General features: G+C 52.6%; 115 protein-coding genes, 1 tRNA gene, 2 rRNA genes and 2 pseudogenes. 91 read left to right on the top strand and 29 right to left on the bottom strand.

The features are described 5' to 3' along the window. Nucleotides 1-54 precede the first annotated feature (54 nt). Nucleotides 55-1797 (top strand): gamma-glutamyltransferase, encoded by a 1743-nt coding sequence (gene ggt, locus FN037_RS21160; protein ID WP_138359308.1) that lies wholly within the window; start codon nucleotides 55-57, stop codon nucleotides 1795-1797. A gap of 86 nt (nucleotides 1798-1883) precedes the next feature. Here ggt and yhhY read toward each other — a convergent pair whose 3' ends face one another. After that, entirely contained in the window at nucleotides 1884-2372 is a 489-nt protein-coding gene (gene yhhY, locus FN037_RS21155) for an N-acetyltransferase (protein ID WP_138359306.1), read from the bottom strand. Between the two features lie 993 nt (nucleotides 2373-3365). Here yhhY and FN037_RS21150 point away from each other — a divergent pair. Further along, nucleotides 3366-4646 (top strand): HAAAP family serine/threonine permease, encoded by a 1281-nt coding sequence (locus FN037_RS21150; RefSeq protein WP_142503103.1) that lies wholly within the window; start codon nucleotides 3366-3368, stop codon nucleotides 4644-4646. A 64-nt stretch (nucleotides 4647-4710) separates the two neighbouring features. Continuing rightward, nucleotides 4711-6084 (top strand): L-serine ammonia-lyase, encoded by a 1374-nt coding sequence (locus FN037_RS21145; protein ID WP_142503102.1) that lies wholly within the window; start codon nucleotides 4711-4713, stop codon nucleotides 6082-6084. Between the two features lie 231 nt (nucleotides 6085-6315). Here FN037_RS21145 and FN037_RS21140 read toward each other — a convergent pair whose 3' ends face one another. After that, nucleotides 6316-6756 (bottom strand): helix-turn-helix domain-containing protein, encoded by a 441-nt coding sequence (locus FN037_RS21140; protein ID WP_142503101.1) that lies wholly within the window; start codon nucleotides 6754-6756, stop codon nucleotides 6316-6318. A gap of 501 nt (nucleotides 6757-7257) precedes the next feature. Between FN037_RS21140 and yhhW the strand changes: the two genes are divergently transcribed. The 10 genes from yhhW (at nucleotide 7258) to glgP (ending at nucleotide 22233) form a co-directional block, all read left to right on the top strand. Beyond that, complete coding sequence (gene yhhW / locus FN037_RS21135; RefSeq protein WP_138359304.1) at nucleotides 7258-7953, top strand: quercetin 2,3-dioxygenase; 696 nt, start codon at nucleotides 7258-7260, stop codon at nucleotides 7951-7953. A gap of 93 nt (nucleotides 7954-8046) precedes the next feature. Then, nucleotides 8047-9042 (top strand): gluconate operon transcriptional repressor GntR, encoded by a 996-nt coding sequence (gene gntR / locus FN037_RS21130; protein WP_138359302.1) that lies wholly within the window; start codon nucleotides 8047-8049, stop codon nucleotides 9040-9042. 183 nt (nucleotides 9043-9225) lie between these two features. Beyond that, a complete protein-coding gene (gene gntK, locus FN037_RS21125) occupies nucleotides 9226-9759 on the top strand; it encodes a gluconokinase (RefSeq protein WP_138359300.1) in 534 nt (177 codons plus the stop codon). Then, entirely contained in the window at nucleotides 9756-11096 is a 1341-nt protein-coding gene (gene gntU / locus FN037_RS21120; protein ID WP_138359298.1) for a gluconate transporter, read from the top strand. Before gntK ends, gntU begins: the two co-directional genes overlap by 4 nt. Nucleotides 11097-11439: 343 nt before the next feature. Continuing rightward, complete coding sequence (gene asd / locus FN037_RS21115) at nucleotides 11440-12546, top strand: aspartate-semialdehyde dehydrogenase (RefSeq protein WP_138359296.1); 1107 nt, start codon at nucleotides 11440-11442, stop codon at nucleotides 12544-12546. 253 nt (nucleotides 12547-12799) lie between these two features. Next, nucleotides 12800-14986, top strand: coding sequence for a 1,4-alpha-glucan branching enzyme (glgB, locus tag FN037_RS21110; RefSeq protein WP_138359294.1), 2187 nt, complete (start codon nucleotides 12800-12802; stop codon nucleotides 14984-14986). After that, nucleotides 14983-16959 (top strand): glycogen debranching protein GlgX, encoded by a 1977-nt coding sequence (glgX, locus tag FN037_RS21105; protein ID WP_138359292.1) that lies wholly within the window; start codon nucleotides 14983-14985, stop codon nucleotides 16957-16959. Before glgB ends, glgX begins: the two co-directional genes overlap by 4 nt. An 80-nt stretch (nucleotides 16960-17039) precedes the next feature. Then, nucleotides 17040-18335 carry a glucose-1-phosphate adenylyltransferase gene (gene glgC / locus FN037_RS21100; RefSeq protein ID WP_138359290.1) on the top strand — a complete coding sequence of 432 codons (1296 nt, stop codon included), beginning with the start codon at nucleotides 17040-17042 and terminating at the stop codon, nucleotides 18333-18335. After that, complete coding sequence (gene glgA / locus FN037_RS21095) at nucleotides 18335-19768, top strand: glycogen synthase GlgA (RefSeq protein ID WP_138359288.1); 1434 nt, start codon at nucleotides 18335-18337, stop codon at nucleotides 19766-19768. Before glgC ends, glgA begins: the two co-directional genes overlap by 1 nt. Before the next feature lie 17 nt (nucleotides 19769-19785). Next, nucleotides 19786-22233, top strand: a complete 2448-nt coding sequence (gene glgP, locus FN037_RS21090; protein WP_142503100.1) for a glycogen phosphorylase — start codon at nucleotides 19786-19788, stop codon at nucleotides 22231-22233. Nucleotides 22234-22302: 69 nt separating this feature from the next. Here glgP and glpD read toward each other — a convergent pair whose 3' ends face one another. Then, on the bottom strand, nucleotides 22303-23823 hold the full coding sequence (gene glpD / locus FN037_RS21085) for a glycerol-3-phosphate dehydrogenase (protein ID WP_142503099.1): 1521 nt from the start codon (nucleotides 23821-23823) through the stop codon (nucleotides 22303-22305). Between the two features lie 201 nt (nucleotides 23824-24024). On the opposite strand from glpD, the gene glpE reads away from it, so the two are divergent. From glpE to FN037_RS21070, 3 genes are all read left to right on the top strand, one after another. Continuing rightward, on the top strand, nucleotides 24025-24354 hold the full coding sequence (gene glpE, locus FN037_RS21080) for a thiosulfate sulfurtransferase GlpE (protein ID WP_138359282.1): 330 nt from the start codon (nucleotides 24025-24027) through the stop codon (nucleotides 24352-24354). A gap of 184 nt (nucleotides 24355-24538) precedes the next feature. Beyond that, nucleotides 24539-25369: a rhomboid family intramembrane serine protease GlpG gene (gene glpG, locus FN037_RS21075; protein ID WP_138359280.1), complete on the top strand. Its 831-nt coding sequence runs from the start codon at nucleotides 24539-24541 to the stop codon at nucleotides 25367-25369. 18 nt (nucleotides 25370-25387) lie between these two features. Then, on the top strand, nucleotides 25388-26146 hold the full coding sequence (locus FN037_RS21070) for a DeoR/GlpR family transcriptional regulator (protein WP_138359278.1): 759 nt from the start codon (nucleotides 25388-25390) through the stop codon (nucleotides 26144-26146). Between the two features lie 186 nt (nucleotides 26147-26332). Here FN037_RS21070 and malT read toward each other — a convergent pair whose 3' ends face one another. Further along, nucleotides 26333-29038: an HTH-type transcriptional regulator MalT gene (gene malT, locus FN037_RS21065; protein WP_142503098.1), complete on the bottom strand. Its 2706-nt coding sequence runs from the start codon at nucleotides 29036-29038 to the stop codon at nucleotides 26333-26335. A 621-nt stretch (nucleotides 29039-29659) separates the two neighbouring features. Here malT and malP point away from each other — a divergent pair. Next, nucleotides 29660-32050, top strand: a complete 2391-nt coding sequence (malP, locus tag FN037_RS21060; RefSeq protein WP_142503097.1) for a maltodextrin phosphorylase — start codon at nucleotides 29660-29662, stop codon at nucleotides 32048-32050. A 10-nt stretch (nucleotides 32051-32060) separates the two neighbouring features. Continuing rightward, nucleotides 32061-34157, top strand: coding sequence for a 4-alpha-glucanotransferase (malQ, locus tag FN037_RS21055; RefSeq protein WP_142503096.1), 2097 nt, complete (start codon nucleotides 32061-32063; stop codon nucleotides 34155-34157). A 102-nt stretch (nucleotides 34158-34259) separates the two neighbouring features. Here malQ and pckA read toward each other — a convergent pair whose 3' ends face one another. From pckA to FN037_RS21030, 5 genes and pseudogenes are all read right to left on the bottom strand, one after another. Continuing rightward, entirely contained in the window at nucleotides 34260-35882 is a 1623-nt protein-coding gene (pckA, locus tag FN037_RS21050; protein ID WP_138359270.1) for a phosphoenolpyruvate carboxykinase (ATP), read from the bottom strand. A 354-nt stretch (nucleotides 35883-36236) separates the two neighbouring features. Then, the gene (hslO, locus tag FN037_RS21045) at nucleotides 36237-37121 is read right to left on the bottom strand and encodes an Hsp33 family molecular chaperone HslO (protein WP_171034817.1); all 885 of its coding nucleotides are present in this window, start codon (nucleotides 37119-37121) and stop codon (nucleotides 36237-36239) included. Between the two features lie 18 nt (nucleotides 37122-37139). Next, nucleotides 37140-37541: a ribosome-associated heat shock protein Hsp15 gene (hslR, locus tag FN037_RS21040; RefSeq protein ID WP_138359266.1), complete on the bottom strand. Its 402-nt coding sequence runs from the start codon at nucleotides 37539-37541 to the stop codon at nucleotides 37140-37142. Next, a pseudogene (yrfG, locus tag FN037_RS21035) lies at nucleotides 37538-38214 on the bottom strand (GMP/IMP nucleotidase). The gene hslR and the pseudogene yrfG overlap by 4 nt, the downstream one beginning before the upstream one ends. Nucleotides 38215-38273: 59 nt before the next feature. Next, nucleotides 38274-40403, bottom strand: a complete 2130-nt coding sequence (locus tag FN037_RS21030) for an intracellular growth attenuator family protein (protein WP_142503095.1) — start codon at nucleotides 40401-40403, stop codon at nucleotides 38274-38276. Nucleotides 40404-40733: 330 nt separating this feature from the next. Between FN037_RS21030 and nudE the strand changes: the two genes are divergently transcribed. Beyond that, the gene (gene nudE / locus FN037_RS21025; protein ID WP_142503094.1) at nucleotides 40734-41294 is read left to right on the top strand and encodes an ADP compounds hydrolase NudE; all 561 of its coding nucleotides are present in this window, start codon (nucleotides 40734-40736) and stop codon (nucleotides 41292-41294) included. A gap of 299 nt (nucleotides 41295-41593) precedes the next feature. Here nudE and mrcA read toward each other — a convergent pair whose 3' ends face one another. Continuing rightward, the gene (gene mrcA, locus FN037_RS21020) at nucleotides 41594-44152 is read right to left on the bottom strand and encodes a peptidoglycan glycosyltransferase/peptidoglycan DD-transpeptidase MrcA (protein ID WP_142503093.1); all 2559 of its coding nucleotides are present in this window, start codon (nucleotides 44150-44152) and stop codon (nucleotides 41594-41596) included. Nucleotides 44153-44269: 117 nt separating this feature from the next. Between mrcA and FN037_RS21015 the strand changes: the two genes are divergently transcribed. From FN037_RS21015 to trpS, 12 genes are all read left to right on the top strand, one after another. Then, the gene (locus FN037_RS21015; RefSeq protein WP_142503092.1) at nucleotides 44270-45070 is read left to right on the top strand and encodes a pilus assembly protein; all 801 of its coding nucleotides are present in this window, start codon (nucleotides 44270-44272) and stop codon (nucleotides 45068-45070) included. Next, nucleotides 45058-45597: a PilN domain-containing protein gene (locus FN037_RS21010; protein WP_138359254.1), complete on the top strand. Its 540-nt coding sequence runs from the start codon at nucleotides 45058-45060 to the stop codon at nucleotides 45595-45597. Before FN037_RS21015 ends, FN037_RS21010 begins: the two co-directional genes overlap by 13 nt. 274 nt (nucleotides 45598-45871) lie before the next feature. Continuing rightward, complete coding sequence (locus tag FN037_RS24685) at nucleotides 45872-46018, top strand: hypothetical protein (protein WP_260607928.1); 147 nt, start codon at nucleotides 45872-45874, stop codon at nucleotides 46016-46018. Continuing rightward, nucleotides 46008-46415, top strand: coding sequence for a HofP DNA utilization family protein (locus tag FN037_RS21000; protein ID WP_142503090.1), 408 nt, complete (start codon nucleotides 46008-46010; stop codon nucleotides 46413-46415). The genes FN037_RS24685 and FN037_RS21000 overlap by 11 nt, the downstream gene beginning before the upstream one ends. Next, nucleotides 46324-47565, top strand: a complete 1242-nt coding sequence (gene hofQ / locus FN037_RS20995; protein ID WP_142503089.1) for a DNA uptake porin HofQ — start codon at nucleotides 46324-46326, stop codon at nucleotides 47563-47565. Before FN037_RS21000 ends, hofQ begins: the two co-directional genes overlap by 92 nt. 269 nt (nucleotides 47566-47834) lie before the next feature. Beyond that, nucleotides 47835-48356 (top strand): shikimate kinase AroK, encoded by a 522-nt coding sequence (gene aroK, locus FN037_RS20990; RefSeq protein WP_138359246.1) that lies wholly within the window; start codon nucleotides 47835-47837, stop codon nucleotides 48354-48356. 54 nt (nucleotides 48357-48410) lie between these two features. Next, nucleotides 48411-49505: a 3-dehydroquinate synthase gene (gene aroB, locus FN037_RS20985; protein ID WP_142503088.1), complete on the top strand. Its 1095-nt coding sequence runs from the start codon at nucleotides 48411-48413 to the stop codon at nucleotides 49503-49505. Nucleotides 49506-49589: 84 nt separating this feature from the next. Continuing rightward, a complete protein-coding gene (damX, locus tag FN037_RS20980; RefSeq protein ID WP_142503087.1) occupies nucleotides 49590-50846 on the top strand; it encodes a cell division protein DamX in 1257 nt (418 codons plus the stop codon). Between the two features lie 78 nt (nucleotides 50847-50924). Further along, on the top strand, nucleotides 50925-51749 hold the full coding sequence (dam, locus tag FN037_RS20975; protein ID WP_138359240.1) for an adenine-specific DNA-methyltransferase: 825 nt from the start codon (nucleotides 50925-50927) through the stop codon (nucleotides 51747-51749). Nucleotides 51750-51769: 20 nt separating this feature from the next. Next, on the top strand, nucleotides 51770-52447 hold the full coding sequence (rpe, locus tag FN037_RS20970; RefSeq protein WP_138359238.1) for a ribulose-phosphate 3-epimerase: 678 nt from the start codon (nucleotides 51770-51772) through the stop codon (nucleotides 52445-52447). Beyond that, complete coding sequence (gene gph / locus FN037_RS20965; RefSeq protein ID WP_138359236.1) at nucleotides 52440-53189, top strand: phosphoglycolate phosphatase; 750 nt, start codon at nucleotides 52440-52442, stop codon at nucleotides 53187-53189. Before rpe ends, gph begins: the two co-directional genes overlap by 8 nt. A 3-nt stretch (nucleotides 53190-53192) precedes the next feature. Further along, entirely contained in the window at nucleotides 53193-54197 is a 1005-nt protein-coding gene (gene trpS, locus FN037_RS20960) for a tryptophan--tRNA ligase (protein ID WP_138359234.1), read from the top strand. 77 nt (nucleotides 54198-54274) lie between these two features. Here trpS and cysG read toward each other — a convergent pair whose 3' ends face one another. The 4 genes and pseudogenes from cysG to nirB all read right to left on the bottom strand — a co-directional run bounded on the left by cysG (nucleotide 54275) and on the right by nirB (nucleotide 58859). Next, complete coding sequence (gene cysG / locus FN037_RS20955) at nucleotides 54275-55648, bottom strand: siroheme synthase CysG (protein WP_138359232.1); 1374 nt, start codon at nucleotides 55646-55648, stop codon at nucleotides 54275-54277. Nucleotides 55649-55839: 191 nt separating this feature from the next. After that, a pseudogene (locus tag FN037_RS24680) lies at nucleotides 55840-55914 on the bottom strand (hypothetical protein); the annotation flags it as partial. Nucleotides 55915-55992: 78 nt separating this feature from the next. Beyond that, the gene (gene nirD / locus FN037_RS20950) at nucleotides 55993-56319 is read right to left on the bottom strand and encodes a nitrite reductase small subunit NirD (protein ID WP_138359230.1); all 327 of its coding nucleotides are present in this window, start codon (nucleotides 56317-56319) and stop codon (nucleotides 55993-55995) included. Further along, complete coding sequence (gene nirB, locus FN037_RS20945) at nucleotides 56316-58859, bottom strand: NADPH-nitrite reductase large subunit (protein WP_138359228.1); 2544 nt, start codon at nucleotides 58857-58859, stop codon at nucleotides 56316-56318. The genes nirD and nirB overlap by 4 nt, the downstream gene beginning before the upstream one ends. Before the next feature lie 240 nt (nucleotides 58860-59099). Here nirB and FN037_RS20935 point away from each other — a divergent pair, with 240 nt between their 5' ends. After that, nucleotides 59100-60422, top strand: coding sequence for a cytosine deaminase (locus FN037_RS20935; RefSeq protein WP_142503086.1), 1323 nt, complete (start codon nucleotides 59100-59102; stop codon nucleotides 60420-60422). Here the strand turns inward: FN037_RS20935 and tsgA are convergent. Next, on the bottom strand, nucleotides 60419-61603 hold the full coding sequence (gene tsgA / locus FN037_RS20930; RefSeq protein ID WP_138359224.1) for an MFS transporter TsgA: 1185 nt from the start codon (nucleotides 61601-61603) through the stop codon (nucleotides 60419-60421). The two genes, FN037_RS20935 and tsgA, sit on opposite strands and share 4 nt — an antisense overlap. Before the next feature lie 277 nt (nucleotides 61604-61880). On the opposite strand from tsgA, the gene ppiA reads away from it, so the two are divergent. The 3 genes from ppiA (at nucleotide 61881) to FN037_RS20915 (ending at nucleotide 64469) form a co-directional block, all read left to right on the top strand. Further along, nucleotides 61881-62450, top strand: coding sequence for a peptidylprolyl isomerase A (ppiA, locus tag FN037_RS20925; RefSeq protein ID WP_138359222.1), 570 nt, complete (start codon nucleotides 61881-61883; stop codon nucleotides 62448-62450). A gap of 144 nt (nucleotides 62451-62594) precedes the next feature. Further along, nucleotides 62595-63158 (top strand): aminodeoxychorismate synthase component 2, encoded by a 564-nt coding sequence (pabA, locus tag FN037_RS20920; protein WP_138359220.1) that lies wholly within the window; start codon nucleotides 62595-62597, stop codon nucleotides 63156-63158. Nucleotides 63159-63248: 90 nt separating this feature from the next. Next, entirely contained in the window at nucleotides 63249-64469 is a 1221-nt protein-coding gene (locus FN037_RS20915; RefSeq protein WP_142503085.1) for an aspartate aminotransferase family protein, read from the top strand. Here FN037_RS20915 and FN037_RS20910 read toward each other — a convergent pair. Together FN037_RS20910 and crp are read right to left on the bottom strand one after the other, a co-directional pair. Continuing rightward, a complete protein-coding gene (locus FN037_RS20910; protein ID WP_138359216.1) occupies nucleotides 64459-66537 on the bottom strand; it encodes a YccS/YhfK family putative transporter in 2079 nt (692 codons plus the stop codon). The two genes, FN037_RS20915 and FN037_RS20910, sit on opposite strands and share 11 nt — an antisense overlap. A gap of 51 nt (nucleotides 66538-66588) precedes the next feature. Then, nucleotides 66589-67221, bottom strand: a complete 633-nt coding sequence (gene crp, locus FN037_RS20905) for a cAMP-activated global transcriptional regulator CRP (protein ID WP_000242758.1) — start codon at nucleotides 67219-67221, stop codon at nucleotides 66589-66591. Between the two features lie 304 nt (nucleotides 67222-67525). Here crp and FN037_RS20900 point away from each other — a divergent pair, with 304 nt between their 5' ends. Beyond that, nucleotides 67526-67930 (top strand): OsmC family protein, encoded by a 405-nt coding sequence (locus tag FN037_RS20900; RefSeq protein ID WP_138359214.1) that lies wholly within the window; start codon nucleotides 67526-67528, stop codon nucleotides 67928-67930. A gap of 48 nt (nucleotides 67931-67978) precedes the next feature. On the opposite strand, the gene FN037_RS20895 is transcribed toward FN037_RS20900, so the two are convergent. From FN037_RS20895 to FN037_RS20880, 4 genes are all read right to left on the bottom strand, one after another. After that, the gene (locus tag FN037_RS20895; protein ID WP_142503084.1) at nucleotides 67979-68848 is read right to left on the bottom strand and encodes a phosphoribulokinase; all 870 of its coding nucleotides are present in this window, start codon (nucleotides 68846-68848) and stop codon (nucleotides 67979-67981) included. Between the two features lie 35 nt (nucleotides 68849-68883). Beyond that, nucleotides 68884-69102 carry a YheU family protein gene (locus FN037_RS20890; protein ID WP_138359210.1) on the bottom strand — a complete coding sequence of 73 codons (219 nt, stop codon included), beginning with the start codon at nucleotides 69100-69102 and terminating at the stop codon, nucleotides 68884-68886. Then, nucleotides 69099-70097 carry a hydrolase gene (locus FN037_RS20885; protein ID WP_171034816.1) on the bottom strand — a complete coding sequence of 333 codons (999 nt, stop codon included), beginning with the start codon at nucleotides 70095-70097 and terminating at the stop codon, nucleotides 69099-69101. The genes FN037_RS20890 and FN037_RS20885 overlap by 4 nt, the downstream gene beginning before the upstream one ends. 184 nt (nucleotides 70098-70281) lie before the next feature. Further along, nucleotides 70282-72186: an ABC transporter ATP-binding protein gene (locus FN037_RS20880; RefSeq protein WP_138359206.1), complete on the bottom strand. Its 1905-nt coding sequence runs from the start codon at nucleotides 72184-72186 to the stop codon at nucleotides 70282-70284. Between the two features lie 178 nt (nucleotides 72187-72364). Here FN037_RS20880 and kefG point away from each other — a divergent pair, with 178 nt between their 5' ends. The 4 genes from kefG to slyD all read left to right on the top strand — a co-directional run bounded on the left by kefG (nucleotide 72365) and on the right by slyD (nucleotide 75600). Beyond that, nucleotides 72365-72925: a glutathione-regulated potassium-efflux system ancillary protein KefG gene (kefG, locus tag FN037_RS20875; protein WP_142503083.1), complete on the top strand. Its 561-nt coding sequence runs from the start codon at nucleotides 72365-72367 to the stop codon at nucleotides 72923-72925. Next, nucleotides 72912-74717, top strand: coding sequence for a glutathione-regulated potassium-efflux system protein KefB (kefB, locus tag FN037_RS20870; protein ID WP_138359202.1), 1806 nt, complete (start codon nucleotides 72912-72914; stop codon nucleotides 74715-74717). Before kefG ends, kefB begins: the two co-directional genes overlap by 14 nt. Before the next feature lie 12 nt (nucleotides 74718-74729). Beyond that, nucleotides 74730-74930: a YheV family putative zinc ribbon protein gene (locus tag FN037_RS20865; RefSeq protein WP_138359200.1), complete on the top strand. Its 201-nt coding sequence runs from the start codon at nucleotides 74730-74732 to the stop codon at nucleotides 74928-74930. Nucleotides 74931-75024: 94 nt separating this feature from the next. After that, complete coding sequence (gene slyD, locus FN037_RS20860) at nucleotides 75025-75600, top strand: peptidylprolyl isomerase (RefSeq protein ID WP_142503082.1); 576 nt, start codon at nucleotides 75025-75027, stop codon at nucleotides 75598-75600. 57 nt (nucleotides 75601-75657) lie between these two features. On the opposite strand, the gene FN037_RS20855 is transcribed toward slyD, so the two are convergent. Continuing rightward, nucleotides 75658-75876 carry a protein SlyX gene (locus FN037_RS20855; RefSeq protein WP_142503081.1) on the bottom strand — a complete coding sequence of 73 codons (219 nt, stop codon included), beginning with the start codon at nucleotides 75874-75876 and terminating at the stop codon, nucleotides 75658-75660. 222 nt (nucleotides 75877-76098) lie between these two features. Here FN037_RS20855 and fkpA point away from each other — a divergent pair, with 222 nt between their 5' ends. From fkpA to bfr, 11 genes are all read left to right on the top strand, one after another. Continuing rightward, complete coding sequence (gene fkpA, locus FN037_RS20850; RefSeq protein WP_138359194.1) at nucleotides 76099-76917, top strand: FKBP-type peptidyl-prolyl cis-trans isomerase; 819 nt, start codon at nucleotides 76099-76101, stop codon at nucleotides 76915-76917. Nucleotides 76918-77083: 166 nt separating this feature from the next. Further along, entirely contained in the window at nucleotides 77084-77806 is a 723-nt protein-coding gene (locus tag FN037_RS20840) for a transcriptional regulator (RefSeq protein ID WP_110275001.1), read from the top strand. Continuing rightward, nucleotides 77806-78192, top strand: a complete 387-nt coding sequence (gene tusD, locus FN037_RS20835; RefSeq protein ID WP_138359192.1) for a sulfurtransferase complex subunit TusD — start codon at nucleotides 77806-77808, stop codon at nucleotides 78190-78192. Before FN037_RS20840 ends, tusD begins: the two co-directional genes overlap by 1 nt. After that, nucleotides 78192-78551, top strand: a complete 360-nt coding sequence (tusC, locus tag FN037_RS20830; protein WP_138359190.1) for a sulfurtransferase complex subunit TusC — start codon at nucleotides 78192-78194, stop codon at nucleotides 78549-78551. Before tusD ends, tusC begins: the two co-directional genes overlap by 1 nt. A gap of 7 nt (nucleotides 78552-78558) precedes the next feature. After that, on the top strand, nucleotides 78559-78846 hold the full coding sequence (tusB, locus tag FN037_RS20825) for a sulfurtransferase complex subunit TusB (protein ID WP_138359188.1): 288 nt from the start codon (nucleotides 78559-78561) through the stop codon (nucleotides 78844-78846). Nucleotides 78847-78970: 124 nt separating this feature from the next. Continuing rightward, the gene (rpsL, locus tag FN037_RS20820; protein ID WP_002920115.1) at nucleotides 78971-79345 is read left to right on the top strand and encodes a 30S ribosomal protein S12; all 375 of its coding nucleotides are present in this window, start codon (nucleotides 78971-78973) and stop codon (nucleotides 79343-79345) included. A gap of 95 nt (nucleotides 79346-79440) precedes the next feature. Then, nucleotides 79441-79911 (top strand): 30S ribosomal protein S7, encoded by a 471-nt coding sequence (gene rpsG, locus FN037_RS20815; RefSeq protein ID WP_002436307.1) that lies wholly within the window; start codon nucleotides 79441-79443, stop codon nucleotides 79909-79911. Between the two features lie 96 nt (nucleotides 79912-80007). Beyond that, the gene (gene fusA, locus FN037_RS20810; RefSeq protein WP_138359186.1) at nucleotides 80008-82122 is read left to right on the top strand and encodes an elongation factor G; all 2115 of its coding nucleotides are present in this window, start codon (nucleotides 80008-80010) and stop codon (nucleotides 82120-82122) included. 69 nt (nucleotides 82123-82191) lie between these two features. Next, nucleotides 82192-83376 carry an elongation factor Tu gene (gene tuf, locus FN037_RS20805; protein WP_142503080.1) on the top strand — a complete coding sequence of 395 codons (1185 nt, stop codon included), beginning with the start codon at nucleotides 82192-82194 and terminating at the stop codon, nucleotides 83374-83376. A gap of 197 nt (nucleotides 83377-83573) precedes the next feature. Then, the gene (bfd, locus tag FN037_RS20800; protein WP_138361785.1) at nucleotides 83574-83768 is read left to right on the top strand and encodes a bacterioferritin-associated ferredoxin; all 195 of its coding nucleotides are present in this window, start codon (nucleotides 83574-83576) and stop codon (nucleotides 83766-83768) included. A gap of 70 nt (nucleotides 83769-83838) precedes the next feature. After that, a complete protein-coding gene (gene bfr, locus FN037_RS20795; RefSeq protein ID WP_138361784.1) occupies nucleotides 83839-84315 on the top strand; it encodes a bacterioferritin in 477 nt (158 codons plus the stop codon). Here bfr and FN037_RS20790 read toward each other — a convergent pair. After that, complete coding sequence (locus FN037_RS20790; protein WP_138361783.1) at nucleotides 84299-84781, bottom strand: prepilin peptidase; 483 nt, start codon at nucleotides 84779-84781, stop codon at nucleotides 84299-84301. The genes bfr and FN037_RS20790 overlap by 17 nt on opposite strands. A gap of 379 nt (nucleotides 84782-85160) precedes the next feature. Here FN037_RS20790 and rpsJ point away from each other — a divergent pair, with 379 nt between their 5' ends. From rpsJ to FN037_RS20635, 31 genes are all read left to right on the top strand, one after another. Then, on the top strand, nucleotides 85161-85472 hold the full coding sequence (gene rpsJ, locus FN037_RS20785) for a 30S ribosomal protein S10 (protein ID WP_001181005.1): 312 nt from the start codon (nucleotides 85161-85163) through the stop codon (nucleotides 85470-85472). A gap of 32 nt (nucleotides 85473-85504) precedes the next feature. Next, nucleotides 85505-86134, top strand: a complete 630-nt coding sequence (gene rplC / locus FN037_RS20780) for a 50S ribosomal protein L3 (RefSeq protein WP_138361782.1) — start codon at nucleotides 85505-85507, stop codon at nucleotides 86132-86134. A gap of 10 nt (nucleotides 86135-86144) precedes the next feature. Continuing rightward, complete coding sequence (gene rplD / locus FN037_RS20775; RefSeq protein ID WP_000424395.1) at nucleotides 86145-86750, top strand: 50S ribosomal protein L4; 606 nt, start codon at nucleotides 86145-86147, stop codon at nucleotides 86748-86750. Further along, complete coding sequence (rplW, locus tag FN037_RS20770; protein ID WP_000617546.1) at nucleotides 86747-87049, top strand: 50S ribosomal protein L23; 303 nt, start codon at nucleotides 86747-86749, stop codon at nucleotides 87047-87049. The genes rplD and rplW overlap by 4 nt, the downstream gene beginning before the upstream one ends. Before the next feature lie 17 nt (nucleotides 87050-87066). Beyond that, entirely contained in the window at nucleotides 87067-87888 is an 822-nt protein-coding gene (gene rplB / locus FN037_RS20765) for a 50S ribosomal protein L2 (protein ID WP_138361781.1), read from the top strand. A 16-nt stretch (nucleotides 87889-87904) separates the two neighbouring features. Continuing rightward, nucleotides 87905-88183, top strand: a complete 279-nt coding sequence (gene rpsS, locus FN037_RS20760; protein WP_001138117.1) for a 30S ribosomal protein S19 — start codon at nucleotides 87905-87907, stop codon at nucleotides 88181-88183. Nucleotides 88184-88197: 14 nt separating this feature from the next. After that, entirely contained in the window at nucleotides 88198-88530 is a 333-nt protein-coding gene (rplV, locus tag FN037_RS20755) for a 50S ribosomal protein L22 (RefSeq protein WP_002919773.1), read from the top strand. 17 nt (nucleotides 88531-88547) lie between these two features. Continuing rightward, entirely contained in the window at nucleotides 88548-89246 is a 699-nt protein-coding gene (gene rpsC / locus FN037_RS20750; RefSeq protein WP_004106350.1) for a 30S ribosomal protein S3, read from the top strand. A gap of 12 nt (nucleotides 89247-89258) precedes the next feature. Next, nucleotides 89259-89669: a 50S ribosomal protein L16 gene (gene rplP, locus FN037_RS20745; protein ID WP_002919759.1), complete on the top strand. Its 411-nt coding sequence runs from the start codon at nucleotides 89259-89261 to the stop codon at nucleotides 89667-89669. Then, on the top strand, nucleotides 89669-89860 hold the full coding sequence (gene rpmC, locus FN037_RS20740) for a 50S ribosomal protein L29 (protein WP_002919754.1): 192 nt from the start codon (nucleotides 89669-89671) through the stop codon (nucleotides 89858-89860). The genes rplP and rpmC overlap by 1 nt, the downstream gene beginning before the upstream one ends. After that, on the top strand, nucleotides 89860-90114 hold the full coding sequence (gene rpsQ / locus FN037_RS20735) for a 30S ribosomal protein S17 (protein WP_002919751.1): 255 nt from the start codon (nucleotides 89860-89862) through the stop codon (nucleotides 90112-90114). The genes rpmC and rpsQ overlap by 1 nt, the downstream gene beginning before the upstream one ends. A 163-nt stretch (nucleotides 90115-90277) precedes the next feature. After that, nucleotides 90278-90649: a 50S ribosomal protein L14 gene (gene rplN, locus FN037_RS20730; RefSeq protein ID WP_002919748.1), complete on the top strand. Its 372-nt coding sequence runs from the start codon at nucleotides 90278-90280 to the stop codon at nucleotides 90647-90649. Nucleotides 90650-90659: 10 nt separating this feature from the next. Next, the gene (rplX, locus tag FN037_RS20725) at nucleotides 90660-90974 is read left to right on the top strand and encodes a 50S ribosomal protein L24 (protein WP_000729185.1); all 315 of its coding nucleotides are present in this window, start codon (nucleotides 90660-90662) and stop codon (nucleotides 90972-90974) included. Between the two features lie 14 nt (nucleotides 90975-90988). Continuing rightward, nucleotides 90989-91528, top strand: a complete 540-nt coding sequence (gene rplE / locus FN037_RS20720) for a 50S ribosomal protein L5 (protein WP_001096202.1) — start codon at nucleotides 90989-90991, stop codon at nucleotides 91526-91528. A 14-nt stretch (nucleotides 91529-91542) separates the two neighbouring features. Continuing rightward, nucleotides 91543-91848, top strand: coding sequence for a 30S ribosomal protein S14 (rpsN, locus tag FN037_RS20715; RefSeq protein ID WP_138361780.1), 306 nt, complete (start codon nucleotides 91543-91545; stop codon nucleotides 91846-91848). 33 nt (nucleotides 91849-91881) lie between these two features. Beyond that, nucleotides 91882-92274, top strand: a complete 393-nt coding sequence (gene rpsH, locus FN037_RS20710; RefSeq protein WP_012908428.1) for a 30S ribosomal protein S8 — start codon at nucleotides 91882-91884, stop codon at nucleotides 92272-92274. Nucleotides 92275-92286: 12 nt separating this feature from the next. Beyond that, complete coding sequence (rplF, locus tag FN037_RS20705; protein ID WP_138361779.1) at nucleotides 92287-92820, top strand: 50S ribosomal protein L6; 534 nt, start codon at nucleotides 92287-92289, stop codon at nucleotides 92818-92820. A 9-nt stretch (nucleotides 92821-92829) separates the two neighbouring features. Next, on the top strand, nucleotides 92830-93183 hold the full coding sequence (gene rplR / locus FN037_RS20700; RefSeq protein ID WP_000358960.1) for a 50S ribosomal protein L18: 354 nt from the start codon (nucleotides 92830-92832) through the stop codon (nucleotides 93181-93183). Between the two features lie 14 nt (nucleotides 93184-93197). After that, nucleotides 93198-93701 carry a 30S ribosomal protein S5 gene (rpsE, locus tag FN037_RS20695; RefSeq protein ID WP_004106339.1) on the top strand — a complete coding sequence of 168 codons (504 nt, stop codon included), beginning with the start codon at nucleotides 93198-93200 and terminating at the stop codon, nucleotides 93699-93701. 3 nt (nucleotides 93702-93704) lie between these two features. Beyond that, nucleotides 93705-93884, top strand: a complete 180-nt coding sequence (gene rpmD, locus FN037_RS20690) for a 50S ribosomal protein L30 (RefSeq protein ID WP_003863301.1) — start codon at nucleotides 93705-93707, stop codon at nucleotides 93882-93884. A 3-nt stretch (nucleotides 93885-93887) separates the two neighbouring features. After that, nucleotides 93888-94322 (top strand): 50S ribosomal protein L15, encoded by a 435-nt coding sequence (rplO, locus tag FN037_RS20685; protein ID WP_004106336.1) that lies wholly within the window; start codon nucleotides 93888-93890, stop codon nucleotides 94320-94322. Nucleotides 94323-94329: 7 nt separating this feature from the next. After that, complete coding sequence (gene secY / locus FN037_RS20680; RefSeq protein ID WP_138361778.1) at nucleotides 94330-95661, top strand: preprotein translocase subunit SecY; 1332 nt, start codon at nucleotides 94330-94332, stop codon at nucleotides 95659-95661. Between the two features lie 31 nt (nucleotides 95662-95692). Beyond that, nucleotides 95693-95809: a 50S ribosomal protein L36 gene (rpmJ, locus tag FN037_RS20675; protein WP_000868187.1), complete on the top strand. Its 117-nt coding sequence runs from the start codon at nucleotides 95693-95695 to the stop codon at nucleotides 95807-95809. Nucleotides 95810-95955: 146 nt separating this feature from the next. Continuing rightward, nucleotides 95956-96312 (top strand): 30S ribosomal protein S13, encoded by a 357-nt coding sequence (gene rpsM, locus FN037_RS20670; protein ID WP_138361777.1) that lies wholly within the window; start codon nucleotides 95956-95958, stop codon nucleotides 96310-96312. A gap of 16 nt (nucleotides 96313-96328) precedes the next feature. Beyond that, nucleotides 96329-96718 (top strand): 30S ribosomal protein S11, encoded by a 390-nt coding sequence (rpsK, locus tag FN037_RS20665; protein WP_004138423.1) that lies wholly within the window; start codon nucleotides 96329-96331, stop codon nucleotides 96716-96718. Nucleotides 96719-96751: 33 nt separating this feature from the next. Continuing rightward, nucleotides 96752-97372 carry a 30S ribosomal protein S4 gene (rpsD, locus tag FN037_RS20660; RefSeq protein WP_004868345.1) on the top strand — a complete coding sequence of 207 codons (621 nt, stop codon included), beginning with the start codon at nucleotides 96752-96754 and terminating at the stop codon, nucleotides 97370-97372. Between the two features lie 25 nt (nucleotides 97373-97397). Next, nucleotides 97398-98387: a DNA-directed RNA polymerase subunit alpha gene (locus FN037_RS20655; RefSeq protein ID WP_002438685.1), complete on the top strand. Its 990-nt coding sequence runs from the start codon at nucleotides 97398-97400 to the stop codon at nucleotides 98385-98387. 40 nt (nucleotides 98388-98427) lie between these two features. Further along, on the top strand, nucleotides 98428-98814 hold the full coding sequence (gene rplQ, locus FN037_RS20650; protein WP_001216372.1) for a 50S ribosomal protein L17: 387 nt from the start codon (nucleotides 98428-98430) through the stop codon (nucleotides 98812-98814). A 107-nt stretch (nucleotides 98815-98921) separates the two neighbouring features. After that, nucleotides 98922-99290, top strand: a complete 369-nt coding sequence (locus tag FN037_RS20645; RefSeq protein ID WP_138361776.1) for a DUF1992 domain-containing protein — start codon at nucleotides 98922-98924, stop codon at nucleotides 99288-99290. Between the two features lie 2 nt (nucleotides 99291-99292). Further along, complete coding sequence (zntR, locus tag FN037_RS20640) at nucleotides 99293-99718, top strand: Zn(2+)-responsive transcriptional regulator (RefSeq protein ID WP_142503162.1); 426 nt, start codon at nucleotides 99293-99295, stop codon at nucleotides 99716-99718. Between the two features lie 42 nt (nucleotides 99719-99760). Further along, entirely contained in the window at nucleotides 99761-99979 is a 219-nt protein-coding gene (locus tag FN037_RS20635) for an alternative ribosome-rescue factor A (protein WP_138361775.1), read from the top strand. On the opposite strand, the gene mscL is transcribed toward FN037_RS20635, so the two are convergent. The 5 genes from mscL to def form a co-directional block, all read right to left on the bottom strand. After that, entirely contained in the window at nucleotides 99976-100389 is a 414-nt protein-coding gene (mscL, locus tag FN037_RS20630) for a large-conductance mechanosensitive channel protein MscL (RefSeq protein WP_138361774.1), read from the bottom strand. The two genes, FN037_RS20635 and mscL, sit on opposite strands and share 4 nt — an antisense overlap. Before the next feature lie 139 nt (nucleotides 100390-100528). Beyond that, nucleotides 100529-101905: a Trk system potassium transporter TrkA gene (trkA, locus tag FN037_RS20625; RefSeq protein WP_138361773.1), complete on the bottom strand. Its 1377-nt coding sequence runs from the start codon at nucleotides 101903-101905 to the stop codon at nucleotides 100529-100531. A 21-nt stretch (nucleotides 101906-101926) separates the two neighbouring features. Further along, complete coding sequence (gene rsmB, locus FN037_RS20620) at nucleotides 101927-103213, bottom strand: 16S rRNA (cytosine(967)-C(5))-methyltransferase RsmB (protein ID WP_138361772.1); 1287 nt, start codon at nucleotides 103211-103213, stop codon at nucleotides 101927-101929. 52 nt (nucleotides 103214-103265) lie between these two features. Next, nucleotides 103266-104213 carry a methionyl-tRNA formyltransferase gene (gene fmt / locus FN037_RS20615; protein WP_138361771.1) on the bottom strand — a complete coding sequence of 316 codons (948 nt, stop codon included), beginning with the start codon at nucleotides 104211-104213 and terminating at the stop codon, nucleotides 103266-103268. A 14-nt stretch (nucleotides 104214-104227) separates the two neighbouring features. Beyond that, nucleotides 104228-104737, bottom strand: coding sequence for a peptide deformylase (gene def, locus FN037_RS20610; protein WP_138361770.1), 510 nt, complete (start codon nucleotides 104735-104737; stop codon nucleotides 104228-104230). Between the two features lie 129 nt (nucleotides 104738-104866). On the opposite strand from def, the gene dprA reads away from it, so the two are divergent. Genes dprA through FN037_RS20580 form a run of 6 tightly spaced genes read left to right on the top strand, consistent with a single transcriptional unit; the run spans nucleotide 104867 to nucleotide 108659 of the window. Further along, nucleotides 104867-105991: a DNA-protecting protein DprA gene (dprA, locus tag FN037_RS20605; RefSeq protein WP_138361769.1), complete on the top strand. Its 1125-nt coding sequence runs from the start codon at nucleotides 104867-104869 to the stop codon at nucleotides 105989-105991. After that, on the top strand, nucleotides 105963-106436 hold the full coding sequence (smg, locus tag FN037_RS20600; protein ID WP_138361768.1) for a DUF494 family protein Smg: 474 nt from the start codon (nucleotides 105963-105965) through the stop codon (nucleotides 106434-106436). The genes dprA and smg overlap by 29 nt, the downstream gene beginning before the upstream one ends. A 26-nt stretch (nucleotides 106437-106462) precedes the next feature. After that, the gene (locus tag FN037_RS20595) at nucleotides 106463-107014 is read left to right on the top strand and encodes a type I DNA topoisomerase (protein ID WP_138361767.1); all 552 of its coding nucleotides are present in this window, start codon (nucleotides 106463-106465) and stop codon (nucleotides 107012-107014) included. Continuing rightward, the gene (gene tsaC / locus FN037_RS20590) at nucleotides 107011-107583 is read left to right on the top strand and encodes an L-threonylcarbamoyladenylate synthase type 1 TsaC (protein WP_142503079.1); all 573 of its coding nucleotides are present in this window, start codon (nucleotides 107011-107013) and stop codon (nucleotides 107581-107583) included. Before FN037_RS20595 ends, tsaC begins: the two co-directional genes overlap by 4 nt. 3 nt (nucleotides 107584-107586) lie before the next feature. Further along, entirely contained in the window at nucleotides 107587-108405 is an 819-nt protein-coding gene (aroE, locus tag FN037_RS20585) for a shikimate dehydrogenase (protein ID WP_138361765.1), read from the top strand. Next, nucleotides 108402-108659: a DUF1488 domain-containing protein gene (locus FN037_RS20580; RefSeq protein WP_138361764.1), complete on the top strand. Its 258-nt coding sequence runs from the start codon at nucleotides 108402-108404 to the stop codon at nucleotides 108657-108659. The genes aroE and FN037_RS20580 overlap by 4 nt, the downstream gene beginning before the upstream one ends. Here the strand turns inward: FN037_RS20580 and FN037_RS20575 are convergent. Beyond that, the gene (locus tag FN037_RS20575) at nucleotides 108635-109189 is read right to left on the bottom strand and encodes a gamma carbonic anhydrase family protein (RefSeq protein WP_138361763.1); all 555 of its coding nucleotides are present in this window, start codon (nucleotides 109187-109189) and stop codon (nucleotides 108635-108637) included. The genes FN037_RS20580 and FN037_RS20575 overlap by 25 nt on opposite strands. A 472-nt stretch (nucleotides 109190-109661) precedes the next feature. Here FN037_RS20575 and FN037_RS20570 point away from each other — a divergent pair. The 3 genes from FN037_RS20570 to FN037_RS20560 form a co-directional block, all read left to right on the top strand. After that, nucleotides 109662-111201: ribosomal RNA gene (locus FN037_RS20570) — 16S ribosomal RNA — on the top strand. Nucleotides 111202-111371: 170 nt separating this feature from the next. After that, nucleotides 111372-111447, top strand: a tRNA-Glu gene (locus FN037_RS20565). A 358-nt stretch (nucleotides 111448-111805) separates the two neighbouring features. Further along, nucleotides 111806-112564, top strand: a 23S ribosomal RNA gene (locus tag FN037_RS20560); the annotation flags it as partial.

Here is a 112564-nt window from a genome sequence, read left to right as displayed (position 1 = left end):
GGATTTATCGACCACTATTATGCTGGGGTAACAACACATTTCGGGAGTATGGCAATGATAAAAACAACGCTCTGGCGTCAGGTGGTCATCGCTGTTTTACTGGCATGCGGGAGTTTTAGCGTCGCGGCGAATCCCGCTCCACCTCCGGTTTCTTATGGTGTAGAGGAGGATATTTTTCATCCGGTTCGCGCTCATCAGGGGATGGTGGCTTCGGTGGACGCGCTGGCAACAAAGGTCGGCGTGGATATTCTGCGCCAGGGCGGCAACGCGGTGGATGCCGCCGTGGCAGTGGGCTATGCGCTGGCGGTGACGCATCCGCAGGCCGGTAATATCGGTGGCGGCGGTTTTATGATGCTGCGCACTAAAGACGGTCATACGACGGCGATCGACTTCCGTGAGATGGCTCCGGCGCAGGCCACCCGCGATATGTTCCTTGACGATCAGGGTAATCCGGACAGCAAGAAATCGCTGACTTCTCACCTGGCCTCCGGTACGCCGGGCACCGTTGCCGGCTTCTCCCTGGCGCTGGAGAAATACGGCACGATGCCGCTTAACAAGGTGATTCGCCCGGCGATTAAGCTGGCGGAGGAAGGATTTATCGTCAACGATGCGCTGGCTGATGATTTGAAAACCTACGGGAGCGAAGTAATCCCCGACCACGCCAATAGTCGCGCTATTTTCTGGAAAAACGGCGAACCGCTGAAAAAGGGTGACAGGCTTGTGCAAAAACAGCTGGGCAAGAGTCTGGAACTGATTGCCGAGCATGGCCCCGACGCCTTCTATAAAGGTGCTATCGCGCAGCAGATTGCTGATGAGATGAAGAATAACGGCGGGCTGATCACCAAAGCGGATCTGGCGAATTACAAAGCGGTTGAACGCACGCCGATTAGCGGTGAATACCGCGGCTATCAGATCTTTTCCATGCCTCCGCCCTCGTCCGGCGGGATTCATATCGTGCAGATCCTCAATATTCTGGAAAACTTCGATATGCATAAGTTCGGCTTCGGCAGCGCTGATGCCATGCAGGTGATGGCGGAAGCGGAAAAACATGCTTATGCCGACCGTTCGGAATATCTTGGCGATCCGGATTTCGTCAACGTGCCGTGGCAGGCGCTGACCAGCAAAGCGTACGCCAAAGCCATTGCCGAACAGATCGATATCAACAAAGCGAAACCGTCGAGTCAGATTCGCCCCGGCAAGCTGGCGCCCTACGAAAGCAATCAGACCACGCATTTCTCGGTGGTGGATAAGGACGGTAATGCCGTCGCGGTAACGTATACGCTGAATACAATCTTTGGCACTGGTATCGTCGCGGGGAATTCCGGTATTTTGCTGAATAACCAGATGGATGACTTTTCCGCTAAACCCGGCGTGCCGAACGTCTATGGTCTGGTTGGCGGTGACGCCAACGCCGTCGAGCCAAAAAAACGTCCGCTGTCGTCCATGTCGCCGACCATTGTGGTGAAAGACGGCAAGACCTGGCTGGTGACCGGCAGCCCCGGCGGCAGTCGTATCATCACCACTGTGCTGCAGATGATAGTGAATACTATCGACTTCGGTATGAACGTCGCGGAAGCAACCAATGCACCGCGCTTCCATCATCAATGGTTGCCGGATGAACTGCGGGTGGAGAAGGGATTTAGCCCGGATACGCTGAAGCTGCTGGAGGACAAAGGGCAGAAAGTGGCGGTAAAAGCGGCGATGGGCAGCACGCAGAGTATTATGATTGGCCCGGATGGTACGCTGTATGGCGCGTCCGATCCGCGTTCGCCGGATGATTTAACGGCCGGGTACTGATTTATAGGCCGGGCGGCATTGCGTTAGCCCGGCTCACGAGAGCGTAGATCCGGTAAGCGTAGCGCCACCGGGAAATTCCTTAAAGATTACTTCAGCCGCGCCATAAAGTACGCATCCACATACTCGCCGTTACGCAGGGCGAATCGCTTGCCGGTGCCTTCCACAACAAAGCCAAATTTGCGGTAAAGCGCTATAGCGGCGGAATTGTCGGTAAATACGGTTAACTCAATGCGTTCGATACGCAACCAGTTATCGCACAGGTTAACCATTTCGCGCATCAGCGCGCTGCCAACGCCGCGACCGTGCGCCTGGGATGCCACGCTAATGCCGAAGGTCGCTACGTGGCTGCGACGAGGATTTGGCTCCACGCTGAGCACCACATGGCCGACAACTTGTTCGTTGATAGTGGCCACCAGATGACGTCTGCCGGGCCTGGGTTGCAGGCGTTCCTGCCACATTTCCATCGCCGGATGGGGGAGCTGTAGCGTGTCGTGATAGACCTCCGGATGCGCAGTTAACTGACGTAAAGGTTCAGCATCGCGTGGTTCGGCATGGCGTATCACTATGTCACTCATTCTTCTTATCCTTAGTGGGTTGCAAGTCCCTTTCAACATCTCTGACGGTAAAAAAATCGTCAACGACTATTTTTTGTAAAAAAAGAGTAGACAAGTGCGAATGAGAATGATTATTATTGCTTTGCGTTCAGGGAGACCCTTGCGGAAAGCCTGAAAGCACGACATTGCTCACATTGCTTCCAGTATTACTTTAGCCAGCCGGGTGCTGGCTTTTTTTTGTTCTTTTTCCAGCGTTATCCCGGAAGTCTGGCTACTGTGCACCTCCGCCCTTTTTTGATTTTCTCTGCGGTTTCAGCGATACAACCCCTGATATTGCTCTTCTCTGTAACTGGCGGCAACACTTCCACCAGGTTGCAAAAGAGACCACTTTTTGATGACCGGTTAACCGGATCAGTCGGACCTTAGCTGATCGGTATTACGACAGATGGTGGATTATTTTATCAACGGTGCTGCCGATCACAGGTAAAAGTAAGTCTGCACAACCAATCTGTACACAGATGGAAGTGATCCAGACTATGTAAGTCTGTACCATCCAATGACGATGTATACTTTGATGGTAAACGGGTAATGCTATACCAGGATGGCAATTCATGCTGCAGCTGAAATATGAGTTTCATTATTAGATCATTACGTACAAAATCGCAGAGGCAGGTATGCCATAATTTTTACACCTTGTCTGATAACTGATCCGACGGGAAGTGTTGACTCAAAATTTGTTTTATAACGTAAATAAATTACGTTGCATTATATATATCGTGTGGTTTATTCAAGGTTGCAAATTAAAATAATAACGCATCAATAATGACACCTTAAAAATATATTAATGGCAGAAGTCATTTTTGATACTTTAAAAGACCTGTCTATAACTCAGGTTATGTGATCGTTGTAGTAACTCAGCTTAGTTGCGTTTAATAAAATAGCAAAATAAACACGACATTTTATTACCCGAGCAGAGCTCAATGAGACTCTGCACTATATTATTGAGGCCATATTATGGAAACCGTTCAAAGTACTCTTGATGCTCATGAGAGTAGTTGGAGAAAAAGTGATACTATCTGGATGCTGGGCTTGTATGGGACTGCAATTGGCGCAGGCGTTCTTTTTCTGCCGATTAACGCTGGAGTCGGTGGTTTAATTCCATTGATTATCATGGCAATTCTCGCATTCCCAATGACGTTCTTCGCCCATCGTGGTTTAACACGTTTTGTTCTTTCTGGTAAAAATCCGGGTGAAGATATTACCGAGGTAGTTGAAGAACATTTCGGTGTTGGTGCCGGTAAACTTATTACGTTACTCTATTTTTTCGCCATTTATCCAATTCTGTTGGTCTATAGTGTCGCAATTACCAATACGGTCGATAGCTTTATTACCCACCAGCTTGGTATGGTCTCTCCACCGCGTGCGATTTTGTCGCTGATTTTGATTATCGGCATGATGGGTATTGTCCGCTTTGGCGAAAAAATGATTGTGAAGGCCATGAGTGTACTGGTGTTTCCGTTCGTTGTTGCGCTGGTGATACTGGCGCTGTATTTGATCCCGCAATGGAACGGTGCGGTACTGGATACTCTCTCGCTGAGTAGCGCTTCCGCAACGGGTGATGGTATGTGGATGACCCTATGGCTGGCGATTCCGGTCATGGTCTTCTCCTTCAACCATTCCCCCATCATCTCCTCTTTTGCGGTTGCGAAACGCGAAGAATACGGTCAGGACGCCGAAAGCAAATGTTCTCGTATCCTCGGATTTGCACATATCATGATGGTGCTGACCGTGATGTTTTTTGTGTTCAGCTGCGTACTGAGCCTTTCTCCGGAAAATCTGGCAGAAGCGAAAGCACAGAATATTTCCATACTTTCCTATCTGGCGAACCACTTTAACGCACCGGTAATTGCCTGGATGGCACCGGTTATCGCCATGATCGCAATTACCAAATCTTTCCTCGGTCACTACCTCGGTGCGCGTGAAGGCTTCAACGGTATGGTGATTAAGTCCCTCCGGAGTAGAGGGAAATCAATAGAAATCAATAAATTAAATAAAATCACCGCGTTGTTCATGTTGGTGAGCACCTGGATTGTTGCGACGCTGAACCCGAGCATCCTCGGCATGATTGAAACACTGGGTGGCCCGGTTATCGCGATGATTCTGTTCCTGATGCCAATGTACGCCATTCACAAAGTACCGGCTATGCGCAAATACAGTGGTCATATCAGCAACGTTTTTGTGGTTGTGCTGGGTCTGATCGCTATTTCCGCCATCTTCTTCTCCCTACTTAGCTAAGTTTGCAGCGCCTCCTGTTTACAGGGGGCTAATCCGTTTTGTTTTGTAACCATATGGGGTCCACATGATTAGCGTCTTCGATATTTTCAAAATCAGTATTGGGCCGTCCAGCTCGCATACAGTTGGGCCGATGAAAGCAGGAAAACAATTTGTTGATACGCTGCAGGAAAAGGGTCTGCTGCATAAAGTGACTCGTTTGGTCGTTGATGTGTATGGCTCTCTGTCATTAACGGGTAAAGGCCATCATACCGATATTGCGATTATTCTTGGATTATCCGGGTATTTACCCGATACCGTTGACATTGATGCCGTTCCCGAAATTATTCACGATGTAAACACAATGCATCGTTTGTTTATTGAAGAAGGGCAGCGAGAAATTCAATTCCCGGTGGTAGAATGCATGCGTTTTCACAATGAATTTTTGCCCTTGCATGAAAATGGAATGAGTATTACCGCATTTTGTGACGGGAAAATTGTCCTTTCTCAAACCTATTATTCCATCGGTGGTGGTTTTATTGTCACGGAGGAAAATTTTGGCAAGAGTCAGGATGTAGACACCGATATTCCCTTCCCATTCTATTCGGCCCGTAATTTGTTGGCCCACTGTCATGACAATTGCCTGTCAATTTCTGCGGTGATGATGAAAAATGAGATCGCCCGCTATGGCAGGGATAACGTTGAAAAGAATATGGCGAAAATCTGGCAGACTATGCGGAATGCTATTAATCGCGGTATGAACACGGAAGGTATTTTACCCGGACCGTTGAAAGTGCCGCGTCGAGCCTCTGCGCTACGTCGTGTACTGGCACCGCAAAGCCAGACGATTACTCCGTTAAGTGCGATGGATTGGGTCAATATGTTTGCTATGGCGGTTTCAGAAGAGAATGCCGCAGGTGGGCGAGTGGTTACGGCACCCACCAATGGCGCCTGTGGCATAATCCCTGCAGTATTGGCTTATTATGATCGCTTTATTAACACGGTAACGCCGGAAATCTACATGCGCTATTACTTAACCGCAGGCGCAATCGGCATTCTATACAAAATGAATGCCTCCATTTCCGGGGCGGAAGTCGGCTGCCAGGGGGAAGTGGGGGTTGCTTGTTCTATGGCATCTGCCGGGCTGGCAGAACTACTGGGCGCCAGCCCGGAGAAAGTATGCATTGCGGCGGAAATCGGTATGGAGCATAACCTCGGGCTGACATGCGATCCGGTGGCCGGGCAAGTTCAGGTGCCGTGTATAGAGCGTAACGCGATTGCAGCGGTGAAGGCGATTAACTCAGCCAGTATGGCGATGTATCGCACCAGCGATCCAAAGGTATCACTGGATAAAGTGATCGAAACGATGTTTGAGACGGGTAAAGACATGAATGCTAAATATCGTGAAACCGCACGAGGCGGCCTGGCGATTAAAGTCGCGCGGTATGTGAGTCCTGAGTGATTTGAGAGTGGATTTGACCTTAAATAATTCGAGTCGCAGGACAATGCGCCGGGTGAGCATCGTGCTCACATCGCTATGACACGAGTCCTTGATGTTAGTGGGACTTGTTGGTTTTTTTACTGTCGTGGTGACCCTCCGGACACAACATATCGACATTGGGTGTAGTTTTGACGCTATCAATTCCGATAAAAGGCGTTCATATACATAGTGAAATTCGCTTTATGGGGTAGATTATCCCTTTTTCTCAGGGTCTGGGGACGAGGAGGACCACACCATACTGTGGGTGGCAGATGATGTGTACCATTCGTTAATGGTGGCGTTTGCCTCGTTAGTCTGCGAAGGGACTGCGCATTTCTCTTTTGGTTTATGCGCTTTTTTCCGAATACGAATACGGGAAGGGGATGTGGCGTTGATTTGAGCGTTAAAAGTACGAATGTGGGAATCGAATAATATTGACTCCAATTGATGCAAACGATCCAGACCACGCAAAATACCGATCAACGTACTCAGTGTAACGGATTCGCCTAATTCAACACGTTTGATGGTTGCAGCGCCGACCTGTGCGCGCTCAGCTAACTCAATCTGTGATAGTTCGAGTTGCATACGCGTTTCTTTAATTCTGTGACACAGCTCAGAAATTATTTCACTGTCGGACATGGTACTGAAACGCATGTTAATACCTCTACTGCGTAGTAAATCATGACGAATTATTCAGCATCTTAATTTATAAATAAAGCGGATAATTTCGCTTTTGCGATAGTAACGACGGACTTTGTTCGAATTATACGGTCATACATACCGTAAAGATCTCTGGTAGGAGCATACATTTCTCCGTAGCGTAAGTCGGGAGTTATCTCCGCTGCAGTATTTGCATAGTCAAATTGAAGGCAGGGACTGCGAAATAGGCTACGATTAACTGGATAAAATTTCGTCAATCAGTCAGCTATGCTACGTCAATGAATCTGAAGTTATGATACCTTCTGATGCGCAGGAAGAGCCAGAAATATGCGTCTGTGCTGCCATTGAATACCACCATATTCCTTACCAGATAAGCGACCTGGGTATCTCCTTACTTATTCATATTTTTTGAACAGAGGAGTCAATTTTCACCCTCTATGATTGTTTAACGATCGCGTCCACACTTACTCCATCGAAAACATATGGGGGTGCAATATGATCTATTTACGCAAAGCTAACGAACGTGGCCACGCTAACCACGGCTGGCTGGATTCCTGGCATACGTTCTCTTTCGCTAACTATTACGATCCGAACTTTATGGGCTTTTCAGCGCTGCGCGTTATCAATGATGACGTGATTGACGCGGGCCAGGGCTTCGGTACGCATCCGCACAAGGATATGGAAATCCTGACCTATGTGCTGGAAGGGGCCGTTGAGCACCAGGATAGCATGGGCAACAAAGAGCAGGTTCCGGCGGGCGAGTTCCAGATCATGAGTGCAGGAACTGGGATCCGTCACTCTGAGTACAACCCAAGCGACACGGAAAAATTGCATCTGTACCAGATCTGGATCATTCCGGAAAAAAATGGCATCACTCCGCGCTATGAACAGCGGCGCTTTGACGCTGTACAGGGCAAACAGCTGGTATTGTCGCCGGATGCCCGCGACGGTTCGCTGAAGGTGTTTCAGGATATGGAGTTGTATCGCTGGGCGTTGCTGAAAGACGAACAGTCGGTACACCAGATTGCCGCCGATCGCCGGGTATGGATCCAGGTGGTAAAAGGTGACGTGACTATTAATGGAACAAAAGCCACTACCAGCGATGGTCTGGCGATTTGGGATGAGCAGGCGATCTCCGTACATGCCGACAGCGATAGCGAGATTCTGCTGTTCGACCTGCCGCCGGTATAAATAATTTAATCAACCTTTCCTAAGGATCAGGAAAGGTTGAGCTTTGTCCGTGATAAACTGGGAAAATGTCTCCCATTTATCACAGTCAGGACGATGAAAAAGAAAAGACCCGTACTTCAGGATGTCGCCGATCTTGTCGGCGTGACCAAAATGACGGTCAGCCGCTACTTACGTAACCCGGAACAGGTTTCCGAAGCGCTGCGTGGCAAGATTGCCGTTGCTCTCGATGAACTGGGTTATATTCCGAATCGCGCGCCTGACATCCTTTCCAATGCAACCAGCCGCGCCATTGGCGTGCTGTTGCCCTCGCTAACGAATCAGGTATTTTCGGAAGTGCTGCGCGGCATTGAAAGCGTGACCGACGCTTTCGGCTACCAGACCATGCTGGCGCACTATGGTTATAAGCCGGATATGGAAGAAAAACGCCTGGAATCGATGCTCTCATGGAACATCGATGGCCTGATCCTCACCGAACGAACCCATACGCCACGTACCCTGAAGATGATTGAAGTGGCGGGTATCCCGGTGGTTGAACTGATGGACAGTAAGTCGCCGTGTCTCGATATTGCCGTCGGTTTTGATAACTTTGAAGCGGCGCGCCAGATGACCGCGGCGATAATCAACCGTGGCCACCGTCACGTTGCCTATCTGGGCGCGCGCCTTGATGAACGTACCATCATCAAACAGAAAGGGTATGAGCAGGCAATGCTTGATGCCGGGATGACGCCCTACAGCGTGATGGTCGAGCAGTCTTCGTCTTATTCCTCGGGGATTGAGCTGATGCGTCAGGCGCGCCGTGAATATCCGCAGCTTGACGGCATCTTCTGCACCAACGACGACCTTGCGGTCGGCGCTGCATTCGAGTGTCAGCGCCTGGGGCTGAGGATCCCTGACGACATGGCGATCGCCGGTTTCCACGGCCATGATATCGGCCAGGTGATGGAGCCGCGTCTGGCCAGCGTCCTCACGCCGCGTGAACGAATGGGGCGGATTGGCGCTGAACGTTTGCTGGCGCGTATTCGCGGTGAAGTGGTTACGCCAGAGATGTTAGATTTAGGTTTCACATTGTCACCAGGCGGATCTATTTAAACTGACAAATTTGAAGTAGATCACACATATTCACATCTGACAGCAATGGTTATTGCTTCTCCACATCGTCGGCATGAAAATGTTACCGATAACAGTTACCCGTAACAATTCATCGCTACGCGAGCATATTCACACTGTTTAAAGCAGTCAGAGCTGCGCGTATGTGTCCAGTGGGAGGAAGCTTTGAGCACGACTAACCATGATCACCACATTTATGTCCTGATGGGCGTTTCCGGCAGCGGTAAATCCGCCGTCGCCAGCGAAGTGGCGCATCAACTACATGCCGCGTTTCTCGACGGCGACTTTCTGCATCCGCGCAGCAACATCAACAAAATGGCGTCCGGCGAACCGTTGAATGACGATGATCGTACGCCGTGGCTGCAGGCGCTGAACGATGCCGCATTTGCCATGCAGCGCACCAATGAAGTGTCGTTGATTGTCTGTTCTGCGCTGAAAAAGAGCTATCGCGACATTCTGCGTAAAGGCAATCCGAATCTTTCTTTTATCTACCTGAAGGGCGATTTTGCGGTCATTGAAAAACGCCTGAAGGCGCGTAAAGGCCACTTCTTCAAAACCCAGATGCTGGTCACGCAGTTTGCAACGCTGCAAGAGCCGGGGACGGATGAACACGATGTTTTCGTCGTTGATATCGATCAGCCATTGGAGGGTGTGGTCGCCAGCACCATTGAGGTGATTAACAAAGGCAGTCACGAGTGAGTACATTAACGCTTGTTTTAACAGCAGTCGGCTCCGTTTTGCTGCTGCTGTTTTTAGTCATGAAGGCGCGTATGCATGCTTTCCTGGCTTTGATGGTGGTTTCTATTGGAGCAGGGCTTTTTTCCGGTATGCCGTTGGATAAAATCGCGGCGACGATGGAAAAGGGGATGGGCGGAACGCTGGGCTTTCTGGCCGTTGTCGTCGCGCTAGGGGCGATGTTCGGTAAAATTTTGCATGAAACCGGCGCGGTCGACCAGATTGCCGTCAAGATGCTGAAATCCTTTGGCCATAATCGCGCTCACTATGCGATAGGCCTGGCCGGGCTTATTTGCGCGCTGCCGCTGTTTTTTGAAGTGGCGATCGTGTTGCTGATTAGCGTGGCTTTCTCAATGGCGCGTCACACCGGCACCAACCTTGTGAAGCTGGTGATCCCGCTGTTTGCCGGGGTCGCCGCTGCGGCGGCATTCCTGCTGCCGGGGCCGGCGCCGATGCTGCTGGCTTCTCAGATGCACGCTGACTTTGGCTGGATGATCCTGATTGGTCTGTGCGCCGCAATTCCGGGGATGATTATTGCCGGGCCGCTGTGGGGCAATTTTATCAGCCGCTACGTTGAGCTGCATATTCCCGATGATATTAGCGAGCCGCACCTTGGTGAAGGCAAAATGCCGTCATTTGGCTTTAGCCTGGCGTTAATTCTGTTACCGTTAGTGCTGGTTGGCCTGAAAACCATCGCCGCGCGTTTCGTAGCAGAGGGCTCAGCGGCCTATGAATGGTTTGAATTTATCGGCCATCCATTTACCGCTATCCTGGTGGCCTGCCTGGTGGCTATCTATGGTCTGGCAGTGCGTCAGGGAATGGCGAAAGATCGCGTAATGGAGATTTGCGGCCATGCGCTCCAGCCTGCAGGGATTATCCTGTTGGTCATCGGGGCGGGCGGCGTGTTCAAGCAGGTACTGGTGGATTCCGGCGTAGGTCCGGCGCTCGGCGAAGCGCTGACCGGTATGGGGCTGCCGATTGCGATCACCTGCTTCGTGCTGGCGGCGGCGGTGCGTATTATTCAGGGCTCCGCGACCGTCGCCTGCCTGACGGCCGTGGGCCTGGTGATGCCGGTTATCGAACAACTGCACTACAGCGGCGCGCAGATGGCGGCGCTCTCTATCTGTATCGCCGGTGGGTCTATTGTGGTCAGCCACGTCAACGATGCGGGTTTCTGGTTGTTCGGTAAGTTCACCGGCGCAACAGAAGCGCAAACGCTGAAGACCTGGACGTTGATGGAAACCATCCTCGGCACGGTTGGCGCGATTGTCGGTATGATTGCGTTTACGCTGTTGAGCTAAGCGTCTGAATAATGACCCGGCGAAGTAAAACACGGCCGGGTTAATCCCCTTTCTCCCGCGATTTTTTTAGCGAAATATTATCACTTTCGACCCCGGCTAATTTCCCTTTACGGGGAATGCGCCAAAGATGGCATCGTTCATCATTCTGGCTAATTCACTGATAATTATTATGGTTTTCTGAAACCAATGGCGTCAGCCGCAATACGGAATTAGCCGTGTTACTGATTAGTGGTCAATCATTGATTAATTTCACTTGCGACTTTAGCTGCATTTTGTAATGTGAGGGGCTAACCAGTAGGAAACTGGCCTGGAACAAACAGCACACACCTCGCAGGAATATGTTATGAAAAATGTTGGTTTTATCGGCTGGCGCGGAATGGTCGGCTCTGTTCTCATGCAACGCATGGTTGAAGAGCGCGACTTTGACGCCATTCGCCCTGTTTTTTTCTCCACCTCTCAACTGGGGCAGCCTGCACCCTCCTTTGGAGGACGCACCGGTGGCACGCTTCAGGATGCGTTTGATCTGGAAGCGCTGAAGGCACTGGATATTATTGTCACGTGTCAGGGCGGCGATTACACCAACGATATTTATCCAAAGCTGCGTGAAAGCGGCTGGCAGGGTTACTGGATCGACGCAGCGTCTTCGCTGCGTATGAAAGAGGACGCCATCATTATTCTTGACCCGGTGAACCAGGATGTGATCACCGCCGGTCTGAATAATGGCGTGAAAACCTTTGTCGGCGGCAACTGTACCGTCAGTCTGATGCTGATGTCTCTCGGCGGCCTGTTTGCTCAGGATCTGGTCGAGTGGGTCAGCGTGGCGACGTATCAGGCGGCATCCGGCGGCGGTGCGCGTCATATGCGTGAGTTGCTGGGCCAGATGGGGCAACTGTACAACCATGTTGCCGTTGAACTGGCGGACCCGGCTTCTGCGATCCTTGATATTGAACGCAAAGTGACCTCGTTGACCCGCAGCGGAGAGCTGGCGGTGGACAACTTCGGCGTTCCGCTGGCGGGCAGCCTGATCCCATGGATCGACAAACAGCTGGATAACGGTCAGAGCCGTGAAGAGTGGAAAGGGCAGGCGGAGACCAACAAAATCCTCGCGACGGCTTCTCCGATCCCGGTCGACGGTCTGTGTGTTCGCGTTGGCGCCCTGCGCTGCCATAGCCAGGCGTTCACGATTAAGTTGAAAAAAGATGTTTCTATCCCGACCGTTGAGGAACTGCTGGCCGCGCATAATCCGTGGGCCAAAGTGGTACCGAACGATCGCGACATTACCATGCGTGAGCTGACTCCGGCCGCCGTCACCGGCACCTTGAGCACGCCGGTGGGCCGCCTGCGTAAACTGAATATGGGGCCGGAGTATCTGTCGGCCTTCACCGTTGGCGATCAGCTGTTGTGGGGAGCCGCCGAGCCGCTCCGTCGCATGTTAAAGCAATTAGCGTAATTCATTGTCACAAGATGAGAAAAGGGGTGTTGAATCACCCCTTTTTTTTGCGTAATACAGGGAGTAGACGCGAATGTTTTTTATTTTTCTTAACGGAGGTAATTCAGCCTTGGCTATGCTTTAAGTAAGGAGCCATGGTGTTTCCTTACCTGAAGGTGGGACGGCGCAGGAAGGTGCAAAATGTGCTGCGTCGTTCAGGGCAAAAAAAGTCGCCGCATGCAGGAAAGGGCGACACCTACAACAGGACGAAACCATGTCTAATCGTATTGATAAGGACGTGATTAATGCGCTTATTGCCGGCTATTTTGCGGACCCTTTTTCCGTGCTTGGCATGCATTACACCGACGCAGGGCTGGAAGTTCGTGCATTATTACCCGATGCCACCGATGTGTGGGTCATCGAACCAAAAACCGGGCGCAAAGTCGGCAAACTAGAATGCCTTGATTCGCGCGGTTTCTTTAGCGGTGTTCTGCCGCGGCGTAAAAACCCTTTTCGTTATCAGCTGGCCGTCACCTGGCACGGTCAGCAAAATTTGATTGATGATCCGTACCGTTTTGGCCCGTTGTTGCAGGATCTGGATGTCTGGCTGTTGTCGGAAGGTACGCATCTGCGACCCTATGAAACGCTGGGCGCGCACGCCGACACGATGGATGGCGTCGTGGGTACCCGTTTTTCGGTCTGGGCGCCTAACGCTCAACGGGTTTCGGTCGTCGGACAGTTTAATTATTGGGATGGTCGCCGTCATCCAATGCGATTGCGCAAAGAATCCGGTATCTGGGAACTGTTTGTTCCTGGCGCGCTCAACGGCCAGTTGTATAAATTTGAGCTTATCGATGCTCATGGTCATTTGCGGGTGAAGTCCGATCCCTACGCGTTTGAAGCGCAGATGCGCCCGGATAGCGCCTCGCTGATTTGCGGGCTGCCGGAGAAGGTCGAACAGCCGGAAGCACGCAAGCGGGCGAATCAGTTTGATGCGCCAATATCAATTTATGAAGTACACCTCGGTTCCTGGCGTCGCCATACCGATAATAACTTCTGGCTGAGCTACCGCGAACTTGCCGATCAACTGGTGCCTTACGCCAAATGGATGGGGTTTACGCATCTGGAACTGTTGCCGGTTAACGAGCATCCGTTTGATGGCAGTTGGGGGTATCAGCCAACCGGGCTGTATGCGCCAACCCGCCGCTTCGGGACGCGAGAGGATTTCCGCTATTTTATTAACGCTGCGCACGCCGCAGGCCTCAACGTCATCCTTGACTGGGTTCCGGGTCATTTCCCGGTAGATGATTTTGCCCTCGCCTCGTTTGATGGTACGTCGCTGTATGAGCATAGCGACCCGCGTGAAGGCTACCATCAGGACTGGAACACACTGATTTACAACTATGGTCGTCGCGAGGTCAGCAATTATCTGGTCGGCAATGCCCTGTACTGGGTTGAACGCTTTGGCATTGATGCGCTGCGGGTGGATGCGGTGGCATCCATGATTTATCGCGACTACAGTCGCAAAGACGGCGAGTGGGTGCCGAATGAATATGGCGGCCGGGAAAACCTTGAAGCGATTGAGTTCCTGCGTAATACCAACCGGGTGCTGGGTGAACAGACGCCTGGGGCGGTGACGATGGCGGAAGAGTCCACCGATTTTGCCGGAGTTTCACGTCCTTCCTCCACGGGGGGGTTGGGATTCTGGTTCAAGTGGAACCTCGGCTGGATGCACGACACTCTCGATTATATGAAGCTCGACCCGGTGCATCGCCGTTATCATCACGACAAGATGACCTTCGGTATGCTCTACAACTACACCGAAAATTTTGTCCTGCCGCTCTCCCACGACGAAGTGGTACACGGGAAAAAATCACTTCTCGACCGCATGCCGGGCGACGCCTGGCAGAAATTCGCTAATCTGCGCGCCTATTACGGCTGGTTGTTTGCCTTCCCGGGTAAAAAGCTGCTGTTTATGGGGAATGAATTTGCTCAGGGGCGCGAGTGGAATCATGACGCAAGCCTTGACTGGCACCTGCTGGACGGTGGGGATAACTGGCATCACGGCGTCCAGCGGCTGGTGCGCGATTTAAACCACACCTATCGTCACCACAAAGCGTTGCATGAACTGGATTTCGATCCTTATGGCTTTGAATGGCTGGTGGTGGACGATCATGAGCGCTCGGTGTTTATCTTTGTGCGTCGCGACAGAGCGGGTAATGAAATTATCGTCGCCAGCAACTTTACCCCGGTGCCGCGTTATGACTATCGCTTTGGCATCAACCAGCCTGGCCGCTGGCGTGAAGAGCTGAACACCGATTCAATGTATTACCACGGGAGTAATACCGGCAATGGCGGAATTGTGGCAAGCGACGCGATTGCCAGCCACGGCCGTGCGCACTCCCTTTCGATTACGTTGCCGCCGCTGGCGACGATCTGGCTGGTGCGGGAGGCGGAATGATCGCACTCACAGCAGGAAAACCCGCGCCTTTGGGGGCCAGCTACGACGGTAAAGGGGTAAATTTCGCGCTCTTTTCCGCCCATGCGGAACGGGTGGAACTCTGTGTATTTGACGAACAGGGCAATGAGCGGCGTGTTGATCTGCCCGAACGCAGCGGTGATATCTGGCACGGCTGGCTGGCCGACGCCGGACCGGGGTTGCGTTACGGCTATCGCGTCCACGGTCCCTGGGACCCGGCGCGAGGGCATCGTTTTAACCCGGCCAAGCTGTTGATCGATCCCTGCTGTCATCAGGTGGACGGCGAGTTACCTGACGATGAACGTCTTCACGGCGGCGATCATGTTGCCGATAACCGCGATAGCGCGGCGATAGCGCCAAAGTCGCGGGTGGTGGATCTGCATTATGACTGGCGCGGCGATAAGCCGCCGCGCACGCCGTGGGGCAAGACGGTGATTTATGAAGCCCACGTCAAAGGGCTGACGTATCTGCACCCTGAACTGCCGGAGGCGCTTCGCGGCACCTACAGCGCGCTGGGGCATCCGGTGATGATCGACTACTTCAAGGCGCTGGGTATTACCGCGCTGGAGCTGATGCCGGTAGCGCAGTTTGCCAGTGAGCCGCGTCTTCAGCGGATGGGGTTAAGCAATTACTGGGGCTACAATCCGCTGGCGATTTTTGCCCTTGATACGCGCTACGCCAGCGTGCCGGAGCAGGCGCTGAAGGAGTTTCGCGATGCGGTAAAAGCACTGCATGCGGCGGGCATTGAGGTGATCCTTGATGTGGTGCTGAACCATAGCGCTGAGATCGATCTCGAAGGGCCGACCTTCTCTCTGCGCGGTATCGACAACCGTAGCTATTATTGGATCAGAGAAGATGGGGACTACCACAACTGGACGGGCTGCGGAAACACTCTCAACCTCAGCCACCCCGGCGTGGTGGAGTATGCCCGTCAGTGCCTGCGTTTTTGGGTGGATGAGTGTCACGTTGATGGCTTTCGCTTCGACCTGGCCTCGGTGATGGGGCGTACGCCGGCGTTTCGTCAGGATGCGCCGCTGTTTGAGGCTATCCGTAATGACCCGCGCCTGGCGGAAGTGAAGCTGATCGCCGAGCCCTGGGATATTGGCCCTGGCGGCTATCAGGTGGGTAATTTTCCGCCGTTTTTTGCTGAATGGAACGACCATTTCCGTGATACCACGCGTCGTTTCTGGTTACAACAAAATGTCTCATTGGGCGACTTCGCTCAGCGTTTTGCCGCGTCCAGCGATGTCTTTCAGCGTAATGGAAGAGCGCCGGCGGCAGCGGTCAATCTGGTCACCGCGCACGATGGTTTTACCCTTCGCGACTGCGTTTGTTTCAATCAGAAACATAATGAGGCAAACGGGGAAGAGAATCGCGATGGGACTAACAATAACTACAGCAACAATCATGGTATAGAAGGGTTAGAAGGGAGTCTTGCTGTGATTGAACGACGTCGCGCCAGCGTTCATGCCCTGCTGGCAACGCTGCTGCTGGCGCAGGGGACGCCGATGCTGCTGGCGGGTGACGAACATGGCCACAGTCAGCATGGCAACAATAATGCTTACTGCCAGGACAATGTGTTGACCTGGCTGGACTGGAACCAGGCTAACCGCGGATTGACCGCGTTCACTGCCGCACTGATTCATTTGCGCCAGCGTATTCCGGCATTAACCGAAAACCGCTGGTGGCAGGAGGGAGACGGTCGTGTGCGCTGGCTAAACCAGAATGCGCAGCCGCTGTCTGCCGAGGAGTGGCAGCACGGCGTACCGCGTATGCAGATCGTCTTATCCGATCGCTGGTTGATGACGTTCAATGCCACCGCCGAGGTGGCTGAGATGACTTTACCAACGGGGGAATGGCATGCCATTCCACCTTTCGCCGGAGAGGATAATCCGGTCACTATAGCTGTCTGGCATGGGCCCGCGCACGGATTGTGCGTATTTCAAAGGTCGTAACCTCGAGGCTTCCGGTTGGTCTCGAAGCGGCGGCGCAGCGAGAAGGGCAGGCAAGCTGGGGAGTAAAAAAGGAGTTAATTATGGTTGGAATAGAAAAGAATGATCCGTTGATGCTGGCGCGTCAGTTGCCGATCAAATCTGTTGCGCTGATCCTTGCCGGGGGGCGTGGTACCCGTCTGAAGGATTTAACCAATAAACGCGCGAAACCTGCCGTGCATTTCGGCGGTAAGTTCCGCATTATCGATTTTGCATTATCTAACTGTATTAACTCAGGTATTCGCCGCATCGGCATTATCACTCAATATCAATCCCATACGCTGGTGCAGCATATCCAGCGCGGCTGGTCGTTTTTCAATGAAGAGATGAACGAGTTTGTCGATCTATTGCCCGCCCAGCAAAGAATGAAGGGGGAAAACTGGTATCGCGGTACAGCAGACGCGGTTACGCAAAACCTCGATATTATCCGCCGCTATAAGGCCGAGTATGTGGTTATCCTCGCCGGCGACCATATTTACAAGCAGGACTACTCGCGCATGCTTATCGATCATGTCGAAAAAGGCGCACGTTGCACCGTGGCCTGTATGCCTGTGCCCATCGAAGAAGCATCGGCGTTTGGCGTGATGGCGGTAGATGAGAACGATAAGATCATCGATTTTGTCGAAAAACCGGCTAACCCTCCGGCAATGCCCGGCGATGCCAGCAAGTCACTGGCAAGTATGGGAATTTATGTCTTTGATGCTGATTATCTTTACGAGCTTCTGCAAGAAGACGACAGTGACGACATTTCCAGCCACGATTTTGGTAAAGACATCATTCCAAAAATTACTAAAACTGGCATGGCTTATGCACATCCCTTCCCGCTCTCCTGCGTGCAGTCAGATCCACAATCCGAGCCCTACTGGCGCGATGTCGGAACCCTGGAGGCGTACTGGAAAGCGAACCTCGACCTGGCTTCGGTAACCCCTGAACTGGATATGTACGATCAAAACTGGCCGATTCGTACTCATATGGAACCTTTGCCACCGGCAAAATTTGTCCAGGACCGTTCGGGGAGCCACGGAATGACCCTGAATTCGCTGGTCTCCGGCGGCTGTATTATCTCCGGTTCTGTTGTCGTGCAGTCGGTACTGTTCCCGCGCGTGCGGGTGAATTCATTCTGTAATATTGACTCGGCGGTCTTGTTGCCGGAGGTTTGGGTTGGCCGTTCGTGCCGTCTGCGTCGCTGTATTATTGACCGGGCCTGCGTGATCCCGGAAGGTATGGTGGTTGGTGAGAATGCGGAAGAGGATGCTCGTCGTTTCTACCGCTCGGAGGAAGGTATCGTGCTGGTTACTCGCGATATGCTGCGGACATTGGGGTACCCACAGGAGCGCTAATGCAGGTATTACATGTGTGTTCAGAGATGTTCCCGCTGTTAAAAACCGGTGGGCTGGCGGATGTGATAGGCGCGCTGCCTGCGGCGCAAATTGCGGGCGGCGTGGATACGCGCATACTGCTGCCCGCGTTTCCCGATATCCGCCGCGGTATTACCGATGCACAGGTGGTGACTCGCCGGGAGACTTTCGCCGGGCCGATTACGCTGCTGTTTGGCCATTTCAATAGCGTGGGCATCTATTTGATTGATGCTCCGCATCTTTACGATCGTCCGGGGAGTCCCTACCACGATACGAATCAGCACGCCTATACCGATAACGTGTTGCGTTTTGCGCTGCTGGGTTGGGTAGGCAGCGAAATGGCCTGTGGTCTGGACCCCTTCTGGCGTCCTGATGTTGTTCATGCCCATGACTGGCATGCGGGACTGACGCCAGCATACCTGGCGGCACGTGGCCATCCGGCGAAATCGGTCTTTACGGTGCATAACCTGGCCTATCAGGGAATGTTTTACTCGTGGCATATGAATGACATTGAACTGCCATGGTCGTTCTATAACATGCACGGGCTGGAATTTAACGGCCAGATCTCCTTCCTGAAGGCCGGTCTCTACTACGCTGACCACATTACCGCGGTGAGCCCAACCTATGCCCGTGAAATTACAGAGCCGCAGTTCGCTTACGGAATGGAAGGACTGCTGCGCCAGCGTCAGCATGAAGGGCGTTTGTCCGGGATCCTTAACGGAGTGGATGACCAGATCTGGAATCCGCAAAGCGACTTGCTACTGGCTGCGCGCTACGATCGCGATCGGCTGGAGGAAAAAGCAGAGAACAAGCGTCAGTTGCAAATTGCGATGGGGCTGCAGGTGGATGATAAAGCGCCGTTGTTTGCCGTGGTCAGTCGCCTCACCAGCCAGAAAGGGCTGGATCTGGTGCTTGAAGCGCTACCGGGCCTGCTTGAGCAGGGTGGCCAACTGGCACTGCTGGGGGCGGGCGATCCGGTTCTGCAAGAGGGGTTTCTTGCCGCCGCTGCCGAGCACCCCGGTAAAGTCGGCGTGCAGATTGGCTACCATGAAGCTTTTTCGCATCGCATTATGGGCGGGGCCGATGTGATTCTGGTGCCCAGCCGCTTTGAGCCGTGTGGCTTAACCCAGCTGTATGGCCTGAAATATGGCACGCTACCGCTGGTGCGGCGCACCGGCGGCCTGGCGGATACCGTGTCCGACTGTTCGCTGGAGAACCTCGCCGACGGTCTGGCCACCGGGTTTGTTTTTGCAGACAGCAACGCTTTGTCACTGCTGCGGGCTATTCGACGCACATTTGTTTTGTGGTCGCGCCCGTCGCTCTGGCGTTATGTTCAGCGTCAGGCAATGAATATGGATTTTAGCTGGCAGGTTGCCGCCAATTCTTACCGCGAACTTTATCAACGCTTGCTGTAATCACAGGAGCCAAAGCTATGAATGCACCGTTTAGCTATGCATCGCCTACGTTAAGCGTTGAGGCGTTAAAGCACTCAATTGCTTATAAGCTGATGTTTATCATCGGCAAAGATCCGGCTATCGCCAACAAACATGAATGGCTCAATGCCACATTGTTCGCGGTTCGCGATCGCATGGTGGAGCGCTGGTTGCGCTCCAACCGGGCGCAACTCTCTCAGGAAGTTCGCCAGGTTTACTATCTGTCAATGGAATTTCTGATTGGGCGTACCTTGTCCAATGCATTGCTGTCGCTGGGTATCTATAACGATGTCAACAGCGCGCTGGAAGAGATGGGGCTGAGCCTTGAAGAACTGATTGATGAGGAGAACGACCCCGGATTAGGCAACGGTGGTCTTGGGCGTCTGGCGGCCTGTTTCCTTGATTCTCTGGCGACACTGGGTTTGCCCGGCCGTGGCTACGGTATTCGTTACGACTACGGCATGTTTAAGCAGAACATTGTTGATGGCCGGCAAAAAGAGTCTCCGGATTACTGGCTGGAATACGGCAACCCGTGGGAGTTCGAGCGCCACAATACCCGCTATAAAGTGCGTTTCGGCGGGCGAATTCAGCAGGAAGGTAAAAATTCACGCTGGGTGGAAACCGAGGAGATTTTTGCCGAAGCCTATGACCAGATTATTCCAGGCTTTGATACCGATGCGACGAACACACTGCGCCTGTGGAGTGCGCAGGCCAGTAATGAAATCAATCTGGGTAAATTCAACCAGGGGGATTACTTCGCGGCGGTAGAGGATAAAAACCACTCTGAAAACGTTTCCCGCGTGCTCTACCCGGATGATTCTACCGATTCCGGGCGTGAGCTGCGCCTGCGCCAGGAGTATTTCCTCGTTTCTGCGACGGTGCAGGATATCCTCAGCCGTCACTATCAGTTGCATAGAACCTACGACAATCTGGCGGATAAAATCGCCATTCACCTTAATGATACGCACCCGGTGCTGTCGATTCCGGAGCTGATGCGTCTGCTGATTGATGAGCATAAGTTTAGCTGGGATGAGGCGTTTGAGGTGGCCTGTCAGGTCTTCTCTTATACCAACCACACCCTGATGAGCGAAGCGCTGGAGACCTGGCCTGTTGATATGCTGGGTAAAATCCTGCCGCGTCATTTGCAGATCATCTTTGAGATTAACGACTACTTCCTGAAAACGTTGCAGGAGCAATATCCCAACGATACCGCGCTGTTGGGCCGGACGTCGATTATTGATGAGTCCAACGGTCGTCGCGTTCGTATGGCCTGGCTGGCGGTGGTCGTTAGCCACAAAGTCAACGGAGTGTCGGAACTGCACTCCAGGTTGATGGTGGAGTCGCTGTTCGCCGAGTTTGCGAAAATCTTCCCGATGCGCTTTACCAACGTGACCAATGGCGTGACTCCGCGTCGCTGGCTGGCGCTGGCGAATCCGCCGCTGTCAAAAGTGCTTGATGACAATATTGGTCACACCTGGCGCACGGATTTGAGTCAACTGGAGGAACTGGAACAGCATATTGATTACCCGTTGGTGAACAAGGCTGTGCGCCAGGCGAAACTGGAAAACAAGCAGCGACTGGCGAGCTATATCGCCCAGCAGCTTAATGTAGTGGTGAACCCGAAGGCGCTGTTTGACGTGCAGATCAAGCGTATTCATGAGTACAAACGCCAGTTGATGAACGTGCTGCATGTGATAACCCGCTACAATCGCATTAAGGCCGATCCTGACGCGGAGTGGGTACCGCGAGTGAATATCTTCGCCGGGAAGGCGGCGTCCGCTTACTACATGGCCAAGCACATTATTCATTTGATTAATGATGTGGCGGCGGTGGTGAACAGCGATCCGCAGATTGGCGATAAGCTGAAAGTGGTGTTTATCCCTAACTACAGCGTGAGTCTGGCGCAGTTGATCATTCCGGCTGCCGATCTTTCAGAGCAGATCTCGCTGGCGGGAACGGAAGCGTCCGGGACCAGCAATATGAAGTTCGCGCTTAATGGCGCGTTAACTATCGGTACGCTGGACGGCGCTAACGTTGAGATGCAGGAGCACGTTGGTGAAGAGAATATCTTTATCTTCGGCAATACCGCAGAAGAAGTGGAAGCCCTACGGGCCAGCGGTTACAAGCCGCGTGATTATTATGATCAGGATGAAGAGCTGCATCTGGCGCTGACGCAAATCGGCACCGGTCTGTTCAGCCCATCAGAGCCGGGTCGTTACCGCGATCTGCTGGATTCGCTGATTAACTTCGGCGACCACTATCAGGTACTGGCGGATTATCGTAGCTATGTGGATTGCCAGGATAAAGTGGATGAGCTGTATCGTCATCCGGAAGAGTGGGCGATTAAAGCGATGCGCAATATCGCCAATATGGGCTATTTCTCCTCCGATCGTACGATTAAAGAGTACGCCGACCATATCTGGTATATCGATCCGGTAAGGTTGTAGCGGTTTGACGCTTGAGAACGGGGCCAGACGGCCCCGTTTTTATCTTATCTGGCTTAATCGAGCGGGTCTCTAAGACGCCAGCGAAAGTTCAGACTTTCGTTCAGACTTTCCCGCGTGCTGCGCCAGCCATTCGCTGATGCGATCCTGCTGTTCGGCTGTCAGCCACATTCCCTGTTTAGTCCGCCGCCAGATAGCGTCATCCAGGGTGCGAACCCACTCATGTTCGACCAGATATGTAAGTTCGGCTTCGAAAAATTCATGGCCGAAATCTTCCCCCAGATCGGCCAACGATGTGGCGGTATCCAGGAGTTTTTCGCTGTTGCTGCCGTAGGTCCGCGCATAGTGGCGGGCCATTGACTCACTGATAAACGAGAAACGACGGCGCAGTTTTGCCGCGTAGTCATCCCGATCGCCGCCGATATCGCCGCCGGGCAGAACGGCTGTTTTCGTCCATGCCGGGCCGATACCTTTGTAGTAGGGGGCCAGTTTTTCCAGCGCATGTTCAGCCAGTTTGCGATAAGTCGTGAGCTTACCGCCAAATACTGATAGCAGCGGCGCCTGGCCGTTTTCATCATGGATATCAAGGGTGTAATCGCGGGTGATCGCCTGCGGTGAATCAGACTCGTCATCACAAAGCGGGCGGACACCGGAATAGCTCCAGACGATATCGTCGCGAGACAACGTCTTTTTAAAATGTGCGTTATAGACATTCAGCAGATAGCTAACTTCTTTGTCATCGATAGCAACAGTTTTCGGATCGCCCGTATACTCGACGTCAGTAGTACCGATTATCGAGAACTCATCCATCCACGGGATCACAAACACAATGCGTTTGTCTTCATTTTGCAGAATATAAGCCTGTTTCTGCGTATGCACGCGCGGCACGACGATATGGCTGCCCTTAATCAGGCGAATACCGTACGGTGAACGCAGGTGCATCCCTTCGTCGAAGAATTGTTTGACCCACGGGCCGGTGGCATTAACCAGACCGCGAGCCTGCCAGGTGAACTTTTCGCCCGTATCACGATCTTCCGCTTCGACCACCCATAAACCGTTTTCACGTTTAGCCGAGAGGGCACGGGTACGGGTTCGCACTTCGCCACCTTTCTGTACAACCATTTGCGCATTGGCGAGTACCAGTCGCGCATCATCGACCCAGCAGTCGGAATATTCGAAACCGCGCACAATTTCAGGTTTAAGCACCGACTCTGCGCCAAAACGCAATCCGGTCGAGCCGGGCAAACTGGTACGCTTGCCCAGATGATCGTACATAAACAGACCAATACGGATCATCCATGCCGGGCGCAGATGCGGGCGGTGCGGTAAACGAAAGCGCATAGGAAAGGCGATATGCGGCGCCATTTTTAGCAGCACCTCACGTTCCGCCAGCGCTTCGCTCACCAGACGGAATTCGTAGTGTTCAAGGTAACGCAGGCCGCCGTGAATCAGTTTTGAGCTGGCGCTGGACGTCGCGCAGGCCAGATCGTTTGCTTCCAGCATCAGTACGGATAAACCACGCCCTGCGGCATCTGCTGCGATACCCGCACCGTTGATGCCTCCCCCTATCACAATCAGATCTTTGGTTTCCACGCTCGCCACCTCTCACGCTTTCGTTTAAGTTCATAAATGTTCGATATCGCTCAATATAGCAAACAATCACGCTGTTGGTAACATCAAAAAAACATTTCAGAGTGATGCGTGTAACATATTGGCGTTTATTTACCGCCACGCTGTACACTAGGCGCTAAAATCTGGGGCGTTTCGCCGCCTGCCTGTATAAGAAGAGAGCTTATGGATCACTTTGAATGTATTAACGTAGAAGAAGCCCATCAGAAAATGCACCAGCAGACGGCGGTGCTGGTGGATATTCGCGACCCGCAGAGCTACGCGATGGGCCATACGCCGGGCGCGTTTCATTTGACCAACGACACGCTGGGGGCATTTATGCGCGATAACGATTTTGATACCGCCGTTATGGTGATGTGTTATCACGGCAATAGCAGTAAAGGTGCCGCGCAGTATCTGCTACAGCAGGGTTACACGGAGGTTTATAGCGTCGATGGCGGGTTTGATGCCTGGCATCGGCATTTTCCGGCGGAAGTCGCACATGGCGCACGTTAGGCGTTAGCGTCGGTTGTGGCTGTACCCGGCATACTTCAAGCTGCAGATACGTAGGCTACGTCCGCTCATCCCGGTCACTTACTTGAGTAAGCTCCTGGGAATTCGTGTACTTGTCGCCTTTCTGCAACTCGAATTATTTAGGGTATATAATATCTCCCTTTGTGTGGAATAAGCGATCCGCTGCATGTTAATGATTACCTCTTTTGCCAATCCGCGCGTGGCCCAGGCGTTTGTCGACTATATGGCGACTCAGGGCATTATTCTGACTATTCAGCAGCATGCACAGAGCGATATCTGGCTGGCTGATGAGAGTCAGGCCGGGCGCGTACAGGCCGAGCTGGCCCGTTTTCTGGAAAATCCCGCCGATCCACGTTACCTGGCCGCCAGTTGGCAGTCGGGGCAGACTAATAGCGGATTGCATTACCAACGTTTCCCCTTTTTAGCAACGCTTCGCCATAACGCCGGGCCATTTACCTGGGTCGTCTTATTCGCCTGTATTCTGGTGTTTATTCTGCAAACGGTTTTCGGCGATCAGGCGATGATGCTGTTGCTGGCCTGGCCCTATGATCCCTCGCTGAAATTTGAAGTGTGGCGCTACTTTAGCCATGTTCTCATGCATTTCTCCTTGCTGCATATTCTGTTCAACCTGTTATGGTGGTGGTATCTCGGCGGGGCGGTAGAAAAACGTATTGGCAGTGGAAAGCTGGTAGTGATTACCGTGATTAGCGCCTTGTTAAGCGGCTTTGTTCAGCATCAGTTTAGCGGCCCCTGGTTTGGCGGCTTGTCGGGCGTCGTCTATGCGCTGATGGGCTATGTCTGGCTGCGGGGGGAGCGTGAACCGCAGAGCGGCATTTATTTACAGCGAGGCTTAATACTCTTCTCTTTAGTATGGTTAATTGCTGGATGGTTTGATGTTTTCGGCATGTCGATTGCGAACGGCGCGCATGTGGCTGGCCTGGTGACCGGGCTGGCGATGGCGTTTGTTGATACGCAGAATGGGCGAAAACGAACGTAGAGGCTCTCAGGATATTTCATGAAACAAACACAACGTCATGACGCGATTATTGAGTTGGTAAAAAAACAGGGATATGTCAGTACCGAAGAGCTGGTCGAGCAGTTTGCCGTTAGTCCACAGACTATTCGTCGTGACCTGAACGATTTAGCCGATCAGAAAATGATTCTGCGTCACCATGGCGGCGCGGCCCTGCCTTCCAGTTCGGTGAATACTCCCTGGCACGACAGGAAATCGACACAGACGCAGGAAAAAGAGCGCATTGCCCGCAAGGTGGCGAGCGAGATCCCCGACGGCGCGACCCTGTTTATCGATATCGGTACGACGCCGGAAGCGGTGGCGCATGCCTTACTCAATCATAACGATCTGCGTATCGTCACCAATAACCTGAACGTCGCCAATACGCTCATGGCGAAAGAGGACTTCCGCATTATTCTGGCAGGCGGCGAGTTGCGTAGCCGGGATGGTGGCATTATCGGCGAGGCCACACTGGATTTTATCTCCCAGTTTCGTCTTGATTTCGGCATTCTCGGCATCAGCGGCATCGACAGCGATGGCTCGTTGCTGGAGTTTGACTACCACGAAGTGCGCACCAAGCGGGCGATTATTGAAAACTCGCGTCACGTGATGCTGGTGGTTGATCACTCGAAATTTGGCCGTAACGCGATGGTCAACATGGGCAGTATTAGCATGGTTGATGCGATCTACACCGATATGATGCCGCCCGCTGGCGTGCTGAAGGTGATTACCGACAACAACCTCCAACTGGAACTGTGCTGAGTATGTTGGGTTTCCGGCCTCTGGTGCTGATAAGGTTGTTATTTCTCCGCTGGCGCGTATTGTGCTGGCCGGGGAGGCTCCTGAGGGCGGGTTGCTTAACAAACACGCGGGTTATCGCCGGCGATGGCGAAGGGAAGACGCCAGGCGGATGGCGGCCTTTCCGCCTGGGATTAAGTTCGGTTATCGCTATACGCCATATCCCATCATTTTCAACAACTGCTGGGCATGCTGTACGGCATCCTGGCGGTGCGCTACGCCAAGCTTCTGGTACAAATTGCGAATATGGGTCTTGATGGTGGTGGCCGCAACATCCAGTTCACCGGCAATTTGCTCGTTGCTATAGCCGGAATAGATAAGCCCGAGTACCTGCCATTCGCGCTGGGTCAGCGGGCTGGTACGAATCAGTTCCGGGACATCCGGATGATTCAGCAGGCGTTCGACAAAGCTTTCATCAAAGTGGGCGAATTTGTGACGGTGATGCTGGTTGATATCGCGCAGAATGCGCTGAGCGCGATGCTGTTCCAGTTCCGGTAGCGTATTGAGCTGAATCAACTGGCGTAGCTGCTGCGCCATCGTCTCGCCTTCAATGACAAAATGGTTAATGAATCCGGTACGGTTGGCGAGTGCGAGCGCTTCCAGTAGCGCTTTCTGAGCTTCGCTTTTACGCCCTGCCTGCCAGTAAAGCTGGTTGAGTAACAGCAGGTTGCGGTTCAGATCGCTCATCAGACGCAGCGAGCGGGCATTGTCGTTTAACTCATCCAGCACCATTTCGGCGGAATCAAAATCACCGAGCAGGATCTGCGCGCGGGCGATATTGCGCCACTGACTCTGCAGGAAGTGGTTATTGGCAAATTCCGGTTTTGGCGTCTGACGCAGCCAGTTCGCCGCTGCGGCTTTATCGCCGGTCATTTGCCAGTAAATCACCCGGACTTTATCGGCATTGGATACCCAGTCGCTATGGTAATTGCCGTTTCCGAGCAGATTTTCAAGACGATTCAAATGACTGCGGGCATTATCCAGATCGCCGCGCGCCAGCGAACACTGGATCATCAGGGTCAGGCACTGTAACTGTTGCTGCGGTTGATAGGAGGAAAGTACGTTCATGCCATTGCGCGCGGACGTCTCCGCTTCATCCAGGCGCGCCCAGGCCCACAGGAGTTGGGAACGAATGCGCAACAGGAATTCATGCATAGGCAGTTGCTCAAGATGCTGCTCGCGAATTAACTGAAAGGCTTTTTCCTGAATCTCCCAGGCGGCCTGCAGGAAGCCCTGAGCAAACAGAATTTCGCTCTGCTGGATCATACTCCACAGCGCATAGTGCCAGACATCATGATGGCGGGACATCTGTTCCGTTTGCTGCATGACCGCCAGGGACTGGCTCAACTGGCCTTTGCAGTGCAGCACTTCGCCGTGTACTGATGTCGCAACGATACGACTGTAGTAGCTGGCCAGCGGCAGTTCATCAAGGGCCACCATCGCCAGGCGTTCGGCTTCGTCCTGATCGCCGGCATTAATCGCCACCTGGGCTCGCAGGGCATTGAAATCCCCATGCATGGCAATATCCATTTCCCGGTCCATCTCCTGCTCGGCGCGCGCCAGCAGGGTATTCACTTCGCTATAGCGGTGCTGGCTTTGCATAAGCCAGGCCTGCAACAAAATTAAACGCGGGTTTTCCAGCAGGTTTGACCATGGCAGCGCGGCGAGGGACTGCTCCAGCAAACTCAGCTCGCTGTGGTTAAACATGCCCCACGCGTGATTGAGCAGAATATCGCGCAGCATGGTGGCATCACCAGCGGCCAGAGCGTGGTGAATAGCCTCGCTCGGAAAGCCTTGCGCCATCCAGCTCTCGGCTGCCGCGCGGTGTATATCCGGCAGTTCGACTGCCAGCTCCCACTGGCAGCGCTGGCGCAGGAAATTGCCGAATAGCGGATGGTAGCGGAACCACTCGCCGGAATCGTCCATTCGTTGCAGGAATAATCCCTGGCGCTCAATCTCTTCCAGCTTCATCTGGCCATTCTCTTCCCCGGTGACGCGGACGATGAGCGCATCGTTCATTGAACGCAGTAACGCGCTTTTCAGCAAAAAGTTACGCGTCTGAGGATCAACGTTATCCAGCACCTCATCGACCAGGTAGTCAGAAAGGTGACTGGCGTTAATGCCGGCAAGACGTCGGGCTGAGTGATGCGCGGAAGTATTGTTATTTCGTGCCGAAAGCGCAATCAACTGCAGGGCGGTGGCCCACCCGGCAACATCGTCACACAGCCGTTTGCTCTCGTCGGCTTCAATTGGCGAGCTGAGACGGCAGTCAAAAAACTGCTTGGTTTCCTGATGGGTAAAAGCGAGTTGTTGACTGCCGATTTCAAGGAGCTGATCGCGCACGCGCAGGTTGGCAATCCCCAGTTGCGGCAGGTTACGCGACAGAACCACCAGGGTCATATTTTCCGGCTGATGGCGGAGAAAGAAGCGCATTGCATCATGAATGAGCGGGTTGCTAATCAGGTGGTAATCATCAATGACCAGGAAAAGCGGATTCTGCCAGTCGGCAAGCTCAATGAATAATTGTGCGAAGAGGGAAGGCAGGCTGGCATACTGGCGCTTTTGCACCATTGTTTCACTGGCCGTACAGTGACCACCGGTGGCCTGTTGAATGGCAGCGATGAGGTAACTGGCAAAACGCTCCTGTTGGTTATCACCTTCATCCAGTGAGAACCAGCCAAGGTGATTTTTCCCTGCTGCCCATTGAGCAACGAGCGTGGTCTTACCGTATCCTGCCGGACTGGTCACCAGCGCGAGACGATAATTGTTCGCGCCGGAAAGTTTCGCCAGTAATCGCTCACGAACGACGGTGTGTTCAAGGCGGACCGGACGACTTAATTTAGACGGAATCAACATAGTTCTTCATTATTTCGCTGTGCAAGGGCGGAGTTACGTTTTTTTTTGCGCTTCGTAATTAATATCTAACAAGGTTGACCAGAATGAATTTTATTGCAAGTTATGTCCGGGATTTATACTCTTTAATTTGCTCTATGTCACAAATTTATATGCTGAGTGAAATGTGCATAAAAAGATGCCAGTATGCGCGGTTGCTGGGTTCAGAGGGATTTCGAGGGCTGAAGGGCACGTTTTTTTTACAATGTGAGTAGTTGTTTGTTTTTATTAAATTATTATCAGTAATTTCTTAGAATCCCTCTTTTGAACTATTTCTCCATAGAAGTCTGTTTATTCCTCTAATATTTATTTTTATTTATCCATATTTACAAAACAAACTTTTACTTACCTATATTGTTCTGTCACGTAACGCATTTCAGCATCATCATGGGGGAGAGATTTGCTGTTCCGGTATGGCGATTTTTGCCGCATAATTCGCCAGTAAGCTAACATAACGGTGGCCACTATCACACTTTTCGCTCATCCCTGCGACTCCTCCCCGGCTAATCCCTGGCGGGATGAGGACGTGACTCCGGGAGGTCGGCACACTAACGCTAACGTTTTCGTAAAGGACCCGGATTTCTTATGTCACAGACTTCTTTTAACAAAGCTCAGTTTCAGGCTGCACTGACGCGTCAGTGGCAGCATTTTGGTTTACAGTCCGCTGCCGGGATGACCCGGCGTCAATGGTGGTGTGCCGTGAGTGGTGCGCTGTCCGAGATGTTGTCAGCGCAGCCGGTGGCGAAAGCGGCCGAAGGTCAGCGTCATGTAAACTATATCTCAATGGAATTTTTGATCGGTCGCCTGACCGGCAACAACTTGCTTAATCTTGGCTGGTATCAGGCGGTAAGCGATGAACTTCAGACGCATGATATTAATCTGAGCGATCTGCTGGAAGAGGAGATCGATCCGGGTTTAGGGAACGGCGGCCTTGGTCGTCTGGCGGCCTGTTTTCTGGATTCAATGGCGACCGTTGGCCAGTCGGCGATCGGTTACGGCCTGAACTACCAATACGGCCTGTTCCGTCAGTCTTTCGTTGACGGCCAGCAGATGGAAGCGCCGGATGACTGGGGGCGTAACCGTTACCCGTGGTTCCGTCATAACGAAGCGCTGGATGTCCAGGTTGGCCTCGGTGGTAAAGTCACTAAAGGCGGCGAGTGGATACCGGCATTTGTGATTACCGGCGAAGCCTGGGATCTGCCGGTACTTGGCTATCGCAATAATGTCGCTCAGCCGCTACGTCTGTGGCAGGCTCAACACGCGCATCCCTTTAATCTGACTAAATTCAATGATGGTGATTTCCTGCGCGCTGAACAGCAGGGCATTGACGCTGAAAAGCTGACTAAGGTTCTGTATCCGAACGATAACCATCAGGCGGGTAAAAAACTGCGTTTGATGCAGCAGTACTTCCAGTGCGCCTGTTCGGTTGCCGATATTCTGCGTCGCCATCATCTCGCTGGCCGCAAGCTGACGGAACTGGCGGATTACGAAGTGATCCAGCTTAACGATACGCATCCGACAATTGCGATTCCGGAACTGCTGCGGGTGCTGATCGACGAGCATCAGTTGAACTGGGACGACGCCTGGGCGATAACCAGCAAAACCTTCGCTTATACCAACCACACCCTGATGCCGGAAGCGCTGGAGTGCTGGGATGAGAAACTGGTGAAAACGCTGTTGCCGCGTCATATGCAGATTATCAAAGAGATTAACGACAGATTTAAAACGCTGGTGGATAAAACCTGGCCGGGCGATGAGCTGGTATGGGCAAAACTGGCGGTGGTTCACGATAAACAGGTTCGTATGGCGAACCTGTGCGTGGTGGGCGGATTTGCGGTAAATGGCGTTGCCGCGCTGCATTCCGACCTGGTGGTGAAGGATCTGTTCCCGGAATATCACCAGTTGTGGCCGAATAAATTTCATAACGTCACCAACGGTATTACCCCGCGCCGCTGGATCAAACTGTGCAACCCGGCTCTGGCTTCGCTGCTGGACAAGACGCTGAAGAAAGAGTGGGTTAACGACCTCGATCAGCTGATCAACCTGGAAAAATATGCCGATGATGCGAAGTTTTGCCAGACTTATCGCGACATTAAACAGGCCAACAAGGTTCGCCTGGCGGAGTTTGTGAAGCGGCGTACCGGCATTGAGATTAACCCGCAGGCGATTTTCGATATCCAGATTAAACGTCTGCATGAGTATAAACGTCAGCACCTTAACCTGCTTCATATTCTCGCGCTGTACAAAGAGATCCGCGAAAATCCGCAGACAGACCGCGTACCACGCGTGTTTCTGTTCGGCGCGAAAGCCGCGCCGGGCTACTATCTGGCGAAGAATATTATTTGGGCGATCAACAAGGTCGCGGCGGCGATCAACAGCGATCCGCAGGTGGGCGATAAACTGAAAGTCGTCTTCCTGCCGGACTACTGCGTGTCGGCGGCGGAAATGCTGATCCCGGCGGCGGATATCTCCGAGCAGATCTCCACCGCGGGTAAAGAAGCTTCCGGTACCGGTAATATGAAACTGGCGCTGAACGGCGCGCTGACCGTTGGAACCCTGGATGGCGCGAACGTAGAAATCGCTGAGCAGGTGGGAGAAGAAAACATCTTTATCTTCGGCCATACGGTGGAAGAGGTGAAAGCGCTGAAGGTGAAGGGCTACGATCCGCTGAAATGGCGTAAGAAAGATAAACTGCTGGATGCGGTGCTGAAAGAGCTGGAGAGCGGTAAATACAGCGATGGCGATAAACATGCCTTTGAACAACTGCTGCATAGCTTGTTGAAAGGCGGCGATCCGTATCTGGTGCTGGCTGATTTTGCGGCTTATGTCGCGGCGCAGAAGCAGGTTGATGAGTTATATCGCGACCAGCAGGCCTGGACTCGCGCGGCGATTCTGAACACCGCGCGCTGCGGCATGTTCAGTTCTGACCGATCGATTCGCGATTATCAGCAACGTATCTGGCAGGCAAAACGCTAAGGACGGGCCTATGGAGAGTAAACGCCTTGATAACGCTGCCCTGGCGGCGGGAATAAGCCCAAATTACATCAACGCGCACGGTAAGCCGCAGTTAATTGCTGCGGCGACCAAGCAGCGGCTACTGGATGCGATGCATCGTACGATGACTGCCACGAAAGTGGCCGTTAATCCGCTACCGGTTGTGCAGGTATTTACCTACGGCAAAAGGATGTCGCTGCCGGTGACGGGCCAGGGGGAATTCAACTGGATCCTTACCACTGAAGAAGGGAAACAGTATCAAGGCCAGACGCGCGGCGGTGAGGCGCTGCCGTTGCCTGCCAGACTACCGGAAGGCTATCACACCCTGACGCTGACCCAGGATGGCGAGCGTTGGCACAGCCGGATCATCGTGGCGCCTGTGCGTTGTTATGAACCGCAGGCGCTGAAGGATGGCCGGAAACTGTGGGGAACCTGCGTGCAGCTTTATACCCTGCGCTCGGAGAAGAACTGGGGGATTGGCGACTTTGGCGATTTACGCGCCATGTTGCCGGAAATCGCCCGTCGCGGCGGTTCGTTTATTGGCCTTAACCCAATCCATGCGCTCTATCCGGCGAACCCGGAGAGCGCCAGTCCGTATAGCCCCTCTTCGCGCCGCTGGCTCAACATTATCTATATTGATGTCAATGCGGTAGACGATTTCCGTCACAGCAAAGAGGCGCAGAAATGGTGGCAATCCCCGGCTACACAGCAGGCATTGCAGGCCGCACGGCAGTGCGATGATGTGGACTATACGGCCGTTACTGCGCTGAAACTCACCGCGCTGCGCATGGCATGGAAAGGGTTTTCCGCCCGCAATGATGAGACGATGGCAGCGTTTCGTCAGTTTGTCGCCCGGGAGGGTGAAAGCCTGTACTGGCAGGCGGCGTTTGACGCGCTGCATGCCTGGCTGATGCAGCAGAATTCAATGTACTGGGGATGGCCGGTCTGGCCGACAGCTTACCAGGATACGAATAGCCCGGAAGTGAAAGCCTTCTGCACTGAGCGTGCCGATGAGGTGAATTTTTACCTGTGGCTGCAGTGGCTGGCTTACACGCAGTTTGCCAGGTGCTGGCACACCAGCCAAAACGACGACATGCCAATTGGCCTGTATCGCGATTTGGCGGTCGGTGTTGCGGAAGGCGGCGCGGAAACCTGGCGTGACCGCGAGCTGTACTGCCTGAAAGCCTCCGTTGGCGCGCCGCCGGATATTCTGGGGCCGCTGGGGCAGAACTGGGGCCTGCCGCCAATGGATCCGCATATCATCCTGGCGCGTGGCTATGAGCCGTTTATCGAGCTGCTGCGCGCGAACATGCAAAACTGCGGCGCGCTGCGGATCGATCATGTAATGTCAGTGCTGCGTTTATGGTGGATCCCATACGGTGAGACGGCCGATCACGGGGCTTATGTGCAGTATCCGGTGGATGATCTGCTGTCGATTCTGGCACTGGAGAGCCAGCGTCATCGCTGTATGGTGATTGGTGAAGATCTGGGTACGGTGCCGGTTGAGATTGTCGGTAAGCTGCGTAAAAGCGGCGTTTACTCTTATAAAGTGCTCTATTTTGAAAATGACCACGAAAAGACTTTCCGCGCGCCGAAGGCGTATCCGCAGCAATCAATGGCTGTGGCAACGACGCATGATCTGCCAACGCTGCGCGGCTACTGGGAAAGTGGCGACCTGACGCTGGGGAAATCGCTGGGACTGTATCCGGATGAGGTGGTGCTACGCGGGTTATATCAGGAGCGCGAGCGGGCGAAACAAGGATTGCTGGATGCGCTGCATCGCTACGGCTGTTTGCCGAAGCGATGCGGACATAAAGCCTCGCTGATGGGGATGACGTCAACCCTGAATCGCGGAATGCAGCGCTATATTGCCGACAGCAACAGCGCGCTGCTGGGGCTGCAGCCGGAGGATTGGCTGGAGATGGCTGAGCCTGTCAATATTCCGGGAACCAGCACGGAATATCCCAACTGGCGGCGTAAACTTGCCACCACGCTGGAGGCGATGTTTGCTGATGAGCAGGTAAACAGACTGATTAAGGATCTGGATAAACGTCGTAAGGCAGCGGGAAAGAAGAAGCTGGACCGATAAGTCGCTTAATTGCCTGAAAAAGCCGGGATATTCCCGGCTTTTTATGGTCAATCTTAAACCACTTCTTATGGAGGTGGTGATCGCCTGGTTTTGACGAACCGCTTAGCGTTTCGGCCCGGCGGTCACCAGCGCGGCGCCTGCTGGGGTATCGGTATACTTTTCAAAGTTCTCGACGAACAGTTGCGCCAGTTGCCCGGCTTTCTCCTGCCACTGCTCTGGCGAGCCGTAGGTATTACGCGGATCGAGGATATGGCTATCCACACCCGGCAGCGCTGTCGGGATCTGCAGTTCAAATATCGGCAGGGTGAAGGTTTCGGCATTGTCCAGCGAGCCGTTGAGGATGGCATCGATAATGGCGCGGGTATCCTTGAGCGAGATACGTTTGCCGGTGCCGTTCCAGCCGGTGTTGACCAGGTAAGCCTGTGCGCCGGAAGCCTGCATCCGCTTGACCAGCACTTCCGCGTATTGCGTCGGGTGCAGCGACAGGAACGCGGCGCCGAAGCAGGCGGAGAAGGTGGGTGTTGGCTCGGTTACTCCGCGTTCGGTACCGGCCAGTTTGGCGGTGAAACCTGACAGGAAGTGGTACTGGGTCTGATCGGCGGTCAGGCGAGAAACCGGCGGTAACACGCCAAACGCATCGGCGGTCAGGAAGATAACCTTAGTGGCATGGCCAGCTTTCGAGATCGGCTTAACGATATTTTCGATATGGTTGATCGGGTAAGAAACACGCGTGTTCTCGGTCTTCGAGGCATCATTAAAATCAATGGAGCCATCGGCCAATACCACGACATTCTCCAGCAGCGCATCGCGGCGAATCGCATGGTAGATATCCGGCTCAGCGGCTTCGGAAAGCTTAATCGTCTTCGCGTAGCAGCCGCCTTCGAAGTTAAATACGCCATCATCATCCCAGCCGTGTTCGTCATCGCCAATCAGACGACGTTTCGGGTCAGTGGAAAGGGTGGTTTTACCGGTGCCGGAAAGGCCGAAGAAGATGGCGACATCTTCTTTTTCCCCGACGTTGGCGGAGCAGTGCATGGAAGCGATACCTTTCAGCGGCAGCAGGTAGTTCATGATGGAGAACATGCCTTTTTTCATTTCACCGCCATACCAGGTCCCGCCAATCAGCTGAATGCGTTCGGTCAGGTTGAAAGCAACGAAGTTTTCGGAATTCAGGCCCTGCTCTTTCCATTGTGGATTCGTGCATTTCGCGCCGTTCATCACGATAAAATCCGGTGCGAAGGTTGCCAGCTCTTCATCGTCTGGGCGAATAAACATGTTTTTCACAAAATGCGCCTGCCAGGCGACTTCGGTAATAAAGCGGACGCTCAGGCGAGTGTCGGCGTTTGCGCCGCAGAAGGCATCAACAATAAACAGTCGCTTGCCAGAGAGCTGGCGAGTAACCAGACCTTTCAGGTGTTGCCACGTTTCTTCAGACAGCGGCTTGTTGTCGTTCTTTCCTTTGCCTTTATCAGACCACCACACGGTATCGCGAGTGGTATCGTCACGAACGATATATTTATCTTTTGGAGAACGGCCGGTAAAAATACCGGTATCGACGGCGATCGCGCCGAGATTGGTTAATACGCCCCGTTCATAACCTTCCAGGTTAGGGGCAAGTTCTTCCTGATATAAAGTATCGTAGCTGGGGTTGTAAACGATATCATGGACGTCAGAAATACCATAAGCCTTGAGATCCTGCGGGGTTAAACCATTATTAACGCGCATGTCACTGCTCCTTAGCCAATTTATATTACTGGAAATTGTAGGGGTTATTACGGGGTATAGACCGCGACCAGGCTCATAGATTTACGTATCTCGACAAACGCCAGGCTGACGAAAAACGTTGTGACTCCTGTCACGAAGCGTGAGGAATTATCGCAGAAAACAGGCTGTCAGTGAGGGTCAATGTTTCTTAATGGTTAAAAAGTAATTAAAAAAACTGCTGAAATGTGAATGTAATCGCTTACCTGAAAGAAAATTACGTAACTCTTTCATTGAGAATCGATTCATCCCGTAAATAAAAACTTGACGCCAGGCACCGGGAACAAAAGCGCGTTCGGACGCCTGGCGGAAGGGTAATTAGTGAATCTGCGGGTCAGCCGGAGAAGCGTTGTTGCGGATCTCGGCGATGTCCATTGCATTAAAGAGGTAATGATTGCCGCAGTAGTCGCAGTGCATATCAATCTCCCCTTCATCTGCCAGGATGCTGTCAATCTCCTCATCCGGCAACGTTTTCAGCGCGCCGGCACAGCGTTCACGAGAGCAGGTACATTTAAACTCTACGTTCTGCGGCTCGTAGACGGTCACTTCTTCTTCGTGGTACAGACGCCAGAGCACGTCGTTTGCTGGCAGGGTGAATAGCTCTTCAGCTTTGATGGTATCGGTCAGGGTGCTGAGATGTTCGAAATCAGCCGCCTGCGCATCTTGCGCAGGCAGAACCTGCAACAGCATGCCACCTGCCATCGGTTTGCCGTCATGCTCACCGCTACGAATGATCAGACGAGTGGGCAGCTGTTCTGAGCGCTGGAAATAATCTTCCAGACAAGCCGCCAGCGTATCGCCCTCCAGACCGACCACGCCCTGATAGCGCTCGCCTTCTTCCGGCGAGATCGTAATGACCAGATATCCATTACCGACCAGGGTTTTCAGATCCGCGCCTTCCGGGATCTCGCCCTGGGTGCGGGCGACGCCGCGCATCTGCTGCTGATTGTTGCCGTTAATTACCGCCAGCGATAGCGGGCCATCACCCTGCAACTGAACGGTAATATCGCCAGCAAACTTCAGCGTTGCGGTCAGCAGGCTGGTGGCGACCAGTAGCTCCGCCAGCACGGTTTTAACCGGCTGCGGATAGCTGTGGTTCGTCAGAATCTGTTCTAAGGTTTCTGAAACGGTTACCAGCTCACCGCGTACGGCATAATTTTCAAACAGATAGCGGTGTAATTGATCGTGTTGAGTCATAATAATCTCTCTTGCTGGCCACAGTTATTCACTATTGCCGTGTTTAAATCTCATCAGGTCGCGGCGCTCTTTCTTATCCGGACGTCTGTCGGGATGCGGCATGGTTAGCGCGTTCATTTTGCGCGCCAGCGCCATTTTCTCGCGTTTCTCAATGCTTTCCGCCGTCTCTTCGTAAAGCGCGACAGCTTCGCTGGCTGGCCGGCGTTGTCCGCTAATGCCTTTTACCACAATAGTGCGCTCATCATTGCCCTGGCGGAGCATCAGGGTGGCATTCAGCTCGACCACTTTCCCTGGTTTGCTACGCTGCCCGTTGTAATGCACCTTACCGCCTTCAATCATCTCGCGCGCCAGCGCGCGGGTTTTATAAATGCGTGCTGCCCAAAGCCATTTGTCCAGCCGGATGGCTTCGACGGATTTTTCTTTCATGGCCTCTCCTGTTGGGTCAGTGAGGGGATCAGTTGCCGGTAGTCATTCAGTCCCGGATGATGCGCATAGCTTTTTTCCTCAAGCCCGGAATCGGGGTTGGTGACACCCAGGCAATAGCGGATGCCAAATGCTGCTGCCGCATCCAGAATCGCTTCGTTATCGTCAACAAAGAGCGTTTTGCGCGCATCAATGCCGATTTCTTCGGCCACCGCGCGCCACAGTCGCTGATCCTCTTTCGGATAACCAAATGTGTGGGTGGAAAGCAATAAATCAAGGTGCGCGTCCAGCCCGGTATGTTTTAGCTTTACCGCCAGATTATGCGGATGGGCGTTAGTCAGTAAAATCCTGCGCTTACCGTGGGTTTGCAGGGCATCAAGAAACGGCACGGTATCGTCACGCAGCGCGGCCCCTGCTCGCTGGTCATGGCATAAATATCCAAATCCAGGCGTTCGCTCCAGTAGTCCAGACAGTACCAGTTTAGCGTATGTTGCACCGCGTGATACTCCTGACGTATCGCTTCCCTGGCTTCCTGCAGATTGAGCCCCCGCGCGGCTCCCCAGGTTTCCGGGACCAGTTTTTGCCAGAAATAGTTGTCAAAGGCGAGGTCGAGAAGCGTACCGTCCATATCCAGCAGAACGGTATCAACTTCCTGCCAGGCGATATCAACATGCATGGTAAGTCTCCAGAGAAGGGAATGGCGCGACAGGGTATCATACCCTGTCACGCAGAGAATTATTCTTGCGTGTCTGGCGAGGAGAGCAGAACCGGATTCAGACAGTTTTCGTAGTATTTCTGGATCTCTTCCTGGCGTTGACGGTGTCGCTGATAGCGACGTATAGCCTGGATACTGTGATAGACCATGCAGCCCAGCATTGCCAGCAGCAGTAGCGTTGTCCCGAGGTAACGCCACAGACCGGTACGATCGGGGATTCGGTGCAGATTAACATGCTGGGTACCGTTGGCATCGGTATAGAGGTTCGTGACGATCCCTTCCGCCTGAAACGGCGTGTGCATCAGCATACCCGCCAGCCGCTGCAGTTCGCTCCACTGCTGATGTGCGGGAAAGTCATATAGTCCGGCAGTTGGCCATGGTTGATTCACCAGGCTGCTTCCTTCATCGCTGATAATCAAGAAACCGCCCGGCGCCGGGCTATTTAGCGCCTGGGCTGCGCGTGAGGTTTCGCGGCTGACAAATGGCGCGGTGGATGTAGTGACCAGGTTTTCCAGCGACTCAGCGCTGACCGGCCGCAGAAGTACATTGACGCCATCCAGTTTACCCGTGTTTGCGCGTTTGAGCAGAGTTTCCCAGTTATGCGTGTTGCCAAGATTGACCAGCGCATTCTTCAGCCGAATACAGTCATCTTTTGCCGAACAGAGATCGTTGGTTTTTGTCACGATATCGCCAAAGTCATCAAGCAGCACCATCCCTGATTTCTGGATGGCGGAACGCAGCGCCGGACTGACGTGTGACTGATCGGTTGATTCGGGATGGAGCTGGCGCTGAACGGTTTGCATTAACGCTGTCGCCCTGGTGACAATATCTGACTCCGGCAGTGGCAGGGGAGGGGCATCATTCCAGACGATTTGCGAACAGTCGAATGGCCTGAACGGCAGGTTCTCTTTTGCTGTCCAGGCGCCCGGCGTGTGGATATTACACATGCCGCTTCCCTTCAGGCGCAGCGTGTCGCCGATCCGGATATGTGACTTCTCTAGCTGGGCGACCGTTGTGGCTTCAATAGTCTGTGCGCCTTTAAGCCATGAAAGGGTGAATTTAAAAGGCATATCCAGCGGTACGCTGGCCCATAACATAACAACAACCAACAGCGCGCCCGAGGCGATAATCGCGCTGCGTAGCCAGTATTGAAGCGGGAAGTTTTTGACCTCATCATGCAGCGACAGAAAACGCCCCTGGCGGACAACATGGCGACTGAGGTAGATATCAATATCCGTTTGCTGGCCGAGATCCTGGGTAATCCACGGTTGCCAGTGGCGTGGGTAGATGAGGTCGATAATGCCGAGAGAAATATTGTTGATATGTTCCTGGTTATTTTCGCCAAACAGTCCCCAGCGTTTAGGCATGCCGCGCAGGCAATGAATTTCCCGAAGTGTTGTTTTACGCGGCGGCGCATAAATGCCCCATACACCGGCCAGTAGCAGCAAAACGCCACCGATCAGTAGCCAGGGGGCAAAGACCTCAGGGCTGAGCAGACTACAATAAAACAGCAGGAACGCGACAACGACCAGGACCGCTTCACGCAGGCTATCAGGGCGGCTGAGCGCGTGCTCTTCCGTTGTTTCCGGGCGGATACTCAACAGTTCAACTTGCTCGCTCTCTTCTCCACGGATAGAGGCCTGTGTCGCCGTCGTTGGCTCAAGGGCGAAGCCCCTTGCCTCCTGAGGGTAGTCCTTCAGCGTTTGCCCGTTGAGGGCAATGACCAGCGGCAGGCTATCGGTTGGAATTAACTCGACGCTGTTTTCATCGTTGATATGTTGTTCCCAGAATGGAGGAAGATGAACTTCTACTGAATCAAGGAAGTAGCGCCACTTATTCAGATCGTCAGTGGTGATGCCGTAGCGGGTAATCGCCCGGGTAACAGTAAAAACGGTGTCACTCTGTTCATTCAGCCGCAGGTTGACCGGCGCGGCGCTGGCGCCCGAAGCCGGCAGTTGCTGGTTGCGACTGAGATCGCCGAGATATTTTTCCGCAGCACTGCGCTCGTCATCAGCGAGCTTGCGCGTCGCGGCATCGCTAAATGCATGCAATAGCGGCAGGCGGCGACGTCTGGCGTGCGTTCGATACCACCACCCTATAAGCAATGCACAGATTAGCAGAGCTAGCAAAAAAATCAGAAAGGTGCCCATGCCCATCCCATCATAATTATTCTTTTCTTACTGGTATCGTCGGTAGCCGTTCACACCGGAGGTAAAAAGTCGTACGTATTCGGCATATGTCGTGTCAAAACGGGAAAATTGATAGCGCCACGCAGCAGAATACAACCTTATCAAAAACGTTAAAATCCAGGAATCAGTAAATTCTCAAAAGCTATTCAACCTATTGACTTTTTTGTCTTTATATCAACGGCATTTAAGATGGTTAAGTTGCAACTATGTAAATTAATGGCGAATTGAATTGCCGAAACCGTGCTGCGTATCGCACAATAACCTCTGTAATCACAGCATAGACCGATGACAATGAGCAAATCATTACAAAAACCTGCCATTCTCAATGTTGAAACTGTCGCGCGCTCGCGCCTTTTTAATGTTGAAAGCGTGGATCTGGAGTTCAGCAACGGCGTGCGCCGCGTGTATGAGCGGATGCGGCCTTCTACCCGTGAAGCTGTGATGATTGTGCCGATTGTCGATGACCATATTATATTGATCCGTGAATACGCTGTCGGTACGGAGTCTTATGAACTGGGTTTTTCTAAAGGTCTGATTGATCCGGGGGAAAGCGTGCCGGAAGCCGCTAATCGCGAGCTGAAGGAAGAAGTTGGGTTTGGGGCGCGAAAGCTGACCTTTTTAAAAAAACTGAGCATGGCGCCTTCCTATTTCTCCAGCAAAATGAATATCCTGGTAGCGGAAGATCTCTACCCGGAATCGCTGCCGGGCGATGAGCCAGAGCCGTTGCCGCAGGTCCGTTGGCCGCTGTCGCAACTGATGACGCTGCTGGATGAAGAGGACTTCAATGAGGCGCGTAACGTTAGTGCGTTGTTCCTGCTGCGTGAATGGCTGCAGGCTCAGGGGCGGCTTTAGGCGTACGTTGCCAGATACAGACTTAAACACCCGCGGATTAATGCCAGTTAGTTAAGCAATTTATTGAAGTTTATGCTGCCTTTTTGGGATCCCTCTGGCGAAAGCCACATACGGTCTGCTCGTTTTCTCTCCTGATTCAACCTGAATAATTTCGGCTATCGTCTGTTTTTTATGGCTTTCAACTGCCGGGTAGCCGCAGGGAACATCAGGAAACCTGACGAGAGTGCAAACGCGTAGAAACTGGGTGAACCTGACAAATGGGGCTTAACGATCCATGTTAGCCCCAGATGCGTGTTTTGTCAGAACAGTTCGTGGGTCTCGCCCCCGCCATCGGTGAGGGTGGTGCCGACTTCATGAACCGCTTGTTGCGTCGGTTGAGTACCATCGATAAAGTATTCAGGACGGCCATTACCGCCGCTGGCCAGTTGGCCCGTACTGGGATCGATATTCACCGTAATGATGCCAGGCGGTGGCGTTAGCGGCTGCTCTGGTACGCCCGCCAGCTCGATTTTCATAAACTCATCCCAGGCCGGTTGCGCGCTTTTAGCGCCACCTTCGTAACCCGATATTTGATCTTTGATGACGCCGGAGGCAGTGGTACGCCCCAGATCACGACGGTGATCATCAAAGCCAATCCAGACCGATGTCACCACGCCGGGACCGTAGCCGGAGAACCACGCATCCTTTGAATTATTGGTGGTCCCGGTTTTGCCGCCAATATCGTGACGTTGCAGGTCGCGACCTGCGCGCCAGCCTGTCCCCATCCAGCCGGGTTCGCCGAAGATATTGGTGTTCAGGGCGCTTTTAATCAGGAAGGCCAGCGGTGTGTTGATGACGTGTGGCGCATATTCCGGCACACCGCTCTGCGCAACCAGCGATGGGTTCACCTGCTCAAGCTGAGGCTGCGGAGGAACACTGGCGTTTTGCGGTTCCTGAGAAGTGGCAACGTCCTCAACATCCTTATTCTCCAGCACATTTGATTTCGGTGTATCGCCATAAATCACCGGAATGTTGCACTGTGGACAGGCCGTTTTCGGCCGTTCCTCGAAAATGACGCCGCCCTGATCGTTCTCTATTTTGCTGATGAAATACGGGGTGATCAGGAAACCGCCGTTAGCCATGACGGAATAGCCGCGTGCAACCTGGAGCGGCGTGAAGGATGCTGAACCCAGCGCCAGTGACTCGGTCCGCACAATGTTTTGTGCCGGGAAGCCGAAACGCTGGAGATAGTCGGCAGCATAGTCCACCCCCATGGCGCGCATCGCGCGGACCATCACGACGTTCTTCGATTGCCCTAATCCCTGGCGCAAGCGGATGGGACCCGCGTATTGCGGCGGCGAATTCTTGGGCCGCCAGTCTGAGCCGGAACCCGCATCCCAGCGGGAAATCGGAACATCGTTGAGCATGCTCGCCAGCGTTAAACCTTTATCCATTGCCGCAGTATAAAGGAATGGCTTAATGTTCGAGCCGACCTGGCGCAGCGCCTGAGTCGCACGGTTGAATTTACTCTGGTTAAAATCAAAACCGCCGACCAGCGCGATAATTGCGCCGTTTTGCGGATTAATTGATACCAGCGCGGAGTTGACATCCGGCACCTGCGCCAGCCACCAGTTATTACTCACCTGGCGTACCCAGACCTGCTGTCCGGCCTGCAGAACATCATTCACTTTACGCGGCGTGGCGCCTTGCTGAGTGTCGGAAATGAACCGACGCGCCCAACGCACGCCTTCCATATTCAGCGACACCGATGTTCCGTTACTCAGCAGCGCGATGGCTTCCTGCGGACTCACCGACGTGATAACCGCCGGCGTGAGGGGGCCAAAGCCGGGAATTTTTTTCAACGCGTCGATGATTTTGTGGCTATCCCATGGCGTTTCGCCGACTTTCCACAGCACGCCTGCAGGGCCGCGATAACCGTGACGCATATCATAATTTATCACGTTATCGCGTACTGCCTGCTGAGCAGCCAACTGGCTTTTTCGCGTAATGGTGGTATAGACGCGATAGCCGTCTTCGTAAGCCCGCTCGCCGTAACGGCTGACCATCTCCTGACGCACCATTTCGCTGAGATAGGGGGATGAGAAGGCGATTTTCGGCGCATGGTAACTGGCGTCAATGGCCTGACTACGCGCCTGATCGTATTGCGACTGGGTGATGTAGCCTTCGCTCAGCATACGTGAGAGCACCACGTTGCGGCGTGCAGTGGCGCGGTCCAGAGAATAGAGTGGATTAAATGTTGACGGTGCTTTAGGCAAGCCGGCGATCACGGCTATCTCACTCAGCGTGAGCTGGTCGACGGTTTTACCGAAATATACCTGAGCGGCGGCACCGACGCCGTAGGCGCGATAACCGAGATAGATTTTGTTCAGGTACAGTTCAAGAATTTCATCTTTCGTGAGCAATTGTTCAATGCGGATCGCCAGGAAGGCCTCTTTCACCTTACGCATCAGCGTCTTCTCGGGGCTCAGAAAGAAGTTACGCGCGAGCTGTTGAGTGATAGTACTGGCGCCCTGAGAAGCGTGACCGGAGAACATCGCCACGCTGGCGGCGCGGAAAATCCCGATCGGGTCGACGCCATGGTGCTCATAAAAACGGCTGTCTTCGGTGGCGATAAACGCGTTTATCAGCGCAGGCGGTATTTGTTTTAGCGTGACGGGAATACGGCGTTTTTCGCCGTATTGCGCGATCAGCTCGCCATCCGCGCTATAGACCTGCATCGGGATTTGCAGGTGTACATCCTTCAGCGTCGCGACGTCAGGGAGCTGAGGCTCTATGTATTTATAGAGACCAAAAATTGAGCCTGCTCCCAGCAATACGCAACAGATGGCAAGGATAAAAAGATACTTTACGAACTTCACCGGAGATTTCTCATTTAGTTTGAATTGGGCAGTTTATAAACAAACGCGCAGTAGTATAAAGGCAAGCCTGGTGCATTGATATAGCGAAACATGTTGGCTGATAAGGAGATCGTCAGAATGGCCTTTAGAAACTGGCGCATAGGAATGCATATCCAGCAGGATCATATCGCGATTGTCGCGCTGGCGTATGAGCGCTCACGCTGGGCGTTACGTCGCTGGTGGGAAATCCCATTAACGCCCGGTACCGTGCGTCAGGGGTTGATTGTCGATGTCGACGCATTGGCCCGGCAACTGCAGAACTGGCGGCGTGAGCTACCTTTGCAGCATCAGGTTTGTATCGCTTTTCCAGCAGCGCGAACATTGCAAAAACAACTGCCGCGTCCGCAAACTTCATTAAATGAAAGCGAGCAGGCGGCCTGGATAGCCAGCGCAATGGCGCAGCAACTGGAATGTTCTGCTTCTTCATTATGTGTCGATTATTCTGCGAGCGGCATGGATGACGGCTGGCGAGTCACCGCGGCACAGCGGTTAGATATTAATGTGCTGTGCCGCCTGGCGAAACGTCTCAAGCTGAGTGTCGTGGGGATTGTTCCGGATGCCTGCGCGCTCAGAGCTTTTTTCCCCTGGTTGCCCTCCCGGACCCATGGTCTGGCGTGGCGAGGCGAAGATAGCTGGCTTTGGGCGACAGTCGATAGCTGGGGATGTTGCGTATACAGCGAAATCCCATCTTTTTCCCGTCTGGTGTCACAGGTGGGCGCAGGGGAATTTTGGCTCTGCGCTTCCACGCCGTGCGACGAGCAAAGCTTTGACGTCTGGAGCGTCATTCATCGGTTGCAGCCTCCTCTCCCGGCCTGTAGCGACAGCTTTACCGTTGCGCTGGGCCTGGCGCTGGGAGGTCGTCAACCATGGTCCAGATAGTCAACTTTCTGCCCTGGCGTGAAACGCGCCGACGGCAGCGTCTGCAGATGGGCGGACTACTGGTCGCAGGGTTCCTGCTTATCCTGCTCGCGCTGTTGGTTACCTCACGGCTCAACAGGCAAGTTAACCACGCGTTTGAAACGGTGAGAATAAACGCTGAAAACCGCCTTTACACCGCGTTTCAACAGCGTGAACGAGTAATGCAGCAACAGCTACAGCAGTACGAGCGGCTGCGCCAGAGTCGGCGGCGGCGAGAGAAAACCGCTGCATGGCAACCAGGATTGCGAATGATCGCCGCCCGGTTACCGGCACAAGCCTGGTTAACGCATCTGGAATACCGACAAAATGCGCTGTTACTGCGTGGGCTAACGTTAAATATTAAAGGGTTAGCCGCGCTGGAGAAGGCGCTGGAGAACATAACTGGTTTCCGTCCGGCTCAGGCCGGTGAAACACACCGCGATAGCGAAGGGCGCTGGTTATTCAGCTTTTCCATGGCCGGAGAGAGTGAAGATGCGGGCGTGCATTGAGCGTTGGCTGTCTGAGTGTAAAAGCCTGTTCGTGTTGCCTGTTATTTTGCTTCTCATTGTCGGGGGCTGGCTGTGGCTCTCGTCTTCTGCGCCAGACACACAAGAAAGGGATCTGCAGCGTATGCAGGCGCAGTGGAAGAAACTGTTGCCACTGCGAGCCACGTTACAGAACGCCAGAAGAGATGACGTCCCCACTCAGGTCTTTTCTCCTGTTGATATTCCCGTTAGGAGGGCGGCGCTTGTTGCCTGGCGACCGATGAGGCGAGGGGGAGAGATGCAACTGTCAGTTGACTGGCAAGCGGTGCCTGTGCTGTTTTCCTGGTTCGCCCGCTGCGGAATGGGGGTAACGGCATTTTCAATACGGCCGGAAAAACAGGCTTTACTGCTGACTGTGCAACTGGAGGCCGAAGATGCGCAATAAATGGTCGTCTTTATTGCTATTTCCGTTTCTGCTGTTCGCAGAAGAACGCGATCCGTTTCAGCCAGCGATTGATCTTTGTCGTACGACGCAACTTAACCAGTGGCGCTATGGCGGGGCAATCGGCGATTCACTGGTTCTTACTGGAATTTTGCAGGATAGCGACGGAAAGTGGCGCCGTGTGAAGGTGGATGAAACGTTGTCAACGAACTGGCGTATTACGCTTCTGACGACAGAGAAAATCGTCATCGTGACCGGCCCGGGGTGTGAGCCTGCGCAATGGGTCTGGCAGCGCAAGGGAAGAAAAAATGATGAGATGGATAAATCTGCTGTTTCTGCTGTTGCCGGTAATCGTCACCGCGGCCAAAAAAGATCTTCCCGTGTCGCTGATCGTCGATGATGCGCCGGTGGCTCAGGTGCTGCAAACGCTCGCGGAGATAAAACAAAAAAATCTTGTGGTGGCCCCGGATGTCAGCGGTACCGTATCTCTGCATCTTAAGAATGTGCCCTGGTCGCAGGCACTGCGCTCGGTGATCGACAGCGCGGGTCTGGCGCTGACGCAGCAAGGCTCGGTATTGCATGTTCATACCCAGGCCTGGCAGAAGGCGCAACGGGGGCAGCTTGAGGCGGAGAGAGCAAAGCGTTTACAGAATCTCCCTTTGCATGGGCATAGCGTGACTTTACATTATGCCCATGCTGAAGATCTCGCTAAAGCCGGAGAAAAATTACTGAGCGCTCGCGGGCACTTGACCGTCGATAAACGCACAAACCGTTTACTTATCAGGGATGATGAGCGACACCTCCCGGCGTTAAAGGCATGGGCAAGGGAAATGGATATACCCGTTGGCCAGGTCGAACTAGCGGCACATATTGTTTCAATGAGCGAAACCAGCCTGCGTGAGCTGGGCGTTAAATGGAGTCTGGAGGAAGCCAGCAGTCCGCCGGGGTCGGGGAAGCTAACGGTTTTAAACAGCAACCTGGCGTCAAGCGATGCCGCCACGCGAGCGGGTTTTAATATTGGTCGTATAAGCGGGCGGCTGCTGGCGCTGGAACTCTCCGCGCTTGAGAAAAAACAGCAGGTAGACATTATCGCCAGCCCGCGGCTGCTGGCTTCGCATATGCAGCCCGCCAGCATTAAGCAGGGCAGCGAAATCCCTTATCAGGTCTCCAGAGGAGACAACGGTGCAACCTCGGTTGAGTTTAAGGAGGCGGTGCTAGGGATGGAGGTGACGCCCACCGTCTTACAGCAGGATCGTGTGCGTTTAAAGCTCAGAATCAGCGAAAACACACCGGGACAAGTGCTGAAACAGGAACACGGCGAGGCGCTGGCTATTGATAAACAAGAAATTGAAACACAGATCGAAGTGAAAAGCGGTGAGACTCTGGCCTTAGGGGGTATCTTTTCGCAAAGAAATAAATCTTCGCGCGATGGTATCCCTCTGCTTAGCGATATCCCCTGGCTTGGGTCGTTGTTCCGTCGTGACGGTAAAGATAACGAAAAACGTGAACTGGTTGTCTTCATTACTCCACGGATTCTGGCGGCTCATTAATCGGGTTTTTCATGCTAAACACGTTTCAGGTGTTTGACGTGAGGACGGATTTAGCATACAAGGAGTACCGATTTGAGAGTCGTGTACGACATCAATCCTCCCTTTCTTGCCCGGTGATTTATTCTGTTGCCAAACCAGCCGGAGTATTGAGATAATTTTTAGTCTGACTCTCGCTCTATCGCATATGAGGTTTCAGTTCATGCCCTGCTGCGCCGGATGTCTGCGCAGCGGGTTTATCATTAACGAATAGTCTTAGTAGTACCGAAAAAATGGCAGAGAAACGCAATATCTTTCTGGTTGGGCCTATGGGTGCCGGCAAAAGCACTATTGGGCGCCAGTTAGCCCAACAGCTCAACATGGAATTTTACGATTCCGATCAAGAAATTGAGAAACGCACTGGCGCAGATGTGGGTTGGGTCTTTGATGTCGAAGGCGAAGACGGCTTCCGCGACCGTGAAGAAAAAATCATCAATGAGTTGACGGAAAAACAGGGAATTGTGCTGGCGACTGGCGGCGGCTCTGTAAAATCCCGTGAAACGCGTAACCGTCTCTCCGCCCGCGGCGTGGTGGTCTACCTGGAAACAACTATCGAAAAGCAGCTTGCCCGTACGCAGCGTGATAAAAAGCGTCCTTTATTACAGGTTGATTCGCCGCCTCGCGAAGTTCTGGAAGCGTTGGCGGATGAACGGAATCCGCTGTATGAGGAGATTGCCGATGTCACTATCCGCACCGACGATCAAAGCGCGAAAGTGGTAGCAAACCAGATTATTCATATGCTGGAAAGCAACTGATTCTGGCTTAATAAGGTTCGTCAGAGTAAAAGCAACTGAGGTGGATGTCGCGTTATGGAGAGGCTTACTGTAACCCTCGGGGAACGTAGTTACCCGATTACCATCGCGGCTGGTTTGTTTAACGATCCAGCTTCCTTCCTGCCACTGAAATCAGGCGACCAGGTTATGCTGGTCACCAATGAAACGCTGGCTCCGCTCTATCTGGATACTGTGCGTTCTGTGCTTGAGAACGCGGGCGTGAAAGTCGACAGCGTGATTCTTCCTGATGGCGAGCAGTATAAAAGCCTGGCTGTGATGGATAGCGTTTTTACCGCTCTGTTGCAAAAACCACACGGCCGTGACACCACCTTAGTGGCGCTCGGCGGTGGGGTGATTGGCGATTTAACCGGATTTGCCGCAGCCAGCTATCAACGCGGGGTACGTTTTATCCAGGTTCCCACCACGCTCTTGTCGCAGGTGGATTCTTCGGTTGGCGGTAAAACGGCGGTCAACCATCCTCTTGGTAAGAATATGATTGGCGCTTTCTGGCAGCCAGTTTCTGTTGTTGTCGATCTCAACTGCCTCAAAACACTGCCTAAGCGTGAGCTTTCTTCCGGTCTGGCTGAAGTCATCAAGTACGGTATTATCCTCGACGGCGAATTCTTCGACTGGATGGAAAATAATATTGATGCTTTGATGGCGCTGGACGAAAAAGCAATGGCTTACTGCATTCGTCGCTGTTGTGAACTGAAAGCTGATGTTGTCGCGGCCGACGAGCGAGAAACCGGGCTGCGTGCTTTACTCAATCTTGGACATACTTTTGGTCATGCTATCGAAGCTGAAATGGGCTACGGTAACTGGTTACATGGTGAAGCGGTGGCTGCCGGTATGGTTATGGCGGCGCGCGTATCCGAGCGTTTAGGGCAGTTTAGCGCGCAAGATACGCGGAGAATTATTCAGTTATTGCAGCGTGCGGATTTACCGATATGTGGGCCGGAGGCGATGCCTGCAGAAGCGTATTTGCCTCACATGATGCGTGATAAAAAGGTGCTGGCAGGTGCAATGCGACTGGTGCTCCCTCTTGCGATAGGGAAGAGCGAGATACGCGGTGGCGTGTCGCATGATGTGGTTATGGGCGCGATTGCTGATACCCAGCTTGCGCAAAAATAAGAAGGTCTGGCCGCGCTCGCGCGGCGTTATCATTTCGGGTGATATGCAATAGTCGTGAGCATAAGCCTTTTAGTGGGGTGTTAAATGGATGAATTAAAGCCAGAAGACGATATGAAAGCCGATCGCAACGATCGTCGTACTGGTCGTTCTCGTCAGTCAGCAGAGCGTGATGCCGATCCGCAAATCAATTTTGATGATCTTGATATTGATGATGCTGACGATAATCGTCCGACCCGCGGCAGTAGAACACGCCGCGCGCACGATGAAGAACAATATGAAGAGTATGACGAGGATCTGGAGCCGGATGATGACGGTGGCGAAACGCCTCAGGTTGAACGTCGTCCGCGCAGGCGTAAGAAGGCGCCGGCTAAACCTGCTTCCCGTCAGTACATTATGATGGGCGTGGGGATACTCGTCCTTCTGCTGCTGATTGTTGGCGTTGGGTCGGCGTTGAAATCACCTTCCTCTTCATCTGGTGAGCAAACGGCTTCTGGCGAGAAGAGCATCAATTTGTCCGGTGTTGAGGATAATCATGCCCAACCTGCCGCGCAGGATGCGACAGTGGCGAACAATTCGCAACCGCAGGACGTCTCTCTGCCGCCAGTCGCTTCTAACCCGCAGGCCCCGACAACCACAGAACCGCAAGGGCAGCAACGTGTTGAGGTTCAGGGTGACCTGAACAGCGCGCTGACCCAACAGCAGGGCCAGATTGATAGCGTGGTAGCGGATTCTACGTTGCCAACTGAACCCGCTACGGTCGCTCCGATCCGTAATGGTAACGCACCTCGGCAGGCAACAGTGGAACGTCAGACGGCAGCGGAGCCGCGTCGGGCTGAGCGTAAGCATACGGTGATAGAGCCTAAAAAGCAGGCTAAGGTGAAAGCGCCGGCTGAGCCGAAACCGGTGGTGATTCAGCCGAAGCGTGTAGAAAGCGTTGCCGCCGCAGCGCCTGTAAAAGCGCCAGCGGCCCAGCCGACTAAGCCTGCGGCCTCCGCGCAGACGAAACCGGCTCAGCCAGCAGCGGTTGCAGCGACTACCGCAGCCCGGAAAAGTACGGGTGACATTGGCGCGATGAAGTCTGCGCCATCCAGTCACTATACTCTGCAGCTCAGTAGCTCCTCTAACTACAACAATCTCAACAATTGGGCGAAGAAAGAGAAGCTGAACAAATATGTTGTCTATGAGACTACGCGTAACGGTCAGCCGTGGTATGTTCTGGTGAGCGGAATTTATGCTTCGAAAGATGAAGCGAAGCGAGCCGTTGCCACTCTGCCGGCAGATGTACAGGCAAAGAACCCGTGGGCGAAACCGCTGCACCAGGTTCAGTCTGACCTGAAATAATGCCGCAGTGTAGTCTGAAGCGCAGGATGCTGTCGGAGCTTTCTCCACAGCCGGAGAATGTGTAATTAGTTAGGCAGCATGAAAAAGAATCGCGCTTTTCTGAAATGGGCGGGGGGGAAATACCCCCTGCTTGATGATATTAAGAAGCACTTGCCGCAGGGCGAATGCTTGATTGAGCCTTTTGTGGGGGCCGGATCGGTATTTCTGAATACCGATTTTTCGCGTTATATCCTCGCTGATATCAATAGTGATTTGATCAGTCTGTATAAGCTGGTCAAACTGCAAACCGATGAGTACGTTGCGGCGGCGCGCGAAATGTTTACTCCTGAGAACAACGTCGCAGAACGGTACTACCAGTTTCGTGATGAATTCAATCAAATCGAGGAGCCGTTGCGTCGGGCGGTGCTGTTCCTGTATCTGAATCGCCATGGGTACAATGGCCTGTGCCGTTACAACCTGAGCGGTGAATTTAATGTGCCGTTTGGCCGCTATAAAAAGCCTTACTTTCCAGAGGCTGAACTGTACCATTTCGCGGAGAAAGCACAGCATGCAGAGTTTCATTGTGAGTCTTATGAAGATTGTATGAAACGTGCGGATCATCGCTCGGTTGTTTATTGCGATCCACCGTATGCCCCCCTGTCGTCAACGGCGAATTTTACGGCCTATCATACAAATAGCTTTAGTGAGCAACAGCAGGAATTACTGGCGAAAAAGGCGGAATCGCTGATGAAAAAGCGTATTCCTGTGCTTATCTCAAACCATCGTACGCCGCTGACTCAGGAGTGGTATAAAAATGCCGCTGAGACGCATATCGTGAAGGTTCGCCGCAGCATCAGCAGTAACGGTGGGACACGTAAGAAGGTGGACGAGCTTCTGGCTCTGTACTGTCCGCCCAAGACCTAATAAATTTCAAGGAGATGCGGATGAAGCAGTATTTGATTGCCCCTTCGATTCTGTCGGCAGATTTTGCTCGTTTGGGCGAGGATACCGCCAGTGCGCTGGCCGCGGGTGCGGATGTTGTGCACTTTGACGTGATGGACAACCACTATGTGCCAAATCTGACTATTGGTCCTATGGTGCTGAAAGCGCTGCGTCATTACGGTATCACCGCCCCTATTGATGTGCATTTGATGGTTAAGCCGGTTGACCGTATCGTCCCTGATTTCGCCGCCGCGGGCGCCAGCATTATTACCTTTCACCCTGAAGCCTCTGAGCACGTTGACCGCACGCTACAGCTCATCAAAGAGCACGGTTGTAAAGCGGGGCTGGTGTTTAATCCGGCGACGTCGCTAAGCTATCTTGATTACGTGATGGATAAGCTGGATGTCATTCTGCTGATGTCCGTGAATCCGGGCTTTGGCGGTCAGTCTTTTATTCCTCATACCCTTGATAAACTGCGTGAAGTTCGTCGCCGTATCGATGCGTCGGGCTACGATATTCGTCTGGAAGTTGATGGCGGCGTAAAAGTCAATAATATTGCAGAGATTGCCGAAGCCGGTGCAGATATGTTTGTGGCCGGATCGGCTATTTTCGATCAGCCTGACTACAAAAAAGTGATTGATCAAATGCGTAGCGAATTAGCAAAGGTTAGCCATGGATAAGTTACAAACCATTCGCGGCGTGGCGTTTGATCTTGATGGGACGCTGGTGGACAGCGCGCCGGGATTGACCGCTGCCGTTGATAACGCGTTGTATGCGCTGGAACTCCCGATGGCGGGCGAGGCGCGCGTTGTGACCTGGATTGGCAACGGCGCGGATGTTTTGATGCAACGGGCTTTGGCCTGGGCACGTCAGGAGCGTACGACGCTGCGTGCCGCGCAGGGCAAACCTTCCGTCGAGCATGATGATATTCCGCAGAGCGAACAGCAGGCTATTTTGCGTAAGTTGTTCGACCGCTACTATGCAGAAACCGCGGAAGAGGGAAGCTTTCTGTTCCCGAATGTAGCGGATACGCTTGCCAGGCTGCATGCTAAAGGCTTGCCGCTGGCGCTGGTGACCAATAAGCCAACGCCGTTTGTCGCGCCGATTCTGGGGGCGCTGGATATCGCCAGCTATTTTAGCGTGGTGATTGGCGGTGATGATGTGAAGAACAAGAAGCCACATCCCGATCCGTTGCTTCTGGTGGCCAAAAAACTGGGGCTGACACCGGCTGAGCTGCTGTTTGTCGGCGATTCACGCAATGATATTCAGGCGGCGAAAGCGGCAGGTTGCTGTTCAATCGGCCTGACTTACGGCTACAACTACGGCGAGCCGATTTCACTGAGCGAGCCGGATTATATCTTTGACCAATTTAATGAACTTTTGCCTGCTTTCGGGCTACCGTTCAGTGAGACTCAGGAATAAAAAATGACTAAGCCCATCGTTTTTAGTGGCGCACAGCCCTCCGGTGAATTGACCATTGGCAACTATATGGGGGCGCTGCGTCAGTGGGTAAACATGCAGGACGATTACCACTGCATTTACTGCATCGTTGATCAGCATGCGATTACCGTCCGCCAGGATCCGCAGCAACTACGTAAAGCTACGCTGGATACGCTTGCGCTGTACCTGGCGTGCGGCATTGACCCGGAAAAAAGCACCATCTTCGTGCAGTCCCACGTGCCGGAGCATGCACAACTGGGCTGGGCGCTGAACTGCTACACCTATTTCGGCGAGCTGAGCCGGATGACCCAGTTTAAAGATAAATCATCCCGTTACGCGGAAAACATTAACGCCGGTCTGTTTGACTATCCGGTGCTGATGGCTGCCGATATTCTCCTGTATCAAACCAACCAGGTACCGGTCGGCGAAGATCAGAAACAGCATCTGGAACTGAGCCGAGATATCGCCCAGCGCTTCAACGCTATTTACGGCGACGTGTTTAAAGTACCGGAACCGTTTATCCCGAAATCCGGCGCACGCGTGATGTCTCTGCTGGAGCCGAGCAAAAAGATGTCCAAGTCAGACGATAACCGTAATAACGTTATCGGCCTGCTGGAAGATCCGAAATCGGTAGTGAAAAAAATCAAACGTGCGGTTACTGACTCTGACGAGCCGCCGGTTGTTCGTTACGATATTGAAAATAAAGCGGGCGTTTCCAACCTGCTGGATATCCTCTCGGCGGTCACCGGTCAGAGTATCCCTGAGCTGGAACAGCATTTTGCAGGCAAGATGTATGGTCATCTGAAGGGGGAAGTGGCAGAAGCGGTTTCTGGTATGCTGACCGAGCTGCAGGCGCGCTATCACCGGTTCCGTAGTGACGAAGCCTTCCTGAATCAGGTGATGAAAGAGGGCGCGGAGAAAGCCAGCGCTCGCGCTTCCGTGACGTTGAAAGCAGTCTACGAAGCGATTGGGTTTGTTGCTAAACCCTGAGCCATCTTGATGGTCGCAACGAAATAAAAAAGCCGGGTGCGATGCATCCGGCTTTTTACTATGGATGAGCGGAAAGATTAGTGGTTTGAGAACCAGTTCAGCTTATCGCGCAAACCGACCACGCGGCCCACGATAATCAGCGCCGGACTGGCCATCTGCTGAGCCAGCAGATCCAACTGTTCTAAGGTACCGGTGACCACCTTCTGAGTTACCGCCGTACCGTTCTCAACAATTGCTGCAGGCGTGTCGGCCGCCATACCGTGGGCTATCAGTTTTTCCCTGATAGCGGGCGCCTGATTCAGGCCCATATAGAACACCAGCGTTTGCTTTTCGGCCGCCAGGTTTTCCCAGTCCAGTTCGCCACCGGTCTTGAGATGACCAGTGACCAGACGCACCCCCTGAGAATAATCACGATGGGTGAGAGGGATACCGGAATAAGCCGAGCAGCCGGAGGCGGCGGTAATGCCCGGCACGACGGAGAAAGGAATCCCTGCCTGACACAGGGTTTCCAGCTCTTCACCGCCGCGACCAAAGATAAACGGGTCGCCGCCTTTCAGCCGAACTACGCGTTTCCCGCTCCTGGCTTCACGCAGCAAAATCTGGTTAATCTCTTCCTGCGGAACGCAGTGATAGCCTGCGCGTTTGCCGACAAACACCCGGTCGGCATCGCGGCGCACCAGGTTCATAATATCGTCGGAAACCAGGCGGTCATAAACCACCACATCCGCCTGCTGGATTTGCTGTAGCCCTTTTAGCGTGAGTAGCCCTGCGTCACCGGGCCCTGCGCCAACCAGAACGACTTCGCCGCGATGATCCAGCGGTTCAGTCAGCAACTGTTCCGTAGTATCCACCACGGCCTGACGATCTTCATTGGCCAAAGATTGCGCCAGCCTGTCGTTAACAAACAGTTTTTCCCAGAAGCGCCGCCGTTCCCCGACGGTGGCAAACTGTTTCTTCACCCGGGAACGCAACTGGCCCGCGTAGTGGGCCAGTTGACCCAAATGTAACGGCAAAACCGACTCCAGCTTTTCGCGCAGCAGACGAGCCAGTACCGGTGAGGTACCGCCAGATGAGACGGCAACCATCAGCGGCGAGCGATCGATAATCGACGGCATGATAAAGCTGGCTTGCTGAGGCGCGTCCACCACGTTGCAAAATATTCGCCGGGCTTCCGCCGCATCGCTAACCTGCTGATTGACCGCTTCGTCGTCGGTAGCGGCAATAGCCAGCCAGCAGTTATTGAGCAGGGCGGGGTTAAACTCGCCTTTCACCAGGGTCAGCCTGTGTGAATCGGCCCACACCTGGAACTGGGGGATGAAATCCAGCGCATTGACCGTTAATCTGGCGCCCGCGTCCAGCAACAGACGGGCTTTACGCTCGGCGACATCGCCGCCGCCGACTAACAGGCAGTCGCGATCGCGTAATTGACAAAATATAGGCAAATGGTCCACGACATTACCTCTTAAATTATTGGCTGCAGCCTTTCTGGCTTGTCAGGTTATCTTGTTTGCTCGTTCGAACGCCTCGCAGGGCGAGCGTGGCAAACCCTTCTCACGTGCCGCGTGTACGTGAGAAGGGGGGGCGCACAGCGCGTATTCAAACCTGCTAAAACAGACTCCTGTTTATTTTTCCGGAGCCGGGGCTCCGCTTTTGTCGTAGCATACCAATAACCTGATCCCATGAATACGATACCGGACAAAGTATTCCCGAGAGTAATTCACGGCCGGTGAGCCTCCATTGTCGTCAGGCTGCCTGACTGACGCGTTCAGTACCAGGCGTTGCGCCTCCAGATTCATCAAATGCGCAGTTGCACCACGCCGTCTTTCACGCGAGCTTCGTAGTGCGCGACGGAATGGCTTTCATCTTCCATGCACAGACCGTCACTCAGACGGAAACGCTGTTTTTTCAGCGGACTGGCAACCCACAGTTCGCCCTGATGCTCGGCAATCAACCCGCGCGACAGCACGCTGGACTCAAAAAACGGGTCGATGTTGCTGATCGCGAACACCTGGTCGCTGTGATATGGACGGAAAATGGCGACCTGCTTTTCGCCTGACAGCGCGCAGACGCCGGTTTCCGGCAGAATGTCATCGATTTTGCAGATGTTTTTCCACTGGCTCATGCGTTTTCCTCCACCAGAGTTACCGGAATGCGTTCGTACGGCGTCGCCGGACGATGCTGTTCACGCTCAGGAACCACCTGAACATTCGGGTCGCGCTTATCGCTGTTGATAAAGTGTCTGAAACGAACCTGCGCAGACGGCGTATTTACGGTCTCCGTCCACTCGCATACCACCGCTTCACGCAGGCGGGTCATCTCTTCTTCCAGATGCGCGTTCAGGCCCAGTTTGTCGTCGATGATGACCGACTTCAGGTAGTCGATGCCGCCTTCCAGGTTATCTAACCACGGTGCGGTACGGGTCAGTTTGTCGGCGGTACGGATGTAGAACATCATGAAGCGGTCGAGGTATTTAACCAGCGTTTCGCGGTCGATATCCGCCGCCAGCAGGTCTGCGTGACGCGGTTTCATCCCGCCGTTACCGCAGACGTACAGGTTCCAGCCTTTTTCCGTGGCGATAATCCCCACGTCTTTACCCTGGGCTTCCGCACATTCACGGGTACAGCCGGAGACGCCAAATTTCATTTTGTGCGGGGTACGGATGCCTTTGTAGCGGTTTTCCAGCTCGACGCCGAAGCCGACGCTGTCGCCCACGCCGTAGCGGCACCAGGTGCTGCCCACGCAGGTTTTCGCCATACGCAGCGCTTTGGCATACGCGTGACCGGTTTCGAAGCCCGCTTCAATCAACTGACGCCAGATTTCCGGCAGATCGTCTTTCTGCGCGCCGAACAGACCAATACGCTGAGAACCGGTAATTTTGGTGTACAGGTTAAACTCACGCGCGATGCGACCTACGGCCACCAGACCTTCCGGCGTGATTTCGCCGCCCGCAGAACGCGGGATCACGGAGTAAGTGCCGTCTTTCTGGATGTTCGCCAGGAAGTTGTCGTTGGTATCCTGTAGCGGGGTGTGCTGCGGCTTCAGAATGTATTCGTTCCAGCAGGAGGCCAGCAGAGAACCGACGGTCGGTTTACACACTTCGCAGCCGTAGCCTTTACCGTGTTTCGCCAGCAGTTCTTCAAAGGTTTTAATGCCTTCCACACGGATGAGGTGGAACAGTTCCTGACGTGAGTACGCAAAGTGCTCACACAGGTTGTTGTTCACTTCAATACCCTGTTTCGCCAGTTCGGCGTTCAGAACCTGAGTAACCAGCGGAATACAGCCGCCGCAGCCAGTACCGGCTTTGGTTTCCGCTTTCAGCGCCGCAACGGTGTGGCAGCCTTTGTTGATGGCGGCGACCAGCATCCCTTTGGTGACGTCAAAGCAGGAACAGATTTGCGCGCTGTCCGGCAGTTTATCAACGCCAATGGAAGGCTTACCGCTGCCAGAATGTGCCGGCAGGATCAGCGAGTCCGGGTTTTCCGGCAGTTCAATCGCGTTCAGCACCAGTTGCAGCAGGTTGCCGTAATCGCTGGTATCGCCCACCAGCACCGCGCCGAGCAGGGTTTTGTTGTCTTCGCTGACGATGAGGCGTTTGTAGACCTCTTTGCTTTCGTCGAGGTAAACGTAGCTACGCGCGCCCGGCGTGCGGCCATGCGCATCGCCAATGCCGCCGACGTCTACGCCCAGCAGCTTCAGCCTGGCGCTGAGGTCTGCGCCTTCAAACGCGTTTTCGGTTTCGAGGATGTGGTCAACGGCAACCTGCGCCATTTTGTAGCCAGGCGCGACCAGACCGTACACGCGGTTGTGCCAGCTGGCGCATTCGCCAATCGCGTAGATATCCGGGTCAGACGTCTGGCAGGCGTCGTTAATCACGATACCGCCGCGCTGAGCGACCTCCAGGCCGCACTGGGTGGCCAGTTTGTCACGCGGGCGGATACCGGTAGAGAAAACGATGAAATCGACTTCCAGCTCGCTACCGTCGGCAAAACGCATGGTTTTACGCGCTTCGGTGCCTTCCTGAACGATCTCTTTGGTGTTTTTGCTGGTATGTACGCGCACGCCCATGCTTTCGATTTTACGGCGTAGCTGCTCGCCGCCCATCTGATCCAGCTGTTCTGCCATCAGCATGGGGGCAAATTCGATAACGTGGGTTTCGACGCCTAAGTTTTTCAGCGCTCCAGCGGCTTCCAGACCCAGCAGGCCGCCGCCGACCACCGCGCCGCGTTTGCTGCGACGGGCGCAGGCTTCAATGGCGTTGAGATCTTCAATGGTACGGTAAACAAAGCAGTCCTGGGTTTCGGAACCTTTAATTGGCGGGATCCACGGCCAGGAGCCGGTCGCCATGATCAGTTTATCGTAATAGACCGTACGACCCGCGCTGGAGTGGATGACCTTCTCCTGACGGTTGATCGTAATGGCGCGTTCGCCGACCAGAACGTTAACGCCGTGCTTCTCATAAAAGCCTTCACGCACCAGAGACAGCTCTTCAGCGGTGTGGTGGGAGAAGTAGGAAGAGAGGTGGACACGGTCGTATGCTTTGCGGGGTTCTTCACAGAACACGGTAATGTCAAAATTGGCAGCGTCGGATTTATCAAGAAGGTCCTCAATAAAGCGATGGCCGACCATACCATTACCGATAATAGCGAGTCTGACTTTGCTCATTTTTGCCTCGATTTCTTTTCTATTACCGCCTACCTTAACGATTCAGTCGTGACGCTTATTGATGCAAATCAATTGCACCTTTGCCTACCACTTAATGGGTATGCTAATGATTTATCAGTGTTTTTATAAGTTATGGAAAACGCTGGCTTTTCCTTTTTGCTTTTTTTATGTACAACGCTAGCTACAAGCAACCACACCGGGTTACGCCTACCTTCAGCAATATTTACGGGAGCCATCGATATGACAGCAGCGCCGCTTTGGTTAATTGAGAATGTTCGTCTGCCCGATCGCGAAGGGTTATGGCAGATAGCGATAGACAAGGGGCGCTTCGGGGATATCACCCCAATGAGAGAGGCGCGTAGCGAAAGTTATGAAGTATTGAATGCCCGCGGTGGACTGGCAATTCCGCCTTTTATTGAACCGCATATTCACCTCGATACGACCCAAACTGCCGGTGAGCCGAACTGGAATCAGTCCGGGACGTTGTTTGAAGGAATTGAACGCTGGGCGGAGCGTAAGGCGTTATTGAGCCATGAGGACGTGAAAACCCGGGCGTGGAAAACGCTGAAATGGCAGATTGCCAACGGCATTCAGTTTGTCCGTACCCATGTGGATGTTTCTGATCCTACGCTGACCGCGCTCAAAGCGATGCTGGAGGTAAAACAGGAGGTGGCGCCGTGGGTAGAATTACAGATTGTCGCCTTCCCGCAAGAAGGCATTTTATCTTACCCCAACGGTGAAGCTTTGCTGGAAGAGGCGCTACGCCTGGGAGCCGATGTGGTGGGCGCGATCCCCCATTTTGAGTTCACGCGGGAATATGGCGTGGAATCCCTGCATATCGCTTTTCGCCTGGCGCAGAAGTATCAGCTGCCGCTGGATATTCATTGCGATGAAATTGATGATGAGCAGTCGCGATTCGTTGAAACCGTGGCGGCCCTGGCGCTAAAAGAGGGGATCGGGCCGCGAGTGACCGCCAGCCATACTACCGCAATGCACTCCTATAATGGCGCTTATACCTCGCGTCTTTTCCGCTTACTGAAGCTTTCCGGTATTAATTTCGTTGCGAATCCGCTGGTTAATATCCATCTGCAGGGACGGTTTGATGACTATCCGAAGCGTCGCGGAATTACCCGGGTTAAGGAGCTGCTGGCGGCGGGAATAAACGTCTGTTTTGGTCATGATGATGTCTTTGACCCGTGGTATCCGCTGGGGACCGGCAATATGCTGCAGGTGCTGCACATGGGGCTGCACGTTTGTCAGATGATGGGCTATCAGCAGATTAACGATGGGCTGAAACTGGTGACGGAAAACAGCGCCCGCACGTTGGGCCTGAGCGATTACGGTATTGCGACCGGGAATATGGCGAATCTGGTGATTCTGCCTGCCGAAAATGGTTTTGAAGCGGTACGCTGCCAGGTTCCGGTACGCTGGTCAATTCGTCAGGGGAGAGTGATCGCCACAACGCAGCTGGCGCAGACCTGGGTGCAGACGGATAGCGGCGGAGAGGAGCTGTTTTTTAGCCGAAATAGCCCCTTTGCCGGAACAAAGGGGCCTGAGGCTTAGTGCGATGCCACAGCCGCGTTGTTCTGGCGGTGACGGGAAACAAAGCCGAGGATCAGACACATCACAAATACTACGGCATAGAGGCCGTTAGCGGTATGCAGTGCGGCCAGCGGGCCGCTGGCGGCGACGATAGGGCCGGTCACGACGAAGGTCAGCATGGTGCCGACGGTGCCGCAGGTCAGAATAAAGTTGACCAGTTTAGGGGATGATACTTTAGTCTGCAGCGAGCCCAGGGTGATGATCGAAGTGTAGATCGCGCTGGAGAAGAAACCGAGGCTCAGGATAAACCACGGCATATGCTCCGGCGAACCGTTAATAAACAGATACATCAGTACCGTCGCCAGGCCAGCCAGCACGGTCAGAATACGCTGCAGGTCAAAGAAGCGCAGGATAACGCTGAATGACCACATACCGATCATGTACGACATCCAGAAATCGCTTACCAGTTTACCCGCATCGCCAAGACTCATACCCAGGCCTTTGGCGTATTCCGGCACCCAGGAGATAAAACCTAACTGGCCGAGGATATAGCACAAGGCGGCAATGGAGAGAAACAGCACGCCGATACCCCATTTCTCTTTTACCACCGGCTGGCTGTCCTGCTGGGCTTTTTTACCCAATACCGGGAATTCACAGCCAAAAGTCAGCACGAAAATAGCGACGTAGACCAGGCCGATGCAGGCATAAACCCAGTACCATTCGATGCTGCGCGCCAGCAGATAAGCCGCCAGCATCGGGAAGATCATGCCCGCCATGCTGAAGAAAGAGTCGGTAAACAGCAGACGCGCGCCGCGCTGACGCCCTTCATACAGATGGGTGATCAGGAAGGTACCGATCGACATGGTGATCCCGCTGACCAGGCCCAGGACAAACATTGACGCGGAGAACAGCGCCAGGCTGTGGCTGAACATCAGCCCCGCGACGGCCAGCACCATCAGAATAAAGCCGAAGCGAAGCTGGGTTTTCAGCGGAACGATTTCCATCAGCCAGGCATTCAGAAAGATAGAAATCAGGATACCGGCGTTAAGGAAGGTAAAGGTGTTGCTCATACTGGAAACGGGCAGATGGAAATAATCTGCGATGTTTCCCATCACCATCCCGGTGACGATCACCAATGCGCCGGTCAGGGCGTAGGAGAAGAAGCTGATCCATGTGAGCTTGATACGGTTGCTGTTAGTCATGACTGGCCTGTGAATAGAAATGTAAAGCGCGTTGACTTTGCGCCGGGCGGACAGATTTTATTCGTTTGGGTGATGTAAGCAATGTTTATTATGAAATATAAATATTTTTGCATATTTATATGTGACATAAATCACATTTATTATTGGCCGTTCAATGAGGGAGGAACGTTACAAGTGTTTCAGCTAAGTAAAATTAGGTAAAAGGCTGGCCCACGGGACAAAGGCTCTTTAGAATCAAGCCACTTGCTTTTTTATCCTGCTCCGTTAAGGAATGTCCATGCTCAAATCAACTCTCGCGGCGGTGGCTGCCGTTTTTGCCATTTCAGCATTTTCCCCTGCCATGGCGGCAAAGGGGGATCCCCATGTGTTGCTGACTACCTCTGCGGGCAATATTGAGCTGGAGCTAAATAGCCAGAAAGCGCCGATCTCGGTTGAGAATTTCCTGAAGTACGTTAACAGTGGTTTCTATAACCACACCACTTTTCACCGTGTCATTCCGGGTTTTATGATACAGGGCGGCGGTTTTAACGAACAAATGCAGCAAAAGCAGCCGAATCCACCGATTAAAAATGAAGCCGATAACGGTCTGCGCAATACCCGCGGGACCATCGCGATGGCGCGTACCGCCGATCGCGACAGCGCCACCAGTCAGTTCTTTATCAATATTGCGGATAACGCTTTCCTCGATCACGGTCAGCGTGATTTTGGCTATGCGGTCTTTGGTAAAGTGGTAAAAGGCATGGACGTGGCGGATAAGATTTCTCAGGTACCGACTCATAATGTTGGGCCATATCAGAATGTCCCGTCTAAACCTATCGTTATTCTGTCGGCAAAAGTGCTGCCATAAAGCATTCCTCCTGCGCGGGTGCGATGCTCGCGCAATGTCCTCTCCGTATCGCCCGCCAGATAAATCAACCTGTCTTTTGCAAAGTGATAAGAGAAAACCGCGAATCTGAGTAAAATAGCCCGGTTTGTGACTTCCGGAGCCGCTATGATCCTGCTTATCGACAACTACGATTCTTTCACCTGGAATTTGTATCAGTATTTTTGTGAGCTGGGGGCGGAAGTGCTGGTCAGGCGTAACGATGAGCTGACGCTGGAGGGGATTATCGCGCTTGCGCCGACGAAAATTGTTATCTCTCCGGGCCCCTGCACGCCAGATGAATCAGGGATTTCGCTGGCGGTGATTCGCCACTTTTCCGGCAAGATCCCACTTTTAGGCGTTTGCCTGGGCCATCAGGCAATCGCGCAGGTTTTCGGCGCCACTATCGTGCGGGCCGTCAGAGTGATGCACGGTAAAACGTCGCCTGTCAGCCACAATGGTCAAGGCGTGTTCCAGGGGCTGAATAATCCACTTACCGTCACCCGCTACCACTCTTTGTTGATTGCTCCTTTGACGTTACCCGAATGCTTTGAGGTGACTGCCCGAAGCGAAGAGGGCGAAATTATGGGGATTCGCCACCGTGAATTTGATCTGGAGGGCGTGCAGTTTCATCCGGAGAGTATTCTCAGCGAGCAGGGGCATCAACTGCTGGCAAACTTTCTCAATCGGTGATTTGTGGTTGCCATTGAGTGATTTTTTATGCATATTTTGTGATTAGATTATCATAATCATCGCTGCATAACGAAGAAGGATGGGCATGACATGGCAACAGAACAACCGGCAATCACCCGCGCGACATTCGATGAGGTCATTTTGCCGATTTATGCACCGGCAGAATTTATTCCGGTGAAGGGTAAAGGTAGCCGCGTATGGGATCAGCAGGGCAAAGAGTACGTTGATTTCGCTGGCGGTATTGCTGTAACCGCGCTCGGTCATTGCCATCCGGCGCTGGTGGCGGCACTCCATGAACAGGGTGAAAAGCTGTGGCACACCAGTAACGTTTTCACCAATGAACCGGCTTTGCGCCTGGGCCGGAAGCTGGTCGATGCGACGTTTGCTGACCGTGTGGTATTTATGAACTCCGGGACGGAAGCCAATGAAACGGCTTTCAAACTGGCACGCCATTACACCGTGACGCGTCATAATCCGTACAAAACTAAAATTATCGCTTTCCATAACGCTTTCCACGGTCGGTCGCTGTTTACCGTGTCCGTCGGCGGCCAGCCAAAATACTCCGATGGTTTTGGCCCGAAACCCGCCGATATCATTCACGTGCCGTTCAATGACCTGCATGCGGTGAAGGCCGTGATGGACGATCATACCTGTGCGGTGGTGGTTGAGCCAATTCAGGGGGAAGGCGGCGTTATGGCGGCAACGCCTGAATTCCTGCAAGGGCTGCGTGAACTGTGCGACCAGCACCAGGCACTATTGGTGTTTGATGAAGTACAGTGCGGCATGGGGCGCACAGGCTCGCTGTTCGCGTATATGCACTATGGCGTGACGCCGGATATTCTGACCAGCGCTAAGGCGCTTGGCGGCGGTTTCCCTATTAGCGCAATGTTGACTACCCATGAAATCGCCAGCGCTTTCCATGCGGGTTCTCATGGTTCAACCTACGGCGGCAACCCGCTGGCCTGCGCGGTCGGCGGGGCGGCGTTCGATCTGATTAATACGCCGGAAGTGCTTGAGGGGGTCACGGCTAAACGGGCGTCGTTCGTTAAACACCTCCAGCAAATTGACGCCAGGTTCGAGCTGTTCAGCGATATCCGCGGGATGGGGCTGTTGATCGGCGCTGAGCTGAAACCACAGTATAAAGGCCGGGCGCGTGATTTTCTGTATGCCGCGGCAGATGCCGGGGTGATGGTACTTAATGCCGGCCCGGACGTGATGCGTTTTGTGCCGTCGCTGGTGATTGACGACAGCGATATTGCCGAAGGGATGACGCGCTTTGCCCATGCGGTTGAGCGCGTGCTTAGCGCTTAGCGGCCCGTAGCCAGATGCCATGATGTGGGCGCTGACGCCATGCCACCGACGAAATCGTGTGCATGGTGTTCAGATGCCCAAGGATCCGCTGCAAATGCTGCTCCATGGCGCTGAGCGGGCCGCGGGGAACCTCGGCATCCTGCGCTTCCATAATGTTCACATCTCCTGCGCTGCCTGGCCCATCGGAATCCAGACGTTGCTGACAGCGCTGGAGCGCAATTTCGCACGACTCCAGATAACGTTGCGCTAAATCCGGCGTCAGCATATTGTGCTCGCGCGCCAGCGTTGTCATGGCATTAATATGTTCGACGATGAACTGGCTATGGGTGACCCACAGCTTCATATCTTCCAGATAGTGTGTGTTAAAACCAGGTTCCAGCATCGCCTGATTCAGTGAGTTAAACAGCGCATTATGGGCCTGATTGACGCGCATTCGCTGATAGGCCAGCGCAGGGGCCTGATGATCGTCGCTAAGAATAAGCCGGATGGCTTCCTGATCGGCTTCCAGCGCATCGTGGGCGTTTTTGCGTAGCAGGCCGCTCTGCCACTGCGGCCATAACCAGAGCATTCCGCCGAAGGCAATCAGGCAGCCAATCAGCGTATCAACCAGCCTGGCAACAATAATCTGTTCGCCGTTCAGGGTGAGCAGTTGCAGGGTATATACCGCCGTAACGGTAAACCCGACCATCGCCCAGCCGTAATTCTTACGAATAATCAGGTAGCTTAATAGCGTGATGAAGAGCATGGCGGTTAGCGTATAACCTTCCGGGACGTGAAAATGCAGCGTCAGTCCGGCGATGACTAATCCGGCAAATGTCCCGGCAGCCCGGTGGACGATCCGCACCCGTGTTGCGCTGTAGCCGTTTTGCGTCACGAAGAGCACGGTCATCAAAATCCAGTAGGGTTTTGGTAAATGCAACGCGCTGCCCATCAGGCTGGCGACACTCAGCATTACGCTGATGCGCGCCGCGTTACGTAACGCCGGTGATTTAAGCGACAGATAGCTTTTCAACGCCGGTAGCAGCGGCAGGCGGCGGGTTTTATCCGCCATCAGATTTCGGGAGTACAGAGGGCGCTGGGTGCGTAAAACCCGGGCAATGCGACTGAAATGCCAGGCGCAAAACTGGCCGACCGGGTTATCCGGATGCTGCCAGGCGATCTTTTCCAGGGCGCCGATCTGTTTATCCATCTGAAAGCGCTGAGGATAGCGATGGTAAAGCAGATCATCCGCCAGTTCGCGCAGTCGAGCGGCGATGGTTTGCGCGTTCCAGCGAATCACCGCTTCTGCGTGGCTGCGCTCCACCAGTTTCTGCACCTCTTCCGGTTGGTGCAGGCTGACGGAGATGTGCTCCTGGAGATCCAGACCAACCTGGAAAGCGCGCAGCAGGCGTTTATGATCGCTGTGCTGGTTGGCCGCCAGCATATGCATCTGCTGGTAGCACTGGGTAATCAGATCGACCACTTTTTGCTGGCGGTTGAGCAGGGGCGGCAACGAGGTGGCCGGATCGGTATGCTGGGTCAGCAGGCTGTATTTGGCTTCACAATAACTGGCCAGCTCCCGATAGAGCAGGCTCAGAGATTCGCGCAGCGGCTGTTCGCGCCACAGCCAAAACCAGAACCAGTTAAAAATTCCATACCATAGGGTGCCGAGTGCATAGATTAGCAACGGTTCCTGGATCGGCATATTGCCTGCAAGGCTCAGAGTAAAACTGGCGGCGATAAGCGAGGCGGGTAACAATCTCGCATGAAGCGAACTGATTTCGGCAGTAACGCCGAGAACCAGGGTCAGCCCGGTCAGGATTAGCGGTAAAGGAATTTCCCGCTGCAGAAGGAGCTGGACAATCAGGCTACTGCCAGCGAACAAGCAGCCGCCAATGATCAGGCGCTTAAAGAAGCGTTTATGCGGTGTATCCAGACCGGCAATATTGCAGCAGGCAGGAACGAGGGAAAACAGGAGTCCCTGCTGTAAATGACCAAGAAGAAGTCCCGTTGCAACTGGCAGACATAACACCAGCGTTTGCCGCAGTGCATAGTTGACTTCCGGGTGATAAATCAGCCTGCGCCACATGGGGAGGAAACAAAAACGGCGTATTGTCAGACAATACGCCGTTTTACCGACTTAACGGGTACCGTAGACGACGATAGTTTTACCGTGCGCGGAGATCAGGTTTTGATCTTCCAGCATTTTCAGTATCCGGCCAACGGTTTCGCGGGAGCAGCCGACGATCTGACCAATTTCCTGACGGGTAATTTTAATTTGCATACCGTCGGGGTGGGTCATTGCATCCGGCTGTTTTGCCAGATTCAGCAGCGTCTGAGCGATGCGACCGGTAACGTCGAGGAAGGCAAGGTTACCCACTTTCTCAGACGTAACCTGCAGGCGACGCGCCATTTGCGAAGAGAGACGCATCAGGATATCCGGGTTTACCTGGATCAACTGACGGAATTTTTTGTAGGAGATTTCAGCCACTTCACATGCGGTTTTAGCACGTACCCAGGCGCTACGTTCCTGACCTTCTTCAAACAAGCCTAATTCACCGATGAAATCGCCCTGGTTGAGGTAAGAGAGGATCATCTCTTTGCCTTCTTCATCCTTGATGAGTACAGCCACTGAGCCTTTAACGATGTAGTACAGCGTTTCTGCTTTCTCACCCTGGTGGATCAGCGTGCTCTTTGAGGGGTACTTATGAATGTGGCAATGAGACAAGAACCATTCGAGGGTAGGGTCTGTTTGCGGTTTGCCAAGCACCATGCGCGGTTATCCTCTGTTATCAGCTATCTCCGGGTGCCGACACTACACGGCATCCGGGCATGCAATCGTATTAAATCCCTGTACCTGGGAATCTGGCTGGAATTTTTCCGCAGCCTGTAATGTGAACTCCTCTGCATACATGCAGTACATCAATGTATTACTGTAGCATCCAGACTGTTTTAGCATAGCTTTCGCTGCATGTCTCCTGGTGTCTCGCTTCAGCATGACCCAGGTCGCCTTCCGTTGCCAGAATTGTTATGTGCGCGTAATCTGTCAGGAAAATTACAGCTCTGGAGTTCAATTTATGCAAGCGCGAGTGAAGTGGGTTGAAGGGTTAACCTTCATTGGAGAGTCGGCTTCTGGTCACCAGATTCTGATGGACGGGAATTCCGGTGATAAAGCCCCCAGCCCGATGGAAATGGTGCTGATGGCGGCGGGCGGATGCAGCGCGATTGACGTCGTCTCCATTTTACAGAAGGGGCGCCATAACGTCACCAACTGTGAAGTCAAGCTGACCTCGGAACGTCGGGAAGAGGCGCCGCGTCTGTTTACCCATATTAATCTGCATTTTATCGTGACCGGTAAGGCGCTGAAAGAGGCTGCCGTTTCTCGTGCTGTTGACCTGTCAGCGGAAAAATATTGCTCGGTGGCGCTGATGCTGGAGAAAGCGGTAAACATTACCCACTCTTATGAAGTGATCGAAGAGTAAGCCAACAAGACCCCGGCAGACGTTCGCGCTACCGGGGGGAGTCATTCGTTAACTGATTTTCCTGCCTTCCATCAGCCGCTCGACCAGCGGCGTCATGATCAGCTCCATCGCCAGTCCCATTTTGCCTCCCGGTACAACCAGAGTGTTCATATGTGAGATAAACGAGCCCTGAAGCATGGCCAGAAGCCAGGGGAAATCGATGTTTCTCAGATTACGGAAATGGATAACAACAAAGCTCTCATCCAGTGAAGGAATGGCTTTGGCCGCAAAGGGATTGGAGGTATCCACCGTGGGAACGCGCTGGAAGTTGAGATGGGTACGCGAAAACTGCGGGGTGATGAAATTGATGTAATCCTCCATTGAGCGAACGACGGAATCCATTACCGCCTCACGGGAGTGCCCGCGTTCGCTGGTGTCGCGGATAAGCTTCTGGATCCACTCCAGATTGACGATGGGCACGACGCCGACCAGCAGGTCGACATGGCTCGCGACATCATGCTGCGGCGTAACGACGCCGCCATGCAGCCCTTCATAAAACAGTACGTCAGTGGGTTCGGGGAGTGGTTGCCAGGGGGTGAAGGTCCCCGGCACCTGGTTCCACGGCACGGCTTCATCATAGGTATGTAAATACTTGCGCGACTGACCTTTGCCGCTCTGCCCGTATTCAACGAAAGTCTGTTTCAGCAGGCCGAAGTCGTTCGCTTCAGGGCCAAAGTAACTGATATGCTTGCCCTGATCCCGCGCCTTGCGGATCGCCATGTCCATTTCCGGGCGGGTATAGCGGTGAAAGCTGTCGCCTTCCACTTCAGCGGCGTGCAGGTTTAACTGCGCGAAGATTTTGCGAAAGGCGAGGCTGGTGGTTGTGGTTCCCGCGCCGCTGGAGCCCGTGACGGCAATCACCGGATGTTTGGCAGACATAACAACTCCCAGGGTAAACGATAGTGTGCGCCGCTTTAGCCGTGAAACTGCTTGCGGGGCATGATGTTGACCGTCTCGTGCAGTTCTGACCACACCAGCACGGCTTCTCCGCTTTTTAGCTGTTGTTTAACATCAGAGACTTTATCTGTCAGCGAACGTTCATGCTCACCATAATCGGTGCCTTCGCGTAATACAAAGCTTTCAATCAGATTATCCAGCGTTTCGGGATCGAGATCCTGCCAGGGAATAATCATATTTTCCCTCCTAACCAGCGGGTTAGCCAGGCCGGAATCCGTTTTTCCAGCCACATCTCTGGCTTACGCAGCGTACCGCCGACGAAACCAACATGCCCGCCGTGCTCCGTGAGCTGATATTCGACATTTGCCGGAAGCTGTTCCTGCGGGGGAATCGAATGGTGATCCATAAAAGGATCGTCTTTCGCATGAATAATCAACGTTGGTTTCGTGATATCGCTTAAGCGCGGCATGGCGCTGCACTGGCGATAGTAGTCCAGCGCATCGGCAAAACCGTGGATCCGGGCGGTAATGCTGTCGTCAAACTCCCGGATGCGGCGCATGCTTTTTAGCTGACGTAAATCGACGGGCAGCGAGCCTGGATAGGCTTTTAGCTTGCGCGCGGCGTTAGCTTTCAACAGGTTGAGCAGGTAGCGTTGATAAACACGGGAAAACCCTTTGTCCATATGATAGCTACAGGCTTCCAGCATAAATGGCGCTGAGACGATCACTGCGGCATTGACGGGAATATCGTCGCCTTCTTTCGCCAGCAGGCAGCCCAACATATTGCCTCCGAGGGAATAGCCTACCGCGGCCGTCGGTACGCAGCCATATTCGCGCTGGAGCCAGCGCAGGAACCAGGTGGCATCTTCCGTTTCGCCTGAATGGTAGATGCGGTTATTGCGGTTCGGCTCGCCGCTACAGCCGCGAAAATGCATCACCACGCCCAGCCAGCCACGCTGCATCGCCGCATGGATTAAGCCGTGGGCATAGGGGCTATGCAGGCTGCCCTCAAGGCCATGAAACACCACCAGGCGCGGTTTATGGCGCGCCTGGGAAGGATCTTCGCTCCATGCCAGATCAACAAAGTCGCCGTCCGGTAATTCAAGGCGCTGCCAGTGTGGTGTGAAACGGAGCTTGCGACGGATTAGCCGCGGCAACATGGTTTGCAAATGACGATTGCTTACGCCGCGCATCGGATGAAACTGCTGCGAGTCGTCTTCAGGAGGCGTCATTTCAGTGGGGGTAATATCAACCATAGCACCAGAGCTGTTCGGAATCTTTATACATACTATACCGCGCATAAAATACGCAGGTTAGCCAATATGTGGTCTTGTGGCCAGGCGAAACCCGCGTTGCTCTGAAGTTTGACATTGCTCTTGCGCGTTTAGCATGTCTGACCGGAATAGTGGGCCACCTTTAACTCTCCTGCAACATTTGCTCCAGTTGTTCCTGGGCTTCCAGCCAGGCCATTTCACACTCTTCAAGCGAGGATTTGGCGCTGGCCTGTTGCTGTAAACACTCTGTGAGCTCTGTTTTGCGGCTTTGCTCGTATAAACCGCTGTCGCTGAGCTTCTCCTCGACCAGCGCCAGTTTAGCGTTCAACTTTTCCATCTCTTTTTCCAGACGGGCAATCTCTTTACGCAGCGGCTGGGTTTGAGCACGCAATTCGGCTTCCCGACGCTTTTGGTCTTTACGTGCCTGCGCGCTATTGCTGTTCTCTTTCGATCCCGCTGGGGATTGATTTTCCTGTTTTTGCGTATCGCTCAACCACTGCTGGTAGTCTTCGAGATCGCCGTCGAAAGGTTCGACTTTGCTATCGTGCACCAGATAAAGATCGTCGGTGGTGGAGCGAATCAGATGACGGTCATGCGAGACCACCACCAGCGCGCCTTCAAAATCTATCAGCGCTTCGGTCAGGGCCTGACGCATATCAAGATCGAGATGGTTGGTGGGCTCATCCAGCAGTAACAGATTTGGCCGCTGCCAGACGATTAACGCCAGAACCAGGCGCGCTTTCTCGCCGCCGGAGAAGCGTTTTGTCTCTTCATTGACCTTGTCGCTCTGGAAGCCAAAACCGCCAAGATAGTCGCGCAGTTTCTGCTCCGTCTCCTGCGGCGCCAGACGCGCCAGATGTTGCAACGGCGATTCGTCCGCACGCAGAAATTCAAGTTGATGCTGAGCGAAATAGCCGAGCTTGATGCCCTTCGCCAGAGCAATTTCACCGTGCAGCGGCTGTAATTCACCGGCCAGCAGTTTTATCAGCGTTGATTTACCGGCGCCGTTACGCCCCAGAAGACCGATACGTGAACCCGGGACCAGATTCAGCTTGATTGAGTCGAGAATCACTCGCTCACCATAACCCGCGCTGATCTTTTCCATCTTCAACAGCGGGTTGGGCAGGCTTTCCGGCGCGCGGAAGCTAAAGTGGAACGGGTTATCAACGTGGGCCGGAGCAATGAGCTCCATGCGTTCAAGCATTTTGATGCGGCTTTGCGCCTGTTTGGCCTTGGTGGCTTTCGCGCGAAAACGGTCGATATAGCTTTGCAGATGTGCGACACGCTGCTGCTGGCTCTCATACATCGCCTGCTGTTGCGAAAGGCGCGTTGCGCGCTGAATTTCAAACGAACTGTAATTACCGGTGTACTCAAACATCGTCTGTTGTTCGATATGGATAATCTTATCGACGATCGGGTCAAGGAAATCACGATCGTGCGAGATCAGGATCAGCGTACCGGTATAACCCCGAAGCCACTTTTCCAGCCAGATGACCGCATCGAGATCGAGGTGGTTAGTGGGTTCATCAAGCAGCAACAGGTCGGAGCGGCAAATCAGCGCCTGCGCCAGGTTAAGGCGCATACGCCAGCCGCCGGAAAAGTCGCTTACCGGCCTTTCCAACTGGTCATTGCTGAAACCCAGACCGTGCAACAGGCTGGCGGCGCGTGAGCGAACGGTCCAGGCGTCGATAGCGTCCAGTTTGCCGTGTATCGTCGCAATAGCATGACCGTCGTTGCGTTCGTTGGCCTCGCGCAAAGCGGCCTCCAGATTGCGGAATTCGCGATCGCCATCAATAACATAGTCAATGGCGGGCTGTGGCAGCGCCGGGGTTTCCTGATTAACCCATGCCAGCTGCCAGCTGCCAGGGAAGGTCGCAGAGCCGCCATCGGCGCTGATCTCGTTTTTCAACAGCGAAAGCAGCGTGGATTTACCGCAGCCGTTTTTACCCACCAGGCCAACTTTTTGCCCGGGGTTGATAGTGGCAGTCGCGTTGTCCAGCAGGACGCGTACGCCGCGACGAATCTGTAACGAGGAGAAAACAATCATAAGGCGCCGTATGTTCTGACTATGTTAATTTGTCATTATGATAATGTAGTGTGGAGCGAAGCGCTCGCTCAACCGGGCCGCAATGGTAGCCCAAAATGAAGATGATACACAAAGTCATTCTGGTTGCGTCGGAACGCAGCCGCTGCACAGGCCGCCAGAAGACGTTCGGGAGGGAAAGATGTCTCAGGCAGCGAAAGTCTTGCTGTTGTATGCCCACCCAGAATCTCAGGATTCCGTGGCCAACCGGGTTTTACTTGAACCGGCGTTACAACTGCCGAATGTTACCGTGCACGATCTCTATGCACATTATCCGGATTTTTTTATCGATATCGCCTGTGAGCAGGACCTTCTGCGCCAGCATGAAGTGATCGTTTTCCAGCACCCGTTATATACCTGGAGCTGTCCGGCGCTAATGAAAGAGTGGCTGGATAGAGTGTTAAGCCGCGGTTTTGCCAGCGGAGCGGGAGGGAATCAACTGGCGGGAAAGTACTGGCGCAGTGTGATAACGACCGGAGAACCGGAGAGCGCCTACCGACGTGATGCCTACCGTTACCCGATGAATGACATTCTCCGCCCTTTCGAACTGACAGCCGGTATGTGCCGTATGCACTGGATGAATCCAATCATCGTCTACTGGGCGCGGCGTCAGGCTCCCGACGAACTGAAAAGCCGCGCCCGCGCTTATGGCGACTGGCTGGCGAGCCCTGTTACGGGGGGAGGTTCAAATGGCGGGAGCTGATCTATTACTGGCAGGCGTATTATTTCTCTTTGCCGCCGTGGTGGCGGTACCGCTGGCGGCGAGATTAGGAATTGGCGCTGTACTGGGCTATCTGCTGGCAGGGATCGCCATCGGCCCCTGGGGATTGCGATTTATTAGCGATGTCGATGAAATTCTTCACTTCTCGGAATTAGGCGTCGTCTTCCTGATGTTTATCATTGGGCTGGAACTGAATCCGTCCAAGCTCTGGCGACTGAGAAGCTCTATCTTTGGCGTAGGGGCGGCACAGGTTGCTTTAAGTGCACTCATTCTTGGTGGTTTGTTAATGCTTAGCGACTTCTCGTGGCGGGCCGCGGTGGTGGGGGGAATTGGTCTGGCGATGTCCTCCACTGCGATGGCGCTGCAACTGATGCGCGAGAAAGGGATGAGCCGCAGCGAGTCAGGGCAACTGGGCTTCTCCGTATTGCTGTTTCAGGATCTGGCGGTTATCCCGGCCCTGGCGTTGGTGCCTGTGCTTGTCGGTTCAGGCGACGACCATGTTGATTGGATCAAAACAGGAATGAAAGTTCTGGCCTTCTCCGGGATGCTGATCGGCGGCCGTTTTCTGCTGCGACCGGTATTCCGTTTTATTGCCGGCTCTGGCGTACGGGAGGTCTTTACCGCGGCATCTTTGCTATTGGTTCTCGGATCGGCGCTGTTTATGGAGGCGCTTGGTTTGTCGATGGCTCTGGGGACCTTTATCGCGGGAGTCCTGCTGGCAGAAAGCGAGTACCGTCATGAACTGGAAACCGCCATTGAGCCATTTAAAGGGCTCTTGTTGGGGCTGTTCTTTATTTCCGTTGGTATGGCGCTAAATATTGGCGTGCTGTACACCCATTTGTTGTGGGTCATTACCAGCGTTGCGATTCTGGTGACGGTGAAAGGCGGCGTCCTGTATCTTCTGGCGCACGTGTACGGTTTACGCCGTCCGGAGCGAGTACAGTTTGCTGGCGTGCTGAGTCAGGGCGGGGAGTTTGCTTTTGTGCTGTTTTCGATTCCGGCTTCGCTTCACCTGTTTCAGAACGACCAGATGGCGCTACTGTTAGTAACGGTGACGCTGTCGATGATGACCACGCCGTTGCTGATGAGGCTGATTGATAAGGTGCTGTCGCGGCGATTCAACACGCCGGAGGAAGAGGATGAGGTTCCGTGGGTTGAAGACGATAAACCGCAGGTTATTATCGTCGGTTTTGGGCGTTTCGGCCAGGTGATTGGCCGTCTGCTGATGGCCAACAAAATGCGCATTACGGTGCTGGAGCGCGATATCAGCGCGGTGAATCTGATGCGCAAATATGGCTATAAAGTTTATTTTGGCGACGCCACGCAACTGGAACTCCTGCGCTCGGCAGGGGCGGAAGATGCGCAGTCGATTGTGATTACTTGTAACGAGCCGGAAGATACCATGAAGCTGGTGGAAATATGTCAACAACACTTTCCACATCTGCATATTCTGGCGCGCGCGCGGGGACGCGTTGAAGCACATGAACTGCTGCAGGCCGGAGTGACGCAATTCTCGCGCGAAACGTTTTCCAGTGCGCTGGAGTTAGGACGCAAAGCGCTTATCTCGATAGGTATGCATCCTCATCAGGCGCAGCGCGCGCAGTTGCACTTTCGGCGTCTTGATATGCGAATGCTGCGCGAGTTAGTGCCGGTGCAGAGTGATACGCTTCAGGTGTCCCGCGTGCGGGAAGCCCGGCGCGAGCTGGAGGAGATCTTTCAGCGAGAGATGCAAAAAGAGAGCCGGCAGTTAGATGGCTGGGACGAGTTTGAATAAAAGGTAAAGGGTATGGCGGTGCGTAAACGTTTTATTGCCGGCGCGAAATGTCCGGCGTGCCAGGCTCTGGATTCGCTGGCGATGTGGCGTGAGAATAATGTCGATATTGTTGAGTGTGTTAAGTGCGGTCACCAGATGCGTGAGGCGGATAAAGCGGTCCGTGAGCATGTACGCAAAGAAGAGCAAGTGATAGGCATTTTTCATCCGGACTAGCGTTATCGGGCGGCTTTTTTTAAGCTAGAGGGTACACGGCTGCAGAATTCCGCTACAATCTGCGCCACTATTCTTCCCATGCTCAGGAGATATCATGAAAGTAGCAAAAGACCTGGTGGTCAGCCTGGCCTATCAGGTACGTACAGAAGACGGTGTGTTGGTTGATGAGTCTCCGGTAAGCGCGCCGCTGGACTACCTGCATGGTCACGGTTCCCTGATTTCCGGCCTGGAAAATGCGCTGGGCGGTCACGAAGTGGGCGACAAATTCGACGTAGAAGTCGGCGCTAACGACGCGTACGGCCAGTACGACGAAAACCTGGTTCAGCGCGTGCCTAAAGACGTTTTCATGGGCGTTGATGAACTGCAGGTTGGCATGCGCTTCCTGGCTGAAACCGATCAGGGGCCAGTGCCGGTTGAAATTACCGAAGTGGGTGACGAACACGTTGTTGTCGACGGTAACCACATGCTGGCCGGCCAGAATCTGAAGTTCAACGTTGAAGTGGTCGCGATTCGCGAAGCAACGGCTGAAGAGCTGGAGCATGGTCATGTACACGGCGCTCATGGTCACGACCACGATCATGACCACGACCATGACGGGTGCTGCGGTGGCCACGATCACGATCATGGCAAAGGTGGTTGCGGCGGTCACGGCGGCTGCGGTTGCCACTAATTCCGTCGCGCTAGCACTCTGCAATAAAAAAGCGGGGAGACCCGCTTTTTTTGTGTCTCAATAGTGGGGCGGCGGCGTTTCTTCTGCCTGTGAAGCCATGTGTGACGGTTGAGTGGCCTTCAGCTTTTCCACCATCAGGCGCATATGTTCGCGCATTCTGGCCATTTCTATCTCATGGGCGGTAACGGTCTTGTTGAGGTCTTCAATAGTGATTTCCTGAAACGCCAGCCTGCTTTCCAGCTCGGCAAGGCGAGTCTCTAAAGTGCAATCGTGCATGAGTAACCTCTTCTGTCTGATCCTGCGGGCGGATTCTACTGAAGTTTCAGCATTCGCGCAGCATCGTTGGGCGCGACAGGAAACTAATTCATACAAAAATAGTCCTAAATGAGTCGATATTCAGGCACGTCTGTATATAGATTTGTTCGGCAACGTTCTATAGTACGTTTTTTGTTTTTTACGATAACCTTGGGGTGAGATGCCCCGGCCCTGGAGAAATGGATGAAATCACTGTTTAAAGTAACGCTGCTGGCGACCACAATGGCCGTCGCCCTGAATGCACCGCTGACATTTGCGGCTGATACCGCAGCGAAAGCGACCCCTGCAACGGACAGCAAATCGGCATTCAAAAATGACGATCAGAAATCTGCTTATGCGCTGGGTGCATCCTTGGGACGTTACATGGAAAACTCCCTGAAAGAACAAGAGAAACTGGGCATCAAACTGGATAAAGACCAGCTGATCGCCGGTGTGCAGGACGCGTTTGCCAATAAGAGCAAACTGTCCGACCAGGAGATCGAACAGACTCTGCAGACGTTTGAAACCCGTGTAAAAACCGCCGCTCAGCAGAAAATGGAAAAAGACGCATCTGAAAATGCGGCTAAAGGTAAAGCTTACCGCGATGCCTTTGCAAAAGAGAAAGGGGTGAAAACGTCTAAATCTGGTTTGCTGTACAAAATTGAGAAAGCCGGTACCGGTGATGCGCCGAAAGATAGCGATACTGTTGTGGTCAACTACAAAGGTACGCTGATCGATGGTAAAGAGTTTGATAACTCCTACACCCGTGGCGAGCCGCTCTCTTTCCGTCTGGACGGCGTGATCCCTGGCTGGACCGAAGGCCTGAAAAACATCAAGAAAGGCGGCAAAATCAAGCTGGTCATTCCACCGGATCTGGCTTACGGCAAAACAGGCGTTCCGGGTATCCCGGCTAACTCTACGCTGGTGTTTGACGTAGAACTGCTGGATATCAAACCGGCACCGAAAGACGATGCTAAACCGGAAGCCGCTGCTGAAGCACCAGCCGCTGACGCTAAGAAGTAATCTGATTTAAGCCGCCGCCTTCAGGGGCGGCGGCTTTTTTATTGCAGACAGATATAATTAAGACTGGAAAGAACCTCAGGCGCTGTATTACTTTAGACAGATTAATAATGATGATGAGCCTGCCCTGACAATAACGACAGGCTCCTGAAAAGGAGTGCTTTTTTTCATGTCCAGGTCGCTTTTAACCAATGAGACCAGTGAGCTTGATTTACTGGATCAACGTCCTTTTGACCAGACTGACTTCGATATCCTCAAATCCTATGAAGCGGTAGTGGACGGGTTAGCGATGCTCATCGGTTCCCACTGTGAAATCGTACTGCATTCATTGCAGGACTTAAAATGTTCCGCCATTCGTATCGCTAACGGTGAGCACACCGGTCGTCAAATTGGCTCGCCCATTACTGACCTTGCGTTGCGCATGTTGCATGATATGACAGGAGCCGATAGCAGCGTTTCCAAATGCTATTTTACTCGCGCCAAAAGCGGTGTGCTGATGAAATCGGTCACGATTGCTATTCGCAACCGCGAGCACCGGGTTATTGGTCTGTTATGTATTAACATGAACCTTGATGTGCCTTTCTCGCAGATCATGAGCACCTTTATTCCGCCGGAAACGACGGAAGTGAACTCTCAGGTTAATTTTGCCTCATCAGTAGACGACCTGGTTGCCCAGACGCTTGAGTTCACCATCGAAGAGGTGAATGCCGACCGTAACGTTTCTAACAATGCCAAAAACCGTCAGATCGTATTGAATCTCTACGAGAAAGGGATCTTTGATATCAAGGATGCCATTAACCAGGTTGCCGATCGGTTGAATATCTCGAAGCACACGGTATATCTCTACATTCGCCAGTTCAAAAGCGGGGATTTCCAGGGGCTGGATAAGTAATGCGCTTTGCTATCACGGTGACTGGGCCTGCTTATGGTACGCAACAGGCCAGTAGCGCGCTGCAGTTCGCCCGCGCCGTTTTGCAGGAAGGTCACGAACTGATCAGCATCTTTTTCTATCGTGAAGGTGTCTACAACGCGAATCAACTGACGGCGCCTGCCAGCGATGAGTTTGATCTGGTTCGGGCGTGGCAGGTTCTGCATGACGAACATGCTGTCTCCTTGCATATTTGTGTCGCCGCCGCTTTACGTCGCGGAGTGACCGATGAACAGGAGGCCCGGCAGCTTGAGCTGCCTGCGCATAATTTGCAGCCAGGATTTACCTTGAGCGGGCTGGGCGCGCTGGCGGAAGCCGCGTTAACCTGTGATCGCATGGTGCAGTTTTGATGAAGCGCGTCGCCTTTATTTTTTCCTCCGCACCACACGGCTCTGCCTCGGGAAGAGAGGGGCTGGACGCCCTGCTGGCCACTTCAGCCCTGACGGAAGAGATCGGCGTTTTCTTCGTCGGCGATGGTTTATTTCAGCTACTGCCTGGGCAGCGGCCTGCCGCAGTTCTGGCGCGTGATTATATCTCCACCTTTAAACTGCTATCGCTGTACGACATCAATCAGTGCTGGTTCTGTGCCGCTTCAGGGCGTGAACGCGGCCTGAATCCGACAACGCCATTGGTTGTGGATGGCGAATGGCTGGAGCCAGAGGCGTTACGCGCCCGGCTTGATGATTTCAGCGTGATACTGCGTTTTTGAGGCTCGTATGCTCCACACACTAAGCGCATCACCCTGGCATACCGATATTTCGACAATGCTCCGCTTGATTAAAGAGGGGGACGATCTGTTGTTGCTCTCAGACGGGGTTGTTGCGGCCATCGCTGGAGGCCGTTTTGTTGAAATACTGCAATCTGCCCCCATAACTCTCTACGCTCTGCAAGACGATATTGAGGCCCGCGGGCTGACGGGGCAAATTGCGGACAGTGTCGTCAGAGTTAGCTATACTGATTTCGTCAGGCTCATCGCCAAACATCCAGGGCAGTTAGCCTGGTAACGGTGGGATCGTTGTATATTTCTTGACACCTTTTCGGCACCGCCCTAAAATTCTGCGTCCTCATATTATATGAGGCGATTTATTACGTGTTTACGAAGCAAAAGCTAAAACCAGGAGCTATTTAATGGCAACAATTAACCAGCTGGTACGCAAACCACGCGCGCGCAAAGTTGCAAAGAGCAACGTGCCGGCGCTGGAAGCCTGCCCGCAGAAACGTGGCGTATGTACTCGTGTATATACTACCACTCCTAAGAAACCGAACTCCGCACTGCGTAAAGTTTGTCGTGTGCGTCTGACTAACGGTTTCGAAGTCACCTCCTACATCGGTGGTGAAGGTCACAACCTGCAGGAGCACTCCGTGATCCTGATCCGTGGCGGTCGTGTTAAAGACCTCCCGGGTGTTCGTTACCACACCGTTCGTGGTGCGCTTGACTGCTCCGGCGTTAAAGACCGTAAGCAAGCTCGCTCCAAGTACGGCGTGAAGCGTCCTAAGGCTTAATGGTTCTCCGTTAAGTAAGGCCAAACGTTTTATATTAATGTCAAACTAAACTCGTAGAGTTTTGGACAATCCTGAATTAACAACGGAGTATTTCCATGCCACGTCGTCGCGTCATTGGTCAGCGTAAAATTCTGCCAGATCCGAAGTTCGGATCAGAACTGCTGGCTAAATTTGTCAATATCCTGATGGTAGATGGTAAAAAATCTACTGCAGAAGCAATCGTATACAGCGCGCTGGAGACCCTGGCTCAGCGCTCTGGTAAATCTGAACTGGAAGCTTTCGAAGTTGCGCTCGATAACGTGCGCCCGACTGTCGAAGTTAAGTCTCGCCGCGTTGGTGGTTCGACTTATCAGGTTCCAGTTGAAGTCCGTCCGGTTCGTCGTAATGCCCTGGCAATGCGTTGGATCGTTGAAGCTGCTCGTAAACGTGGTGATAAATCCATGGCTCTGCGTCTGGCGAACGAACTCACTGATGCTGCAGACAACAAAGGTACTGCAGTTAAGAAACGTGAAGACGTTCACCGTATGGCCGAAGCCAACAAGGCGTTCGCACACTACCGTTGGTAATCCCTTCGGAGTCATAGTCACCAGGCGGGCGCTTCAGATAAGTCGCCCGTTCTGGATAACTTAATTGAGCGCCTAAAGAAATAAACGAGGAATCAAATGGCTCGTACAACACCCATCGCACGCTACCGTAACATCGGTATCAGTGCGCACATCGACGCCGGTAAAACTACTACTACCGAACGTATTCTGTTCTACACCGGTGTAAACCACAAAATCGGTGAAGTTCATGACGGCGCTGCCACCATGGACTGGATGGAGCAGGAACAGGAGCGTGGTATTACTATCACCTCCGCAGCGACTACTGCATTCTGGTCTGGTATGGCTAAGCAGTATGAACCACATCGCGTTAACATCATTGACACCCCGGGGCACGTTGACTTCACAATCGAAGTAGAACGTTCCATGCGTGTGCTTGATGGTGCAGTAATGGTTTACTGCGCAGTTGGTGGTGTTCAGCCGCAGTCTGAAACCGTATGGCGTCAGGCAAACAAATATAAAGTTCCGCGCATTGCGTTCGTTAACAAAATGGACCGCATGGGCGCGAACTTCCTGAAAGTTGTTAGTCAGATCAAAACCCGTCTCGGCGCGAACCCGGTTCCGCTGCAGCTGGCGATTGGTGCTGAAGAAGGTTTCACCGGCGTTGTTGACCTGGTGAAAATGAAAGCTATCAACTGGAATGATGCAGATCAGGGCGTTACCTTCGAATACGAAGATATCCCGGCTGACATGCAGGATCTGGCTGACGAATGGCACCAGAACCTGATCGAATCTGCAGCTGAAGCTTCTGAAGAGCTGATGGAAAAATACCTGGGTGGTGAAGAACTGACTGAAGCCGAGATCAAAAATGCTCTGCGTCAGCGTGTTCTGAACAACGAAATCATCCTGGTAACCTGTGGTTCTGCATTTAAGAACAAAGGTGTTCAGGCGATGCTGGATGCGGTAATTGATTACCTGCCATCCCCGGTTGATGTACCTGCGATCAACGGTATCCTGGACGACGGTAAAGACACGCCGGCTGAGCGTCACGCGAGCGATGATGAGCCTTTCTCTGCACTGGCGTTCAAAATCGCTACCGACCCGTTCGTGGGCAACCTGACCTTCTTCCGCGTGTATTCTGGTGTGGTTAACTCTGGCGATACTGTACTGAACTCCGTGAAAACGGCGCGTGAGCGTTTCGGTCGTATCGTTCAGATGCACGCTAACAAACGTGAAGAGATCAAAGAAGTTCGTGCGGGCGACATCGCTGCTGCAATCGGTCTGAAAGACGTTACCACCGGTGACACCCTGTGTGACCCGGATGCGCCGATCATTCTGGAACGTATGGAATTCCCGGAGCCGGTAATCTCCATCGCCGTTGAGCCGAAAACCAAAGCTGACCAGGAAAAAATGGGTCTGGCTCTGGGCCGTCTGGCTAAAGAAGACCCGTCATTCCGCGTATGGACTGACGAAGAGTCTAACCAGACTATTATCGCCGGTATGGGTGAGCTGCACCTCGACATCATCGTTGACCGTATGAAGCGTGAATTCAACGTTGAAGCGAACGTCGGTAAACCTCAGGTTGCTTACCGTGAAGCGATTCGCGCGAAAGTTACTGATATCGAAGGTAAACACGCTAAGCAGTCTGGTGGTCGCGGTCAGTACGGTCATGTTGTTATCGACATGTACCCGCTGGAGCCGGGTTCTAACCCGAAAGGTTATGAGTTCATCAACGACATTAAAGGCGGTGTAATCCCTGGCGAATACATCCCGGCCGTTGATAAAGGCATCCAGGAACAGCTGAAAGCGGGTCCGCTGGCGGGTTACCCGGTAGTTGATCTGGGCGTGCGTCTGCACTTCGGTTCTTACCACGACGTTGACTCCTCTGAACTGGCGTTTAAACTGGCTGCGTCTATTGCCTTTAAAGAAGGCTTTAAGAAAGCAAAACCCGTTCTGCTTGAGCCGATCATGAAGGTTGAAGTAGAAACGCCGGAAGAGAACACTGGTGACGTTATTGGTGACTTGAGCCGTCGCCGCGGTATGCTGCGCGGTCAGGAATCTGAAGTTACTGGCGTTAAGATCCACGCTGAAGTTCCGCTGTCTGAAATGTTCGGATATGCAACTCAGCTGCGTTCTCTGACCAAAGGTCGTGCATCATACACCATGGAATTCCTGAAGTATGATGATGCGCCGAACAACGTTGCTCAGGCCGTTATTGAAGCCCGTGGTAAATAATCCACAGGATTAAAACCCAAGTCCCGTGCTCTCTCCGAAGGTGAGAGCACTATAGTAAGGAATATAGCCGTGTCTAAAGAAAAATTTGAACGTACAAAACCGCACGTCAACGTCGGTACTATCGGCCACGTTGACCATGGTAAAACTACCCTGACTGCTGCCATCACTACCGTACTGGCTAAAACCTACGGCGGTGCCGCTCGTGCTTTCGACCAGATCGATAACGCGCCGGAAGAAAAAGCACGTGGTATCACCATCAACACTTCTCACGTTGAATATGACACCCCGACTCGCCACTACGCGCACGTAGACTGCCCGGGCCACGCCGACTATGTTAAAAACATGATCACCGGTGCTGCGCAGATGGACGGCGCGATCCTGGTTGTTGCTGCGACTGACGGCCCGATGCCGCAGACCCGTGAGCACATCCTGCTGGGTCGTCAGGTAGGCGTTCCGTACATCATCGTGTTCCTGAACAAATGCGACATGGTTGATGACGAAGAGCTGCTGGAACTGGTTGAGATGGAAGTGCGTGAGCTGCTGTCTCAGTACGATTTCCCGGGCGACGACACCCCGATCGTTCGTGGTTCTGCTCTGAAAGCGCTGGAAGGCGATGCAGAGTGGGAAGCGAAAATCATCGAACTGGCTGGCTACCTGGATTCTTACATCCCGGAACCAGAGCGTGCGATTGATAAGCCGTTCCTGCTGCCGATCGAAGACGTATTCTCCATCTCCGGTCGTGGTACCGTTGTTACCGGTCGTGTAGAGCGCGGTATCATCAAAGTAGGTGAAGAAGTTGAGATCGTTGGTATCAAAGACACGCAGAAATCAACCTGTACTGGCGTAGAAATGTTCCGCAAACTGCTGGACGAAGGCCGTGCCGGTGAGAACGTGGGTGTTCTGCTGCGTGGTATCAAACGTGAAGAAATCGAACGTGGTCAGGTTCTGGCTAAGCCGGGCTCAATCAAGCCGCACACCAAGTTCGAATCTGAAGTGTACATTCTGTCCAAAGACGAAGGCGGCCGTCATACTCCGTTCTTCAAAGGCTACCGTCCGCAGTTCTACTTCCGTACCACTGACGTGACTGGCACCATCGAACTGCCGGAAGGCGTAGAGATGGTAATGCCGGGCGACAACATCAAAATGGTTGTTACCCTGATCCACCCGATCGCGATGGACGACGGTCTGCGTTTTGCAATCCGTGAAGGTGGCCGTACCGTTGGCGCAGGCGTTGTAGCGAAAGTTCTGGGCTAATTACTCGTTAATTAGTTTTGAATTGAAAAGGGCGCTTCGGCGCCCTTTTTGCTATCCCTTATACCTACTCATCATAGAAAGAGAGTCATATTTAGTCGCAATTTTTATACGTATCTGCTGTATATAAACGTATTTCCTCTATTGTAATTATAACTATTCTCATTTACACTTTGCGCAGAAATTGAACGGGGGCGATTATGTACGTTTGTTTGTGTAATGGTGTAAGTGATAAAAAAATTCGTCAGGCTGTACGTCAGTTTCACCCTCAATCATTTCAGCAATTGCGTAAATTTATTCCCGTTGGAAATCAATGTGGTAAATGCATCCGTGCGGTGCGAGAAGTGATGCAGGATGAATTAACACAAGTGCCAGAGTTTAAAGAGACCGCCTGAGCGACACTTTTTTTTTGACATCCCGGTAGCCCCATCTACGCTCTAAGAGTGGAAGCGGAGGGACTATAAAATGAAAGGTGATGTTAAAATCATAAATTATCTCAATAAACTATTGGGAAATGAGCTTGTCGCAATCAACCAGTATTTTCTCCATGCCCGTATGTTTAAAAACTGGGGGCTCACTCGTCTCAATGATGTCGAATACCATGAATCCATCGATGAAATGAAACACGCTGATAAATATATTGAGCGTATTTTGTTTCTTGAGGGGCTCCCAAACTTGCAGGATCTTGGCAAGCTGGGAATTGGTGAAGATGTCGAAGAGATGCTGCAGTCAGATCTTCGGCTAGAGCTGGAAGGAGCAAAAGACCTGCGTGAGGCTATTGCTTACGCCGATACTGTCCATGACTATGTTAGCCGGGATATGATGATTGAAATTCTGGCGGATGAAGAAGGGCATATCGACTGGCTTGAAACTGAGCTGGATCTCATCGGTAAAATTGGTCTGCCGAATTATCTGCAATCGCAGATTAAAGTGGAAGACTGAGTATTCCCGCCAGAAGCGTTTGCCCACTAACGATAAAACCCGCAGTCGCCAGGAATGGCCCGAAAGGCAGCGGGTTTTTTAGTACCGCTTTTCCCCTCCTTATGAACAGTACTAACGTGAAGACACAGGCGAAAAGAGCAGCCAGAAAAACCAGAACAGGTAAGGATTGCCAACCGTGCCAGGCGCCCAGCGCGGCAAGGAATTTTACATCACCATAGCCAAGCCCTTCCTTGTGATATAGCCAGCGATAAATCCAGTAAAGAAACGCCAGTACCACGTAGCCTGCCATTGCGCCCCACACGGCTTCAGGCAGTCCTGCCGATAAACAGCACTGGTGATAAAGCAACCCACTCCACAGGAGAGGGCAGGTAAACCGGTCAGGCAGCAACCCGGTTCGCTGATCGGAGATCCAAAGCAGTATCGATAAAGTAAAATAGACAATCAGGAAGGGGAGGGCGGTTAGCATCGATTACTCCATCTAATACGTTGTGGCCACCATCGCGAAAATGATCGCGCAGCACAACGCAGACGTGATGTCGTTATGCGGTTCCTCCAGAAGAAAAAGCGCAAAGCAAAACCAGCGAACATATTGTGGATAGCGGCTCGCATTACCGGGCAGGTGATTAATATCTACGCAGCGCTTGCGTCAGTCTGAGATTTGCGTATAATGCGCGGGCCTGTCTTAATCGACGGTAGGTTCAATCTGAACCTTAGGTAGCCGATTTGGTTATCTAACAATGCTCCCAATCGGGGGGCTACGTAAGAACGGTTACACTCTCCCATCAATCGTAATGGGTTCGAGGAGTAATCATTTTCGTTTATAAAATAATTGGAGCTCTGGTCTCATGCAGAACCAAAGAATCCGTATCCGCCTGAAAGCGTTTGATCATCGTCTGATCGATCAATCAACCGCGGAAATCGTCGAGACTGCTAAGCGCACTGGTGCGCAAGTCCGTGGTCCGATCCCGCTGCCGACCCGCAAAGAGCGCTTTACCGTTCTGATCTCTCCGCACGTCAACAAAGATGCGCGCGATCAGTACGAAATTCGCACTCACAAGCGTCTGGTTGACATCGTTGAGCCAACCGAGAAAACCGTTGATGCTCTGATGCGTCTGGACCTGGCTGCCGGTGTAGACGTGCAGATCAGCCTGGGTTAATCAGGTCATCGAGCGATTGAGAGGTTGAAACAATGATTGGTTTAGTCGGTAAAAAAGTGGGTATGACCCGCATCTTCACTGAAGATGGCGTCTCTATCCCAGTAACCGTAATCGAAGTTGAAGCAAACCGCGTTACTCAGGTTAAAGATCTGGCTAACGATGGCTACCGCGCTGTTCAGGTTACCACTGGTGCTAAAAAAGCTAACCGTGTAACCAAGCCGGAAGCGGGTCACTTCGCTAAAGCTGGCGTTGAAGCTGGCCGTGGTCTGTGGGAATTCCGTCTTGCTGACGGCGAAGAATTCACCGTAGGTCAGAATATTAGCGTTGAGCTGTTTGCTGATGTTAAAAAAGTTGACGTAACCGGTACCTCTAAAGGTAAAGGTTTTGCTGGTACCGTTAAGCGCTGGAACTTCCGTACCCAGGACGCGACTCACGGTAACTCCTTGTCCCACCGCGTTCCGGGTTCTATCGGTCAGAACCAGACTCCGGGCAAAGTGTTCAAAGGCAAGAAAATGGCAGGTCAGCTGGGTAACGAACGTGTAACCGTTCAGAGCCTGGACGTAGTACGTGTTGACGCTGAGCGCAACCTGCTGCTGGTTAAAGGCGCAGTCCCGGGTGCAACCGGTAGCGACCTGATCGTTAAACCAGCTGTGAAGGCGTAAGGGGATAGCAATGGAATTAGTATTGAAAGACGCGCAGAGCGCGCTGACTGTTTCCGAAACTACCTTCGGTCGTGATTTCAACGAAGCGCTGGTTCACCAGGTTGTTGTTGCTTATGCAGCTGGTGCTCGTCAGGGTACTCGTGCTCAGAAGACGCGTGCTGAAGTCACTGGCTCCGGTAAAAAACCGTGGCGCCAGAAAGGTACTGGCCGTGCCCGTTCTGGTTCTATCAAGAGCCCGATCTGGCGTTCTGGTGGCGTGACCTTCGCTGCTCGTCCGCAGGACCACAGTCAAAAAGTTAATAAGAAGATGTACCGCGGCGCGCTGAAAAGCATTCTGTCCGAACTGGTACGTCAGGATCGTCTGATCGTTGTCGAGAAGTTCTCTGTAGAAGCGCCGAAAACTAAGCTGCTGGCTCAGAAACTGAAAGACATGGCTCTGGAAGATGTGCTGATCATCACCGGTGAGCTGGACGAGAACCTGTTCCTGGCTGCGCGCAACCTGCACAAGGTTGACGTACGCGATGCAACTGGTATCGACCCGGTTAGCCTGATCGCCTTCGACAAAGTCGTAATGACTGCTGATGCTGTTAAGCAAGTTGAGGAGATGCTGGCATGATTCGTGAAGAACGTCTGCTGAAGGTGCTGCGCGCACCGCACGTTTCTGAAAAAGCGTCTACTGCGATGGAAAAAACCAACACCATCGTTCTCAAAGTTGCTAAAGACGCGACCAAAGCAGAAATCAAAGCTGCTGTGCAGAAACTGTTTGAAGTCGAAGTCGAAGTCGTTAACACCCTGGTTGTTAAAGGGAAAGTTAAACGTCACGGACAGCGTATCGGTCGTCGTAGCGACTGGAAAAAAGCTTACGTCACCCTGAAAGAAGGCCAGAACCTGGACTTCGTTGGCGGCGCTGAGTAAGTCGGAGGAGTAATACAATGGCAGTTGTTAAATGTAAACCGACATCTCCGGGTCGTCGCCACGTTGTTAAAGTGGTTAACCCTGAGCTGCACAAGGGCAAACCTTTTGCTCCGCTGATTGAAAAAAACAGCAAATCCGGTGGTCGTAACAACAATGGCCGTATCACCACTCGTCATATCGGTGGTGGTCACAAACAGGCCTACCGTATTGTTGACTTTAAACGCAACAAAGACGGTATCCCGGCAGTTGTTGAACGTCTTGAGTACGATCCGAACCGTTCCGCGAATATCGCGCTGGTTCTGTACAAAGATGGCGAGCGCCGTTACATCCTGGCCCCGAAAGGCCTGAAAGCTGGCGACCAGATTCAGTCTGGCGTTGATGCTGCAATCAAACCAGGCAACACCCTGCCGATGCGCAACATCCCGGTTGGTTCTACCGTTCATAACGTAGAAATGAAACCAGGTAAAGGCGGTCAGCTGGCGCGTTCTGCGGGTACTTACGTTCAGATCGTTGCGCGCGATGGTGCTTATGTCACCCTGCGTCTGCGTTCTGGTGAAATGCGTAAAGTCGAAGCAGAGTGCCGTGCAACTCTGGGCGAAGTTGGCAATGCTGAGCATATGCTGCGCGTTCTGGGTAAAGCAGGTGCTGCACGCTGGCGTGGTGTTCGTCCGACCGTTCGCGGTACCGCGATGAACCCAGTCGATCACCCACATGGTGGTGGTGAAGGTCGTAACTTTGGTAAGCACCCGGTTACTCCGTGGGGCGTACAGACCAAAGGTAAGAAGACCCGCAGCAACAAGCGTACTGATAAATTCATCGTACGTCGCCGTAGCAAATAATTTTAGAGGATAAGCCATGCCACGTTCTCTCAAGAAAGGTCCTTTTATTGACCTGCACTTGCTGAAGAAGGTAGAGAAAGCGGTGGAAAGCGGAGACAAGAAGCCCCTGCGCACTTGGTCCCGTCGTTCAACGATCTTTCCTAACATGATCGGTTTGACCATCGCTGTCCATAATGGTCGTCAGCACGTTCCGGTATTTGTAACCGACGAAATGGTTGGTCACAAACTGGGTGAATTCGCACCGACTCGTACTTATCGCGGCCACGCTGCTGATAAAAAAGCGAAGAAGAAATAAGGTAGGAGGAAGAGATGGAAACTTTAGCTCAACATCGCCATGCTCGTTCTTCTGCTCAGAAGGTTCGCCTTGTTGCTGACCTGATTCGCGGTAAGAAAGTGTCGCAGGCCCTGGATATTCTGACCTACACCAATAAGAAAGCGGCTGTACTGGTCAAGAAAGTACTGGAATCTGCCATTGCTAACGCTGAACACAACGATGGCGCTGACATTGATGATCTGAAAGTTGCGAAAATTTTCGTAGACGAAGGCCCAAGCATGAAGCGCATTATGCCGCGTGCTAAAGGTCGTGCAGATCGCATCCTGAAGCGCACCAGCCACATTACTGTGGTTGTGTCCGATCGCTGAGACTCTGGAGACTAGCAATGGGTCAGAAAGTACATCCTAATGGTATTCGCCTGGGTATTGTAAAACCATGGAACTCTACCTGGTTTGCGAACACCAAAGAATTCGCTGACAACCTGGACAGCGATTTTAAAGTACGTCAGTACCTGACGAAGGAACTGGCGAAAGCGTCTGTATCTCGCATCGTTATCGAGCGTCCGGCTAAGAGCATTCGTGTGACTATTCATACAGCTCGTCCGGGTATCGTTATCGGTAAGAAAGGCGAAGACGTAGAAAAACTGCGCAAGGTCGTAGCGGATCTCGCTGGCGTGCCTGCACAGATCAATATTGCCGAAGTTCGTAAGCCTGAACTGGACGCTAAATTGGTTGCTGACAGCATCACTTCTCAGCTGGAACGTCGCGTTATGTTCCGTCGTGCGATGAAGCGTGCTGTACAGAACGCAATGCGTCTGGGCGCTAAAGGGATCAAAGTTGAAGTTAGCGGCCGTCTGGGCGGCGCGGAAATCGCACGTACCGAATGGTACCGCGAAGGTCGCGTACCGCTGCACACTCTGCGTGCTGACATCGACTACAACACCTCTGAAGCGCACACCACTTACGGTGTAATCGGCGTTAAGGTATGGATCTTCAAAGGTGAGATCCTGGGTGGTATGGCTGCTGTTGAACAACCGGAACCGGCTGCTCAACCTAAAAAGCAGCAGCGTAAAGGCCGTAAATAAGGAGCGTCGCTGATGTTACAACCAAAGCGTACAAAATTCCGTAAAGTGCATAAAGGCCGCAACCGTGGTCTGGCGCAGGGTACGGATGTTAGCTTCGGCACTTTCGGTCTGAAAGCTGTTGGCCGTGGTCGTCTGACTGCCCGTCAGATCGAAGCAGCACGTCGTGCTATGACCCGTGCAGTTAAGCGTCAAGGTAAGATCTGGATCCGAGTGTTCCCGGACAAACCGATCACCGAGAAGCCGCTGGAAGTTCGTATGGGTAAAGGTAAAGGTAACGTGGAGTATTGGGTTGCCTTGATTCAGCCGGGTAAAGTCCTTTATGAAATGGACGGCGTACCGGAAGAGCTGGCCCGTGAAGCATTCGGCCTGGCAGCAGCGAAACTGCCGATCAAAACCACCTTTGTAACTAAGACGGTGATGTAATGAAAGCAAAAGAGCTGCGTGAAAAAAGCGTTGAAGAGCTGAACGCTGAGCTGCTGAACCTGCTGCGTGAGCAGTTCAACCTGCGTATGCAGGCTGCAAGTGGCCAGCTGCAACAGACTCATCTGCTGAAGCAAGTGCGTCGTGATGTTGCACGCGTTAAGACTTTACTGACTCAGAAGGCGGGTGCGTAATGACCGATAAAATCCGTACTCTGCAAGGTCGCGTGGTTAGCGACAAAATGGAGAAATCCATTGTTGTTGCTATCGAACGTATGGTGAAACACCCGGTATACGGCAAATTCATCAAGCGTACGACCAAACTGCACGTACATGACGAGAACAACGAATGCGGTATCGGCGACAAGGTTGAAATCCGCGAATGCCGTCCGCTGTCCAAGACTAAGTCCTGGACTCTGGTTCGCGTTGTAGAGAAAGCGGTTCTGTAATACAGTACCTGCTCTCAACGAATAAACGGCTCAGTGATGGGCCGTTTATTTTTTCTACCCATATCTGATTTGCGGTGTTATAATGCCGCGCCCCCGATATGGGGCTTTTTTAACGACCTGATTTTTGGGTCTCAGTAGTAGTTGACATTAGCGGAGCACTAAAATGATCCAAGAACAGACTATGCTGAACGTCGCCGACAACTCCGGTGCACGTCGCGTAATGTGTATCAAGGTTCTGGGTGGCTCGCACCGTCGCTACGCAGGCGTAGGCGACATCATCAAGATCACCATCAAAGAAGCAATTCCGCGTGGTAAGGTCAAAAAAGGTGATGTGCTGAAGGCGGTAGTGGTGCGCACCAAGAAGGGTGTTCGTCGCCCGGACGGTTCTGTCATTCGCTTCGATGGTAATGCATGCGTTATTCTGAACAATAACAGCGAGCAGCCCATCGGTACGCGTATTTTTGGGCCGGTAACTCGTGAACTTCGCACCGAGAAGTTCATGAAAATTATCTCTCTGGCCCCAGAAGTACTCTAAGGAGCGAATCATGGCAGCGAAAATCCGTCGTGATGACGAAGTTATCGTGTTAACCGGTAAAGATAAAGGTAAGCGCGGTAAAGTTAAGAATGTCCTGTCTTCCGGCAAGGTCATTGTTGAAGGTATCAACCTGGTTAAGAAACACCAGAAGCCGGTTCCGGCTCTGAACCAACCGGGTGGCATCGTTGAAAAAGAAGCCGCTATTCAGGTTTCTAACGTTGCAATCTTCAATGCGGCAACCGGCAAGGCTGACCGTGTAGGCTTTAGATTTGAAGACGGTAAAAAAGTCCGTTTCTTTAAGTCTAACAGCGAAACTATCAAGTAATTTGGAGTAGTACGATGGCGAAACTGCATGATTACTACAAAGACGAAGTAGTTAAAAAACTCATGACCGAGTTTAACTACAATTCTGTCATGCAAGTCCCTCGGGTCGAGAAGATCACCCTGAACATGGGTGTTGGTGAAGCGATCGCTGACAAGAAACTGCTGGATAACGCAGCAGCCGATCTGACAGCAATCTCCGGTCAAAAACCGCTGATCACCAAAGCACGCAAATCAGTTGCAGGCTTCAAAATCCGTCAGGGCTATCCGATCGGCTGTAAAGTAACTCTGCGTGGCGAACGCATGTGGGAGTTCTTTGAGCGCCTGATCACTATTGCTGTACCGCGTATTCGTGACTTCCGTGGCTTGTCCGCTAAGTCTTTCGATGGTCGTGGTAACTACAGCATGGGTGTCCGTGAGCAGATCATCTTCCCAGAAATCGACTACGATAAAGTCGACCGCGTTCGTGGTTTGGATATTACCATTACCACTACTGCGAAATCTGATGAAGAAGGCCGCGCTCTGCTGGCTGCCTTTGACTTCCCGTTCCGCAAGTAAGGTAGGGTTACTTAATGGCTAAGCAATCAATGAAAGCACGCGAAGTAAAACGCGTGGCTTTAGCTGATAAATTCTTCGCGAAACGCGCTGAACTGAAAGCTATCATCTCTGATGTGAACGCTTCTGACGAAGATCGTTGGAACGCCGTTCTCAAGCTGCAGACTCTGCCGCGTGATTCCAGCCCGTCTCGTCAGCGTAATCGCTGCCGTCAAACAGGTCGTCCGCATGGTTTCCTGCGGAAATTCGGGTTGAGCCGTATTAAGGTCCGTGAAGCCGCTATGCGCGGTGAAATCCCGGGTCTGAAAAAGGCTAGCTGGTAATTGTCACCAATTGAATCACGGGAGTAAAGACAGATGAGCATGCAAGATCCGATCGCGGATATGCTGACCCGTATCCGTAACGGTCAGGCCGCGAACAAAGCTGCGGTCACCATGCCTTCCTCCAAGCTGAAAGTGGCAATTGCCAACGTGCTGAAGGAAGAAGGTTTTATTGAAGATTTTAAAGTTGAAGGCGACACCAAGCCGGAACTGGAAGTGACGCTTAAGTATTTCCAGGGTAAAGCTGTTGTAGAAAGCATTCAGCGTGTCAGCCGCCCAGGTCTGCGCATCTACAAACGTAAAGATGAGCTGCCGAAAGTTATGGCGGGTCTGGGTATCGCGGTTGTTTCTACCTCTAAAGGTGTTATGACCGATCGTGCAGCGCGCCAGGCTGGTCTTGGTGGCGAAATTATCTGCTACGTAGCCTAATCGGAGGAAAAAATGTCTCGTGTTGCTAAAGCACCGGTCGTTGTTCCTGCCGGCGTTGATGTAAAAATCAACGGTCAGGTTATTACGATCAAAGGTAAAAACGGCGAGCTGACTCGTACTCTCAACGATGCTGTTGACGTTAAACATGCAGATAATGCACTGACCTTCGGTCCGCGTGATGGTTACGTAGACGGTTGGGCTCAGGCTGGTACCGCGCGTGCCCTGCTGAACTCAATGGTTATCGGTGTTACCGAAGGCTTCACTAAGAAGCTGCAGCTGGTTGGTGTAGGTTATCGTGCAGCGGTTAAAGGGAATGTAGTAAACCTGTCTTTAGGTTTCTCTCACCCGGTTGACCACCAGCTGCCAGCAGGTGTTACTGCAGAGTGTCCGACTCAGACTGAAATCGTGCTGAAAGGCGCTGATAAGCAGGTGATCGGTCAGGTTGCAGCAGATCTGCGCGCCTACCGTCGTCCTGAGCCTTATAAAGGCAAGGGTGTTCGTTACGCCGACGAAGTCGTGCGTACCAAAGAGGCTAAGAAGAAGTAAGGTAACACTATGGATAAGAAATCTGCTCGTATCCGTCGTGCGACCCGCGCACGCCGCAAGCTCCAGGAGCTGGGCGCAACTCGCCTGGTGGTACATCGTACCCCGCGTCATATTTACGCACAGGTAATTGCACCGAACGGTTCTGAAGTTCTGGTAGCTGCTTCTACTGTAGAAAAAGCTATCGCTGAACAACTGAAGTACACCGGTAACAAAGACGCGGCAGCAGCTGTGGGTAAAGCTGTTGCTGAACGCGCTCTGGAAAAAGGCATCAAAGATGTGTCCTTTGACCGTTCCGGGTTCCAATATCATGGTCGTGTCCAGGCACTGGCAGATGCTGCCCGTGAAGCTGGCCTTCAGTTCTAAGGTAGAGGTGTAAGATGGCTCACATCGAAAAACAAGCTGGCGAACTGCAGGAAAAGCTGATCGCGGTAAACCGCGTATCTAAAACCGTTAAAGGTGGTCGTATTTTCTCCTTCACAGCTCTGACTGTCGTTGGCGATGGTAACGGTCGCGTTGGTTTTGGTTACGGTAAAGCGCGTGAAGTTCCAGCAGCGATCCAGAAAGCGATGGAAAAAGCCCGTCGCAATATGATTAACGTCGCGCTGAACCACGGCACCCTGCAGCACCCGGTTAAAGGTGTTCACACGGGTTCTCGTGTATTCATGCAGCCAGCTTCCGAAGGTACCGGTATCATCGCCGGTGGCGCAATGCGCGCTGTTCTGGAAGTTGCTGGGGTTCATAACGTTCTGGCTAAAGCATATGGTTCCACCAACCCGATCAACGTGGTTCGTGCAACTATTGATGGCCTGGAAAATATGAATTCTCCAGAAATGGTCGCTGCCAAGCGTGGTAAATCCGTTGAAGAAATTCTGGGGAAATAAACCATGGCAAAGACTATTAAAATTACTCAAACCCGCAGTGCAATCGGTCGTCTGCCGAAACACAAGGCAACGCTGCTTGGCCTGGGTCTGCGTCGTATTGGTCACACCGTAGAGCGCGAGGATACTCCTGCTGTTCGTGGTATGGTCAACGCGGTTTACTTCATGGTTAAAGTTGAGGAGTAAGAGATGCGTTTAAATACTCTGTCTCCGGCCGAAGGCTCCAAAAAGGCGGGTAAACGCCTGGGTCGTGGTATCGGTTCTGGCCTCGGTAAAACCGGTGGTCGTGGTCACAAAGGTCAGAACTCACGTTCTGGCGGTGGCGTACGTCGCGGTTTCGAAGGTGGTCAGATGCCTCTGTACCGTCGTCTGCCGAAATTCGGTTTCACTTCTCGTAAAGCGATGATCACTGCAGAAGTTCGTCTGTCTGATCTGGCTCACGTTGAAGGCGATGTAATCGACCTGAACACGCTGAAAGCGGCTAACATTATCGGTATCCAGATCGAGTTCGCGAAAGTGATCCTGTCTGGTGAAGTCTCTCGTCCGGTAACTGTTCGTGGCCTGCGCGTGACGAAAGGTGCTCGTGCTGCTATCGAAGCTGCTGGCGGTAAAATTGAGGAATAAGTAGCAGATGGCTAAGCAACCAGGATTAGATTTTCAAAGTGCCAAAGGTGGGATTGGCGAACTGAAACGCAGACTGCTGTTTGTAATCGGTGCGCTGATTGTGTTCCGTATTGGCTCTTTTATTCCGATCCCTGGTATCGATGCCACTGTCCTTGCCAAACTGCTTGAGCAACAGCGAGGCACCATCATTGAAATGTTTAACATGTTCTCTGGTGGTGCTCTCAGCCGTGCTTCTATCTTTGCTCTGGGTATCATGCCGTATATTTCGGCGTCGATTATTGTCCAGCTGTTAACGGTTGTTTATCAGCCGTTAGCTGAATTGAAGAAAGAAGGGGAGTCTGGTCGTCGTAAGATCAGCCAGTACACCCGCTACGGTACTCTGGTATTGGCGATATTCCAGTCGATCGGTATTGCTACCGGTCTGCCGAATATGCCTGGTATGCAGGGCCTGGTCATTAATCCGGGCTTTGCATTCTATTTCACCGCTGTTGTTAGTCTGGTTACAGGAACCATGTTCCTGATGTGGTTGGGCGAACAGATTACAGAGCGCGGTATCGGTAACGGTATCTCAATCATTATCTTCGCCGGTATTGTTGCGGGACTTCCGCCAGCCATTGGCCATACTATTGAGCAAGCGCGTCAAGGCGACCTGCACTTCCTCCTGTTGCTGTTGGTTGCAGTATTAGTATTTGCAGTGACGTTCTTTGTTGTCTTTGTTGAACGTGGTCAACGTCGCATTGTGGTTAACTACGCGAAACGTCAGCAGGGTCGTCGTGTCTATGCTGCACAGAGCACACATTTGCCGCTGAAAGTGAATATGGCAGGGGTAATCCCGGCAATCTTCGCTTCCAGTATTATCCTGTTCCCGGCAACCATCACATCATGGTTCGGGGGCGGTACTGGTTGGAACTGGCTGACAACAATTTCGCTGTATTTGCAGCCTGGGCAACCGCTTTATGTGTTACTCTATGCGTCTGCAATCATCTTCTTCTGTTTCTTCTACACGGCGTTGGTTTTCAATCCGCGTGAAACAGCAGATAACCTGAAGAAGTCCGGTGCATTTGTACCAGGAATTCGTCCGGGAGAGCAAACGGCGAAGTATATCGATAAAGTAATGACCCGCCTGACTTTGGTTGGCGCGTTGTACATTACTTTTATCTGCCTGATCCCGGAGTTCATGCGTGATGCAATGAAAGTACCGTTCTACTTCGGTGGGACCTCACTGCTTATCGTTGTTGTCGTGATTATGGACTTTATGGCTCAAGTGCAAACTCTGATGATGTCCAGTCAGTATGAGTCTGCATTGAAGAAGGCGAACCTGAAAGGCTACGGCCGTTAATTGGTCGCCCGAGAAGTTACGGAGAGTAAAAATGAAAGTTCGTGCTTCCGTCAAGAAATTATGCCGTAACTGCAAAATCGTTAAGCGTGATGGTGTCATCCGTGTGATTTGCAGTGCCGAGCCAAAGCATAAACAGCGCCAAGGCTGATTTATTCGCATATTTTTCTTGCAAAGTTGGGTTGAGCTGGCTAGATTAGCCAGCCAATCTTTTGTATGTCTGTACGTTTCCATTTGAGTATCCTGAAAACGGGCTTTTCAGCATGGTGCGTACATATTAAATAGTAGGAGTGCATAGTGGCCCGTATAGCAGGCATTAACATTCCTGATCACAAACATACCGTAATCGCTTTAACTGCAATTTTCGGTATCGGCAAGACCCGTTCTAAAGCCATCTGCGCTGACACGGGTATCGCTGAAAATGTTAAGATCAGTGAGCTGTCTGAAGAGCAAATTGATTCTCTGCGTGAAGCAGTAGGTAAATTTGTCGTTGAAGGTGATCTGCGCCGTGAAATCACCCTTAGCATCAAGCGTCTGATGGACCTTGGTTGCTATCGTGGTTTGCGTCATCGTCGTGGTCTTCCGGTTCGCGGTCAGCGTACTAAGACCAACGCACGTACCCGTAAGGGTCCGCGTAAACCGATCAAGAAATAATCGGGGTGATTGAATAATGGCAAAGGCACCAGTTCGTGCACGTAAACGTGTAAGAAAACAAGTCTCTGATGGCGTGGCTCATGTCCATGCTTCTTTTAACAACACCATCGTTACCATTACCGATCGTCAGGGTAACGCGCTGGGTTGGGCAACAGCCGGTGGTTCCGGTTTCCGTGGTTCCCGCAAATCCACTCCGTTCGCAGCTCAGGTTGCAGCAGAGCGTTGCGCTGAAGCCGTAAAAGAATACGGCATCAAGAATCTGGAAGTTATGGTCAAAGGTCCGGGTCCAGGTCGCGAATCTACTATTCGTGCACTGAACGCCGCTGGTTTCCGCATCACTAACATTACTGATGTGACTCCGATCCCTCATAACGGTTGTCGTCCGCCGAAAAAACGTCGCGTATAACGCGTTCGTTTCCAGGTTTGTTGGAGAAAGAAAATGGCAAGATATTTGGGTCCTAAGCTCAAGCTGAGCCGTCGTGAAGGCACCGACTTATTCCTTAAGTCCGGCGTTCGCGCGATCGATACCAAGTGTAAAATTGAACAAGCTCCTGGCCAGCACGGTGCGCGTAAACCGCGTCTGTCTGACTATGGTGTGCAGTTGCGTGAAAAGCAAAAAGTTCGCCGTATGTACGGTGTGCTGGAGCGTCAGTTCCGTAACTATTATAAAGAAGCAGCACGTCTGAAAGGCAACACCGGTGAAAACCTGTTAGCTCTGCTGGAAGGTCGTCTGGACAACGTTGTATACCGTATGGGCTTCGGCGCGACTCGTGCTGAATCACGTCAACTGGTTAGCCACAAAGCTATCATGGTAAACGGTCGTGTTGTTAACATCGCTTCTTATCAGGTTAAAGCGAATGACGTTGTTAGCATTCGTGAGAAGGCGAAAAAGCAATCTCGCGTGAAAGCCGCTCTGGAGCTGGCTGAGCAGCGTGAAAAGCCAACCTGGCTGGAAGTTGATGCTGGCAAGATGGAAGGTACGTTTAAGCGTCAGCCTGAGCGTTCTGATCTGTCTGCGGACATTAACGAACACCTGATCGTCGAGCTTTACTCTAAGTAAAGCTTAGTACCAAAGAGAGGACACAATGCAGGGTTCTGTGACAGAGTTTCTAAAACCGCGCCTGGTCGATATCGAGCAAGTGAGTTCGACGCACGCCAAGGTGACCCTTGAACCTTTAGAGCGTGGCTTCGGCCATACTCTGGGTAACGCACTGCGCCGTATTCTGCTCTCATCGATGCCGGGTTGCGCGGTGACCGAGGTTGAGATTGATGGTGTACTTCATGAGTACAGCACCAAAGAAGGCGTTCAGGAAGATATCCTTGAAATCCTGCTCAACCTGAAAGGGCTGGCGGTGAGAGTTCAGGGTAAAGATGAAGTCATCCTTACTTTGAACAAATCTGGCATTGGCCCTGTGACCGCAGCCGACATTACCCATGACGGGGATGTCGAAATCGTCAAGCCGCAACATGTGATCTGCCACCTGACCGATGAGAACGCGTCTATTAGCATGCGTATCAAGGTTCAGCGCGGTCGCGGTTATGTGCCGGCTTCTGCCCGAATTCATTCGGAAGAAGATGAGCGCCCAATCGGCCGTCTGCTGGTCGACGCATGCTACAGCCCTGTAGAGCGTATTGCCTACAATGTTGAAGCAGCGCGTGTAGAACAGCGTACCGACCTGGACAAGCTGGTCATCGAAATGGAAACCAACGGCACAATCGATCCTGAAGAGGCGATTCGTCGTGCGGCAACCATCCTGGCAGAACAACTGGAAGCTTTCGTTGACTTACGTGATGTACGTCAGCCGGAAGTGAAAGAAGAGAAACCAGAATTCGATCCGATCCTGCTGCGCCCTGTTGACGATCTCGAATTGACTGTCCGCTCTGCTAACTGCCTCAAGGCAGAAGCTATCCACTATATCGGTGATCTGGTACAGCGTACCGAGGTTGAGTTGCTGAAAACGCCGAACCTGGGTAAAAAATCTCTTACTGAGATTAAAGACGTGCTGGCTTCTCGTGGTCTGTCACTGGGCATGCGCCTGGAAAACTGGCCACCGGCAAGCATTGCTGACGAGTAACCGGATCACAGGTTAAGGTTTTACTGAGAAGGATAAGGTCATGCGCCATCGTAAGAGTGGTCGTCAACTGAACCGCAACAGCAGCCATCGCCAGGCTATGTTCCGTAACATGGCTGGTTCGCTGGTTCGTCATGAAATCATCAAGACGACCCTGCCGAAAGCGAAAGAACTGCGTCGCGTAGTTGAGCCGCTGATTACTCTTGCCAAGACTGATAGCGTTGCTAATCGTCGTCTGGCATTCGCCCGTACTCGTGATAATGAGATCGTGGCAAAACTGTTTAACGAGCTGGGCCCGCGTTTCGCGAGCCGCGCCGGTGGTTACACTCGCATTCTGAAGTGTGGCTTCCGCGCAGGCGACAATGCACCGATGGCATACATCGAGCTGGTTGATCGCTCTGAATCGAAAGCAGAAGCTGCTGCAGAGTAATCTACAGTAACGTAAAAAAACCCGCTCCGGCGGGTTTTTTTATATCCACAAAAGCTGTGCTTCACTACAATACCTGTATTATTTTTGTTCATCCTCGGAGCCGTGTCATGTGGTTACTGGATCAGTGGGCAGAGCGCCATATCCTTGATGCTCAGAACAAAGGTGAATTTGATAATCTTGCTGGTTGCGGGGAACCGTTAACCCTGGATGATGATTCGCATGTCCCTCCTGAGCTGCGGGCTGGTTATCGCTTACTTAAAAACGCGGGATGTTTACCTCCTGAACTGGAGCAGAGAAAAGAAGCCGTTGAGCTTGCTGACTTACTTAAAACGGTTCAGGAAAACGATAGCCGATATACGGAATTGAGTCGCCGCTTGTTATTACTTGAGTTAAAGCTTCGCCAGGCTGGGCTGAACACTGATTTCTTGCGCGGTGATTATGCGGATCGATTGCTGGATAAAATTAACGAGAGGTAATGATGTATCGCATCGGTGAACTGGCAAAGCTGGCTGATGTTACGCCTGATACCATCCGTTACTATGAAAAGCAGCAGATGATGGATCATGATGTGCGTACAGAAGGGGGATTTCGCCTTTATTCAGACAATGATCTGCAAAGGCTTCGGTTTATTCGTTATGCCAGGCAGTTGGGCTTTACTCTGGAATCGATCCGCGAGCTACTTTCGATCCGTATTGATCCAGAGCATCATACCTGTCAGGAGTCAAAAGGGATCGTCCAGGCGCGTTTAAATGACGTTGAATCACGTATCGAAGAGTTGGAAACTATGCGTCGTTCACTGCAGCGTCTCAATGATGCCTGCTGTGGAACAGCCCACAGTAGTGTGTACTGTTCAATTCTCGAAGCGCTGGAACAAGGAGCAAACAGCCCACACAGAGAACGTTGATTTATGCCGTGTGGATCATAGTCGTATTAATCTGGAGAGTTTATGAGTCGTTATCAGCATACCAAAGGACAAATACAAAATAATGCCATCGAAGCGCTTCTTCATGACCCGTTATTCAGGCAGCGAGTTGAGAAGAATAAAAAGGGAAAAGGAAGCTATAAGCGTAAGGACAAACATGTGGGGCGTAATGACCGGGAGGCCAGTGGCAAGAGCGTGAATCACTTTTTTACCACTGGCCTTCTGCTTTTATCGTCTGATTAAGAACGATTGTTCTGTTCTTTTAGCAGGTCACGAATTTCGCTCAGTAGCACTTCTTCTTTTGACGGAGCTGGCGGTGTAGCCGGAGCCTCTTCTTTTTTCCGATTCAGTTTGTTCATCAGTTTGATTGCCATAAAAATTGCAAATGCCACAATGACAAAATCAAAGATGTTCTGGATAAATACTCCGTAATGCATCACGACAGCAGGAACATCCCCCTGCGCATCCCGAAGTGTAACGGCAAATTGTTTAAAATCGATCCCTCCAATCAGCAAGCCGAGCGGCGGCATAATAATATCGGCAACCAATGACGAGACGATTTTACCAAATGCGGCACCAATTATGACACCGACCGCCAGATCGACAACATTGCCGCGCATCGCAAATTCGCGAAATTCTTTCAAAAAACTCATTCTATTCTCCTTGAGCCAGCTAACACTAATAAGTTTACCAAATGTATCTCTATTTTCCATTCTCAAGAAATAATTGCCGAAAAATATTATCCATTAAGTAATAAGGGATAAAAGAACGCATCTGGCTGATGTCTGAAAACTATAGAAAGAAAGGACTAGGTTGGAAAAGCCTCTCAACGTCAGAAATGAATTTTTTGTCTGTCAGGAACATAATGACGTGATCACCCTGCTCAATACGCAGGTTGTTATTCGCGATCATGACATCATTGCCGCGTACTACCGCTCCAATAATTGTACCGGGGGGAAGCTTAATCTCATCGATAGAACGACCAACAACCCTTGAAGTACTTTCATCACCGTGTGCTACGGCTTCAATGGCTTCAGCGACGCCGCGGCGTAGCGAAGAAACGCCGACGATATCGGCTTTGCGCACATGGCTGAGCAGTGCGGAAATCGTGGCCTGCTGCGGTGAAATTGCAATGTCGATCACGCTCCCCTGAACCAGATCAACATAGGCCCGGCGTTGGATTAGCACCATGACTTTTTTGGCGCCCATGCGTTTAGCGAGCATTGCCGACATAATATTGGCTTCGTCATCATTGGTGACAGCAATAAACAGATCAACCTGATCAATATGCTCTTCAGCCAGTAGTTCCTGATCTGAGGCATCACCAAAAAAGACAATTGTATTCTGTAATTTTTCAGCAAGTTCCGCAGCACGTTGCTGATTTCGCTCAATAAGTTTGACGCTGTAATCTTTTTCCAACCGATGAGCAAGCCCTGCCCCGATATTTCCGCCACCAACCAGCATGATTCGCTTATAAGGCTTTTCGAGACGCTGAAGTTCGCTCATTACTGCACGGATATGCTGGGATGAAGCAATGAAAAAAACCTCATCTCCGGCTTCGACGATTGTTGAGCCTTGTGGCCTGATAGGCCGATCGTGACGGAATATCGCGGCAACGCGGGTATCAATATGCGGCATGTGTTCGCGCATCGTTGAAAGCGCATTTCCAACCAGAGGACCACCGTAGTAGGCTTTAACGACCGCCAGGCTGACTTTGCCCTCGGCAAAGTTAACCACCTGTAAGGCGCCGGGATATTCGATCAGGCGATAAATGTTATCAATGACCAGCTGTTCAGGTGCGATTAGATGGTCAATCGGAACTGCTTCTGAATGAAAAAGCTTATCGGCATCGCGAACATAATCTGGTGAACGGATGCGGGCAATACGGTTGGGTGTATTAAATAATGAATAAGCAACCTGGCAAGCCACCATGTTGGTTTCATCAGAGCTAGTCACGGCAACCAGCATATCCGCATCATCCGCGCCGGCTTCGCGCAGCACCCGGGGATGCGAACCATGCCCCTGAACGACACGCAGGTCGAATTTGTCCTGCAGACTGCGAAGACGGTCGCCATTAGTGTCAACCAGGGTAATGTCATTGTTCTCTCCGACCAGGTTTTCAGCCAGCGTGCCGCCGACCTGCCCGGCGCCCAGAATGATAATTTTCATCAGTCGCGACCCGTTATCTCATCACTTTTTGATTAGCTTAGCGTAAAAGAAGCCATCGCCTTCTTCCGCGCCTGGCAGATTTTGCACGCCCGGTTGAGCGAGGGTTCCGGTGCCGGTCAGGGTGGCGTCCGGGGTGCGCTGTAAAAAGGCCTGAATCTGTTGGCTATTCTCTTCCGGCAGGACGGAACAGGTTGCATAGACCAGTGTTCCTCCTGACTTTAAATGTGGCCATATGGCATCCAGAATTTCCGACTGTAATTTTGCCAGTTCAGCAATATCACGATCGCGGCGTAGCCATTTTATGTCCGGGTGACGACGAATGACGCCGGTGGCTGAGCAAGGAGCATCCAGCAGAATACGGTCAAATTTCTGCTCGCCACACCATTGCGCGGGATACCGACCATCGCCCTGTTTGACGGTTGCCTTCATCCCCAGACGTTTAAGGTTATCGTAAACGCGTGAAAGACGCTGTTCGTCGACATCGACAGCCAACACCTGCGCTTCTGGCGCGGCTTCGAGTATATGCGTTGTTTTCCCCCCCGGTGCGGCACACAAATCCAGGATTTGCTCGCCGTTTTGTGGGGCGAGGAAGCTAACACAGCCTTGCGCGGAAGCATCCTGAACCGTAACCCAACCCTTTTCAAAACCGGGTAAAGCGTGAACCGGCACCGGAGACTCAATACGCAGGGCGTCAGGATAGGCCGGGTGGGGAAAACCATTCATTCCCGCCTCCTGCAATAACGTGAGCCAGCCATCGCGTGAATGATGTGTACGGTTCACACGTAGCCACATTGGAGGACGTTGGTTGTTGGCTTCGACAATCGCTTCCCATTGGGTGGGCCAGGCGTTTTGCAGACGTTTTAGCAGCCAGGATGGATGCAGAAAACGCGCCTCGCTGGTTGCAAACTCAGCCAGCAACTCTTCCTGCTGGCGCTGAAACTGGCGCAAAACGCCATTGATCAGCCCTTTAAGCTGTGGGCGCTTAATAGCAACAGCGCCTTCAACCGTTTCCGCGAGGGCCGCATGTGGTGGAATTCGTGTGTGCAATAGCTGGTAAAACCCTACCATGATCAGGTAATGCACGGTACGTTGCTTACCGGTCATTGGGCGAGACATTAATTGATTAATCAGCCACTCCAGCTGCGAAAGGGTGCGCAACACGCCAAAGCACAGCTCCTGAAGTAGCGCTTTGTCTTTATCGGAGACTTTTTGCTGGAGTGGTGGCAGGACATTACTTAAGGATTGCCCTTGCTCAACGACCTGCTCAACGGCCTGTGCCGCCAGACTGCGTAAATTTTGTTTTTTCATAACCGCAAAAATAAAAATGCCCGGTAACACCGGGCGTAGTAAGACGTGACCGTCAGGCCAGACGGTTGCCAGGAATAAACCATTCCCGACGTGAATTTAAAAGATCCTGCGCGCTCATTGCCTTCTTACCTGCGGGTTGAAGGGAGAGCAGGTTCAGGATGCCGTTGCCGGTCGCAACCTGAATGCCTTGTTTAGTCGCGTCAAGAATGGTGCCCGGTTCCGCTTGCGTTACCCGCTCTATCACTGACGCCTGCCACACTTTTACCGGCTGACCGTCAATTTCCATCCAGCTCATCGGCCAGGGATTAAAGGCACGGATGCAGCGTTCAAGCTGTGCAGCAGAGAGAGACCAGTTCATACGCGCCTCTTCTTTGCTGAGTTTTTCAGCGTGAGTGGCCAGGGCGTTGTCCTGTACTTCTGGCTTCGTGGTACCGTTTTCTAACTGTTTCAGCGTTTCAATCAGCCCCTGCGGGCCAAGATCCGCCAGCTTGTCATACAGTGTGCCGCTGGTGTCTTCTGCGGTGATTGGACAGGCAAGTTTATAGAGCATATCGCCAGTATCCAGACCCACATCCATTTGCATGATGGTGACGCCCGTTTCGGCATCACCAGCCCAAAGTGAACGTTGGATCGGCGCTGCGCCACGCCAGCGCGGGAGCAGGGAACCGTGAACGTTGATGCAGCCGAGTCGGGGCATATCCAACACCGCTTTTGGCAGAATCAGGCCATACGCCACCACGACCATTACGTCAGCGTGTAAGTCTGCGACTAAATGCTGATTTTCTTGTGGACGCAGGGAGGCAGGCTGAAAAACCGCTAGTCCTTTCTCTTCCGCCAGCACTTTCACCGGGCTGGGCATCAGCTTTTTACCGCGTCCTGCCGGGCGGTCGGGTTGGGTAAACACGCCAACGACGTTGTGTCCAGAAGACAACAGCGCGTCAAGATGACGCGCTGCAAAGTCAGGTGTACCCGCAAAAATAATACGTAGTGAGTCTGACACGTGGGTTTCTGTCCTTAAGCTCGGGCTTTCAGTCGATCGAGTTTCTCAACTTTCTGACGAATACGCTGTTGCTTCAGCGGCGACAGATAATCGATAAACAGCTTACCGACCAGATGATCCATTTCGTGCTGAATACAGATAGCCAACAGACCGTCGGCCTCCAGCTCAAAAGATTTACCGTCGCGGTCGAGTGCGCGAATTTTTACTTTCTCTGCTCGCGGCACTAAAGCTCTCTGTTCCGGAATAGACAGGCAGCCTTCTTCAATCCCCGTTTCACCGCTTTTTTCCAGCAGTTCCGGGTTGATTAATACCAGACGTTCATCGCGGTTTTCCGAAACATCAATTACGATGATACGTTGATGAATATCGACCTGCGTCGCCGCCAGACCAATACCTTCTTCTGCGTACATCGTCTCGAACATATCATCGACGATGCGCTGAATTTCTGCATTTACTTTTTCTACCGGCTTTGCGACTTTGCGAAGACGCTCGTCCGGAATATGTAACACTTGCAAAACTGACATAGTTATCCAGAGTTGTGTTCAGGAGTTAGAAAGACTATGACTTCTATTCTAGACAAAACCCCCTCCAATTGACAGTCTCGCTGACCAATCGCAAAGATTGTCAGAGCCGCTTGTGGCAGGGGAATAGGGATGACGCCAAAGGAAATTTGGTTACGTTTGATGAGGGTGAGCAGCCTGTATGGCGAGGCTGCCATCATGGTTGCCCGCCAGTTGCGTTCAAGTTCAACATTAGATTATGAGAATCTGCGTGCCTGTGGTCTAAATTCTGTGCAGTCTCAGCATTTTCTCGGTGTTAGCCAGAGTGAGGTTGATGCAACGTTGCAATGGCTGGAACGACCAAATTGTCATCTACTCACTGCTGATGAGCCTCTTTATCCCCCCCAGTTGCGAGCCATTGTCGATTTTCCCGGTGCGGTTTTTGTATGTGGAGATCCTGCATTACTGAGTTGCCGACAGTTGGCGATCGTTGGAAGCAGGGCACATTCGTGGTATGGCGCTCGTTGGGGAAAGTTATTTAGCAAGGTTTTAGTTCGATATGGCGTCATTATCACTAGCGGATTGGCGTTAGGAATTGATGGTATTGCTCATCGTGGCGCGCTGGAAGGGAAAGGCAAAACGATTGCTGTTTTGGGGAATGGTCTAAGCAAGATCTATCCTCGCCGTCATCAGGCATTAGCAGATCAGATTATTCATACTGGCGGCACCATACTTTCTGAATTTCCGCTGTTTACTCCTCCATTACCCTGTAATTTCCCACGTCGTAACCGGATTATTAGTGGGTTAAGCGCTGGCGTACTGGTTGTCGAAGCAGCACTGAAAAGTGGCTCATTAGTGACAGTTCGTTGTGCTCTCGATCAGGGAAGAGACGTTTTTGCCATACCGGGACCGATTGGGAGCCCGGGCTCGGAAGGTCCCCACTGGCTCATCAAGCAGGGCGCAATTCCCGTGACGACACCGGAAGACATCGTTGAATATTGGCAGGATGAATGGTCATGTGTTCTCAATAAAGCGGATAGCGTAAATAATTGCGACGATCCGCCATTTGTGGCATTGCCATTTCCAGAGCTCCTGGCTAACGTAGGAGATGAGGTAACACCTGTTGACGTTGTCGCTGAACGTGCCGGCCAATCTGTGCCAGTAACCGTAGCCCAGCTACTTGAACTGGAGTTAGCAGGCTGGATCGCAGCTGTACCCGGCGGCTATGTCCGATTAAGGAGGGCAAGCCATGTTCGACGTACTGATGTATTTGTTTGAGACTTATATCCATAACGAAGCTGAAATGCACGTGGACCAGGATAAGCTGACTCGGGATCTTACCGATGCTGGTTTTGAACGAGAGGATATTTATAACGCGCTGATGTGGCTCGAAAAACTGGCTGATTACCAGGAAGGGCTTGTTGCGCCGATGCTATTGGCTTCTGACCCACTCTCGTTGCGGGTGTATACCGATGAGGAGTGCCAGCGTCTGGATGCGAGTTGCCGGGGTTTTTTACTCTTCCTTGAACAAATTCAGGTGCTGAATCTCGAAACGCGGGAAATGGTGATAGAGCGGGTGCTGGCGCTGGATACAGCAGAGTTTGATCTTGAGGATCTGAAGTGGGTCATCCTGATGGTGTTGTTCAATATTCCAGGCTGCGAAAATGCCTATCAGCAAATGGAAGAATTACTCTTTGAAGTAAATGAAGGTATGCTGCATTAATATTTTGCCGCGACATTAGAGTTGTTATGACCAAATCAGCACTGTTTTCGGTGCGTAAAAACGAGCCTTGCCCCCAGTGTGGTAGGGAACTGGTGATACGCTCCGGGAAACATGGCCCTTTTCTCGGCTGTTCACATTATCCAGATTGTGATTATGTCCGTCCTCTGAAAAATCAGGCGGACGGACATGTTGTAAAAGTCCTGGAGGGACAGTCTTGTCCGTTATGCGGAGCTGTACTGGTATTGCGCCATGGGCGCTTCGGTATGTTTATTAGTTGTAACCGCTATCCAGAGTGTGGGCATACTGAACTCATTGACAAACCGGATGAGACCGCAATAGTCTGCCCGGCGTGTCGTCAAGGGCATCTGGTCCAGCGGCGCTCGCGCTTCGGTAAAAATTTCTATTCCTGCGATCGTTATCCTGATTGCCAGTTTGTTATTAACTTCAAACCGGTAGTGGGCGAATGCCCTGAATGTCATTACCCGTTACTTATCGAAAAGAAAACGGCGCAGGGCGTTAAGCGTTTTTGTGCCAGTAAACAATGTGGAAAGCCGGTACCGGCGGAACAAAATCAGTGAATAATTACCAGCCTTCAGAAATCATCGCACATGCTTTGACGGTTCTTAATAATGAGCACGTCATTGCGTATCCTACGGAAGCCGTTTTTGGTATTGGTTGCGACCCCGATAGCGAAAATGCCGTCATGCGCCTGCTGGCGCTTAAACAGCGGCCTGTTGATAAAGGTCTCATTCTGATTGCCGCTGACTTTGAGCAACTGAAGCCGTATATTGACGATACGCGGCTTAGCGATGAGCGGCGTGCCGCTATTTTTTCCTGCTGGCCTGGACCGGTAACTTTTGTCTTCCCTGCCCGGCCTTCAACGCCGCGTTGGCTAACTGGACGCTTCGATTCGCTGGCGGTGAGGGTAACGGCTCATCCACTGGTGGTGGAATTATGTAAGGCTTATGGTAAACCACTGGTTTCTACCAGCGCGAATTTATCCGGCGAGCCGCCGTGCCGTACTACAGATGATGTTTATAAACAGTTTGGTGCTGGTTTTCCTGTCATTGAGGGGGCAACCGGTGGGCGTCAAAACCCTTCCGAAATTAGAGATGCCTTGACGGGCGAACTCTTCCGCCAGGGATAATCTATGAAAACCTATGCAGTATTTGGGCATCCGATTGCTCACAGCAAATCACCTGCTATTCATCAACTGTTTGCACAGCAACTGCGGATTACGCATCCTTATGGGCGCATCCTGGCGCCTCTCGACGGCTTTGTAGAGACTCTTGACGCTTTCTTTCATCAAGGGGGAAAGGGCGCGAATATTACAGTTCCTTTTAAAGAGGAAGCTTTTGCACGGGCTGATGAGCTTACCGAACGTGCGGCGCTGGCGGGAGCGGTAAATACCTTGAAACGGCTGAAAGATGGTCGTTTGCTGGGGGATAATACCGATGGCGTCGGGTTGCTGAGCGATTTGGAGCGGCTTAATTTTATCAGGCCTGGGTTTCGGGTTTTGCTCATTGGTGCAGGCGGTGCTTCACGGGGGGTATTGCTTCCTCTTTTGTCGATGGATTGCGCTGTCACTATTGTGAATCGTACTTTTTCTCGTGCACATGAGCTCGCAACGCTGTTTGCTCATACCGGAAGCGTCCGCGCTTTGGCTACAGATGCATTAAATGGGCAGGCGTTCGATCTCATTATTAATGCCACATCCAGCGGTATTGACGGAGATGTTCCTGCGATCCCCGTTACATTGATTAATGCCGATGTCTATTGTTATGACATGTTCTACCAGAAAGGCGATACACCATTTGTCGGATGGTGTCAGCAGCATGGTGCTAAAAAGTGCGCCGATGGGTTGGGAATGTTGGTGGCGCAAGCTGCGCACTCGGTACTCTTGTGGCATGGCGTCCTGCCAGAAATTGATCCGGTTATTCAGGCTTTGCATAAGGAATTGAATGCGTGAATCAGGCTATTCAATTCCCCGACAGGGAAATGTGGGATGAAGAGCGCCAGTGTATCGCTTTTCCGGCGTTAGTTAACGGCATACAGTTAACTTGTGCCTTAACATTGACGACACTTCAGGAGCGTTTTGGTGGTGAAGCGCCAGAACAATGGTTGGCCGCCTTTCGTGAGCATCGCTGGGATCTGGAAGACGAAGCTCACGAGCTAATTTGCGACCAGCAAGAAGATGCTCAAGGATGGGTCTGGTTTTCCTGAGAAAGATAATCATCTTTCCATTTTACATAGTTATTTGCTGAATATATTAATCCGGCAACCTCCGCCTCCGTCAGGGGGCGTATTTGTTTTACTGGGTTGCCAAAGTAAAGATAGCCACTTTCAAGACGTTTGTTCTGCGGTACCAGGCTGCCAGCACCAATTATGACATCATCTTCCACAACTACACCGTCCAGCACAATTGACCCCATGCCGACCAGTACACGATTACCGATGGTACAGCCGTGCAACATCACTTTATGACCCACCGTAACATCTTCACCAACAACAAGTGGATTGCCCTGAGGATTATACGAAGACTGGTGGGTGACATGTAAAACGCTTCCATCCTGGATGTTGGTTCGAGCGCCAATTTCCACATAATTCACATCGCCGCGAATCGCGACCAGCGGCCAAATACTGACATCATCAGCAATTCTGACATCGCCGATGACGACGCTACTGGCGTCGATCATCACGTTTTGACCTGTTTTTGGGAATAATTCTTTGTAACGACGTAAATTGACGGACATGTTTACCTCAACAAACAACTAAGGGGGACGCAGAGACTTTGGTTGCTTTTGAGGCTGTCTGCAAGTCTTTATAGTGGTAAAAGTTGAGCGATTTGGCGAACAACACGGCGAAAAGGGTGAAAAAACAGCATCTGGAAAAAAAGATCGAAAAAAGGCTTGTGCAAAAGAATGGGATCCCTATAATGCGCTCCCACTGACACGGCAGATGTGAATCACTTCACAAACAATCCGGTCGGTTGCAGAGAAAAATCCTTAAATAACGGGTTGACTCTGTAAGAGGAAAACGTATTATACGGGACCTCGCGACAGAGCGCTGAAGCGCGTCGCAACTGCTCTTTAACAATTTATCAGACAATCTGTGTGGGCACTCAAAGTGACATGGATTCTTAATGTCTTCGGACAATAAATGAATACCAAGTCTCTGAGTGAACACGTAATTCATTACGAAGTTTAATTCACGAGCATCAAACTTAAATTGAAGAGTTTGATCATGGCTCAGATTGAACGCTGGCGGCAGGCCTAACACATGCAAGTCGAACGGTAGCACAGAGAGCTTGCTCTCGGGTGACGAGTGGCGGACGGGTGAGTAATGTCTGGGAAACTGCCCGATGGAGGGGGATAACTACTGGAAACGGTAGCTAATACCGCATAACGTCGCAAGACCAAAGAGGGGGACCTTAGGGCCTCTTGCCATCGGATGTGCCCAGATGGGATTAGCTTGTTGGTGAGGTAACGGCTCACCAAGGCGACGATCCCTAGCTGGTCTGAGAGGATGACCAGCCACACTGGAACTGAGACACGGTCCAGACTCCTACGGGAGGCAGCAGTGGGGAATATTGCACAATGGGCGCAAGCCTGATGCAGCCATGCCGCGTGTATGAAGAAGGCCTTCGGGTTGTAAAGTACTTTCAGCGGGGAGGAAGGCGGTGAGGTTAATAACCTTACTGATTGACGTTACCCGCAGAAGAAGCACCGGCTAACTCCGTGCCAGCAGCCGCGGTAATACGGAGGGTGCAAGCGTTAATCGGAATTACTGGGCGTAAAGCGCACGCAGGCGGTCTGACAAGTCGGATGTGAAATCCCCGGGCTCAACCCGGGAACTGCATTCGAAACTGTCAGGCTGGAGTCTTGTAGAGGGGGGTAGAATTCCAGGTGTAGCGGTGAAATGCGTAGAGATCTGGAGGAATACCGGTGGCGAAGGCGGCCCCCTGGACAAAGACTGACGCTCAGGTGCGAAAGCGTGGGGAGCAAACAGGATTAGATACCCTGGTAGTCCACGCTGTAAACGATGTCGACTTGGAGGTTGTGCCCTTGAGGCGTGGCTTCCGGAGCTAACGCGTTAAGTCGACCGCCTGGGGAGTACGGCCGCAAGGTTAAAACTCAAATGAATTGACGGGGGCCCGCACAAGCGGTGGAGCATGTGGTTTAATTCGATGCAACGCGAAGAACCTTACCTGGTCTTGACATCCACAGAAGTTTTCAGAGATGAGAACGTGCCTTCGGGAACTGTGAGACAGGTGCTGCATGGCTGTCGTCAGCTCGTGTTGTGAAATGTTGGGTTAAGTCCCGCAACGAGCGCAACCCTTATCCTTTGTTGCCAGCGGTCCGGCCGGGAACTCAAAGGAGACTGCCAGTGATAAACTGGAGGAAGGTGGGGATGACGTCAAGTCATCATGGCCCTTACGACCAGGGCTACACACGTGCTACAATGGCGCATACAAAGAGAAGCGACCTCGCGAGAGCAAGCGGACCTCATAAAGTGCGTCGTAGTCCGGACTGGAGTCTGCAACTCGACTCCACGAAGTCGGAATCGCTAGTAATCGTGGATCAGAATGCCACGGTGAATACGTTCCCGGGCCTTGTACACACCGCCCGTCACACCATGGGAGTGGGTTGCAAAAGAAGTAGGTAGCTTAACCTTAGGGAGGGCGCTTACCACTTTGTGATTCATGACTGGGGTGAAGTCGTAACAAGGTAACCGTAGGGGAACCTGCGGTTGGATCACCTCCTTACCTGAAGAACCTGCCTTTGCAGTGCTCACACAGATTGTCTGATGAAAAGTAAGAAGCAAGGCGTTTACGCGTTGGGAGTGAGGCTGAACAGAATAAGGCCGCTCGCTTTCTATTAATGAAAGCTCACCCTACACGAAAATATCACGCAGCGCGTGATAAGCAATTTTCGTGTCCCCTTCGTCTAGAGGCCCAGGACACCGCCCTTTCACGGCGGTAACAGGGGTTCGAATCCCCTAGGGGACGCCAGCGTTCAACTGATGAGGTCAGACCTCCCAGGGGACGCCACTTGCTGGTTCGTGAGTGAAAGGCACAACCGATGATATCTCAAAACTCATCTTCGGGTGACGTTTGAGATATTTGCTCTTTAAAAATCTGGATCAAGCTGAAAATTGAAACGACACACTGAATAAGTGTGTTCGGGTCTCTCAAATTATCGCAATCAGAAGATGACACTGTAAAAGGTGATGTGAGCGATGTGAAGACAAGGCGTACCGCACGCAGCGAGCACAGTGGACTGAATGTCCATGAGCATCGCGAGTACGGAACAACGCAGTATTCACGACGCGCAACAAGCCGGACAGAATAAAACATCTTCGGGTTGTGAGGTTAAGCGACTAAGCGTACACGGTGGATGCCCTGGCAGTCAGAGGCGATGAAGGACGTGCTAATCTGCGAAAAGCGCCGGTGAGGTGATATGAACCGTTATAACCGGCGATGTCCGAATGGGGAAACCCAGTGTGATTCGTCACACTATCGTTAGCTGAATACATAGGCTAACGAGGCGAACCGGGGGAACTGAAACATCTCAGTACCCCGAGGAAAAGAAATCAACCGAGATTCCCCCAGTAGCGGCGAGCGAACGGGGAGGAGCCCGGAGTCTGAATCAGCATGTGTGTTAGTGGAAGCGTCTGGAAAGGCGCACGGTACAGGGTGAAAGTCCCGTACACAAAAATGCAGGTGCTGTGAACTCGAAGAGTAGGGCGGGACACGTGTTATCCTGTCTGAATATGGGGGGACCATCCTCCAAGGCTAAATACTCCTGACTGACCGATAGTGAACCAGTACCGTGAGGGAAAGGCGAAAAGAACCCCGGCGAGGGGAGTGAAAAAGAACCTGAAACCGTGTACGTACAAGCAGTGGGAGCCCCACCACCAAAGCGTTTCGCTTTGTGTGGTGCACAAAGAAGCGTAACGACAGCACTGAATGACGGTTAACGGCGCGTAAGCGACGTTCAACACAAAAATCAGGCAGTGGAGCGCTTTGGGGTGGGGTGACTGCGTACCTTTTGTATAATGGGTCAGCGACTTATATTCTGTAGCAAGGTTAACCGCATAGGGGAGCCGCAGGGAAACCGAGTCTTAAC

The organism is Klebsiella sp. 2680 (genome assembly GCF_900198535.1).
GTDB lineage: Bacteria > Pseudomonadota > Gammaproteobacteria > Enterobacterales > Enterobacteriaceae > Klebsiella > Klebsiella indica.
Note: the sequence above shows the minus strand (reverse complement) of the source record. Positions and strands in the feature narration are given on the sequence as shown.

What these genes read in the sequence shown, in the direction of transcription:
- rpsK (WP_004138423.1), top strand. Translation starts at nt 96,329, where the DNA reads ATGGCAAAGGCACCAGTTCGTGCACGTAAACGTGTAAGAAAACAAGTC.
- nudE (WP_142503094.1), top strand. Translation starts at nt 40,734, where the DNA reads ATGAGCAAATCATTACAAAAACCTGCCATTCTCAATGTTGAAACTGTC.
- malT (WP_142503098.1), bottom strand. Translation starts at nt 29,038, where the DNA reads ATGTTGATTCCGTCTAAATTAAGTCGTCCGGTCCGCCTTGAACACACC.
- aroE (WP_138361765.1), top strand. Translation starts at nt 107,587, where the DNA reads ATGAAAACCTATGCAGTATTTGGGCATCCGATTGCTCACAGCAAATCA.
- ggt (WP_138359308.1), top strand. Translation starts at nt 55, where the DNA reads ATGATAAAAACAACGCTCTGGCGTCAGGTGGTCATCGCTGTTTTACTG.
- FN037_RS20895 (WP_142503084.1), bottom strand. Translation starts at nt 68,848, where the DNA reads ATGTCTGCCAAACATCCGGTGATTGCCGTCACGGGCTCCAGCGGCGCG.
- rpmC (WP_002919754.1), top strand. Translation starts at nt 89,669, where the DNA reads ATGAAAGCAAAAGAGCTGCGTGAAAAAAGCGTTGAAGAGCTGAACGCT.
- hslR (WP_138359266.1), bottom strand. Translation starts at nt 37,541, where the DNA reads ATGAAAGAAAAATCCGTCGAAGCCATCCGGCTGGACAAATGGCTTTGG.
- FN037_RS20880 (WP_138359206.1), bottom strand. Translation starts at nt 72,186, where the DNA reads ATGATTGTTTTCTCCTCGTTACAGATTCGTCGCGGCGTACGCGTCCTG.
- rpsC (WP_004106350.1), top strand. Translation starts at nt 88,548, where the DNA reads ATGGGTCAGAAAGTACATCCTAATGGTATTCGCCTGGGTATTGTAAAA.
- def (WP_138361770.1), bottom strand. Translation starts at nt 104,737, where the DNA reads ATGTCAGTTTTGCAAGTGTTACATATTCCGGACGAGCGTCTTCGCAAA.
- FN037_RS21030 (WP_142503095.1), bottom strand. Translation starts at nt 40,403, where the DNA reads ATGGGCACCTTTCTGATTTTTTTGCTAGCTCTGCTAATCTGTGCATTG.
- FN037_RS20855 (WP_142503081.1), bottom strand. Translation starts at nt 75,876, where the DNA reads ATGCACGATTGCACTTTAGAGACTCGCCTTGCCGAGCTGGAAAGCAGG.
- gph (WP_138359236.1), top strand. Translation starts at nt 52,440, where the DNA reads ATGGATAAGTTACAAACCATTCGCGGCGTGGCGTTTGATCTTGATGGG.
- zntR (WP_142503162.1), top strand. Translation starts at nt 99,293, where the DNA reads ATGTATCGCATCGGTGAACTGGCAAAGCTGGCTGATGTTACGCCTGAT.
- FN037_RS20595 (WP_138361767.1), top strand. Translation starts at nt 106,463, where the DNA reads ATGACCAAATCAGCACTGTTTTCGGTGCGTAAAAACGAGCCTTGCCCC.
- yhhW (WP_138359304.1), top strand. Translation starts at nt 7,258, where the DNA reads ATGATCTATTTACGCAAAGCTAACGAACGTGGCCACGCTAACCACGGC.
- FN037_RS20935 (WP_142503086.1), top strand. Translation starts at nt 59,100, where the DNA reads ATGACAGCAGCGCCGCTTTGGTTAATTGAGAATGTTCGTCTGCCCGAT.
- FN037_RS21010 (WP_138359254.1), top strand. Translation starts at nt 45,058, where the DNA reads ATGGTCCAGATAGTCAACTTTCTGCCCTGGCGTGAAACGCGCCGACGG.
- FN037_RS21150 (WP_142503103.1), top strand. Translation starts at nt 3,366, where the DNA reads ATGGAAACCGTTCAAAGTACTCTTGATGCTCATGAGAGTAGTTGGAGA.
- aroB (WP_142503088.1), top strand. Translation starts at nt 48,411, where the DNA reads ATGGAGAGGCTTACTGTAACCCTCGGGGAACGTAGTTACCCGATTACC.
- FN037_RS21000 (WP_142503090.1), top strand. Translation starts at nt 46,008, where the DNA reads ATGCGCAATAAATGGTCGTCTTTATTGCTATTTCCGTTTCTGCTGTTC.
- FN037_RS20840 (WP_110275001.1), top strand. Translation starts at nt 77,084, where the DNA reads ATGTCCAGGTCGCTTTTAACCAATGAGACCAGTGAGCTTGATTTACTG.
- rpe (WP_138359238.1), top strand. Translation starts at nt 51,770, where the DNA reads ATGAAGCAGTATTTGATTGCCCCTTCGATTCTGTCGGCAGATTTTGCT.
- glpE (WP_138359282.1), top strand. Translation starts at nt 24,025, where the DNA reads ATGGATCACTTTGAATGTATTAACGTAGAAGAAGCCCATCAGAAAATG.
- nirD (WP_138359230.1), bottom strand. Translation starts at nt 56,319, where the DNA reads ATGAGCCAGTGGAAAAACATCTGCAAAATCGATGACATTCTGCCGGAA.
- rpsQ (WP_002919751.1), top strand. Translation starts at nt 89,860, where the DNA reads ATGACCGATAAAATCCGTACTCTGCAAGGTCGCGTGGTTAGCGACAAA.
- asd (WP_138359296.1), top strand. Translation starts at nt 11,440, where the DNA reads ATGAAAAATGTTGGTTTTATCGGCTGGCGCGGAATGGTCGGCTCTGTT.
- FN037_RS20915 (WP_142503085.1), top strand. Translation starts at nt 63,249, where the DNA reads ATGGCAACAGAACAACCGGCAATCACCCGCGCGACATTCGATGAGGTC.
- rpsJ (WP_001181005.1), top strand. Translation starts at nt 85,161, where the DNA reads ATGCAGAACCAAAGAATCCGTATCCGCCTGAAAGCGTTTGATCATCGT.
- rplV (WP_002919773.1), top strand. Translation starts at nt 88,198, where the DNA reads ATGGAAACTTTAGCTCAACATCGCCATGCTCGTTCTTCTGCTCAGAAG.
- pabA (WP_138359220.1), top strand. Translation starts at nt 62,595, where the DNA reads ATGATCCTGCTTATCGACAACTACGATTCTTTCACCTGGAATTTGTAT.
- FN037_RS21070 (WP_138359278.1), top strand. Translation starts at nt 25,388, where the DNA reads ATGAAACAAACACAACGTCATGACGCGATTATTGAGTTGGTAAAAAAA.
- FN037_RS21015 (WP_142503092.1), top strand. Translation starts at nt 44,270, where the DNA reads ATGGCCTTTAGAAACTGGCGCATAGGAATGCATATCCAGCAGGATCAT.
- trkA (WP_138361773.1), bottom strand. Translation starts at nt 101,905, where the DNA reads ATGAAAATTATCATTCTGGGCGCCGGGCAGGTCGGCGGCACGCTGGCT.
- trpS (WP_138359234.1), top strand. Translation starts at nt 53,193, where the DNA reads ATGACTAAGCCCATCGTTTTTAGTGGCGCACAGCCCTCCGGTGAATTG.
- dam (WP_138359240.1), top strand. Translation starts at nt 50,925, where the DNA reads ATGAAAAAGAATCGCGCTTTTCTGAAATGGGCGGGGGGGAAATACCCC.
- pckA (WP_138359270.1), bottom strand. Translation starts at nt 35,882, where the DNA reads ATGCGCGTTAATAATGGTTTAACCCCGCAGGATCTCAAGGCTTATGGT.
- glgP (WP_142503100.1), top strand. Translation starts at nt 19,786, where the DNA reads ATGAATGCACCGTTTAGCTATGCATCGCCTACGTTAAGCGTTGAGGCG.
- malP (WP_142503097.1), top strand. Translation starts at nt 29,660, where the DNA reads ATGTCACAGACTTCTTTTAACAAAGCTCAGTTTCAGGCTGCACTGACG.
- secY (WP_138361778.1), top strand. Translation starts at nt 94,330, where the DNA reads ATGGCTAAGCAACCAGGATTAGATTTTCAAAGTGCCAAAGGTGGGATT.
- rpsG (WP_002436307.1), top strand. Translation starts at nt 79,441, where the DNA reads ATGCCACGTCGTCGCGTCATTGGTCAGCGTAAAATTCTGCCAGATCCG.
- hofQ (WP_142503089.1), top strand. Translation starts at nt 46,324, where the DNA reads ATGATGAGATGGATAAATCTGCTGTTTCTGCTGTTGCCGGTAATCGTC.
- tusC (WP_138359190.1), top strand. Translation starts at nt 78,192, where the DNA reads ATGAAGCGCGTCGCCTTTATTTTTTCCTCCGCACCACACGGCTCTGCC.
- rplN (WP_002919748.1), top strand. Translation starts at nt 90,278, where the DNA reads ATGATCCAAGAACAGACTATGCTGAACGTCGCCGACAACTCCGGTGCA.
- rplB (WP_138361781.1), top strand. Translation starts at nt 87,067, where the DNA reads ATGGCAGTTGTTAAATGTAAACCGACATCTCCGGGTCGTCGCCACGTT.
- rplX (WP_000729185.1), top strand. Translation starts at nt 90,660, where the DNA reads ATGGCAGCGAAAATCCGTCGTGATGACGAAGTTATCGTGTTAACCGGT.
- FN037_RS20635 (WP_138361775.1), top strand. Translation starts at nt 99,761, where the DNA reads ATGAGTCGTTATCAGCATACCAAAGGACAAATACAAAATAATGCCATC.
- crp (WP_000242758.1), bottom strand. Translation starts at nt 67,221, where the DNA reads ATGGTGCTTGGCAAACCGCAAACAGACCCTACCCTCGAATGGTTCTTG.
- smg (WP_138361768.1), top strand. Translation starts at nt 105,963, where the DNA reads ATGTTCGACGTACTGATGTATTTGTTTGAGACTTATATCCATAACGAA.
- rplP (WP_002919759.1), top strand. Translation starts at nt 89,259, where the DNA reads ATGTTACAACCAAAGCGTACAAAATTCCGTAAAGTGCATAAAGGCCGC.
- FN037_RS20865 (WP_138359200.1), top strand. Translation starts at nt 74,730, where the DNA reads ATGGCGGTGCGTAAACGTTTTATTGCCGGCGCGAAATGTCCGGCGTGC.
- rpsD (WP_004868345.1), top strand. Translation starts at nt 96,752, where the DNA reads ATGGCAAGATATTTGGGTCCTAAGCTCAAGCTGAGCCGTCGTGAAGGC.
- bfd (WP_138361785.1), top strand. Translation starts at nt 83,574, where the DNA reads ATGTACGTTTGTTTGTGTAATGGTGTAAGTGATAAAAAAATTCGTCAG.
- tusB (WP_138359188.1), top strand. Translation starts at nt 78,559, where the DNA reads ATGCTCCACACACTAAGCGCATCACCCTGGCATACCGATATTTCGACA.
- kefB (WP_138359202.1), top strand. Translation starts at nt 72,912, where the DNA reads ATGGCGGGAGCTGATCTATTACTGGCAGGCGTATTATTTCTCTTTGCC.
- glgA (WP_138359288.1), top strand. Translation starts at nt 18,335, where the DNA reads ATGCAGGTATTACATGTGTGTTCAGAGATGTTCCCGCTGTTAAAAACC.
- nirB (WP_138359228.1), bottom strand. Translation starts at nt 58,859, where the DNA reads ATGAGCAAAGTCAGACTCGCTATTATCGGTAATGGTATGGTCGGCCAT.
- FN037_RS24685 (WP_260607928.1), top strand. Translation starts at nt 45,872, where the DNA reads ATGCAACTGTCAGTTGACTGGCAAGCGGTGCCTGTGCTGTTTTCCTGG.
- FN037_RS21140 (WP_142503101.1), bottom strand. Translation starts at nt 6,756, where the DNA reads ATGCGTTTCAGTACCATGTCCGACAGTGAAATAATTTCTGAGCTGTGT.
- FN037_RS20790 (WP_138361783.1), bottom strand. Translation starts at nt 84,781, where the DNA reads ATGCTAACCGCCCTCCCCTTCCTGATTGTCTATTTTACTTTATCGATA.
- fkpA (WP_138359194.1), top strand. Translation starts at nt 76,099, where the DNA reads ATGAAATCACTGTTTAAAGTAACGCTGCTGGCGACCACAATGGCCGTC.
- rsmB (WP_138361772.1), bottom strand. Translation starts at nt 103,213, where the DNA reads ATGAAAAAACAAAATTTACGCAGTCTGGCGGCACAGGCCGTTGAGCAG.
- malQ (WP_142503096.1), top strand. Translation starts at nt 32,061, where the DNA reads ATGGAGAGTAAACGCCTTGATAACGCTGCCCTGGCGGCGGGAATAAGC.
- glpG (WP_138359280.1), top strand. Translation starts at nt 24,539, where the DNA reads ATGTTAATGATTACCTCTTTTGCCAATCCGCGCGTGGCCCAGGCGTTT.
- kefG (WP_142503083.1), top strand. Translation starts at nt 72,365, where the DNA reads ATGTCTCAGGCAGCGAAAGTCTTGCTGTTGTATGCCCACCCAGAATCT.
- FN037_RS20910 (WP_138359216.1), bottom strand. Translation starts at nt 66,537, where the DNA reads ATGTGGCGCAGGCTGATTTATCACCCGGAAGTCAACTATGCACTGCGG.
- tusD (WP_138359192.1), top strand. Translation starts at nt 77,806, where the DNA reads ATGCGCTTTGCTATCACGGTGACTGGGCCTGCTTATGGTACGCAACAG.
- FN037_RS20575 (WP_138361763.1), bottom strand. Translation starts at nt 109,189, where the DNA reads ATGTCCGTCAATTTACGTCGTTACAAAGAATTATTCCCAAAAACAGGT.
- yhhY (WP_138359306.1), bottom strand. Translation starts at nt 2,372, where the DNA reads ATGAGTGACATAGTGATACGCCATGCCGAACCACGCGATGCTGAACCT.
- rplC (WP_138361782.1), top strand. Translation starts at nt 85,505, where the DNA reads ATGATTGGTTTAGTCGGTAAAAAAGTGGGTATGACCCGCATCTTCACT.
- dprA (WP_138361769.1), top strand. Translation starts at nt 104,867, where the DNA reads ATGACGCCAAAGGAAATTTGGTTACGTTTGATGAGGGTGAGCAGCCTG.
- fusA (WP_138359186.1), top strand. Translation starts at nt 80,008, where the DNA reads ATGGCTCGTACAACACCCATCGCACGCTACCGTAACATCGGTATCAGT.
- FN037_RS20655 (WP_002438685.1), top strand. Translation starts at nt 97,398, where the DNA reads ATGCAGGGTTCTGTGACAGAGTTTCTAAAACCGCGCCTGGTCGATATC.
- rplE (WP_001096202.1), top strand. Translation starts at nt 90,989, where the DNA reads ATGGCGAAACTGCATGATTACTACAAAGACGAAGTAGTTAAAAAACTC.
- gntR (WP_138359302.1), top strand. Translation starts at nt 8,047, where the DNA reads ATGAAAAAGAAAAGACCCGTACTTCAGGATGTCGCCGATCTTGTCGGC.
- FN037_RS21145 (WP_142503102.1), top strand. Translation starts at nt 4,711, where the DNA reads ATGATTAGCGTCTTCGATATTTTCAAAATCAGTATTGGGCCGTCCAGC.
- FN037_RS20645 (WP_138361776.1), top strand. Translation starts at nt 98,922, where the DNA reads ATGTGGTTACTGGATCAGTGGGCAGAGCGCCATATCCTTGATGCTCAG.
- tsgA (WP_138359224.1), bottom strand. Translation starts at nt 61,603, where the DNA reads ATGACTAACAGCAACCGTATCAAGCTCACATGGATCAGCTTCTTCTCC.
- rpsN (WP_138361780.1), top strand. Translation starts at nt 91,543, where the DNA reads ATGGCTAAGCAATCAATGAAAGCACGCGAAGTAAAACGCGTGGCTTTA.
- glgX (WP_138359292.1), top strand. Translation starts at nt 14,983, where the DNA reads ATGATCGCACTCACAGCAGGAAAACCCGCGCCTTTGGGGGCCAGCTAC.
- slyD (WP_142503082.1), top strand. Translation starts at nt 75,025, where the DNA reads ATGAAAGTAGCAAAAGACCTGGTGGTCAGCCTGGCCTATCAGGTACGT.
- rpsS (WP_001138117.1), top strand. Translation starts at nt 87,905, where the DNA reads ATGCCACGTTCTCTCAAGAAAGGTCCTTTTATTGACCTGCACTTGCTG.
- damX (WP_142503087.1), top strand. Translation starts at nt 49,590, where the DNA reads ATGGATGAATTAAAGCCAGAAGACGATATGAAAGCCGATCGCAACGAT.
- rpmD (WP_003863301.1), top strand. Translation starts at nt 93,705, where the DNA reads ATGGCAAAGACTATTAAAATTACTCAAACCCGCAGTGCAATCGGTCGT.
- glgC (WP_138359290.1), top strand. Translation starts at nt 17,040, where the DNA reads ATGGTTGGAATAGAAAAGAATGATCCGTTGATGCTGGCGCGTCAGTTG.
- rplW (WP_000617546.1), top strand. Translation starts at nt 86,747, where the DNA reads ATGATTCGTGAAGAACGTCTGCTGAAGGTGCTGCGCGCACCGCACGTT.
- rplO (WP_004106336.1), top strand. Translation starts at nt 93,888, where the DNA reads ATGCGTTTAAATACTCTGTCTCCGGCCGAAGGCTCCAAAAAGGCGGGT.
- FN037_RS20890 (WP_138359210.1), bottom strand. Translation starts at nt 69,102, where the DNA reads ATGATTATTCCCTGGCAGGATCTCGATCCCGAAACGCTGGATAATCTG.
- rplQ (WP_001216372.1), top strand. Translation starts at nt 98,428, where the DNA reads ATGCGCCATCGTAAGAGTGGTCGTCAACTGAACCGCAACAGCAGCCAT.
- FN037_RS20900 (WP_138359214.1), top strand. Translation starts at nt 67,526, where the DNA reads ATGCAAGCGCGAGTGAAGTGGGTTGAAGGGTTAACCTTCATTGGAGAG.
- rplF (WP_138361779.1), top strand. Translation starts at nt 92,287, where the DNA reads ATGTCTCGTGTTGCTAAAGCACCGGTCGTTGTTCCTGCCGGCGTTGAT.
- rpmJ (WP_000868187.1), top strand. Translation starts at nt 95,693, where the DNA reads ATGAAAGTTCGTGCTTCCGTCAAGAAATTATGCCGTAACTGCAAAATC.
- aroK (WP_138359246.1), top strand. Translation starts at nt 47,835, where the DNA reads ATGGCAGAGAAACGCAATATCTTTCTGGTTGGGCCTATGGGTGCCGGC.
- rplR (WP_000358960.1), top strand. Translation starts at nt 92,830, where the DNA reads ATGGATAAGAAATCTGCTCGTATCCGTCGTGCGACCCGCGCACGCCGC.
- mscL (WP_138361774.1), bottom strand. Translation starts at nt 100,389, where the DNA reads ATGAGTTTTTTGAAAGAATTTCGCGAATTTGCGATGCGCGGCAATGTT.
- FN037_RS20885 (WP_171034816.1), bottom strand. Translation starts at nt 70,097, where the DNA reads ATGACGCCTCCTGAAGACGACTCGCAGCAGTTTCATCCGATGCGCGGC.
- rpsH (WP_012908428.1), top strand. Translation starts at nt 91,882, where the DNA reads ATGAGCATGCAAGATCCGATCGCGGATATGCTGACCCGTATCCGTAAC.
- rpsL (WP_002920115.1), top strand. Translation starts at nt 78,971, where the DNA reads ATGGCAACAATTAACCAGCTGGTACGCAAACCACGCGCGCGCAAAGTT.
- bfr (WP_138361784.1), top strand. Translation starts at nt 83,839, where the DNA reads ATGAAAGGTGATGTTAAAATCATAAATTATCTCAATAAACTATTGGGA.
- rpsE (WP_004106339.1), top strand. Translation starts at nt 93,198, where the DNA reads ATGGCTCACATCGAAAAACAAGCTGGCGAACTGCAGGAAAAGCTGATC.
- ppiA (WP_138359222.1), top strand. Translation starts at nt 61,881, where the DNA reads ATGCTCAAATCAACTCTCGCGGCGGTGGCTGCCGTTTTTGCCATTTCA.
- rplD (WP_000424395.1), top strand. Translation starts at nt 86,145, where the DNA reads ATGGAATTAGTATTGAAAGACGCGCAGAGCGCGCTGACTGTTTCCGAA.
- glgB (WP_138359294.1), top strand. Translation starts at nt 12,800, where the DNA reads ATGTCTAATCGTATTGATAAGGACGTGATTAATGCGCTTATTGCCGGC.